The following is a 115,343-nucleotide window of genomic DNA, read 5'->3' as shown; positions in this document are numbered from 1 at the left end:
GGCCTGTTGCTCATGTCCACGTATAGCCCGTCCATGGCGAGCGCTTGGGCCAGCGTCAATTTTATCGATCAATCGTCCGCGGGACGATTCTTGCGAGGGGTGCACCATTACTCCTCACACGCCCTGATTATTTTGTTTGGCATTCACATTGTCCGAGTCATCATCATTCGCGCCTATCGAGCGCCTCGAGAGCTCGTATGGATCACAGGATTGCTGTTGTTTCCGTTAATCTTGGTCTGGACGATCACTGGCAATCCGCTTGCAGCGACACAAAAAGGGATTGCCCAGATTCAAGTAGAAGGCAATATCCTCGCCGCGACTCCGGTCGTCGGCCCCTGGTTTCAACGCATTCTCTTCGGCGGGGACGATGTCGGCAATCTGACACTGACGCGCCTTTATTTTCTGCACGTGGGGCTGCTGCCGCTACTCGTCAGCGGTTTGTGTTTTGTCCATTTGCATCAGGTCATCAAGCACAATTCTTATCGGAGAAATTTTGCCAGTGATCTGTCGATCTCAGCGCCGCTATTGCCTTACTGGCCGTATCAGTCGGTTCGCAATTTGACCGCTTTGCTACTTGTTGTCGGTGCTATTTCCGGGATCTCATGGCAGTGGGGCGCGCCTCTGCCCGCGCCGGCAGACCCGGACTTGCCGTTTTCTCCACGTCCCGAATGGTATTTCCGATGGCTGTTTGAACTTCGCAGGTATTTTACCGGCGATACGGAATTCATTGCGACGCATGTGGTCCCCGCTGTTTTTCTGGCGGCGTTCATGATCATGCCGATTCTCGATCGATTGCTTCCGCCACGCGCTGAGCGTTTGTGCCGGCTGTTTTTCGTGGCGGCGTTTGCGACCGGATGGGGTAGTCTGACGTTTCTGTCGTTCAGCAACGATTGGAACGACCGTGAATATCAAGCGAGTGTCGTCGCATTTGAACAAATGTCCGAGCGTGCCCGCGAATTGGCGCGTTCGGAAGCCATCGGTTCGAATGGGGCGATCGAACTCCTGCGGCATGATCCTCTGACACAGGGGCCGAGATTGTTTGCGCGACATTGTGCAAGTTGCCACGCGATGGCGGACGCCGGTGATCAGGGTACGGCGGTGGCAGAATCCACTGCGCCGAATCTCTACGGGATTGGTTCAACGAAGTGGATCATGGGATTTTTCGATGTTGATCAGATTTCAGGGAGCAATTATTTCGGAAATACCGCGTTCAAAAACAACGAAATGACGGAACACATCCGAAGTCTCTTCGCCGAGAACGATCGTCCTGCGTTGCAGAATAAGTTGATGGCCGTCGCCACGGCACTGGCGGCCGAAGCGGGGCATGAACCCTATCAATCATCAGATGCTCAACGGGGGCGCGAGTTACTTGTTGGTGAACTAAAATGCACCGATTGCCATAAGTTTGGCAATCAGGGATCACTCGGTTCCGCACCGGACCTGACCGGGTATGCATCGAGAGAATGGTTAGTCGGCCTGATCTCGAATCCGAGCAGCCCCCGATTTTACGGCGATCGAAACGATCGCATGCCTTCGTTTTCCTTGGATCAAACTCATCCCGAATTTAATTTGTTGAGTACCTTAGAAATGGACATCCTGGTGAAGTGGATGACCCGACTGCCCGACGATGCTCGGGTCGCAGAGGGGCGAAAAGCACAACGTCCGGCACAGCCGCCATTTCAAGAATCGACCGCGCAGACCATCGCAGTCGAGCAGAACTCCAATTGACGGCCAGACAATTCGAGACGATGACGACGACTCAGCTTTGTCAGATGCGCTTCTTATTTCGAATGAGACACTTATACCAAGGGAAACCGGCACAGCGGTTTCCGCGTGGCTGGCACGTTCAGCAAGTCTGCAATCGTCGTATCACCGAAACTTTCTTCAACCAGCTTGGCAGTGTCATCCAGCTTTCGATGCAGCGGACACAGATTTTTCCCGTGGTGAGCCAATTTCAATGGGCATTCGGGAAATCGTTGTACCGGATCGACGGCATTGATGACTTGCAGAACCGTCAGTTCATCGGCGGGAATTCGAAGCAAAAAGCCGCCGTTGGGTCCGCGTTGCGCTAGCACGATACCGCCGCGACTGAGCGATTGCATGACCTTTGCGAGGTAACCGACGGGAACCTCGGTACCAGCCGCGATTTGAAGGTTCGTGCGTGGAATGTCATCGTCGTCTGCAAGAAATACAGCAGCGCGCAGGGCATATTCTGCCGTTTGTGAAATCACAATTCTCTCCACCAAGAGACCGGGATTCGAAATCCAATGGTCAATCCTATTGAGTCTGTCTGCTGTAAAAAAGGGGGCGAGGACATGAGGAAACTACCCGCCTGAAGAACAGGTACATTGCGAGAACTCTGTGATGAACGCCATCTCGCTTCCGGTCTACCTCATGAAAGAGTGGATTACGAGTTCTATGTCCAAGCGATGATGTGTCTGTGCCTCGAGTTCGACGACAGCAAATTCCAATGACTCCGTTCGAGTCACTCTCTCCAATTCTTGCGAATCGTGACAGGATGTCTATTGTTGTGGTGTCCCCATTTCGGTCAGATCAACGTCGTCATCGATCGTGACAGAATCGACCAAAACATGTCGGGTCTGACATGCGATCTAACCGAATCTGATCGATGCCCACTTCGATCAGACGTCTGCGGGCGACCAGATTGACGCGGCAGCCCCGTCTTGCCGGAGCCGACTCTCCTGGCCGTGATCAGAGTTCGTGTACGATCAAAGTCGATTTACAACGCATTCTGAGCTCTCGCGTTTGAAATTCGAATGAGTCGTCAGAAGAATTTTCGCCACCCTGCAAAGGCGGATTGACATCCTCGAGATGTCAGAATATTTTGGCTTACGTTTGTACGATATTCGTTGTGATAAGGAGTCAGACGTGGCGGCGAAACCAGCCCTTTCCAAGGCAGAGATGGAAGTGGCTCGAATCGTGTGGGATCTCGGTCGGGCCACCGTGCGCGACGTTTGCGAGGTCCTCTCAGCCACTCGTAGCGTCGAGTATAAAACGATTCAGACGTTTCTCCGCCGACTGGAAACGAAAGGCTGTCTCAAGGCCGAGCGGATCGACCGCAGCATTGTCTACTCTCCGCGAACACGTCCGCAGAAAGTCATCCGTGACGCCGTCGCCGATTTCGTGAACCGCCTGTTTGGTGGTGAGGCTCTGCCGCTCTTAGAGCATGTGATTCAAGAGCAAGGGCTTTCACCGGATGAATTGCGTCAACTTCGTAAGATGCTCGATAAATCGCAAGAAGCGGGAGCGGAATAGCATGTTCGACGCATCTTGGGCTCGGCTCGCGTGGTGTCAATTCTGCCAAGTTTCTCTGACCATCTTCATGGTCTGGTTCGTGGTCCGACTTTGGGCCCGCCACCGGCCGCAACTGGCCTATCTGTTGTGGATGCTCGTCGTGATGAAGTGTGTCACGCCGCCGATTTTAGATAGTCCTCTGGGGCTGTTTTCTTGGATACCGTACTTTTCCAATTCGCCCGTTTCTTCGTCAACATCTGCGGAGATGACTAAGAAGCGGGCTTCGTTCGATTCTGGACGCTCATCGGTGCCGAGCGAGTTGAACCACATCGATCATGCAACTTTCGGAGTGCGATCAACTGGATCAGAGTTGTCCGCGACACCTGACGCCGCCTTCCCGCGGGTGTTTCCGGCCAAGGTTGTCCGATCAAATCGCGCCCTGGGTCTGTTCGTCGTCGCCACGGTCGTCATTTGGCTTATGGGAGTCCTTGCGATTGTCGGCAGTCTCATTTGGAAATGGAGCCAGTTTCGCCGCGAATTGCAAAGTGGTCCAGAGACGGCTCAGGTAGAGAAGCAAGTCAGGGAGCTGGCGGCCAGACTCTCTTTATGGCGAATCCCTCGCGTCGTTTTCACGTCAGTTCCAACGGTACCAGCCGTTTTCGGATTTCTCCGACCGACGATCGTGCTTCCCGAAATGTTGCTGAATCTGGATACGGAAGTTGATCTTGAGCCAATTTTGGCGCACGAACTCGTCCATGTTCGCCGGGCAGATCCGCTCGCGGGACGAATTCAGTTGTTCGTCCAGGCACTCTGGTGGTTTCATCCTCTGGTTTGGTGGGCGAATTTCGAAACGCGACGCGAGCGTGAGCGATCGTGTGATGAAATGGTGATCACACTCATGGGATACGATCCGCTCCGTTATGCGAACTGCCTTGTCAAAATTGCCGAATTGTCCGAACGATTTCGTGCCGGTCGACCCCAATGGGAGCCGGTTGGCGTGGCGGCAATCGGATCATTTCGGCTCCTGGCGAATCGCCTGGAGCACATCACGACCCACGCGACCTCATTCCGCCGTCGGATTCAGTTGCACTACTTTTTGGCCGCCTCGGTGTTTGCCGCCTTACTGCTTCCTGGCGCGGCAAACTCATTGCTGAGTCACAGCCCGAAAGTTGTAGCTTCGGATTCAAGCGACAGATCGTTGCGTGCGAAGGTAAATCCTGCGCCGGCCGATCAAAATATTCGCGGGATGTTTCTGCCCAACGACAAGCCGCTTCTTGAATCCGTGGTCCATGCGCCAGTGCTCCGTGGAATTGCCATCGACGGAAACTTGGATGACTGGCCGTCGACGATGCCACGGCATGCGTTCTTTAAGATTCTTGCGAACGGCGCCAAAAGCTGGGAAGGGGCTGACTTTTCGACCAGCCCTGATCTGAGCTGCGCGTTCATGGTGGGGTATTGTCCCGAGGAGCAGTTATTGTATGTCAGCGTCATTGTGCGCGACGACAAGTTGATCATCGGACATGACAGCCATCGTGGTACCGACGCGGTCGAATTGTATGTCGACGGCTTGCGCAGCCGTCGTACCTATCCGTGGCGTGGTGGATCCGATCACCTTTGGTTTGAAAAGGTTGGTCTACGAGAACTGCCCGTTCAACAGTACTGTGCCATTCCGGGGGACGGCCCCGTCTATGGGGCCTCGAAGAAGACAAATCCACTCCTGATCGCCGGCGATCTGGAACAGACGAAAACAAAGATGGCGTTTACGCGATCGGGAGACATCATTGTCTACGAGTGGGCGGTGCAAGTCTTTGATCGGTATCCTGACCAGCCAACAAAGTTAGAACTAGGAAAGCGGATCGGATTTGAGATTGCTGTAGTTGATAAGGATGTTCCGCTTGTCGGCCCCTTCGATCAAGAGCCAGAAGGCGATCAACGGGCCTGGATCTATTGGGGCCCGAATTGGCACGGTGCAAAAGTTCTTGACGCGGGAAGTCTCGGCGAGATTGTGCTGGGCGATTGACCAGATCGCCGCACAATTTGTTGGGCCAATACGGCGGGCCGTGTGATCCGGACGCTCGAACGCAAGAGCCGTGATGCAAATTGATGCTTGACATTGGTAAGACAAAATACTAGCGTGGCTTACAAATGTAAGTGTTTTGGCGACTGATTGATGAGGGTGATCTTGCGCTGTCGCACATCCCAAAAGCTGAACGATGAAATCCGCGGAACGATGCCGTCAGGACACGTGGTGCCTTTGGTCTCGTCGAGCTGCACTCCTGCTCGTGTCACGCCGGATCAGATGGTTGAATCGAAGGTTTTCATCGCTCATGAAGGCACGGTGTCCCCCAGCGTTCTACAGGCATATCTCCAAACAGGCCGATTGGACGTTGAAATGGCCCCGCTTCATCCGACCACACAGCGCGACATCGAGCAGCTTCGGCCGCAGCTCGTCGTGCTGGATTGCGGTGAGGATCTGACGGACGTATTGAACCTGTGCCGCATTGTTTGCACGGAACCCAAAACCGCTGCGATTCCAGTCGTGATTTTGTCAGAGAGCCAGGATGAGACCGACGAGATTGTGGCGTTCAAAATGGGGGCGAGCGACTACATTGCCAAGCCATTCAAAGTGAGGCCTGTCGTCCAGCGATTGCAGTCGCTCTTGCGACGGAGCTGCCATTTGCCGGTCTCGTCCGACATTGTTGATGTTGCCGGGCTGACGCTCCATCGGTTGTATAAGGTCGTCGAAATTGACGGGAAAAAGTTGCAATTGACATCCACCGAATACGACATTCTGGAACTACTCGCCAGTCGTCCAGGCTACCCGTTCCCGCGACGCGCGATTCTCAATTTCTGTCGCGGTCTGAGCCACAAAAGTTCCGAAAGGACAATCGATGTCCATATCCGCAATCTGCGTGAGAAATTACGGGATTTCGATTTGATTCAGACGCAGCGCGGGGTGGGTTACTCAATCAAATCGGCGGAATCAGTCCGCAATGAGTGAGTGTCTTCACGCGTTCAGTCGGGCAATTGTTGTGATCGAGTTTCCGGCATCAGCGTCGCGATGACGATTCCGACCAGGAACAGCAGGGATAGTCCTGAGACCGCCCAGCGAATGTCAACGTTCGGCTTCCCTTTCAGCCCGCCCGAAAAGCAGAACATGGGAACGGCGAGTATTCTTCCGCCGTTGAAGCAGAAGCTGGCTCCCGTCGCACGAATCTTGGTCGGAAACAGCGCGGGGAAATAGATCGCGTAGCCTGCGCATCGTCCAAGTGTCGCAAACCCAAATAGGGGAAGGATCGCCAACATCTGTCGATACGATTGCGGCGCAAATCATGTCAGCGGCACGATGCCATTTTGGAGCCGTTAACCTTGCCATAGATGACTTCCGCAATATCGCGACTCGTTGGAGATTTTTGGATCCAAATGACCTCCAAGATCGAGAGTTCTCCCTCTGTAATCGGCTCGCCTGTGGAGGCTGGCTGCGTCAATGAATTGTCATAACAAAATCCGCCGACGAATTGCGAGGGACGCCGATAAAACGTATCTGGAGCGGATCAAAGGAAATGCAGGCGGGCTGAAACAAAAAATGGGTGGGAAACGCATTGGCTTCCCACCCATTTTTCCGTTTTGGTGACAACCGTGAGAAATCGCAGCTAGGAAATTGTTGCGAATAGTGACATAATGTCTATGGATGTGGTGATACGCATTTCGGTCAGTTGAAGGGCGTCATCGATCGTCACTGAATGGGCCAAAGCATGTTGGGTTGGAACCTGAGTTGTTGTTTGGTGATCGCAGCGGCATGCGGCGCTGCCTGCGCTCAAGATAATCATGCGATGTCCGCAGCCATAGAAAAGCTTGAACGCCTTGGCGGGATCGTCGAGCGATCCAGCGATCGAGCGACTGTGAGGGTCTCGTTCAATGAGGGGCCGCGATTCAACGAAAAGCATCTTCATCTTCTGAAGTCCTTGCCGAACCTGACGAGTCTCGATGTCAGTGCAATCGTGATCACCGAGGACGGGTTGAGGGAACTTGGGCAATTGAAATTCCTCAGAAGACTTGTTGTCGATGGCCGTTCCATCACGGACGAAGGGTTGATGGAGCTTGTTGACCTAAGGTCGTTGACTGAGCTGACAATTAGTGCGACGTCCGTTACGGACGAGGGGCTTAAGCAATTTCAGTCGTTTCTGCCACAACTTCGAATCCTCTCCGATTTGGAGTCGGTACGCCGGCTCGCAGGTTTCGGCGGCGAGATTGAACGGAGTGACGGGAGAGTCATTCGGATCTCGCTGCACAACAAGCCGCAATTTGGTGACGGCGATATCGAGTCGTTGATGTCGCTTCGGCATCTGGAGTCGCTTGATCTTGGTGGAACGTCGATTACCGATGGCGCGTTGTTGACCGTCGGGCGATTGCAGAAATTGATCCAGCTACAGTTGCCCTCGACCCGAATTACAGACCGCGGACTAAAGGCACTGAGAAATCTGAAGCAGCTTTCAATTCTTGATCTCAGTAGGACCCGGATCGGCGACGTGGGGCTCGACGAAATAAAAAAATTGCCTTTAACGAGTCTGATGCTTCACGACACGCAGGTCACGGATTTTGGGCTACTCGCGTTGCAGGACCTTAAAGAGGTGCAATTCCTGGGGCTTTACAAATGTGCGATCACGGACACGGGACTGGTCACACTCGGTCGATTTCAGAATCTGTCGGAACTGTGTTTGAATTCAACGCGAATCACGGATGGGGGCCTAAGGAACGTTGGGCAGTTGAGGAAACTGCGGATATTGCAGCTTGGTGATTCTCAAATTACGGATGCGGGTCTTCTTGAGCTGCGGCATCTCAACAACTTGGTTGGTCTCGTCTTGCGTGGTACCAGAGTCACGGATGACAGTGTCAACACACTAAAACGGTATCAGAATCTGGTCCATATCGACCTCCGCCAAACGGGGTTCACAGAAGCGGGCGTAACGGAACTCAAGGCGAGTCGTCCTCAAGCGACGATCGAGCATTGATTTCATTCCACAGCCGTCAGACTGCGCGGCGAGCCCTCTTTGCATCTCATGCAACGATCGGGCGTGCCTCGAATGCTGGTCGCCAGCGTACAGCCGATCAAATCGCAGCCAGTTTTGTGTCGAGGCAGTGATTCAACGTCGTGACAATACGGACAAGTACATGCCCCGACATCAATGCGTCTTCGCATGTTCCAGCCGGGATATTGCCCATCAAAAACCTCACCAATGGAATCATTGACGGTGGCTCAACACGCAAAAAAAAGCCTGCAAAACAAGGGTCTTGTTTCACAGGCTGCGAAAACGAGCGGAGAGGGAGGGATTCGAACCCTCGGTCCAGTTTCCCGGACACAGCATTTCCAGTGCTGCACAATCGGCCGCTCTGCCACCTCTCCGTTGATCTAAATTGCAGGGTTTCCTGCGTTTCGCTGACTGCTGTGGTGAGTTGTTGACACCACCACCGAATCCCGTCCAAATCAGACAGGTTTAACACTCACAGATTGTGACTGCGATGTGTCGAAGACGCGCCTCCCCAATTTGGGCGTTGGGGGGATGCGGGACGGATTCTAGCAAAGGTCTTGAGAAGGGCAAACCCACCTTATCCGCAAAACCTTTTCCTGATTTTTCGTGGTTTGACCACGGAGATCGCCGACGCGCACGGAAAGGCCCCCAAAGCCGCGTTGGCTTGGAGACAAACCGAAATCTAGGGTGATTGTTCCACAGGCCAATATCAGCCCACGCACAGTTCTCAAACCTAACGTCGCCCTGGTGGAGGGCAGCAATCGCAATCGATCCGTGTTTCAGACACGGACAGGGATGAACTTGCGTTTTGGCCCTGACTTCGAACTCTTGCCGGTTCCACGTCTGAATGCTTGTGGCCGGAATCCGTGCAGGTTTGCCTTGGCAGGCCGTCTGTCTTAAATAGACTTCGTGTACTTGCGATTTCTGCCGTGGTCATTGGGGGCCGCGTGAAGGGCTCGCATGACGCACTGCGTGAGACCGAATGCACAATGTTTCTGAAATTGATTCAGCGAGAGTGGTTCTTAATCGGGATGTTTCTCGCGATTGGCGTGGCCTGGCTGTTTCCAGAACCCGGCGCTCAGGGAGGGTGGCTTCATCCTGAACTGTTGACCAAAGGCGGCGTGTCGCTGATTTTTTTCCTTCATGGAATGTCATTGTCTTTTTCTGCCATGCGACAAGGGGCGATGAACTACCGATTACACCTGGTCGTGCAGCTGAGCGTTTTCTTGCTCTTTCCGATCCTTGGTCTAGCGGTCTACGCGCTTTCGAAGGGGTGGCTGACAGATGATCTGCGACTTGGGCTGTTTTACCTCTGCGCTCTTCCATCGACCGTCTCATCGTCTGTCGCACTGACCGCAGCCGCGGGCGGCAATGTTCCCGCCGCCGTGTTCAATGCAACGCTTTCGAGTCTCTTGGGAATCCTGCTCACACCCCTTTGGATGAAGCTGATCGTCGTCGATGCGAGTACCGAGTTCGCGTTTCAAAGCGTTTTTCTGGATTTGCTCATCTGGCTGGTGCTGCCGCTCGTCGTCGGCCAACTTTCACGGCCGCTCACAGCTGGCTGGGCGAAGCGGAACAAGCCGTTAATCAGCACGGTAGATCGGCTGACGATTCTGATGCTTGTCTACACCTCATTCTGTGATTCCATGCAATTTGGCGTCTGGACGAAGCACGGGCTGTTTGCTGTGACGTTCAGTTTCGTCGTGTCGCTTCTGCTGTTTTACGCCCTCCTATTCTCGATCGGAATCATCTGCGACCTGCTCAGCTTCTCACGCCCCGATCGAATCGCCGCACTTTTCTGCGGATCGAAAAAGTCGATGGCAACGGGTGTTCCCATGGCGCAATTGATGTTTGGGGCAAGTCCAAGCCTGGGGCTGATCTTGCTTCCGATCATGATCTACCACCCGCTTCAGCTCATCATCTGTGGAGCTCTCGCAAACCGCTGGAAGAAATTGGCGGTTTTGGGCACGGATGCGAGCCGGAAATGACTCGTGCGGGGCGGGACTGGCTGCCCAAGAAGGCTGACCCATTCGAGCGGGGTGAGCTCGACGGAGTCGGCGACACGTCCATTTGAGGGTTCTATGAAACCCGCTAAGGCAGGGTGTCGATTGCGAGTGGAGGTCTGGCATTCGATCGCGACGTGGATCATTTTAATGGCAGTGAAAATCAAGAATGCCAATGGAAAAGGCTCTTCCCGTTGTTGCGAGAAAAGCCTTTTCACGATTTTCAGTGTCGTGCACCGATTGTTCTGCTAACCCTTCGGTTAGGCTGTTTTTCGGCACGACATTGCATTTCGCGATCCACTTGCTGCAAAGCATAAGGCTGAGCCGTCGCGAAGTCGCTGCAGACTACTCGGCCGTGGCGGCTGCGGCGCGTTCTGCTTTGTGTTGTTCGACAGCGGCGTTGTTCGCTTCGGTTCCGGCGACCGCTGCCAGGCGGCGGCGGACGGTGCGGATCTCGGCGTTCAAGGATCGCCACTTAGTGTTGCGCTTGAATTGGGCTTCCGTAAAACCTTTTTCCTGCAGAGTCTTGGCGAAGGTCGCCAAGTCGGCGTTTGCGGCTTGCAACTGTCGTTCGAGGGTACTGCGAGACAAAGGCATGACTACGGTTCTTTCACGAATCTTAAAGTCAAAATCGCCCACTGCGGACGGTCGACAATCACAGTGACTGCCCGGCGGGATCAGAATTCAACGCTGGAAACTGCAGATTCTACAGATGCCGCCTTTGTCCGCAACCCTGATCGATCCCGACAGACACCAACCGCGACGGAATTTGTCCGAGGGTTGTCGATGACGAAATGGTGTCGTTGATTCGTAACTCATTATTTTAAAAGGGATTGCGGTGTTCTTTAGGTGGTTTCAAGCGATGATTTCATGGATAACTTGCGCTTCTTCGACCCCGGTCAAACGGGCATCAAGACCTTGGAATTTGTGGGTCAGACGCTCGTGGTCGATTCCCAACAGGTGCAACAGGGTGGCGTGGAAGTCGCGAACCCGAACTTCGTTTTCGACGACGTTGTATCCAAATGGGCACGTTTCGCCATGAACAAGTCCTCCCTTCACGCCTCCTCCCGCCATCCACATGCTAAAGCAACGCGGGTGATGATCGCGGCCGTAGTCGGTGGCGGTCAATTTTCCCTGCGAGTAGTTCGTACGACCGAATTCACCGCCCCAGATGACGAGTGTGTCGTTCAGCATGCCGCGCTGTTTCAAGTCGGCCAGCAGGGCGGCGGCGGGTTGGTCGGTCTCGCGACATTGATTTTTGATGCCATTGGGTAGTCCACCGTGCTGGTCCCATCCCTGATGGTAGAGTTGAATGAACTTTACCCCCTTTTCCGCCAGACGGCGTGCGAGCAAACAGTTGGCAGCGAATGTTCCCGGCTGTTTCGAGTCAGGGCCGTAGAGATCGAAAATGTGCTCCGGTTCTGACGAAAGATCCGTTACCTCGGGAACGCTCGACTGCATCCGAAATGCCATCTCGTACTGAGCGATGCGCGTATTCAGTTCGTGGTCGCCTGTCGCCTCCAATTCCAGTTCGTGCAGCTCACGCAATCGATCGAGCATATTCCGTCGGCTCTGACTGTCGATGCCCGGCGGATTGTTGAGATACAACACCGGTTCTTTTCCCGAGCGAAACTGGACTCCCTGATACTTGGACGGCAGAAAACCGGTTCCCCACAAACGCGAATACAGCGGTTGATCCCCCTTTCCTTTTGTGATCAACACGACGAATGCGGGCAGGTTTTCGTTATCGCTTCCAAGTCCATACGAGAGCCAGGCGCCGATACTCGGACGACCAGACAATTGATTGCCGGTTTGCAAAAACGTAATCGCGGGATCGTGGTTGATCGCTTCGGTCGTCATCGAACGAATGATCGCCAAGTCGTCGGCGACGTTGGCAGTATGGGGCAGCAGTTCGCTGATCCAAGCACCAGAGCGACCGTGCTGATGAAATTTGAACATCGATCCGGCGAGGGGCAACGAGGCCTGGTTGCCGGACATTCCCGTCAAACGCTGTCCCTTGCGAACCGAATCGGGCAACGGCTGACCCTGCATCTCATTGAGTAATGGCTTGTAGTCGAATGTTTCAAGCTGTGATGGCCCGCCGCTCTGAAAAAGATAGATGACTCGTTTGGCGGTCGGAGCATGGTGGGGCATCGCGAGTGCGCCACCCGCGGCCTGAGCGGACTGCGAGGATCGCAACAGGTCGGCCAACGCCAAGCCGCCGAAGCCAAGGCCAACACGTTGAAGCATCTGCCGACGCGAAAAAGGAAGAGAGTTTTCGTTGTTCAAAGTCACTACTCCGTCATTCCTGCTTGGTCACTCAGCGACTGGCTTATTAGAACCTGTCATCTTACCCGACTTCTCGGTACTCGTTGTGCCCTCAGTGGTGAAACTCTTCATCTTGAAGAAGAATTTCTGACCAATGAGGACGTGAAGGGTACGGCGGGAGAATCCGATCAAAGGGTGAGTCTGGTGCCTGTTTGGTTGCGTCAAACGACACCTTCAAATTTCAACGAGGGCAAATCTCAACGAGGGCAAATCTAAACGATAGGATGAGTGAGGATCTCGTCGATGACGCGTCCGTGGTCGATCTCCAGCCGTTTTCGGCCGGGGATTTCGAGGCGACGATTGTCCATTCCGAGCAAATGCAGCACCGTTGCATGCAAGTCCGTGACATAGTGTCCCTCGCCCAAAGCATGGTAGCCTAGTTCGTCAGTGGCGCCGTGGATGTGGCCCCGTTTGATTCCCGCGCCGGCCATCCAGACGGTGAAGCCGTTCGGATGGTGGTCGCGGCCATCTTTCCCTCCGGCCCGCAATTCTAAGCCGGGAGTGCGTCCGAACTCGGTACAGAAAACGACGGTGACATCTTCCATCAGGCCGCGTTGCTTGAGATCTTGAATCAATCCGGCGACGGGTTTGTCGACCGTACCGCAAAGCCGGGTATGGTTGTCTTTGAGCTTCTGATGTGAGTCCCAGACGCCGTAGGGCGAGGGAAATACTTGTACAAACCGGACGCCCCGTTCGACCAGCTTGCGCGCGGCCAGCAATTTTTCGCCCGCGGCTTTTGTCGTTTCGTTGTCGAGTCCGTAAAGCTTCGTCGTGGCTTCAGATTCGGAGGTGAAATCGATGGCTTCCGGTACGGCCGTCTGCATCTTGAACGCCATTTCGTAGGCGCGAATGCGTGCACGCAGATCCTGATCGTCGGGGTATTCAACGGCCGAGAGTTCGTTCAGCCGATTGATCAATTGGAATTCGCGAAGTTGCTCTGTCGCGGTCTGATTTGCGACACGTCGACCAAACGGCAATGGCTCTTTCGGATCGAGCGTCAGCGGGATACCTGCATACTGCGAGCCCAAATAGTAAGAGTCGATCGATTGTCGTGTGTCGGATCGGGTGGGGCCCCCCAGAACGACGAATTTGGGCAGGTTGTCGTTCATCGAGCCCAAGCCATAATTGACCCACGAGCCGACACTGGGCTGCGGTTCGTCCAGCCGATGCCGGCCTGTGTGGATCTGATTCTCGGCCGCATGATCGTTGTCCGTCGTCCACATGTTGCGAATGAAGCAGAGGTCGTCCACACACTCCGCCAAGTGTGGCCACCAGTCGGTGACTTCGATGCCGCTTTCGCCATGTTTCTTCCAGCCGACCTGCATGGGGAAAATCGTGGGGTAGACGTCGCGGATGTTAATTTCTTCCGCAAGGACCGAGCGAAACCGTTTCTTCTGAAGCGGAGAATTGACCGGATTTTCGAACGGCGTCTTGTCGAAGGTCATTCCGGCATATTGATTCAGTGCGGGTTTGGGGTCGAACGTTTCGACGTGGCTATATCCGCCCGAAAGAAAGATCCAGATGACTGATTTCGTTCGTGGAACGAAGTGCGGTTGTCCCGTCGGTATCTCGTACGAAGTGTCTTCATGTGGAGCTGCAGAGGGGGCGTCAGCAGCGGCTGTGATGCCGTCGGCGGAGAGCATTGCCCCCAATGCGAGACCGGTGAAGCCCATTCCAAGATCGGCCAGAAATGTGCGCCGTGCGTGGCATTGGCATGGATCGTGAGTCAACGGTTTTCGCGGGGGCATCCGGCACCTCTTCAGCGGATCGAGACAAAGTCGTTGTGATTCAGTAAGGCCCGAATTAGGCTTTCTCGCTTGCGGGCCGGGTCATCGGCATCGGACGTGGATGTTGCCAAAAATTCGCTGCAAAGGCGCAACTCGGGATCGGTTGGTGGACGCGTCAAAATCTGTTCGTGGGCCGCGACGACAAACGCTTGGGGTGTCGTTTGCTGTTCGATGGAAATCGTCTGCCAGATCGATGCGGCCAGTGCTCCGCTGAGTTCGTGGATCAGTTCGTTATTTGTGAGTGCAAGCGCTTGTTGAGGGATGATACTGCGCGTGCGGCGATAGCAGTCCGCCGGTTCCGGGGCGTCGAACAACGCGCCGAACGCGCTTTTGCCATCAATTTCCGGCTGACAGCAATAGTAAACCGATCGGCGGAAGGTCGTCATGGCCTGAGCGTTCTCAAGTTCCTGACCGCCCATTTTGCAATCCAACCGATTCGCCACGGCGAGCAGACTGTCGCGAATCACCTCGGATTCCATGCGTCCTGGGGTCATCCTCCAGATCAAGTGATTTTCGGGATCGAGTTCCCGTCCGGAGTTATTCGTGGATTGGGACGACATTGCGTAGGTATGGCTGGTGACGATCATTCGATGCAGATGCTTCATACTCCAGTCCCGTTCCATGAGTTCGACCGAAAGCCAGTCGAGGAGTGCGGGATGAGTTGGGGAGGCTCCGTTGACACCGAAATCGTAGACCGTTGCCACGATGGGTGACTGAAAGTGTCGCAGCCAAATGTGATTTGTGGCAACGCGTGCGGTGAGTGGGTTGTCGCATCGTGTAAGCCATTCGACTAGGGCCCGCCGTCGGCCGGTGCTGGATTCGGGGTAGGTGGGACTGAGCGGCGGATAGACTTGTTCCAAATTTGGGTCGGCAAGGGCCGCACGTGATTTCTCGAGCGATTCGTACGCGGCGGCAAACTCCTTTTGCGCGGTATCGATTTCCTTCCATCGATTGGCATCCTCTTTCGGTTTCAGTGTCGCCGTCGCGAGCAGTTGATCTTTGGCCAGGACTTCGGCTTCGGCTGCAAGTACGGCTGCTTCGTGCGCACGTCGACTGGCATCTTGTGTCAACTCGGGCAGGCTGACGCCGCTCAGTTCACCATACTTTGCCCGGTCGGCCTGGATTCTTGCCTGGACACTGGCAATCTCGGCGACCAGCGTCGCTTGTTTGGTCTCGATCTGCCGAAGCTTCATTTCATGAATGCTGACCGCCGCCCGTGCCGCATCCCGTTTTTCAACGAACGGCTTCAGTTCTGGAGCACCGGCGGTTGAAGAAACCTGAGAGATGGCTCCAGACTGGCTGAACGACGAACCGAGCCAGCCATCAATTCCCACAATGTCGCGTCCATCTCGATACCGTGGGGCTTCGAAATCAAAATAGGACAGCCGCGCGGTAGCGAGTTCCGACGCCGGTTCGGGCTGACGTGGAGCAATCAGTTCGATGTCATCGATCGCGACGACGCAACCAGTACGTGCATCGAACAGAATCTCTTTGGATGTCTCGCTGACGGGATTCCAGCCGTTCCTGGCGACGGGCTGATTGACAACGATCAGATTGTTGTCGACTGTTGATCGAATTGAGAGCTGGCAGACATCGTCTGTTGCCTGACAGACGAGGGTGATCTCGAAGCGTTTCACTGCGGCATTCGTGTCGTAACGGCCGACTTCGAATTCCTGAAACGTGCCGGGTTGATAGGACAGGATGCGACCGTGGTCGAACGCCACCAAACCTGCGGTCATCCCTTTGGAAATGTCTTTCGCAAGCTGAAAATTCAGATGAGCGTCGCTCACAATTTGCAGTTGAAAACGAATCGTGAGTCCGTCGTCGAACGCTTTGACGCCGGGAAACGAACGCTGCACGATGCGGCGGCCTGCGGTGGCATCCAGCCATAAAGATTGTCGCCCCGCGAGCGATAGCGGACGACCGGACGCTGTCGCTCGCTGCACCGCCTCAGTCAGTTCCGCCTCGGCTTCCGCAAGTTTGGCCTGAAGTTCAGGAAGGGCCGATCGAACGGACTCGCGGATGGCGGGAATCTGTGATTCGGTGGTGCTCAATGCGGATTGAAGATCGGCCAGAACCGTCGTCTGGATTCCGGGTCGAAGTCCGGGATACCAGGCGCGCGGTGGCAATTTCACGGAAGCGAAGTTCAGTCCGTCGGGTGCCAGAAATGTGGGAATGCCAGCTGCGATCGAGCCGCGTTCGGTCACGCGATTTCGCTCATCTCCGCCCGTGTAGAACCAGGTGGCGGCATCGGCCGTTTTGTCGAAGATTCGTACCGAACCCTGTCGCACAATTTTGCGTAAAATTCCATATTGATACTCGGCAAAGGGACCGGGGTCAGGTTCACCAGGGACGCGATCCTGACGAATGGAAATTGGCTCGAAAAACGCGCGAAGACGAAAGTAATCAAGCTGAGTGATCGGATCATACTTGTGGTCGTGACAGTGTGCGCAATTGAACGTGAGCCCCAGAAATGCCTTACCGGCGTGTTCGACGTTACTGCGCATCCAGTCGTTGGGATTGAGCGCGTACCAATTGCGGATAAGGTAACCCGTGGCATAACCCGCTTCATCGTCTTCTGGCGCGATTTCATCGCCCGCGAGCATCTCTGCAACCATCTGGCCGTAGCCCTTGTCGCTGTTCAGCGAGGAGACGATCCAATCGCGCCACCGCCAGATTTGTGGTGCACTGTTCCAGACATCTGGGACGTATCGTCGGCCAAACCAGTCGCTGTACCGCCAAACGTCCATCCAATGGCGACCCCAGCGTTCGCCGTACTGTGGTGATGCAAGCAGACGATCAACGGCCTTTTCAAGGGCGTCGGGGCTGTCGTCGGCCATGAATGACTGAAGTTCATCGCGCGCGGGAGGCAACCCGATCAAATCGAGCGATATGCGCCGAAACAGCAGATGTTTGGACGCCATCGGCTGTGGGTGAAGGTTTCGTGATTCGCGAACCTGAGCCACGAAAGCGTCGAGTGGTGAGAAGGGCCAGTCCTGATCTTCGACCGTCGGGACGTTGGGGCGCTGTGGCGGTTGAAAAGACCAGTGACGGCGAGGATCCGGCTGAGGCTCTTCGTTCTCGGGTGACGTGGCGCCGGCGCGAATCCATTCCGCGAGTGTCGCGATCTGTTGAGGAGTCAGCGATTCGCCTTCAGGCGGCATTCTTGTGGACGAATCGTTCGATGTCACACGCTCAAGAAGTCTGCCCGCGGCTTGGCCTGGAGTCACGACAGCCCCCGAATCGCCTCCCTGGCGAATTGCAGCGCCCGTATCCAGTCTGAGTCCGCCTTCTTGTTTCAGTGAACCATGGCAGGCGTAACAACGGGCCTTAAGGAACGGCTTGATGTCGCGGCTGTAGTCGGGTCGCTCTGGCGGTGACCCGGCGGCAGCAACCGTGGCCCACAGGATTCCAATCACCCAGATCAGGATCGACGGACATCGCGTTCGATTGCGCATAAGCGTTCTTCCCGTGGAATTTCGGCCACCTGTCTATCATGGCTGACCTGCCAAGCCGTTTCTACCCATCAAGAAACGAAGATGTGAGAAAATTCGGGATTCCAGCGATGGTGTTTCATGTTGAAGGCCCAAGGCGATCCTCCAGTACCGCACAAAGAAGTTTCGCTTTTAAGGCTGGTACGAGGCCTCTGTCCGCATTTTTCTGAAATCGCCGAGGCGTAAGTGCCATTTTGGCGGTGTCGACGCGCGTCGGTCACTGGCTTCAAAATCGCATACTGTCACTTTGGCAAAACGGCAGCCGGGCCTCTTCGTTTCGCAAGATGTCTTCTGGATTTCACTGCGAATGCTGCGCAGTGAAACAGAGGAATTGTCAGGCACTTAGAGCGAATCTGCAGATGGATTCCGGCAGTCGAAATCGGAAATGGTATGCGACTTGCCTATGAGGAATGCAGACCCGGCCGGGTTCTGTCACAACATGATTCACTGTTAAATCTCGGGATGAGATCCCGCATGATTGGAGGGATAGAATGTTTGTACGAACTCGCCGATTTAATCTGCCCACCACCGACGCCCTCACGACCGTCCAGCGCGAGATGGAAAACCTGTTTGGTCGAGTCCTGCATGATGCTACGGAGAACAGCTCGAATTACGGCTGGCGTGCTCCGATCGCCATGTGGGAGGATGCCGACAAGGTGTATTTGGAACTCGATGTTCCCGGTGTTGCAAAGGACACCGTTGACCTGACTGTTCACGATGGGGTCTTGCGAATCACAGGTGAGCGAAAGACGCCGGAAGGTGATCGAACCTACTGGGCGAACGAACGAAACTATGGCACGTTCGGGCGTACGGTCGCTCTGCCAAAGGATGTGGATGCTGACAATATCGATGCTCATCTGACAGACGGCGTGCTGCAGATCGTGTTGTCGAAGCGACCGGAAGCTCAGCCGAAAAAGATCGCGCTGAAAGACTAGGGGCCTGTCATCCCTCAATCTTCAGGTCAACTGATCACAGTGTTAATAAGATAAGTTCTGCCAACGCCAAACGAGCCGTGCAAATGATCGATTTGCACGGCTCGTGCCGTTAGGAGGCGACAAATGTCGCGGCGGACCTCAATCGAACAGATTTTTTTCCGCTTGGTTTCTTGATCGCGTCGCGGACACCGTCCTGGCGCGCCACATCGGCAGCAGGCGGTTTGAGGCGGCCGAAGGTTGTGGCGGCACCGGATCGAGTTGAATTTCGTTAGGGTCGGGGGCTGGGTCTTCGGTTCCCTGAAGCGGCGCATTGTCGAACTCAGGCATCGGTGCGTATTCCTGACTCCGATGCTGGACAGACCTGGACTGCTGGTACCTGACGGACGTGACGCAGCCGCCGATGAGAATCGGCACAGACAATGAAATCGTGAAAAATGCTCTCATGGATCGCGCGCCTTCGTCAATTTCCTTTGCGGTCTATCGGCGTGCAATCCCTTGCATCGACGTCAGGCACCTTTGCGGGCCGCTGGTGCCCCACAATGACTCCCTTGTTCGTTGGATCGACCCGATCTTGCGGCGGGGCGCAGTCGGTTTCCGCTCAAGCCGTTGGGGCAGCGGATTTTGGTTGCGTCATTCCGATCTCGCACGTGAATCTTACTACGTAGACTTGTCCGTTCATTTGGATCGGCCAAGCTTGCGAAAGTGCACCGCCGGTGCGGGTTGCAGCGATGTTTTGGTCTCGCGTTCAGGCAGAGTTGTGTAGGTTTTTTGGCCGGTTTTTGTGTGCCGCTCGCGATGCCAGTGCCCGATCCGCATCAATCCGTAGCATGACAATGAAGGTCGTCGATAGACCTTCCGATCACGTATTTTTTCTGAAACGCGATGGAGGTTCGATTCCCACCCCACAGTGTTCCTCATTCCTGGTTCGACTGGAACTGGCATCGCCAGTGGCACAAAAAACAAGGAAAAATTCGGTCACGATGTTGTCTCTTTCAAGACGAATCGGTCGCAATTTCGTCGCGTCAGTATTGATGCGATGGTCGGAGCGCCCTCGGTTCACGGACGCGATGGTCGCGCCGATCTCTTGACGAATGGCTCGAACACTGCGAAGACGGCGGCATGAAATGCCAATCGGGTTGGATCTGCTGTTCGGATCTGCGGCGATGCCGATTGCCCCCTGTAGGAGAACCCGTGCTGATGCCTGCAATCTTTGAATGGAAGCATGTCGTCGTCGAACGCGATCTGGACGATTTGGGGCACGCCAACAATATTTCGTATCTCCACTGGATGCAGTCCGCGGCGCTCGCACATTCTGCGGCGCAGGGCTGGCCCGTCGAAGCGTATCAATCGCTGGGGCATGGATGGGTCGTTCGTTCGCATCACATTGAATACCTGTCGTCGGCGCGATTGGGTGACGAAATCGTGATCCGAACATTCGTGGCGAATATGCGGAAGGTGACCTCGCTACGACGGTTTCAAATGATCCGGCTTTCGGATGCGGCGGTTGTGGCGCGAGCGGAAACGGATTGGGCGTTTATCGAATACGCAACCGGCACGCCGAAACGTATTCCCGCCGAAGTGATCAGTGCGTTCGAGATTGTGGCAGAGGCCGCATGAGGACTTTGGCCGGTCGCCGCTTGCGGCTCGGTTGTTTCAGTGACAGATTCTTGTGGTGAGCGATGGTGGACGAAAGACCCCGTGACGTGACGGATTGGATGCCGATTGAGCAACCGCTGCCCCTGTTGGCGGGGCTTGTTCATATCGTGCGCGTCTCACTCGATCTTTCGCCCGACCAGGTCGCTGCATTGAGCCGTGAACTGCTGTCCGATGACGAGCGTCAGAAGGCAGCGCGGTATCGTGTCGATGATCCGCGCCGGCAATTCGTCGCCTGCCGGAGTACTTTGCGACGACTCATCGGCGAAGCGTGTCAAATTCCGCCGCGGGATTTGCAATTCGAGTACGGCGCTCATGGCAAACCAGAACTTTCGCAGGTTGGGTGGCCGGAAAACGTTCCGAGAATCGAATTCAGTGTGTCGCATTCGGGGCAGCTTGGTCTCATCGCATTGACGATCGATTCGGCGGTCGGTGTGGATATTGAGCAACGCAATCCGCGCGTGAAAGCACTCAAGCTGGCGGATCGATTTTTTGCAGCGTCCGAATCCCAGGAACTGGTCAAGCTTCCTGCCGAGAGATTGCTGGATGGTTTCTACAAGGGATGGACTTGCAAAGAAGCCTATATCAAAGCGACTGGACAGGGATTGTCGCTCTCACTCAGCAGCTTTCGGGTGTCGATGGATCCGGATCATCCCGTTGCGCTGATTCATGTTGATGGTCAACCGGACGCGGCGCGGCACTGGACCGTTCAGTCGTTGGCGGTTGGGGATGGGCACTCAGCGAGCATCATGGTGCGTCAGCCGAATTGCCGGTTTCAATGCTGGGCTTGGTCCTCGGAGCAACGTCCTGAGTGACGAACTGTCATTGCGCCGACTGTGACTCCGAATCATCGTGATCGGTGTGCGACTTCGTTTCGGAAATTCACAAGGCGAATCGACTGTCGAGACGGCTGCAGCGAAAATAGGGAGGTCGCTTCGCGTCAATTTCATTCATGGGCTGGCGGTTCAGAATCTCGCCGATTGTGATCGCATGCCAGAAACGTTAGAACCTCGGTCGCGCTTTGGCGTCCTCGAAGGGTTGCGGAGATATCCGATGCCCGACCCATTCGCACCTGTTTTGTCGCTTGTTTAATGAGATCGGCGGACATGCTGATCTGATTTGTCTCATCCGCGTGATCGAAGGAGTTTCTTTGATGGATTTGCTGACAACGTTGTCGGGCTCATTGATGGAAGGCTTTTTCCCGGCGGGATGGGACCTGGCGAAGATTGACGCCTGTGTCGATTCTGATCCGACAACGATTACGGTCCGACAGAAGAGCTGGCACAAGAACTTTCAGCCGGTTCGGTGTGCCAGTCTTGCCGACTTCGACATGATGCTGGGCCATGAAATTGCGCTGACCATCAAGCAGGCGCGCGATGCCGGACAGCCGGCGGTGATGATTCTGCCCGTGGGGCCGATGGGGATGTACCGTTGGGCCGTTTACTTTCTGACGGAATGGAATGTTTCGTGTGATCACGTCCACGGTTTCAATATGGATGAGTGGTCAGACCGCGAAGGGAATACGCTGCCTTCAACGAACACGGGTTCGTTCCAATACGCGATGGAGCAAGCCTTTTATGGGCCCCTCGGTAAGCTGACTGTCCCCAAGAAGCAGCGAAATTTCGCGACGAAAAAAGTGTTGCCCACATTTGCGGAAAAGATTGGCGAACTGCGTTCCAAGGGCGGCAAGCTGACAACGATTTTCGGGATCGGCCGCGTCTGCCACATTGCATTCTGGGAACCGCATTTTGCGGGTGAGTATGCGTCGGTGAATGAATGGAAGCAGCAAACGCATCGTTTGGGAGCGCGGCTGCATCCATTGACCGTCGAGCAAAACGCATTGACCAGCTTCAAAAGTCGCACGACGCATGTGCCGGCATTTGCGAACACCATTGGGCCGGGCCTGTTCCTGGGCTGCGACAAGATCATCGGTGGCGCAGATGGCGTATTTGGGCGAGGCATGCAGTGGCAAGGTTTGTCACTGTGGATGACATTGCGACATGAGCCGACGCCGTGGATTCCGTCGACGTTCATGCCGGGCCAGCCCGGGCGACTATTCTTCCTGCAGGAACTGGCGGGTCCGTTGCAGGCCGAATGCAATTGAAGTTGCCTGCCGCGGGAATTTCGGGGACGAACGCTCGCCAAACGTGGAAATTCAGTGTCTCGCTGCGGTTCCTTGGTGGGGCGTTCGCGTCACGGTATGATTGGCGTCGGACTGATAGTTTCGGCAAGCGTCGACGTCGTCGTCGGAATTGACGTTTACCGGTATGGGATGGTTTGAAATGGCTGCGCCTCGCGTCTGTGTGCTTCGTGCTCCTGGTACGAATTGTGATTTGGAAACCGCGTTTGCCTTCAATTCGTGTGGGGGGGTCGCGGATGCGGTGCACCTTTACCGGTTGATCGAGCGTCCGGCGATGCTCGACGATTACCAGATTCTGTGCATCCCCGGTGGATTCAGCTACGGCGATGATATCGGGGCGGGAGTCGTGTTTTCGAGCCAGTTGCGCAGTCAATTGGGGGACGTCGTTCAGCAATTCTTGACCGCAGATAAGTTAGTACTGGGAATCTGCAATGGATTTCAGACGCTGCTGAAGGCTGGCGTTCTGCCCTACGGCGCCGACGGCTGGGGTAAGTCGGATCGCAGTGAAGCGGACGCGACGCTGACTTGGAACCACAACGGCAAATACACCGCTCGTTGGGTGCACCTCAAAGTGGCCGGATCAAATAACGTGTTCTTGCGCGACATCGACGAACTGGATCTGCCAATTGCACACGCCGAGGGGCGATTGGTCACTCGGTCGGAATCGATCGTCGACAAATGGCGATCACAAAGGCAGATTGCCTTGCAGTACGCACCGTGGGCACGCGGCAGCGATGGTGCCTCGCATCCACTGAACGATCGTTGGGATGCGAATCCCAATGGCGCGGTTGCGGATATTGCGGGACTGAGCGATCCGAGCGGTCGGGTGCTGGGGCTTATGCCTCATCCCGAGCGATTTCTGTTTGCAACTCAGCATCCACACTGGACACGTTTGAGACTGGAAGGCGCTGGCGCCGGATATAAGCTGTTCCAGAACGGCGTCAATTACTTCGAGTGATTCGATCTGACGCTACGGCCTCGGTCATTCGCTTGAACGTTTGCTCAATTGGGCCTGAAAACTCAACTGACGCTGCGGACAGCCGTGATCGTGAATTGCTTGAGGAGAATTGGCGCGCCGTCGGAGCACGATCGAGCTGTATGAATTGGAAGTGCCAATGAAGCCGCCCAATGTCATGTCGCGTGACATTGGGCGGCTTTCTGACTTGTGAGCAGTACGAATTCCAGGCGGTTACATTCCGAATCCACCACCGCCGATTCCGCCGCCCCCACCTATTCCTCCACCACCGCCACCGAATCCGCCACCACCCCCGCCCATTCCACCACCACCACCGAAGAAGTTCCCGTTCTGCTGGCCCGAGAACTGATAGGTGTGTTGATAGAACTCAGGCGCCGCCTCAAGCGACGACTTGCCGAGTCCATACGATGGCGAGACAAACACGCGGTTGTTCGCGTCGGGGTTTCCCTTGTCAGCCAGGATCATGGCGACGATCTCACGGCGATGTGCATCCAGTTCCGGATCGGAATTGTTGTAGGTTCGTTCAACCAAGACCGGAAAAGGGGTGCTTCGCATCCGTGCGGCGATCTCACTAATCTTGTCTTTGCCGTCGGGTGTGAGTTCGGCCGATTGGCCAACGAAATCCATTTGATACAGAATGAAGTCCGTGGCTTCGGCATTCGTCTGCATTTGATGGAAGTGAGCTCGTTGTACCGCACCTACGGGCAACTGGTCAGGAATTGCAAGTGACCGCGGAAAGCAGCGGGCGAGGAGTGAGCCGCAACCCATGCCACAGAATCGTGATCGTCCGCATCCCGTTGAACAACCCGAGATATTGCCGGTATTGCAACCGTCGTTACAGGCGGTTCCACAAGTGTTGTGGTTCGACAGCGCACCGACACATCCGAAGTTGGAGAGTGCGATCAGCAATACAGACGAGAGGGCGAAGCCTCGTGGTGTCATGCGAATCATCGTGGATCCCTGTCTTCGCCAGTTCGCGGCGAGGTAAAATCTCAGTCGTATCAATTGAACAGAGTCGAATTAGCGGTTCTGTTGCTGAATGGTCTTTTTGTTCTGACGGCTGTTGCGATTGTCTTGTTGCAATCCCTGTTGCCCGGCGTAGTTCGTTTGCTTGATATCCTGATTTCCCGTTGGAATCGTCTGGTTCGAAGCTTGTCGTGCGCCTCGTTGTCCCGATGATCGGCGAGCTCCTGATTGTGGTGCTGGTGGCACGGGAGGGACCGTTGTCTCGGGTTGATTTGGAGGGTAGTACTGTTGTCCACCAGCAGGGGCCTGGGCTGGTGTGGGGCCTGGATTCGTGGGAACCGGCGAGTACATCGAACCGGCTGGACCTGGGTTGAAGTGCTGGTAATCCACACTTGTCCCTTGCGTTCCGCTGCCAAAGGGAGCCGATTGATAGTAGTTCGAATCGGGCATTCCTTCCGTCATGTTGTACTTCCAGAATTCGTGATGCGACGGTTTGGGGACGTCAAATCCAGGTACAGGTGGAACTTCCTGAGCGTCCATTGGTCGCACGAGTTCAGGCGTAATCAGGATCAACAGCTCGTTTTCTTCCTGGGTCATCGTTTTGGCACTGAACAGCAGCGGACCGACGTGGGGGATGTCGCCCAAGACCGGGATTCGCTGAATTGTTGTGGCAGTTCGGTGCGACAACAGCCCGGCCAATGCCATCGTTTGTCCTTCACGCATTTCGACCGTTGTTTCGATCCGTCGTGTGGACATCCCGGGGATGCCCGCCACGGTGTTCTGGTTGGTGACGTTGCTGTACTCGGCAATGACCCCGATTCGGATATTGTCACGATCAATCAGCGTTGGCGTCGCGAGCAGCGAAGTTCCGAAACCGCGGAATGATGTCGTGGTTCCTTGAGCACCACCCACACCGACGATCGTCGGCACGGCGAATTCGCCCCCCGACAGGAATCGCACATTTCGACCACTCAGGACGGTCGCAGTCGGTTCGGCCAAAATCTTTGCGGTGCCGTTTGAGCAGAGCCAATCCAGGAAGACTCCGATTTCGCCTCGCTCAAACGTGCCACTAAAGGTATTGCCGGTTGCAGCGCCCACAGCGGTGCCAATTGAGTTGCGAGCATCGTTGAATAGAACATTGAGGTTCACGCCCGCATTGTCCGCGGCGGTCCGGCTGATTTCCGCGACGCGTACACGCATGGCGATCTGGAATTCTCCGGGGACCTGCAGTTCGTTGATGATGAACGATGCCGCCAGGTCATAGGCATTCATGCCGCCGATTCCCACTCCACCATAACCGCTGCCGGCATAGCCTCCCGTCATTCCGATGCCGTACGAACCGTTGGGGTTCAGTCCACCGCCGATGATGCCACCTTGTGGGCCAAACAGCGAACCTTCCTGATTGATGATTTCGCCACGGACGAGCATCAGAATGTGAGCGGCCTCGTTGGCATCGCGAGCCTGGCCGCGGACGATGATCTTCCGAGACATCGGAATCAGGTAGACCTTGCTGTTCGGGAACAGAATGGCCAGTCGTCGCTCCAGCTTGCCGTAGTCGAGCTTTCGCTGGTAGTCCAGGTTCGGATCGCGAATCGTCTTGATGGTGTAGATCAAAGGATCAGGCTGATCTTCGAACCACATCGTCAACGTCGTCGAACCGAGTCCCAGTCCAACCAATGCGAATTGTTTGGGCGAGTATTGAACGATATCCAGGATTGCCGGATCGGCGACGGCGATCTTGATGATATTTGAACGCGTGATGACCAACTGGCTGCGCTGTTGGATGATCTCAAGCTCTTCCTGAGCCTGTGGCATGTCCTCGATCAAGCGATGGATGGCCCGGGCGGATTGTGGAGTGTTCTGGACCTGCTGAATGAACTGCTGCGACCCCGCATTGGGCATCGGCTGGCCGGCGATAGGCTGTCCGGACGGCGCCTGCCCTGGCATCTGTTGGATGATGACCGGAGGCGCGTAAGTTGGCTGATTCTGTGCGACGACCGACGCAGGCGCCGCGAGGCAAAGGGCAGCGAACAGTCCTGACCACTTGCGCCTGTTGGGAACGTTGAGTCCCAGTGCGGTGCCAGACTGATGCGATTTCCTGAGGTGAGTCCACATCCGTGCGCGCTCCTGTCAGCTCTATGCTGCGGTGTTTCCAGTGTGATTCGTCCAACCGTGTGACTTCGTTGAGGATCAAGTCAACTTCGGTTTAACGCGGCACCCGATCCACGTCCCTGTGTGAACTGAGGTGCCTGGCCAATCTGCCCGTACCGCTGGAAAAAAGGTTCAACCTTCGCGAGAGGTATCGGAAAGGTCTGTCCAGTAGGTACATGACAAACGCGCCGCTTCTTTTGGCGTCGCATGGTTGTTTGAGGTCAGCCATGCTTGCGCGTCACACGTGGTGGACTTAATGCAGTGTCCGCGGTCTTTCCAATCGGAAAAGTCAGGTTGCGCCGTGTCCGGAGCAAGGCTGAAACTGCCGTAACATAGAGCTTGAGACGACTCATGCCCCCCGTGAACGAGGAATCTGGGCGATCTGGTGGAGTTGTGACATTCCACCAAAATCCAGTCGTGTCCTTAAGCGACGTCATTGAGCGAGTTTGGTCACGATTGCCAATCTTCCAACTCGATCTGCGACGCTCGCAGGTCGCACCACGAGATTCGCCGCAGACGCTGGGCGATCTGGGGGAAATATGCGTCCACGAGTCCAAGCTGGCTCGCCTCTTGGATCGAACGTTGCCTCGGTGTGGGGACTGATTTCACCAGGACCAGTTCGTCAGCGGGCCAGCACTCAGCGACCCAGGCGGCCAACGAATCGCTCGTGACGTTCCAATCGTGAGGGATGGTGCGGCCAGAACTCTCTTGCTCGCACGCGAACGCAGGCATTTCGACAAGAAGTGGTGATGGATCGCGGGACCAGCAGATTTCTGCCTGTTCGCGTGTTGCGACAGATTGCCACTTAAGCAGAGTACGAATGAGCTGCATATTGAGCTCAAGACTGGCGATGGCCAGCCAATGCGACTGTTCCTCGGAAAGTTGGTGGATGCGGCTCCAGTCACGGACGACATCGGCTGCCGCGCCGCCTCCGACGACGAAAAGGCAGCGTTCATTCTCGCGATATCGGACAAGCGTTCGAATCGTGTCGGCCAACGTGGGATGAGTCAGCACACTCCCTCCCAACTTGAACACCACTGTCATGATGAGGCGCCGGCGACGAGTGCGATTTGAAGATCCATCACATTCGTGTGGGTGGGACCTGTCTTGATCAGTCCTCCGACTTGATCAAAGAAGGTATACGAATCATTGATCGCAAGAAACTCAGCCGGACTCAGATCTTGCGCGATCGCCTGCTGTTGAGTGGTCGAATCAAAGCAGGCACCCGCCGCGTCTGTGGGGCCGTCTTCTCCGTCCGTTCCGCCTGACAGCACGATCATGTTCTGAATCGGCTTCGATTCTCGCATCCAACGACAACCCGCAGCCAGGGCAACCTCTTGATTTCGTCCCCCCCGACGTGGTTTGTCGGTGTGGGCGAGCTTCACCGTCGGTTCACCGCCTCCAATAAAGCACCGTGCTTGCGAAACAGGGTGTCGGGCGGCGGACAGGCAACGTTCGGCCAGTTCGACGCCGATTTCGCTGGCAACTCCCTGGCGGTTTGAGCCCAGGTTCTGCACGTCGAAACCCAGCGACTTCGCCTGTTCGATCGAAGCGAATAGGGCGGTCTCATTGTTACCGATGATGAGGTTTTTACAGGAAATCCGCGGTTGAATCGGTGCATTCGTGCCCTTGGCCTGCGCATCAAGCACGCGCCAGACCACGTTCGGGATCGCGCTTTCGGGGGCATCCCGTCCCACGATCGCGGTCAGAACCTGAAGTGCGTCGCGAGCCGTTCCGTGGTCGCACACTGTGGGCCCCGAAGCGATGATGTCGAGCGGGTCATGAACCACATCCGAGATCACGAGAGCCCGCATTCGCCCTGCGGGGGCCGCACGCAATAGGCCGCCACCTTTCACGCGCGACAGGCGTTTTCGTACGGTGTTCAATTGTTGAATGGTGGCGCCGGAACGCATGAGCGTTCGTGTGACGGCCAGCTTGTCGGCCAGAGTGATCCCTTGGATGGGGGCGGGCAACAAGGCGCTGCCGCCACCGGAAATCAGGACCAGGCAAAGGTCGTTGTCGGTCAGCGACTCGACAAGCTCGAGAATTCTTTCACAGCCATAAACACCCTCGGCCGTCGGCTCGTTGACGCCAGGAGGACGTGCTCCGTGCAGGTGGATGCGTGTCAGCGGACGAACGCAGTCGGATGGAACATTGATCCATCCGACGACTTTGGATTCAACGATATCGCTGCCCAGAGCCTGTTCGACTCCTGCGGCCATTCCCGCGCCCGCTTTTCCGGCACCGACGACAACGATCCGATTCATTCCGGCGAGCGAAATCGCTTCGCCGGAAATCTGGAGCCAGTCCTGGTCGCGACGGAGGGATTGGACGACAAGGCGTGCCGAATCAACGGCATCCACCCCGGCACGCCAAATGGTCTCTGCCTGTTGTCGCAGAGTCACCATGCCCTACCCTCGATATGACCTGAAAGCGAAATCCTGATCTTGCGACCAGCATAACGCCTTATGCGCCGGGCCGCAGCCGCATGTAGGTCGACAAAATTTCGTACAAGTCGGACGAGACTTGAATCTCGTCGTCGGCGAAGTCGGAAAGCCATGTCCGATTCCAACGAGTTGCATCCTGCAATGCTCGAGAGATATCGGCAAGCTTCACGGTGACGTTTTCGGCGACATCTTGTGCCGAATCTTCCTCGCCCGTAAATAATCGAAGACGATGTCGCATCATTTCATCCCTGGTGCGAAGCGACGAAGCTATTCAGTGACCGCGCATACTCCTCGCGGCCTCATCAGAGATCGGCACCCTCCGCCGACCCACTTGATGGAATGTGACGAAAAGACCATCAAAAGCAGAAGAATCTGAAAAATCGATTAAGACCGTCTCTGTGCGTTTGTACGCATGTTTTCGCAAATGTCTGATATGAATGACTTTTCGTCACAGGCCGTCAGGATGACTCGATCCATTCAATCGTTCGAAGCTTCGTTTGCCCAGAAGATAAGATTGACAATCTACAGATTGTAGGAATAATAGGCGGTCTCTCAGGTCGCCGCATCCGCACTTTCCCAACAGGTGAAGGTCGGAGATATTCATTCTGATTTTCGGTTTCAATCAGAATGGAGAATGCGAACGATGACCCAATCTGCATCCACAAGCGATGTTGTTTTGAAACTTCTCCTGCGTGCCGACGAATGCGCGGAACGGCACGAGTGGTCTATCGCAGATTCACTTTTTTGCGATGCGATTTCGTGCGACGCGACTCCACGCAGCCGGATCGCTTATGGGGTCTATCTGACGGAGCAAGAACGGTATTTTGAGGCCATCTCTACGTTCACTGTGGTGCTGGATGGCGTTGATCGAGCAGCGATTGCGATTGTCTGTCACAACCTTGCTGCGATTTATCGTGAGGTCGGAGATTCGGATCTTGCCCGCCGATTCCAATGGCGTGCCACCGTCATGCAAGAGGATCTCGGTTCTCCCGAGATCCTGGGAATGGCAAATGATGCGTTGATCAACGGACGTCATGACCTGGCCGAGACATTGATTGAGACGGCCATTCTGATGGACGATGATCCCGACGACGAACCGGATCCCGATCTGACCGCGACGGCCGCACTCGTTCACGCGTCGACGGATTCCCTCGAAGAGGGCCTATTGCTGCTTTTTCAGGCCTATTGTCGGCATCGACAGGTCGGAAACCTTCGTGCCATGGGGCTCGATCTGTTGAATATGGCGAGCGTATTCGGCACCCTGGACAGACCCCGAGCAGAACGAAAATGTCTGGTACGTGCAATTCGATGTTTTGGGCAGGCGTCGGCACCGTATTCTGGCAGCCGTGCCGTGCAGCAGCTTGAAAGACTCGATCGCGTTCAGGATGTCCGAATGTTTGACGTTCGTCGTAACTGAATCCACCTTTCCGAGGCGCGTCACGGAATGAATGTCTTGTCGTTTCAACTTTGGTTCTTTTGTGGGTTCGTGCTCGCGTTGGTGGGAGAGTCCCAGCCGAACATCTCGGCCGCAGAGTGGCAGGGATATCAGAAAAGCGAATTCCTCGTAGGACGTCGGCTTGCCTTCCTGATCGAACCGAAAGAGCCGGCGACGGGTAAGCCGTGGATCTGGCGTACAGAATTCTTCGGGCACGAGCCACAAACGGATCTCGAATTGTTGAAACGCGGCTTCCATGTCGCCTACATCGATCTGCAGAATCTGTATGGGGCGCCAGTGGCCATGGAGCCCATGGATGCGCTTTATGCTGAGGTGACGAAAACGTACGGGCTCGCGCCGCGTGTTGTGCTCGAGGGATTCAGTCGTGGGGGACTGTTTGCGCTGAATTGGGCTGCCAAGAATCCTGAGAAAATCGCCTGCATCTACAATGATGCACCGGTTTGCGACTTCAAGAGTTGGCCCGCGGGCAAGGGAACTGGCGTCGGCTCGCCAGCCGACTGGGAACGCCTCAAGGGAGTGTACGGTTTCAAAAACGACGCCGAGGCGGAAGCGTATCGACTGAATCCCGTCGACAATCTCGCACCCTTGGCCGCCGCGAAAATTCCTTTATTGCATGTTTGTGGCGAAACCGACGATGTCGTTCCTCTGGCCGAAAACTCGACACTCGTCGCGCAGCGATACAAAGAACTTGGGGGGGCAATCACGCTGATCGTGAAGCCGCATTGCAATCACCATCCCCATAGTCTGAAAGATCCAACTCGCATCGTCAATTTTGTGCTGTCGCATACGGGGTTTGTGGATCAAGTGAAGTCGGCACCAACTCCGTATGGTGCCGACTACTACAAATTGCGAGGCGGGCTCGAGAATGCGCGCCAGAAATTCCTGCGTGACAAGGTTGGACGCGTGGCGTTTCTGGGCGGTTCCATCACTGCAGCCCCGGGGTGGCGCGATCAGGTTTGCGCCGATTTGAAACGCCGATTTCCAGAGACACAATTCGACTTCATCAACGCGGGCATCTCATCGCTCGGTTCGACGCCTGGAGCCTTCCGTTTTCGCCGCGACGTTCTGGCGAACGGGCCGGTCGATCTGCTGTTCGAAGAAGCGGCCGTCAACGACGACACGAATGAGTTCTCTGACGTCGAGCAGGTGAGAGGAATGGAAGGGATTGTCCGACAGGCGAAAATCGCAAACCCCCACATGGATATTGTCTTGCTGCACTTCGTCGATCCCGGAAAGATTCAACAATACAACCAAGGCAAAACCCCCTCGGTCATTACGAATCACGAAAAAGTGGCGGAGCGGTATCTGCTTCCCTCGATCGATCTGGCGAAGGAAGTGACGGAACGAATTCATGCGGGCGAAATGACGTGGGAACGCGACTTTCGTGATCTGCATCCGTCGCCGTTCGGTCACGAACTTTATGCAAGATCCGTCGGAAGACTATTTGATGCGGCCTGGAATGCAGAAGCGGCAAAGTCTATTCAGCCACGACAACCCGAACTGTCGGCACCGCTTGACCCATTCAGCTACTTTCGTGGGCAACTCGTAAGTCCCCAAATCGCATTGGGGTCAGGGGATCTCAAGCTGAAGTCAGGTTGGTCGGTGATCGAAAACTGGCAACCCACGGACGGAGCTGGAACCCGAGAGGGGTTTGTGAAGGTTCCGACACTTGTGGCAGTCGAGCCAGGAGCCGACCTGACATTTGAGTTTACGGGAACGGCCGTGGGGGTGTTCGTGGCCTCAGGGCCCGACACCGGCAACCTGGATTATCGTATTGATCAAGGGGCGTGGCAGACGCAGGAGCTATTTACCAAGTGGAGCTCAGGCCTGCATTTGCCTTGGGCGAAGATGCTGGCTTCGGAGTTGTCCGAGGGTCGACATCGACTGGATCTCAAAAACAGTGCGACGATGGACCAGCGCAGTAAGGGCCATGCGATTCGAATCGTCTATCTGCTCGTGAATTAAGTCGGCAACTGTTTTCGCGAGCCGATTGACCCGGCCCCCTCAATTTGTGATGATCTATGGCCCGTTCGAACTCGTTTCTGACGTGGGACCGTAGTCGCCAGTTGAATTGAGGGGCACAGGCGTCTCTGTACGTTGAATGCACGCGTTTTCGAAGCTTCACGCAGCCGGTCCCCATTAATCCGACAAGTTGCTTAAAAATCGCCTCGTTTCGAGCGATTTCAGTGGCGCAGCCGCCTGTGATTGGGTGATATCTTTATTTCACCGCCGGTGTTTTTGAGTTCCAGTGTCCCTTCGATAAATGAATGGATCGCTGAATTCGTTGTGGTTGACACCATCAAGTTGGTGTCGGTTGATGAATTAGGTTTCTGTCGGTCCTGCCGACACCGCGTCAGAAAGTGAGCGTATTGATGGAGCATCTGGGGCGACATGTCATTATCGAATTGTGGGGTTGTAGCGATGTCATCAATGATGCTGCGCTCGTGGAAAATGCGATGCGTAACGCTGTCGATGCGGCCAATGCGACATTGCTGAATCTCTTCGTGCACGAATTCAGTCCGCAGGGGGTAACGGGAGTTGCCGTGCTGTCTGAATCACACCTTTCGATTCACACGTGGCCCGAGCATGGATATGTGGCGGCCGACGTTTTCACGTGCGGTTCTACGACGAAGCCCAGGGCCGCAGCCGAAGTCCTGCGAAAATCGTTTCAAGCGGAAACGGTCGACATCCGTGAGCTTGAACGTGGTGTGATGCCCCCGCAGACGCAGCCACAGGCCGCGCGCGAACTCGTCAATGTTCGATGATGGTGCGCCGTCATTAAACAGAATCGGTACGGACAACGCGGTCATGTATCCGCCTTTCGCCGGTCCACAGTGTGCCACTGGCTCTGCTTGCGTTCGTCCCAGAATCGAAATGGGAATCAATGCTGGTAGAGCCAGTGGCACACAAGTCCTTCTGCCGCGAACTCATGCGGAGAATCTTCTGCAGGTGGGACATCCGCACCTTCGCTGACGAGCGATGTTCCGACCGGGATGGAGCCGCGCGCGTACTGGCGCGAGCTGGATATCCGAAGTGATGGTGTGCCATCGAACTGAAGGTTTGTATCGCGACGGCATTCTCCGCACTTTTCGATGTGCAATTGAAGACATCAAAACTTGCTGACTTGCTTCCGCTACGGCTTTCTTCGAGAATCATTGTCCACTTTGCCGCTCCCACGAATCCAGCCGAACGCCCCCATTCATGTACGATGAACTTTGTCTTCTCAGCGGTCGCGCCAATCCGAAATTGGCTGCCGAGATTGCTGCATATCTCAGTATTGAGCTGGGGTCGATCAATATCGACAATTTCCCTGATGGAGAAATTGCAGTCCGCTTGGACACGAACGTCCGCGGTCGCGACGTGTTTCTCATTCAACCGACGGGGCCTTCGGTCAATGAGAATCTGATGGAACTGCTGGTCTTGATCGATACCTGCAAGCGCGCCAGCGCTGCGCGGATCACCGCCGTCATTCCGTACTACGGGTACGCACGACAAGACCGTAAAGATATGGGACGGGTTCCGATTACGGCGAAGCTGGTCGCCAATCTGATCACGAAGGCTGGTGCCGATCGTGTGCTGGCCATGGACCTGCATGCGGCGCAAATTCAGGGTTTCTTCGATTGTCCCGTCGATCATTTGTACGCTTCGCCAATTCTTGATGACTATTTCCGGTCATTGAATCTGCCCAAAGACAACCTGGTTATCGTGAGTCCAGATGAGGGCAGCATCAAGCGTTCTCTGCAGCACGTCTATCACTTGGGTGGCAGCTTCGCGATTGTCGACAAGCGCCGTGCCAGTGCCTTCGAGACGCGGCAAGAGAATCTGATCGGTGGTCCGATCGAGGGGAAAACGGCAATCATTTTCGACGACATGATCACTACGGCGGGATCAATGGTCGGGGCGGTACGAACGGTGGCGCAGTTTGGTGCCAGCAAGATTTATGTCGGTGCCACGCACGCAGTATTTTGTGGGCAAGCGGTCGAGCGGCTGCGCGAAGCACCGATCGTGGAAATCGTTGTCTCGAACAGTCTGGCACTGCGGCCCGAACAGACGCTGCCGAACCTGCGAGTGATTTCGTGTGCCCCATTGCTCGGTGAAGCGATTCGACGAATCCACCGGAACGAATCGGTCAGCTATCTCTTTGATTGACGACGGACCGATCACGAAGTTCGCGTCGAAAACGCGGCGTTGACCTTGTTCCGAATTTCTTCGGTTCCGAATCAGGATATACTCGCGTCCGACGTTGAGCCCACGAGATCGGAGGAGCCACTTGGAAGCCAGTCCTATTCGCTTGCTCAGAAATCTTGGGCGAACAAGCGAAATCGTGACCGTCTTGTTGAATCATGGATTCGGCGATCTCGTCGATCGCATTGGATTGCGCAACGTCTGGTATCACTGGTGTCGCCGATTCAGCCGTACGAAACCAGAACCACTACGACATCTGCGTCTTGTCGAACGAATTCGCATGACGCTCGAGAAGCTCGGGCCGACCTTCATCAAGTTCGGTCAAGTCATGAGCACCCGGCCGGATCTAGTGCCCGAAGAAATGCTGGTCGAACTCCAAAAACTGCAGGAAGGCGTTCCCCCATTTCCTTCTGAGGATGCCGTCGCGCAAATCGAAAGTGAACTGGGACGGTCAGTCGACGAATTGTTTGCAAGCTTCGATCGCAAACCACTCGCCGCAGGGTCGCTAGGACAAGTTCACCGGGCAGTACATTTCAATGGCACGCAGTTGGCCGTCAAGATTCGCCGCCCCACCGCCGTCCGTGATGTCGAACGCGACTTGTTGCTGATGCAGGAACTCGCCGTTCTGCTGGAACGGAATGTGGCTGAAGCCCAGATCTTCGATCCTGTGGGGTTGGTCAACCATTTTGCCCGCTCCATTCGCCGTGAGCTGAATTTCGCCCGCGAAGCACGGACGATGGACGAGTTTCGTCGTCTGTTCCGTGACGATCCGACACTTTACGTGCCCCAAGTCTTCTGGGATCTGACGACGGATGCCGTCTTGACGATGGAGTTTCTGGATGCGCTGAAACTGGACGAAATTGACCAGATTCCACCCGACATCACCGTCCCGTCGAAAATTGCCGCCAGTGGTGCCCGGATCTTCATGAAGCAGGTCTTTGAGTTTGGGGTCTTCCATGGCGATCCGCACCCCGGAAATTTGCGCGTGCGTCGTGATGGCACGATCTGTCTGCTCGACTATGGCATGATCGGTATTCTGGACGAGCGAACTCGTGAGCAACTTGTCGATCTGTTGCTGGCCATCAGCCGCAAGGATGTCGACAACGCAGTGAAGCAGGTGCTTCAAATCGGCGAATCCTATCGAGAAGTCGATCGACCATTGCTGCAGATCGATATGCGCGACTTCGTCGCCAACTACTATGGCATCGAACTTGAACGCCTGCATGTGGGACGGTTACTGTCCGACTTCGTGGCCATTCTTTCGAACCATGGGATTCGTTGCCCGGGCAGTTTGATGCTGCTGATTCGTTGTTTCGTCACCCTGGAAGGTGTCGGTCGAACTCTGGACCCAGAGTTCAATCTGGCTGCTCATTTGCAGCCGTTCGTTGAACGCCTGGTTAAGCAGCGTTATTCACCGCAGCGATTGGCCGAAAAGATTTGGACCGAGTCACGCTTCTTTCTCGAATACGCACATGACATCCCTGGACAAGTCAGCCGGACGCTTCGCAAGCTGAGCGAAGATGATCTGCGAATCCAGCTTGAGCATCGGAATCTCGATCACTTTATTCTTGAACTGGAACGCTCGAGCAATCGCCTGGTGGTGGGCATGGTTGTGGCTTCGCTAATCGTCGCGTCAGCCCTGATCATTTCCCGCGGGGCCGGTTCACTCTGGGTGACCGTACCGATCTATGTCTTGTCGAGTCTGCTTGCGCTCTGGCTCGTCTACGGAATCTTTCGTAGCGGGCGACTGTGATGCGGGCTTCGTATGGCGCGCTATCGACCAGAATGATTCGATTGACGACGTTTTGATGTCGGCAGGTGAGCGGGTATTGCCCGAATCGAGTGTCTTGTCATTCCGAAATCTTCGAGTTGGTGGGGGACTTTGCCGAACACTCGGGGCTTCCGGCGCTTTGCTTATTCAGTCCCGTCCACTCGATCGCTATTTCTCGTTCCGACAAGTCACGCGTCGCAGCAAAAGTTCGCACTTTCGGCGACGTTGGACCATCAACCTGCGGATTCGTCAAGGTTGAGTCGGCAGACGGCGCGGCCAAGACGGACATAGAGCGCACGATGCGCCAGCGCGGGATGCGACCAGCAATCGGAACCTTCGTCCGAGAGTCGTAAGCGTGACACCACCATCGGAGCGGCCTGGTGCGGGTCGATCAGTACAAGTTCCTCATGAAACGTCAAGGCGAGGATGCGATCTTTGCTGGCAATCAGACTGCCATAATTCCGAAAGGCGCGATCTTTTAATCGCCAGATCGAAGTCAATCCCTCGGTCAATGACAAGCAATGCAGGCCATTGTGAATGCCGATTAGCCGGTCGCCCGAAACAACGGGCGAATGAGAATCTGGCGACAGCGTCGCGTAGTGTGCGACTTGTTCGAAGCCCGGCTGGCCATCTTTTCGCGGACTGTATTCTCGGGCACCGTTGTTTTCGCTTGCGACGACAAAGCCCGATGAATGGATAATGGGAGACGGAACATTAAAGTCCCCACTTTCGTGTGGCACGATTGTCCAGAGTCTTTCCCCCGTCGACGCCTTCCAACCACCGATCGATTCCTTGTCGCAACCGATCAGTTGGCGATCTCCATTCTGGACCGTCGTGACGATCGACGCATGGCCAGGCGGCAGTCCTGGTGTTGTCCAGATGACGTCGCCCGTCATCGGGTTGAGCGCGACGATCGATGCCTGTGGCCCGCCTGGTTGGACAATCAATCGCCCTTCGACGATCAACGGTGAACCGGCGAGTCCCCACGTCAGCGGCGGCATTCCAAACTGCCGATTGAGGGATGTTTTCCAGACGATCTGACCGTCGCTCAGGCGAACGCAGTGAAGATGTCCGAATGCCCCGAGCAACCATGCATGATCATTCGCGATCAGCGGGGTCGCACGGGGTGAGTTGCCATAGTCGAGTCGACCGGGCGCTTGATACGTCAGTTTCCAGCGCATGCGACCCGAGGATGCGTCAAGGCAGGTCCAAAGGTCCTGCTGATCAAGTGGATCGCGACCACTGACAATCACGCTGTTGGATGCGACCGCCAAGCCTCCCAGGCCATCACTGGGAAGCGTCGCTGTCCATTCGAACTTCGGAGTGACCGGAAGTCGATTCGGAAGCCAATCCACAGTGCCGTCGCGAAAGGGGCCGCGAAATTGCGGCCACTCCTCCTTTCCGGACAGAACGGCCTGTCCGACCAGGGGGGAGTAATCAGGCTGTTCCACCGCTGATGTCGTTTGATCTTTGGGATCGGCATATCGAACGAATCCCTTTTCGGTTTCCAACGCGATCAGCAGCGAGGCTTCTTCGCCAACCTTGAGCAGCGCACTTGTGATCTCGGACTTCAGTTGATTGCTCAATGCCGTGTTCACAAAGGCGGTAATGAATGGAACGGGTGCCGACTCACCAATAACGCGGACGTCACCTTTCTTAATCGAGCCACAACCTTCTAAGAGCGGCTGCGCGTAACTGGAGACGACCGCGGCGGCGTTCACTGTCGCGGGCAGTTCGAGCAGTGCCTTCGCCGCGTCGCTACACGATGGCGATGTTTCCACCGGCGTCGGGATGGCGTGCCCTGATTTTTTCAGCAGGGCCATCGGTGCGGCGGACTTCTCGTCACAATCTGCCGGGCCAAACAGAATCCGATATCCCGCCAGATCCGCCATGGATTTGGCCTTGTCGGGGGTGCGGACAATGAACAGCCCTGTTTGAGTGGTTTTTCCGTCCTTGCCCGTCAACTGAGCAACGGGTTCCACCGTGAGCTTCGACTCTTTGGCATCGGCCAGCACGACGGAATGTTTGCCGATAATGAGGTCGGCGCGACCTTTCGTCTTTTCTTCCATCGCTGTGGCGAGTGATTCCGCCCAATACACTCGAACGGGGCGATTCAGTTTGTCCTGAAGGAACTCACCCAGTTTTTCATACTTGCGCTGGGCATAACCTTTCACGCAATCGCACGCGAGTGGTGCCGATAGCGGGTCCATGACCACCACGGTCAGAGGGGTTCGAGTCGCGTCATCGCACAACGCTGATGACGCAATCGCCATCATTGTTAAGGCGATCGTCAGACAGTGCTTCATGGGAGCTCCTTGAAAATGACCTGAAGGTATCGGGGGGCAAGATCCATCAATGTTGAAATCGGTCTTTACGTAACCGTTCGCAGGCCGGGAACTGGCTCATTTTCCCGCGGCAAAGAGGAGGGGGCTCTAATCGATGCACTGCGGATTGCTCGATGCACTGCGGATTGCAATCAACCGGGAAATTGTGCCTATTCCCCTCACTTCGGGTTGTGAACGGTTGTGGCCTTCACCTTCCGAACGTCAGTTATTTGGCGTTTCCGATTTGATCGATTCGTTTTCGGTCGACGACGTTGCGGCCGTCGATTTTCGCTGATAGTCGGCCGACGCCATCACGTTCTCGTCGTAGCGCAATTCAATTGTCACCGAATCGTCTGTGATGAATTTCACCCGCAAATTGAACGATTCGACGCCGTCGCTCACGATTCCGACGTCGAGCAGATTGTCGTTCTGTTGGATCGGTCTCCATTCCGGCGGTGAACCTGCGGTGAATCGTGACAGTTGACCGCCGGTTACGTGCAGGTTTCCGTCATCCTCAAAGCTCAGGACGTCGGCGGGGTGTTGTGACATTCCGTCCTGTGCGCCAAATAGTCCACCAACCAGTTCTGTCAGATTCTTGGCTTTCGGTTTCTTGGCATTCGGAATGACCCATGTCCCCGTCAGCTTCTTTCCCAATCCTTCACGAGCCGCCTTTTCAAGCAGTTCGTCTTCTGACGGGCCCGTGATTTCGTCGGTAGGCACCAGAACGCAGATTTGCCCCTTGTCTTGGTGCTGCATGTAATACCGATTTCTGGCCGGATCAAACTCAAGGGCGACATGTTTGCAGCCACCGCCGATCTTGGCTTTTCCGACATAGCCCAGGAATTTTCCATCGGCAGAGAATCGCTTGATGTCTCCGATACTCGATTCCGCCGTCAGGATGTCGCCATTCGAGCAGCAGCGCACATTCATGGGATTGCAGCAACTGCCGAAGCCATCGCTTGCTTTGCGGTCACGCTTCCCGAAGCTCTTTGTCATCTCGCCATCGCGGTCGTAAATCCCCACGCGAAATTTGCCATTCTCGGCGATCAGCAATTTGTCCGCAGAGGCCTGGATATCCAACTGGCCGCAGCATCCGCCCAGATCGGAAACGACTTTCTCGCCTTCGCCGAAATCATGGTTTGTGCGCCAGACTTCATATCCGTGGCCTTTCAGTTTCCGGACAGACACAAACACATCTTTGTCGGTTACGGCAACACCTGTGACCGTCAGTCGATCACGGATCGTGTCTTCTGGATCATCCGGCACCAACATTTGTTCGAATTGCTGAAGTTGAGACTTCACCTGTTTCGCCATATCTTTCTGAGCTTTCAGTTGCGCCTTGGCGGTGCTGGTGCGCTTTTCCTCGGGCGTTTCTTCCAGCTTGGCGATCATCGTTTCGATCGACTGAAGTTGATCTTCAAACTGTCGGCAATGCTCTTTCATTTCCGTCTTCGCTTCGCTGAGCGCCGCGACTTTGAATTTCTCATAGTCACCGACTTGGGGTGTGCGGCCCTTGTGTAGAACCTGGCCCGTGAGATCCAGGCGCGCCATCCAGCCTTCGCCCGCGACCACAAACTGTTTGCCGTCGGGGAGCATGTTGATTCCGGTCGGTTTGAAATCAACCGGGAATTCCGCAATCAGTTTCCCATCGGGGGAATACTGTTGGACGAATGCCCGCGTTTTGTGACGCGTGATATCGTACTGCGACGGATCATCGGCTTTCGGTTTGTAGTCAACCCACGGCCCACCCACGCATAGCAGCAGGTCACCAGTCGGGGTCAGGCAGAATGTGTTCAGCGCGATCTTCGCGTCGTCGTGTTTCGGTATAAGAACACGCGCTTGCTTGTGAGTCGACTTTGGTGGCGTGCTGCTTGCTGCGTTTTTCGATGGTTTGGAAGGCGGGGCATTGGGCTTTTCGGCATCCTCCGCGAATAACGGTGCCGCGCACAGGGTCCACAGACAGGTTGTTAGGACGAGATGCATTCTGGGCATAACGAAGCTCTCCGTAACTGAAGGGAAATGTCGGAGATATCTGTCGCGGCCAGCGACATGGCGGCGCCGTATCACAAAAAACCGAAGCAGATCGTGAAATCCTCGACCGTCGCAATTCGACTAAAGACAGAATACTCATACTATTCCGCTCTGGATAAAGTCAATGACCTGTCGCTGATTTCAACATTTCTTGCACCCGCCGTATCCGTGTTCGCATCGCAGAATCCGCGAGACACGGCCGGCCAATTTTATCGACCTTCCGAATCGACCTTCGTCAACGGGATCCCGGCCGGTGAGTTTGCAACCGCCATTTCGGAATGGACGCCTTGCGAAGGGCCCACCAGGAATTGGTGAGTCTAAACCGTGCAATGGATTGGAGTTTCAGGCCTCAAATCGCGCTGTCATTGCGATGCCGCAGCAGGCGAGATGCTGGCGTTCGGAAGTGCGGCTTGTAGCTCGAGAATCCCATTCTTCGTGATTTGGGTGCCGTCCAGTTGCAAATGAAGCACGAATTTCATGCGGTAGTCGGGGAGTTGCTTGAGATGCGAAACACACTCATCGGTCAGTTGCTGATTCGACCATAGCGACAAGTTACGAATGTTCTTCAACTTGCCAATGACAGCCAACCCCTCGTTGGAGATTTGCGTTTGGCCGAGGTTGAGATAGCTCAGACGTGAGCAACCTGATGCGGCAGCCAGCGTTCGGTCTCCGATATCGCAATTGTTCAGGTCAAGCCATTCCAGATTGGGCATCTTCTGAATCGAATCCGCAATACGGTCATCGATTTGAGCGCGATCCAGCGCCAGGACTCTCAAATGCCGCAGAGGTACGAGTGCGGCGACTCCCGCATTTGTGATCGAGGAGTTCCGTATGGAGGCCTCCTCCAGCCGAGGACATTTCTCGGCGAGCGCGTGCGTCAGATCGTCTCCAAATGTGGCGCCAGTGAAATCGACACTTCGCAATTCTGAAAACGGTCCGAGATCGAACGTGAGTTGCTCTGTTGTTGATATCGTCATTCGTCGCAGGTCGGGTATCCTCGCCAATGTCGCGAGCACGCCGCTGGTGAATTGGGAGGAACGGAGTCCGACTCCGCGAAGTCTCGGTAGACGAACCAAGTGGGTGAAACAGTCGTTCGTAATCGAAGGTCCAGCGATACTGATTGATTCCAGAGCAACGCAATTGGCGAGCTGCTTAACGCCGTCATCGGTATACGGGCCACTACCCAGCTCCAGACGACCGATCGGTAGGTTCGAAATCGCCTGCAACAACTCATCGTTGATCGAACGGCCCGACAACTCGAGTGTGGAGATGTGCTTCGTGGCACCGAGTCGTGCAACGGAGGCTGGGGTGAGATCGACGTTCTTCAGATGCAAGTCCAGTGACCTGTCACGTGAAATCGTTTCGATGTCGACGAGAATTTCGTCGCCCGAAATCGGGATTGTGCGACTCAGATCAACAATCACTTGAATCCAGTATCTGGGGTCGTTGCGGGAATTAAATTCCCGCACGAAGATCTCCTGCTTTCGGAGTCGATCAATCGCGGCAGCGATATCTCCGTCTCGAGTGTTCGCCTCATCCAGGGGGTGTTTGGATGCGGCGGCGCCCGATCGGAGACCGACGGATTGGATGTGATCGCTTCGTTTCAGCGACAACACTTGGATTTTCCGTCGACCTTCCGTGAATTTTAAACCAGTCTGTTCCGCGACGTGCTGCAGGACTTGCTCGGCGTTGGCAGAGAATTGCTTTGGTGGAATCGTGGTCCAGACAGTCGTCTCAGGATCGTCGTAGGAGATCAACCACTGCATATAGTCGTCGGGCTTCTGTGTCGAGTCATCAATGATACGTCGTCCAGTACGCAGGCTGATGGCCTTCCAAAATTCCTCGTACTTGCCCATGAAATGCGATGGATGAGCGGCTTGGGCTTTGCCATAAAGCAAGTAAGTCGAACGAGGTTTCATTTGAAATCGCATCGAAGGTCCCGCGGGGTTTGCTTTGAACGCACCTATGGCAACGTAAACCTCTCGTTCGACCTCCTCGAGTTGCAACGAGACATTCAGATTCAATTCGCGGTTCAGAATCCATTCGAGATCCGCGATCAGCCGTTCTTCAGGTGCATTCTCCCAGACGACGAAGTCACCCGGCACTTTCGTCAACCACAATGTGGCAGGGCCTTCAAGTTCAGACATGCTGCGGTGAGTGAGGAGTTCAATCAAACTATGCAGTTCCAAAGCGGGATCACCAAATGTCGTAGACTTGATCTCCACTTTTCGCAAATCGTCCTTCCAAATGATCGTTCCCGGACCGTCTGGCATGGCGGCGACCTGGGCGGGACCCGCCGCTGCTTCGTAACGCTGCTTTGCCTCCTTCATCCGAGGAATCGAAATGCGACGGATGACTCGTCCATCATCACGAAGTCGATAGAGTTCATCGAACGAATTTGCCGCTTGGGTGGCAGTCGGATCTTGAGCAGAATCGGTGTCTGTCGATTTTGTCTCGATTTTGGTCTGAGCTTGTGCCTGACCGGGATCTGTCGTGAGGAAGAGTGACAGAACCAGGATCGCAACCGTCATGGAAAGCATCCCAAGTCCCAGGCCACTCGATGGCAATCGATCGGGCGGCGCATCGCCGCGGACGAGACGCCGAATGCGTGCTAACAGTGAACCGCCAGTGGCGGCGGGTAACGCGTATGGAGCGGCCGCATGAAGCTGGGCAAGTGTTGCTAAAGCCCGGGCGATCACGATCTTTCCGCCACAAGCGGCGGCGGCCAGATCGTCACAGCAGTACTCGCGCTCCTGGCGAATGCGGCGGGAGAGCCACCAGACCGCCGGATGATAGAACAGCAGATTTTCGACGACGATCTGCGCGATGTTCACGAAGTAGTCGTGGCGACGGATATGAGCCAATTCGTGCCCCAGAATGGCGTGGATCTCTTCGTCAGACAGCTTCGTCATCAGGCGTACGGGCAGCAGAATCATGGGACGCAACCAGCCCACCACGACGGGAACTTGAATAAATACCGACTCGCAGACTTGAACGGTTTGTCGAACGGCCAGGGTGGCCGCAAGTGCCTGGCATGCAGACTGCAAACGTGTTCCCGTCGACGATAGGCCGTTCCTGCGAATGAATACGACAGCGCGCCAGCCAAGAATGAGGCGCAATGAGAAGGTGCAAACGCCAACCGCCCAGGCGACGACAAGCAATCGCAGATTTCGCCGTGTCCAGTCTTCGGTGGTCGTCCATACTGAAGACTTCGCCGGGAGGTGACTCTCGTCGATGACTTCTGAAATGATCGGCGTCGGCGCGGAGTTTTTCGGTGAAATCTCAAGCGGACGATTGATCGTCGACAGAATGACGTGCTCCGGTACAGGGTGATCGAGTCTCACCATTGTCGAGACCGGCGCTGGCGCCGCAGTGCAGAGAAACGTGATCACGGGAGACAGCATCATCAAACCGAAGAATCCCAAGAGTATCGAGTACCGTCCTGACGGTGTGGCGCGTCGCGTCAAGCCGAGTGTCAACCCGGCGATTGCCGCAATGAGTACGCCTTGCCAGCAGAAATGAATTAACACGGTTCCCAGTTTCAGGACGAGCTGGTGAGAAAGGCGATCGTCAAAAATCGACATCAGGCATCTCCGCGACAATGGGCGTATGGGCGGTTCTGCATCAATCTGTGATGCGCTTCGACGGAATGGTTCGCAATGCTGTTCGAGTGACGTGAGGTCGACGAAACTCGTTTGGGTGAGGTTCTCATCGATGGCCGCGTGAAACAGCTCGCTCAATGCGACAAGTCACCGAGTTTCTACTTTGACGGCGTTTTGCCATCGTCGAGTTGATCGAGCAATGTTCGAATCTCAGCCAGTTCGTGACGGGATGCTTGCTTGCTGTCGATTGCATGCTGAAGTAGAAGACTCGCAGACCCGCCAAAGACGCGCTGCAACAGATCTCCCGCCAATTGCTTCAGCGTCGATTTCTGAGTCTGTTTTGGCCAGAATATCTGCGGCCGCTGGTCGGCGTCGCACACGAGCTGCCCCTTGTCACGCATGATCTGCATGATCTTGAGGACACTCGTCTGTCCAATCTCTCGGGATTCTCGCAACTCCAGCCAGACGTCTCTGACGCTGCTGCGTCCGCGTTTCCAAAGAACCTTCAGGATCTCTAATTCCTGATCCGTCGGCCTGCCGGTCTGCGGTCGTGCCATGATGCTGGATCCCTCGAAGAGTATGGTCAGTCGCGGAACGCGTCCGTCCGTTCGCTGATTGATCCACGAATTCCTTCGTCATGATAGCGATGCTTCGCGGCAAGTCAACGAAGGAATTCGTCATTCAAGATGAATGCCGGGGTGCCTCACTTACTTGCTTCAGCCCACTGTTAAGAGGCTACGAAGAAGGATGAGCAGATGACGACCATGATGGCGGCGGTACCGCTGATTCGCAGGTTTTCACAGCAATCGGATGACAACGATTCGATGCCCGCACAAATGATGGTCGGGACAATTCCGCAGACAGTTGCCGTCGTGACGGTCACCACGGGGATCGCGTGGAGCCAACAGGCGACAGCTGCCGCGGGGCCGGCGCAGAGGATAAAGGCGGCGAAACCGACCCAGGATTTGCGGGGATTCCAGGGTAGCTTGCGTGCACCCCATAGCTGCCCAAATAGCGAGGCCGATCCGTCTCCGAATGCGAGGATGACCAGCGATACCGCTGCAAACTCGGGCTGACGAGGAAATGCGAGTAACATGCACAACGGAATAACCCCATAGGTCAAGGCGTTAATTGCTGAGTGCTGCTCGCCTTCGCGTTCAATGACGGAATACGCCCAGAATGCCAAAACGCTCAATCCGATTGTCGACACGGCAATGGCCAGTTGATAGATCCATAGATATTGCTGGACGTCAGACCGCGGCACACTTGCCAAAATGAATGGAAGGGTCCCGGGTAGCATATGCCATGCACGACGTCGAATTTCGTTTGCGGACAGTCGTGAACGTCTCGCCGAGGCACGAATACCCCGATGGGCGAATCCGATTTCAGACGATGCATGATTCCCGACGGATGACATGATGCACCTTGTCGTTGCGCACAGGTGATTTCGAATTGTTTAAGTTGCCCGAATTCGTCAGCCAAGGCACAAAGTCAGTTGGCCATTCTCCGTCCGATCAATTCACTGCGGCGAAATGGAATTCGCATGCATGGGTTCTAAGCGTCTTCGAAGTTGTGAATGGCCGTCCTTTCCTATCCCGAAATTGCTTCACCGGTACCCGGGATCTCCAAGATTTGTGCAAGCGATTTGGGATTGAGCGGTTTGACAAAATGGTACGAGAATCCTGCTTCAAGACTGCGTTGTTTATCGTCATCTTGCCCATATCCCGTCATGGCAATGAACACCGTGTGTTCGAATTCCGGTTGCAATCGAAGTGTCTTCGCCACGTCGTAACCGCAAATTCCGGGCAGACCGATGTCAAGCAAAATGACATCGGGTCCAAACCCTCCAGCGACGCGAATTCCTTCGGCACCCGAATAGGCGATTTGCACTTCGTGGCCCATCATTCGCAAAAGCATCGCCAGTGTGTCGGCACCGTCTTTGTTGTCTTCGATCACGAGAACTCTTCGTTTGGCCTCGCTGCGGAGTTCCCAATCCAGCGCGGCGTCGGATTCGCCGTTTTTTTGGCCGTCGCTGAGGATGGGCAGTCGAACAACGAACTCGCTGCCTTGGTCGAGCCCATTGCTAAAAGCTTCGACGCTTCCCCCGTGCATTTCCACGAGCCGACGGACAAGGGTCAAACCGATTCCTAAACCACCTTCCGAGCGAGCCATTGAGCGATCGCCTTGGATGAAGAGATCGAAGACACGCGGCAGAAAGTCGGCCGAGATTCCGATGCCCGTGTCGCGTACGCGAATTGCAACTTCAGTCGGATTGTGATCGGTCGTCAGAAAGATCTCACCACCCTCATTCATGTACTTTGCCGCGTTCGAAAGCAGGTTGCCCAAAATCTGTGTCAGCCGGGTTTGATCGGCGTCAACTCGAATTCCTTTTGGCGGCAACGAGACCGTAATCTGGTGTCGGCGATTGTCGATGAACGGCCGGCTTGCTTCGACGGCGCGGCTGATGATGGCGTTGAGCTCAATCGGTTGACGCTGCAATTTGACTTTTCCGAGCGTAATCCGTGAGACATCCAGCAAATCGTCGACAAGGCGGGAAAGGTGGTGGACTTGCCGATCGATGATTTCGTGGGCATAGCGGACATTTTCGTCAGCCAGTCCAAGATGTTTGAGGATCACGACGGCATTCTGGATGGGTGCCAGAGGATTTCGAAGTTCATGCGCCAGCATGGCAAGGAACTCGTCCTTGCGACGATTCGCTTCCTGAAGGTCTTGATGTTTCTTGTGGTCCGTCAAGTCGGTCACGACCATGCAGATCGCATCGGCAAAATCGAGTGGCAGTGGAGCCAGAGAAACTAATACAGGTCTTGTCCGTCCGTCGTGGAGTTGAAAATCCAGTTCGCCCTGACATTTCCCTGTTCGACCTTCGTGCAGCATTCGATCGAAAGCGGTTCGCTGCGATGGCGCGATGTGCAATGCAAGCGAATGCCCAATGACCTTTTCATGCGCGACCTCGAGCAACTCGATCAGAAAGCGGTTGCAGTACAGCACCGTTCCATCGCTGCTCAGGCTGGTCGCACCCTGCTGCATGGCTTCGATGAGTTCTCGGTACGGATAATCCGCGCCGTGCAGCGTATAGATGACTTTGTTTCCACTGTTTCCATCAACAATAAGTGCATCGACCTCACCACTGCGGATCGCACGCAAGGTTTCTTCCGCTTCTTCCAGCCGTCGATGCAGGTCTGCAAGGTCGTCGGCCCCGTTCGACATGGTCATGATTTAATGCTCCATGTGTTCGAATAGATTCAGGCCGCGAATGACGCGTTCCGTGTCTGAAAGATCTCCAACCAACCGGCGTAGCGGTAGTGGCAGCTTCTTAATCAAGGTTGGTGTGGCGATAATTTGTTCAACATTCGCCAGAGTGGGCTCCTGGAACAGGTCAATAACTTCCAGTTCATAGCGACCGGACAAGTATTCTTCGCAGACGGCCTTCAGTTTCGCGATCGCTTCGGTCGATCGCGGCGTCAGCCCCGAAACATAAAGCCTCAGAACGTATCGCGGCTTCCGCGGTTCCGAGAAGTCTGATCCATTGCTCGCCGGTCCGTCGATGGACTGCCTGGTCATATTGCTTCCTTCGCTTGTTGTGGGCAAAGCTGAAGCCCAACCAGGACACGCTCCGTCTTTGAAAGATCACCCACGATTTTACGGAGCGGCGGTGGCAGCATGCGAACCAGAGTCGGTACCGCGACAATCTGATCCCCCTGTGCAAGCTGCGGATTCGTGAGCAAGTCAATGACTTCGATCGAGTACTTGCCCTTCAGGTGCTCTTCACAGACCTTTTTCAAATTTGCGAATGCGACGAGCGACTTCGATGTTTGTCCTGCGACATACAACCGAAGTTTCCAAAAATCGTCGACGTCTTCGGTCTCATTTGTGTTCATAATCGTCCTCCCTCGAAGAGAAAATTTCGCACGCTTCCGCGAATGAAATTCATCACTTCGCTTTGCACTTCGCTGCCGGTGGCTCCAATTTGTCACCGATCGACAGTTCGATACCGTGATTTGTGATTTGAAAACGTCTCACTTGTTTTGAGTGCGCCATTCCTCGTGATTTCAGGACGAAGATCTGGGCTTCACGCTCGCCGGCCGACTCAACGTCACGCAGCAACAGCCAGGTGTCGATGATTGAAGAAACTCCCAGGTCTGTCTGAAATGGCGTCACGCCTCCATGTGTCAGGTTCGTGAACAGGCTGCTGATGCCTCGACTTTTCAGAAAATCGATCAGCCGCACGAGCATGCTTCCCGCCTCCGACATTGTGCCGGCGGACACGAAATTGCTGATGGGGTCGATGATGACCACCGTCGGCTGGAAACTCAGGATCTGCCTGTGGAGTTCGGCCAAGTGCATTTCCAGTCCCGAATTGGTCGGTCGAGTGGAGTGGATTCGCAATAAATCTCGCTCCATCCACTGACCGAGGTTCAGGCCGATCGAATGGAGATTGCGAATGAGTTGTTGTGGCGCTTCTTCAAAGGAAACAAACAGGCATTTTTCACCGCGGCCGCATGTTGCGACCGCAAACTGAGCGGCGATACTTGTTTTCCCGGTTCCGGCCGTCCCCGTGATCAAGACGCTACTGCCACGAAAGTACCCCTTGCCGTCCAGCATTTCGTCCAGCGCGCCGATCCCGCTGGAAATACGCTCATCATTTGCGGGATGGTTCATTTCCGCTGAAGTGATCGGAATGACGGAAATGCCATCCTCGTCAATCAGAAACGGGAACTCGTTGGTCCCGTGCGTTGAACCGCGATACTTGACGATTCGCAGGCGGCGTGTCGAGATCTGTTCCGTCACTCGATGATCAAGGAAAATGACGCAGTCAGAGACGTACTCCTCAAGTCCTTGTCGCGTCAATGCACCTTCGCCTCGCTCACCGGTGATGACCGCGGTGACACCTTTTTCTTTGAGCCAGCGGAATAGCCGACGCAATTCGGCGCGTAAGATCGAACTATTCGAAAGGCCAGCGAACAAGGCCTCGATCGTATCGAGTACCACACGCTTGGCTCCCAACGTTGCGATCGCGTGGTTCAGTCGGACAAACAGTCCTTCCAGGTCATAGTCGCCAGTCTCTTCAATTTCATGTGGTTCCACACGGACGAAGTCGATGATCAGTTTGTTCTGCTGAATCAATTCATCGAGGTCGAATCCCAACGAACGCATATTGGCGGAAAGCTCGCTCGATGTTTCTTCGAATGTCATCAAGACGCCTGGTTCGCCATATTCGATGATTCCTCGTAAAAGGAATTCCAAACCAAAAAGCGTCTTGCCTGACCCGGCAGATCCGCAAACGAGTGTCGGTCTACCTAATGGAAGTCCGCCTTGAGTCACTTCGTCCAGACCCTGAATCCCGGTGGGACACTTCGGAAGGGAATTCTTCAATGGATTTAAATGGCCTCTATTCGCCTGCATTGTCTTTCCTCATTTCACGTGCGGGCCCGATTCCATTTCTCGATGCCGCAGCGCGCACGCTCAGCGCTGCGACGTTCAACCGAATAGCCGTGTTGCCTTCCATCGAAGAAGTCGGGACCTCAAAGAGGCCGCTCATACCAGTGCGATCGAGTCAACAATATGAGTTGCAATCGCATTTCGATTCGATTGGGGCGGCAGCGAAAGAATGAGCGCCCGATCTCTGACGTCGTCACCAATTCAGTCCGTCCACTGGGATTGTCATCGGCTCGACTGTGGACGGATCAGTTTCTCTCAACATGAGTGAGTCGTCATTCGGGGCGAGAACGGAGTTAGGATTTTTGCTGATAACGATTCATTATCGCACACGCTGTATCAGCGCGATCCTCAGATTTCACCGTTACGATCGTTCGTGTTAGGTGGTCATCGTCTGTGTCTCGAAGCGACTTCTGATCTGATGCACCCAAGCCCATCATCGCCCCCAATAGTCCGGCGATTGCCGTCCCGATGGCCGCATTGCAAACGAGTGCGCCAAACGTTCCACCAATGAATGCGGTGCCAAATCCGGGCAAGAGGCCCAAAAGGATTCCGAGTCCCCAGATGGTCCCGACACCCAGTCCGACCAGTGCGCCAAATGTGGCTGTCGAGGCCGATGCGTCACTGAAGAATGCGGAAGTTGGATGTGATGCAACTTCGTCGACGATGCCAATGTGATCTTCTTCGAATCCCACTTCTTTGAGGTTTCGAATCGCATTTTCCGCTTCGTCGTGGCTGTTGAAAACTCCGATCACAGTGCTTCCATAATCCAGTGCGGCGGTCATGATTGAACTCCTGCTTGATATTTGTTCAGTCGTTGTGCGACACAGTTGTCTGCAGCTTGTCGTCAGGGGAGTTAAGCAACTGGTATTCCAAATCGATTTCGATCGGCGCGATGATTGTCAAATCTGCCAAGACATTGGTGACAAATACAAGTTAATAGCCTGTTTACGTGGGCTAAGAAAATGTTTTGTGACCTGCGGAACTCGGGTGGCTGGAATGAAGGCGAAATGTTGCCCGTTTAGCGATCTCCGCGGGCTTGTCGTCGACCAAATTGCACGAAAATCAGCACCTGTGCGGAATTGTGACGGCATGGTTGACGGGCGAGCGGGGATGGAACCTTACGATCGCGGCGTCGTGCTTCTCGCAGGACATATCAGCGAGGAGCTCAAGACGCCTGAGGCATCCCATGGTCGATGTGGCTGAATCGATTGAGGACTGAGCTTGCGAGTCCTACCCGATCTCCAGCTTGGACGGTGACGATGGCATGGCTGGCCGTCGATGGCGATGGATGCGTCACCAATGCGTCTCGCGGAATGAACATCCCAACGATTGCACCAATGGTTCCCCAGGTGGCTGCGCCGACTGCCATGCCGCACAGAATGACACTCGCGGGGCCCTCGAGGATCGCCGGACCGATGCCGGGAGCGATCTCGGCCAGCGTGGCAAGTCCCCAGAGTCCCCCGATGCCGATGCCGGCCGCGGTTCCGACGATCGCCATTTCTCCCATTTCTGAGGGGACCTGACGGACTTGAGGATCGAATCGCATTTCCAGGAACGCGATGTCGATTTGAGACTCACCGAACCCCGCCTGTTTCAGTTCGCGAACGGCGGCCACCGCGACGTCATCGTGATCGAAGACTTCAGTGACCGTCTGTGGTGCGTCAGTTTTGGTGGTCATGGTCAGTCTCCATCGGCGCTTGTTCGAGCATGTTGTGATGCTCGCAAACGACATGCCTCGCAGCGCTTCAAAAAAACGAACGGGCATGTGATCGATAATCACTCGCAGTGTCCGGCGAGCGTCCCATGTCACTCGTTCCTGCCATAATCGGCATGGGGGCCGTGCGAATTTCATTGCCGCGATTTCAGGAGAGCGTTTCAGCGGGTGAAAACGTCGTCTCGCGATTGTGTTACGGCGATTGGACTCAATCCGAAGGTTCGCAAGATCGTTCGTTTGTGGTGACGGCCCGTCTGCAACAACGGATCATCGCAGTCTCGTGGTACGTCAGGTGCATCAAATGTGGCTGGCCGATCACATCGAGATCGGCGCACCTCCATGGGGGATGCTTGGAACTAGGCTTTATTTGCGCGCTTTCTTCCACGTCTCGCTTTCCTTGGAATTTGAGCGCGTGGAGTTGTTTTTACGAATCAGCCGAAATTCAAGGAGTTCTGAAAATGGCAACCACCCGACAAACGCGTCCAAGCTGGTACACGAAAGACGATGATACTGCTTGGGAACGAGTCAAAGATGCGTTTAAGAGAGATTGGAAGCAAACGAAATATGACTTCGGTGCCGAGGCCCCGAACTTGAAGCAGAACGTGGGAGACACGTTGTCGCAGGCCGCGGGTTCGGAACCCATTCCTCCTGAAAATGTTCCTAACGCAAAACCAGCTGAACGTGATCGGGATACGAGCAGCGACGTCTATCGTGATGACGACGATCTGGCATATCGCTATGGCTATGCGGCATATCGACACTACGGAAGCACTTGCTGCGACTGGAATATGGAAACGGAAGACAAACTCCGAAAGGAGTGGGGTGACTCGACAGAATGGCCTGAACGCAAGAATGCCATCCGGCGTGGATGGTTCTTCGCGAAGAACAACCCTTCCAGTTCTCATTAGGAAAAGCAACATGTCCGCTTTTGTGTGGAAACATGGCGTCACCGCCGATGATGCGAGGCGCCTCATTCAAATGAAACTCGCGGGTGACGGCGTGGCGCAGCATGTCACTTGGAATGGCAATCGATTCACGGCCTCGGTTGGATGGGGCTTCATCCTGAAAGTGGTTGGAGAAATCACACAGGAGGTCGTTCGCCTGGATCAGATTTCAGGTCCCATGACACGGTCGATCATTACGAAGAGCCGCGATGAATTGGCGTCGCTCTTCCCCGATGGCTATGAATTAACGACGACGGAAGATGCCATCGCTCGTCGCTGATACAGACCGGTAGTCTGTTGACGTCACGTTGACTGGCTTAGGCCCGATTAAACCAATGCCATGACATCGTCAATGCCAAGGTGCCTGTCCCCTTACTTCAACACGTTGCCGCGACGCCGTTAGACGAAATGCATGAGCTAGGTGAGGAAAGAACTACATCCGGTTCTTTGCCCGTTCGCTAGCTTTCTGCAGGATGGCCCGTTCTCGGTCGGTAAGGCTTTCGGACCCCTGTTCGTGGATCTTTGCGAGGATGGCATCGACTTCTTCGTTCAGATTGACGGTCGGTTCGGGTTGAAAGACTTTAAGCCGTCGCCGCGCCGAGAGATTCCGTACCGAACGGCGGAGGCGTCGTGGATCAAAGGTTTCCATGAACGCGGTCAGATTCAGGTCAAATCGACGATAGGCGTATCCGAACGCGATACCCCAGAGCGACGTCAGGTAGGCGACGACAACCCAAGATTGGTTGCCTTGATACGCATTCACAATCGTGAAGACATCAAGTGCGACGGCGATCAGCAGCACGACACGAATTTGGACGGGAACGATCCAAAACACCAGAATCTCGCGTGTCGGATAATGCGTGGCGTAAAGGGTCAGCAAAGCCATTACGCAGGCGGATGATCCCAAAAGCGGATCGGGCAACCGCATGAAATAGCCAAAACCCACAAAGACCAGTCCACACAGAACCGCTGTGGTAAGATAAAACCAGAGAAGTTCACTTGAGCGGTACATTCCACGCTCGAGTATGGAACCCAAAAACCAAAGCACCAGCATGTTGAACAGGATGCTGAAGGCATTGTCACGGGGATGACAGAACACGTAAGTCACGAGTCGCCAGATTTGACCCGAGCGAACTTTGGCATCATCGAGTAGCAGCCAATCTTCGACGAACGAAGGTTGCATGCCATGGAACGTTTGTGAGACGAGTTGCACCGTCGCGGATTGTCCGGCGTCGACGCTGGGCCCTGAGCTTCGCACAGGGGCACGATGGGTCATGAAGACTTGCAGGAAGAATACGATTACGGTGACGACGATGAGCCATTTCGTGGTGGGGGTGTCATGCCCCCACGTCGGGCCTTGGTCGTCTCGGTCCTGCATGTAATCGCGGTAGCTAGAGCCCATCGTCCGTGTCGCCCTTTAATCGTCCTATTGATCGTGCGGCGAGGGGCCTTAGGCCCCTTGAAGTCATCGCGACGACTTCCGTGCTTCCGTCGGCGCGCCACCTGGCAGCTTTCGCGCCAGTGCCGCATTGTCCGACTTCAAGGTGTCGATTTCCTCTTGCTTTTTTCGAACCTTACGACGAAGTTCGTCGACATTCTCAAGCGTCCGATTTCGCTCTTCTTCTGTTCGCTCGATCGTCGGGACAAGACCGTCTCGGAACTCGGTACCGACCAGTGGCGACTTGGCCAATACATCACCACCCAGCAATTCGGCTTCGCGCTGTTTCAATCCCTCGTTGGCCTGTTCCAGCAAAACGTTTTGCCCTGCGAGTGTACGCCGTCGATCACCCAGTGTCTCTTCTTGTGCCAAAACGGCCAGTAGTTGGCCGTCAATGTTCTCGATATATCCCGAAGGAATGGCATTTCGCCATCGCCAACTTCCGGGTTTCCATTCTGCGACATCCTCGGGGGTGACGCGGAAATTGGGCTTCAGCGTTGCGTTTCCATCGGCGATTTCCATCGGTGAAAAACTGCCACGATAGATGGATGACCCGTCCGCACCAAGCTCAAAGCCATGAAGGGCCAGATCAGGCGTCAGACGTTCGCGGCTGCCAATATTGACCAGCAAAATTCCCTGATCGGGCACTTGGATATTAGTCTGGACATTGCTCCAAAAATCACCCCAAAGGTTTCGAGCCCGAAATACTTCACCTCTCAGGGCGTCGATTTTGAGTTCGAGTGCTTCGATCTTGGCGGCGTCCGCAGCCGTTTTCTTTCGGAGCGCGACCGACTTCGCCGTCCAGCTATTTCGGACCACGACCAGCTTCGAAGTCAGAACAGCCGCGCCAATCGCTGCAATGACGACGAGAAATGCGAACACCTTACCGAGATTATGCATGACACGATCCTTGTCGTGGGGCTGAACCGAGTTGCTCTGTTATCGACTCTACATCGACAAAGTCGACAGCAGATTCTCTCAAGTTATCGTGGAGTGCGCTCCGCGCGTGGATTCTTCCTTAAAATCAGTCTTCGAGCGCCCTCACACTTGTGGATTGTCCGGAGTGACGGCTGCCATTGGAGCCCGATCCAATCGTTACAGCCGGAACAATCGCCATTTCAGGAACATGTTCCCATTGAAGGACCTGTAGAATCATAGGACTGGCTTCTGAGGGTGGTCAAGGAGAAACTCCCCAGCGCCCCAGAGTCGACCGAGTTCGGAGCGACCGCGAACGACAGGATCAGTGGAACACGATTCGAGATGCATCCGTCGTGGCGGTCAGTTGAATCCCTTCGTTCGAGAAACTTCTGGCAAAAACGAACGTTTGTGATGTTTCCGAGGTAATCAAGGTGTTCAAAGCGGGTAGGGTGAATGACCCGAGTGATTGTCGTTTGGACGAACGATTTCAGATCACTGAACGCGGAAGGTCATTCTGCCTGTGACGTCGGTTGAGCGTACATTCGGCGAATTGCTGGGGTGTTGTTGGTGCGATAGACTGAATTGACAAGGCCTTGTTTTCTCGGCGGATGTGGTGAAGCGTTGATCGCGTTTGGCGACAACTGCGTTCGAAAACGATGCTTTTTTCGAGGTACGACAGCCAAAGCCGTGAAATGGCTTGGTCGCGAGGGACTGTTTCGTGAGTACGAATGCATCTCATGTCGACGTTTTTGAACGCAAAACAGACCCGCGGCGAATCAGGCAGACCTTGATTCTGGGGTGTCTGATCAGTTTTGGCTTGCATTTCGTCCTCTTGGCGGGACTCAGCCTGGTTCGCTTTGCCGAAAAGCTTGAAGTCTTCACGTCGATTTCAAGCCTGATTGACGAGGAAGCCGACGAAACGATCCAGCCAAAATTCGAGGCAACTCCGACAGAACAAGTCGGAAACGAGTCTGACAGCCGTTTTTCGGCGTCGCAGGAAGCGTCGTCCGTTCTGACTCGAGATCCTCAGAACCAACTTGAAAAGTCGATTGAAACCACTGTTGAAGTGGCCGTCCCTGTCACGGAAGAACTTCCCCAGCCATCGCGGTCGGATTTGCTGTCCCCGGTTGCCACATCGGGATCGACCGAGCACGCAGGGGGCGTCGAAGGAGCCATCGATCGACTGGCCTGGGAAATTGCCAACTCACTTCGTGAAAAAAAGACGCTGGTTGTGTGGTTGTTTGACGTATCCCCCTCATTGTCGGCTCGACGAGAACAGATCGCGACGCGTGTTGAGAATGTCTACAACCAGCTCAATCAATTGAACGTCAGTGCTGATAAAGCGTTGAAAAGTGCCGTCGCGGTTTATGGTCCGACCTGCACGATTGTGACCGACAAACCTCTCGACGATGCCGAAGAACTTGTGCAAGTCGTGCGGAAAATCAAATCGGAATCGTCGGGTGAAGAGAATACGTTTTCTGCCGTGCTGAAAGTCGCGAAGGCGTTTCTTCCGCAGCGCACCGAAGCGCGGCGGGATGTCATGATCATTGTCGTGACAGACGAGGAAGGTTCTGATCCCGACAATCTCGAACAAGCGATCACGTTTTGCAAAAAATATGGCATGCGCTGCTATTGCGTGGGGGATTCGGCTCCTTTTGGACGGAAGAATGTGGAAGTTCCCTTCCAGATGGAAGATGGTGAACGCGTGATCGGTGTCATGCAGAAGGGACCGGAATCACGCTATGCCGAGCTCTTGCGACTGGGCTATTGGGGAACGAACGGCCATGATTTTGAAGATATGTCGTCGGGTTTCGGACCGTACGGATTGACTCGACTCTGTACGGAAACAAATGGCCTGTATTTCGTCGCGGATGCGGGACGCGGGCGGCATTCCTTCGACCCGGCCGTCATGCGTAACTATGCGCCAGACTATCGCTCCATTGCCGTTCTCGATCGTGATATCCAGGCGAATCGTTCGAAGGCGGCACTTCTGGAGTGCTGTCTGGAAGTCGAACGCGAAGCACAGAATCGAAAGGTTCTCAGTATCTCAATGCCGCGGCTCGATTTCCGTGCCGACAACGACACGATCTTGCGGCAGGAATTGACCGAAGCACAAAAGCCGATCGCGGATCTGGATGCCAGTCTGGACTATTTGATGAAGCGGCTTGAGCAAGGCGAAAAGGATCGGTCGAAGATCAAGGAAGCCCGCTGGAAAGCAAGCTATGACTTGGCACTGGGCCGGACTCTCGCGCTGCGCGTCCGTGCGTTCGGCTACAATTCGATGCTTGCTGAGATGAAAGCCAATCCAAAGCGATTCGAGACATCGGGGAACAATCATTGGCGTCTGGTTCCCGCCGAAGAAGTGACTTCGGGCGGTGCCGTCAAAAAGCTTGCGCTGAAGGCGTCGGAGTATCTGGGACATGTGATGGCGGATCACCCCGGGACCCCGTGGGCACTTCTCGCCGAACGCGAGAAGGCGGTGCCGATGGGATGGCAGTGGCAAGAATCGCGCGTCGAACCCCCGCCGACCATGGCAGCGGGCCGTCAGAAATCAGGTCCCAAATTCATTGACGTCGAAGATCCAAAGACAAAAGTCAAAACAAAGAAACAGGTGCCCGACCAACCCCAGCGTCGCGACATCTGACGGTTGTGTGCTTGTGCGATCGCCAACCAGGCACGTCCTCTCCAGTGACTCTCGACAAGGATTGTCGACCCGGTAGTTGGTTCCAAGATGGCATCGGCTCCATTGAATTCGCGATCTTCCTGGCGAAGCCTGAAAGCACCTGTGCTCTCCGGGTTGGCGGCGTCTTTCGTGTTGCATGCCGCAATGCTGATTGCCCTTTCGTTAATCGTATTTGAATCGCATCTGGGGCCGTTGCATACGATCGTCGATTCGATCTTTTCGGAAGATCGCACGGTTGAAGAGTTTCATCACGAAGTGGAACCCTCAACGGAAACGTCAGAGACTGTCAATTATGTGGCGGGGGCGCTTGAGTCTGGTGGCGTTTCGATCGGCGGCTCAGAAGGCCCCGTCATCGCGCAAAAACAACTGGACGAAGCCCCAAGTCTGCAACAGCCAACCGTCCAATTGAACATCGGTGAATTCAACGTACCAGGCCTGCAGGTGATCTCAAAGGACCTGGGCGCCACACAAGTGACCGGAGATTCCGGCAGGGTTGTCGAGGGCTATGGCGCGGCGCTTGGACAAATGACGCTGGAACTGATCCGGATGATGCGCGAGCAAAAGGTGCTGGTCGTCTGGTTGTTCGACGAATCCGAGAGTATGCAGGATGATCAGCAAGAGATTCGAGAACGGTTCTACAAGATCTATGAAGAGGTCGGCCGAGCGCAGCAAGTCGATGCCAAGCTGAAGCCGTCAGAGGAAACTCTACTCTCGTCGGTCATGAGCTTTGGCAAAGATGTTCATGAACTGACTCCCAAACCCACCGCGAACACGGAAGAAATCAAATCGGCAATCGATGCGATTGAAATCGACAAATCTGGTATCGAAAACATGTGCGGATCAATTCAAGCCGCCCTGGTGAAGTACAAGGACTTTGCCCGTCGCCAGAAACGAAAACTGGTCTTCATCGTCGTCTCGGATGAATCGGGTGACGATGGAAACCAGGTGGAAGATGTCATTGATGCCTGCAAAAAAGCGAAGGCATCGGTGTATGTGCTGGGGCATTATTCGGTATTTGGGTATCCCATCGCACATGTGAGCTGGATCGATCCCAAATACCGCCTGAAACATTGGATACCCGTGAATCGCGGTCCTGAGACGCCGGAGCCCGAATGCCTGCAATTCGACGGGTTGCACGACCGTTGGGACGTTTTTTCCAGCGGATTCGGACCGTATGAACAGGTGCGCCTGGCAAAACAGACGGGAGGAATTTTTTTCATCCTTCCCGGTCACGAGGACAATCTGGCCGGCTATGGAAGTCACGAGGATCGCAAATACGATCTGTTGGGAATGAAAGAATATTTACCCGATCTGGATTCCCGTCAGGCATACATTAAGAATCGATCCGAGCATCGCTTTCGCGAAGCGCAATGGCAGGTCGTACAAGCTCTGAATCCCCACCGCGATTCCAAGCTGATGATGAAATCCCATTGGTACAGTGGTGATCCATCAACGTTCGAGAAAGAAGCCGTCCGAACGTTTGAACAGGCCGTACGAGCACTGATGATGTTGAACGATCAGGTCCGAATTCTGGATTCTGTCAAAAAGCTGCGAGACAAAGAGTCGTCGGCTCGATGGCGCGTCAATTTTGATTTGATGCACGCGCAATGTCTGGCATACCGGGTGCGTCTGTTCCAGTTGCTATTGTCGATTGATCAGCACCGAAAATCGCGTCCCACCCCGAAAGATCCGCGTAACAATTGCTGGTCGATTCAGTACGTGCACACCCTTTTGGAACCGGACAAAGAGCAAGTCAAAGAGACTCGGGTCGATCTCGAAGAACTAAAAAAACAAGATGCAGTGGCGCGCAACGAATTTGAATCGGTCGTCCGAAATCACCCCGGAACACCATGGGCTCGTCGTGCACAATGGGAGCTTGGCCAGGGCTTCGGAGTAAAATTTGTGGAGGATTTTCGAAGTCCGTACTATGATCACATCACCGCAGGCCAGCTTCCCAAGCAGTAGAGTTGGATCTCATCAAATCTGAAGTGCGTTCGCGGCCTCTCCCGAAGGGGCATCGGGTTAAGTCGAAATCGGTGGCATTCATTTCCTGGGCGTTGGCCGAGGCCCCGAGTCTCCTATGAGCACGAATCCCCTCGATCACCTCTCGTCATCGTCCGTCACTGCGATTCCGCAAATGCGTCGTGGTCGAACGTCGCTATTCGCTCGATGCCGACAGTCGATCTGGTCGCTCGCGCAATTGATCAATCGATGGACGCGGAAGTGGAATCGGAAGCGATTCCCCGTCGTGGCACTCGTCAGTGTTCTGTTGCACGTGTTGGTGCTTGGTATTTGCGGGCTGATTGTGATCCGGAACCCGCAACTCGTGGATGAGATCTTTACGACTCTGGTTGAACCAACAGAGGTCGGCGAACCGCTGGCTGAACATTCTCTGTTTCCGCTCACCGAACTGGATGTCGAAGTGCATCACGAGCTAATGACTGCCGACATGGCGGCGAATCAGACATTCGAAACTCTCGGACCGATGACGTTCAATGTCAGCGACGCGTTCCCTCAGGTAGCCGTCAATTCCACTGACGCACCCAAGCCAATCGAGATGAAAATCGGCGATGCGACGGCTGGTCGTATGTCCGCGGTGGCGAAGCGGACGATGCTCGAAAAGTTCGGCGGAAATTCTGCGAGCGAAGCCGCCGTGGCATTGGGTTTAAAATGGCTGGTGAATCATCAATTGAAGAACGGAAGCTGGAGTTTTGAGCATTCCGCGCATCCCAATTGCAAAGGACAATGCACTCAAGATGGATCGTTGCGTGCCTGTCCCACCGGAGCCACCGGGTTGGCTTTGCTGGCTTTTCTGGGAGCAGGGCACACCCAGCATTCAGGCGACTATCAGAAAGAGGTCCAGCGTGGGTTTGACTATCTGCTGAAAGTGGGCAAGCAGTCTTCGGGGACGTTTGATTTGCGCGGGAATGTTGTCTCGCGTGAAGGAATGTATGTGCAGGGACTGTGCACTATCGCCCTTTGTGAATCCGCGGCAATGTCTCATGATTCGCGAATTCGGAAGGCTGCGCAAGGGGCGATTGAGTTCATCGTCAAATCTCAAAACACGAACGATGGCGGCTGGCGATATTATCCTGGACAAGCGGGAGATACGTCGGTGGTCGGTTGGCAGGTCATGGCCCTGAAAAGCGGTCATGACGCGAAGCTGGATTTCTCGAAGAAAGTCTTTAATGGGTCCGAGAAGTTTCTCGATCTTGTGCAATCAAACCGCGGGGCTCAGTACGCGTACATGCCGGGAACCGGACCGCGAGATTCCATGACGGCGGTTGGTTTGCTTTGCCGAATGTATCTTGGCTGGGATCGCACCAATCCTCGCTTGGCGAATGGGGTCGCCTATCTGGATTCGCTGAAACCATCGTCACAGGACATGTATTTCAACTATTACGCCACGCAAGTGATGCATCACTGGGGCGGAGACGAATGGACACGCTGGAATGACGTCATGCGTGATCAATTGGTCACAACTCAGCATCATGTTCGAACAGGACACCGAGCCGGAAGCTGGGATGTCGCCGATACCCACGGTGCGGCGGGAGGTCGTCACTATATGACCTGCCTCGCAATCATGACGCTGGAGGTCTACTATCGCCACTTGCCGCTGTATAATCGCGATACCCTCAAAATTGAGTTTTGAACGAATCCGAGTGGCGAGAGCTTGATGCACGGTGAACGCAGGGACTCGTGTCTCCAACCGCGGACACAGTCGTCCGTGGCAAGAACGATTTCCGTTTCTGGCCGGCGGTTGGACCTTGAAATGACTGGTTGCAAGACTGGTCGTGTCGCCGTCCTCCTTGCGCTCATTTTTCTTTGCAATACGGGCCTGGCCGATGTGAAATTGCCGGGGCTGTTCAACGAACAAATGGTCTTGCAGTTTGGGCAGGAGCTGCCCTTTTGGGGGTGGGCTGAGCCCGGTGAAGATGTCACAGTGACGATTGTCGCCACCGACGCTGGCAAAGAAAAACCCGACACGGCCACAACTGTTGCCGCGGCGGACGGACGCTGGCTCGTTCGACTTCCCGCTCGAAAAAAAGTCGTCCCCGTGACCGTAACTGTCACCGGAAAGAACGCGTTTACGTTCGCGAATGTGCTGGTGGGAGATGTCTGGATCTGTTCTGGCCAGTCCAATATGGAATGGCCCGTCAGTGCGGCACAAAACCATCAAAGCGAAATTGCGGAAGCGAACTACCCGCAGATCCGCATTTTCAAAGTCGAACGCAATACTGCGCGTGCCCCGGCGACAGATGTTGAAGGGACTTGGATCGCGTGTTCACCGGAAACGGTCGGCGACACCAGTGCGGTGGCCTACTACTTTGGTCGTGAACTGCACCAAAAATTGAAGCGACCCGTCGGGCTGATCCAAGCCGCCTTTGGCGGGGCGAACTGTGAAGCCTGGACGAGTCAAGTGGCGCTCAAGTCCGATGAGGAATTCGATCAAATTCTGGTCCGCGGCGACCGTGCCAGTAGCGACCCGAATCAGGCCAACAATCCGAATCGGGCGTCCGTGCTTTACAACGGCATGATCGCTCCTCTGCAGCCCTACGCGATCAAAGGGACCATCTGGTATCAGGGAGAGACCAACGCCGCTCGAGCCTATCAGTATCGCAAACTGTTTCCGGCGATGATCAATGATTGGCGTCGCAACTGGGGACAAGGTGACTTTCCCTTTTTGTTCGTCCAACTCGCGAACTACGTTCCGGACAAAGCGAGCCCGGATCATCCGCCTGAACCCGAAGAAAGTACGTGGGCGGAACTTCGCGAGGCACAGGCCAAAGCTCTGGCACTTCCGAAAACCGGCATGGCCGTGACGATTGATATTGGTGAACCGCGAGATATCCATCCCAGAAACAAGCAGGAAGTTGGCCGCCGGCTTGCGCTCGTCGCGCTGCGCGGCGCGTACCGTCAGGATGTGATTGCAAGCGGTCCGATGCTCAAGGCGATGCGCATAGTTGATCGCGAAGCGCGAATTGAATTTCAAGCGGCCGCCGATGGACTCGTCAGTCGTGGTGAAACGCTCAAAGGATTCGCAATCGCAGGTGCGGACAAGAAATTTGTCTGGGCCACTGCCAGGATCGAAGGGGCTCAGGTTGTCGTATCAGCGCCGAGTGTTTCCGAACCCGTCGCGGTTCGGTATGCCTGGGGCGACAACCCGGAATGCAATCTCTTCAATTCGGCTGGCCTGCCCGCCGTCCCGTTTCGAACGGATAATTGGCCGGGCATCACCCAGCAGAATCGCTGAGCTTTGGGATCACGACGGCCTGTTGTGACGGTGTCGCGTGCCTCGTAAGTCCGAAAGCGTTTTTGGCCTCGATTCGACGATCGGTGCGCCCGGCAGTGTTGATCTCCACCACAACGATCCCGCGGTGCGAAGATCGTCGTGGTGGAGTTTGCAAAGCGGTCGTCATACGGATGAAAGGCCTGGGACGTCCCAACCTTTGCGATAAGGGCGACGAACCAGGTGATCTGCCGCAGGCTTGTTGCTGAATTTCAGTTGGGCGGCATTCCATTCGAGTGTTTCGTTCGGAAAGAACGTCGCAAGTCCCCCGAGAAGAACGCTCTCGGTGAGTGGCCCCGAGTATCCGAAGTGGGCCGATGTCGTGCCGTTGCCCTTTACGGCGTCGACAAACTGGTGCCAATGATTGACCGGATCAAGCGTCGGATAGACAAATCCGGCGAATTGGGCTTCGGGCAAGAGGACTGGCATACTGACATGCGGCAGCAGCAAAGCGCCCTTTTCACCCATGAACAGCGACCCTTGCGATGGCAGGGGGCGGTCTCCAAGCAGTGGCCTGGTGACTTCGTTTGAAGGACGTTCAACTCCATCGTACCAGGTGATGGGAATCGAGGGGCCGATGGTGTGTTTCGTCTCGGGGAAGGTCAGGTGAACGACAGCATCGTTGGCCCAGTTGAAGGCATTCGGAGCGGGCCCTGTCGAACGCAACGTGGTGGGAGCGGTCAGTTCCAATGCTTTAAACACCGGATCGAAGATGTGGCATCCCATGTCGCCGAAGGTGCCAGTCCCGAAATCCAGGCGTTTCCGCCAATTCCCCGGGTGGTAGTACCCATTACCCAGAAATGGACGCGCCTCACAAACACCCAGCCACTGATCCCAGTTGAGGTCCGCAGGGATTGGGTCGGTACGATCAGGTCGGGATTCTCCGTCGCCCCACCGCTTTTCACTCCACGAGTGAACGCTCTTCACTTTGCCGATCGTGCCGCCCTGGATCAACTGAACCGCCGAACGATATGTGACGTCGGAATGAATCTGGATTCCCATCTGGGTCACCAGTTTCTTTTGCGTCGCGAACTCGGCCAGCTTTCGCGATTCTGCGACATCGTGCGTCAGGGGCTTTTGGCCATAGACATGCAACCCGCGCTGCAGGGCCGACATGCCGATTGAAGCATGCATATGGTCAGGGGTAGAGACATTGACCGAGTCGAGATTCTTGGACTCTTCATCAAGCAGGCGTCGCCAATCCTGATAGACGCGCAATTCAGGGAAACGAGCTTTGAGAGCCTCGGCTCGCCCGATGTCGACATCCGCGACACACACCAGCTTCACATCAGGGTGCGTGATGATCTGACCGAAATCCGCGGCGGCCATGCCTCCGGCGCCGAAACTGGCGTGGCGGACGACATTATTCGGCGATGCGGCCCGCAGGTTTCGTATGAACGCGGGAGCGGCGAAGGCGCCGGCGATCGTCTGTTTGAGAAAACTTCGGCGCGACGTGGAACGAGTGAGTGGCATCAGCGTTCTTCCTCGAACAAGCAGTGGCAATTCCGCGCGTCAGGTTGAACAGCGCGGCGGCAACCTCACCGACTTGGTCGTGATGCGTGCTGTCGTGACGAGAACTTCTCGAGCTTCCAATCAGGACGGATACGTCAAACGACATCGCGGCGAGCAGATTCGCGAGCCTGCGGGCGATCCTCGCGAATCTGTCAGGACAGAGTGGCCGTGCCACTACATGTACTCTGCCCTCGCGAAGATTGCCAACGTCGGCCTATTCGGCGGAATAGGCGATCGAACCATGCTGCAGACGCTTGGCGACAGCATTCTCGTTCAGCAGTCGCTTCAAATGGCGATGGCATGCCGTGCATCCACCACCCGCGCCACAAACTTGCGTAATGCCGCGAACGCTGACCAGATCGTTCTGCTCGATCGTCTCTTGCACTTCCGCGTGGGAAACGCCGAAGCAATGGCACAAAGGCCGCTCAGGACATTCAATTCGTCCACCGAGGCGAACAGCGGGCTGACTCAATTCCATGAGGATAATCCGATGGCGGGCAGCTGGCGGGAAACTGAGACTCAGTCTCATTATCGGGCGTGCACAGGATTCTACCGTCATTCAAACAGAAATCAATCCATTTTCCCGCAGAACTGTTGTGGCGGTTGTAGCGGAGTTTTCGACTGCAGCAGTCGGCGAAGACGTGGCGCAAAGAACGGGCGTACTTCGGGTTGTGCGGAAGCTGACTAAAGAGACGAAGCGGCGTCGATACCTCCTGCTATGGACGAATTTGAACTCGAACAACTGCGGCGGCAACCCAAGTGGGTATCCGTACTTGAAACTTACCAACAGCTTGCGCTGCAGGGGCGTGCACAATCCTCTGAATTTGATGGTTGGATTCCAAGAATTCAGCAAGTTACCCACGCCAACACGGACGAGCTGCCGGGGATCCACGGGAAATTGATCGCATACGGCTTCTTGAAGTTTGATTTGGCCGGCCGCGACGGAGGAATTCGCTATCAGCTGACTCCTTTGGGTAAAAAGGGAATCAACGGTGCGGAGGCATCGGAAGACGACGAGGATGCCGAGATGTCTGCTGAGTCTCACAATCTGCTGACGCTCAAATCAGCGTGATGGATTGTTGGATTCGTCTCGGGCCGTCTAGCGCGCGTGCGATCCGCGAAAACGCGTCACAATTGGGCTGGCGGTGCGACTTAGCCGTCGCCTTTTTGCCGACCGCGAAGCAACTCGCTGCAGCTTTTCAGCAGCTTTTGCTCCTGTTCAGAGAGCGACTTCAAACCTGTTTCGTGAACCTTCGCAAGCAGCGAATCGAGTTGCTGTTCGGCCTCCATGCGTCGAATGCGCTCCTGCTGCTCACGCCTGACGCGTCGTCGTTCACGCCACCGCTGAAGCAATCCTGGCGGTGCCTGGCGCGTTGCCGTTTGGTTCGAACTGTCGAGGCTTTCATAGCTTCCGGAAAAGTCGTATCCAAACCCGGAGTCGTCCAGCGATTCGCCCATTTCTTCCTGCATCAGTTGGACGACATTAATCAGCAGGATGAATGTCCCGACCAGGACAATTTGACTCATGTCGGCGGCGGCTCCGACGATCAGCAGGACGACCGAGACGGCCAAGCCCACATGCATGGCGGTGCGATGGACAAGTTCGGGGTGGATCTTCGTCGAAAGAATTGCTCGCAGAATTTGGCCGCCGTCCAGCGGCATGACAGGCAGTAGATTGACGAGCAGCAGAATCCAGTTGGCTGCAAATATGATGAGGCCCAGTTCACGCCATGCGGATTCCGCGTGGAATTGACTCACCTGCAGGACAAAGGGGTTCAGGACGCCCCAGAGCGTATCCTTCGCATACCAGCCGGGGAACGTCGCGATGCAGACCAACAGGTTGGCAAAAGGGCCGGCGGCGGCCGTCATGGCCAAACCGAACGCACCGCGTCCAGGTCGAGCAGTGGCAAGTCCCCCGAAGGGGCTCAGATGGATTTCGTCACAGTTCCCCCCAGTTGAGCGAGTGGCAAACACATGTGCGAATTCGTGCGCCAGGACCGAAAGGCAGAGCACGACCGTGAACGTCAGGCCCACTTCAAGACCGCACCGCGGAATGATGACGAACGGGACAAGTGCGAACCAGACACTGATGCGAACGTCGGTCGAGAATATTCGTCCCACGGAAATCGAGGGGAACATCCAGTTGAGCCGCTCGTTCATCGCATTTTCACCTCAGACCGACGCAACTGATCCGCCGATGCGTTCGTGTCTCGTTTTTAGATGATCAATCGAGAGCGCGATTTCGAGAAAAATCGTCACTTCTGACATCCTAGTCCGCGCGGCGCGCGTAGACAATCAAGGTTTTGGGTTCTAATGAAAGGGATGCAGACATTTTTCGAGTTCTGAAGAACACAACATGACCGACGCCGGCCATCCTGTCACATCCGCTTGTCGTGTTCGGGGCGCGGTAAGCGTGCCACCACCGTTCGAATTCGTCATGGCGTTCGTCGCAACAAAGCCGCAGGCCCCTGTTGCAATCGAACTTCACCGCAACGGCGAAATCAATCCGGTTTCAGGGCTGCTTGCCGTGGCGTACAGTTTCCTCGGGATTCGTCCAGAACGCGCGGCCAGATATCCTGCCTGGCACGCCAGCCGCATTGCTTCTGCCATTTGAGCTGGGTTTGTCGCCGACGCAATGGCCGTGTTCAGTAGAACGCCATCGCAGCCCAATTCCATGGCGAACGCGACATCGCTGGCCGTACCGACGCCGGCATCGACGATCACGGGATAATTCGGATCGCCTTCTTTCAGATATTCCAGGCAGATTCGAATGTTGCTGGGGTTGAGGATCCCCTGTCCGCTTCCGATCGGGCTGCCGGCTGGCATGACCGACGCGGCACCGGCATCTTTCAGGCGGCGTGCCGTAATGGGGTCATCGGTCGTGTAGCAGAGAACTTGGAATCCGTCAGCGACCAACTGTCGAGTGGCTTCCAGCGTCGCGACAGGATCGGGTAGCAGGGTTTTCTTATCACCCAGAACTTCCAGTTTAACCCAACTGGCTCCCGGGTTCTCGAGCCCTTCCAGAATTTCGCGTCCCAATCTGGCTGTACGGATGGCATCGTCCGCCGTGAAACAACCTGCCGTGTTCGGCAGGATTGTATAGCGTTTCAAGTCGATGAAATCGAGGATATTTCGTCCCGCGGCATCAACCAGCCGCTCGCGCCGAACGGCCACCGTGATGACGTCGGCACCGCTGATCGTCAAGCATTCTCGCATCAACTCAAAGGTGGCGTACTTCCCAGTACCGACGATCAGTCGTGACTGAAGCTCGTGCGTTCCCACTTGCAAGGGATTCATCTCCGGCGTCATGCTGGCTTAACCTCCGCCAACCAGGGTGACAATTTCTAATTCATCATTCGCCGAAAGCCGGGTGCGGCTGTGGTCGGCGCGTGAAACAACGTGCCGATTCAGTTCCACGGCAAGGAATTTCGGGTTCAGTTTGAGTTGTTCAAGTAAGTCGGCCACGGTGGCTTCAGGGGCAATATGCTGAAGTTTGCCGTTCACAAGAATGGGAACCATGATTGTTCGCAGAACACCTTCAAGAAAAAGAAACCCGGTACCTGAACGATACCGGGTTTGATCGTAAGTTCAAATCGATGCCATCGCGAATCGATGGTTGGGCCTGACCCACCAACGTTACCACGCTTCGGTGACGTTTTCGATGTTCTGGTTCGGGATGTACTGTCGCAGTGCTCCGTTGCGCGTCGAAATGGCTTTGAAGATGTTCTTGTCGATCTTCTTAGAGACCTGCTTTGTGGAGCCGTCCACCAAGGCGAAACAGGCCAGGTCACCCGTATGGCCACTGCCGAAGCTAAAGAACTGCGTGATCGAGGTCGAAGGAGGCGGGTTGCCGACATATTGAATGTTTTGCGGCGACTGATTGGTAATCGTCCAATAGGTATCCCACAAATCAGGGTGCGAGACGTCATCCCAGACGCGAACGCAACAACTAAACGCGTCTCCCCAGTACCCAAAGAGCGAATCGCCGACCATCAGCGTATTGGACGAGCCATCAGACACATCACCCATCCGTACCGCGCTTCCAGCATAAAGCATCCCATTCGGAAGGCGGGGGATGTTCGGATTGTTCGTGTTGGGATCGGGATTCGTGTTTGGATTGTTGTCATACGCACCCATATTGCCGCGATAGGTTGAGTACGCCCAGTTTTGCGACATTCCCGTCCCAGGTCGACTTGTCGGAAGTTGGGTCGCGCTCGGACAAATATAGGACTGTACGTTTGTGCGAATGTACTGTTCGTTTGGAGATGATGTCACGTTGTTGCCATTGGTCAGGCCGAATTTCGGTTGCGCGAAATCGAGACTGATTGTTCCTTCACCCATTTGCGACAGAATGAATGCGTGCCAGCCCCATTCGGCGGGCATCAGCCATTGAGTCACGTTCGTCATCGTTCTTTGATTGTTGACAATCGTGGAAGCGGTGAACGGTTCCGGCAATGTGGCCGACTGGCTGCCGCCATTGTTCGGCTGGATGTAGCCCGGGGGGAAAACTCTGAATGCGCTTTCGTAATTGTGCATTGCCAATACGATTTGCTTGAGGTTATTCAAGCATTGAGCTCGGCGGCCGGCCTCACGCGCTTGTTGAACGGCTGGCAGCAGCAGCGCGGCCAACATGGCGATGATGGCAATCACAACCAGCAGTTCGATCAATGTAAAACCCAAGCGAGTCGTGGCGGGTTTCGGAACGGATCGACGAATCATCACTGGCTCCTTCGAACTGAGTGGCCGTTTAGTGTCGTTGTCGAATTATAGCCCAACTCGCCGGCCTACGACGCGACGCTGGCGATTCATTCAAGACATTAACAGAAAAAACAGGGGTTTTCAAATCCCGTTTTCGGCAGCGACCCGAAAACAAGGGGGGATTGAAAATCCGACGGGCGGGGCGAGCCGGGCTGCACTCAGGGCGATTCGACGCGCAGGGGAAACGGATGTCGGTTATCGGGCCACAACGGAACTGATCCCGTCACTTCGATGCGCCAGATCACATCGAGCTCCCGCGACGTTTGTGACAGTCGCGCCGTGTCAGGAATCAAAAATTCGGTTGATTTCTCCCAGAATTCTTCGTGCGCGATGCGACCTGGGCGTTCGTCGAACAGCGATTCGCTGTGGATGAGAGACTCGGTTGTGGTGCAGTATTCTTCGGATTGATCATTGGACGCGGCCCGCGTTTTCCACTGGTGCCGCCGTTCGATGCAGACCAGTGCCGCCGTCAGCGAATCGAGTGTCACGGGGCCTTCTTGTCGTACGCAGATCCGCACGGTTTGACCCGGAATCAGCCGCTCGGCATCGACTTCGACAAGCGGCTCGCGGACACGAGCCCCCAGCCATTGATAGATGGCACTGAACGTCAACAGTACTCCCAAAGTGGCCACCATGCCGGCGATCAAGAAGAACAGCCATGAATTGCGGACATCCGACGGTCCATACATGGCAATCAGGGCAATTCCAACACCCAGCGGAATGAACAGCAGACCGAGAATCATCGCCAGTCCGATTCCGCTGCCCCAAGGGGTTTCGCGTCTCAAACGGATTGGAAGTCTTCGCAGGCTTCTGAGTTGGTTGATGGCAGAATCAGGGATACTGCTCGCGGCATTAGTCATGTTGCGTCAGTTCTCCACTTCAAATGAGTCGATTCTTTCTGTGTCCATTCATCGCGGTGTCAATTCATCGTTGGGCGTACGTCGCCGATTCGGCGTGTTCGGGGACGGTTTGGCGACGCGATGGTAGCGGAAGTTGCCAAACTGCCCACACCGCAGTTTCCAATTTCCCGGCGAAAATCTGCAAGTCCGCCGTCGGATTCTCGCGGAATGCTTATTAAGGGGCTCGCTGACATGTCGCGCTAGCAGACTGTTGAAGCCATGGGGACTGGCTCCGACCAGATTAAAAAACGCCATGACATCGTGAATGCCGAGGTGCCTGTCCCCCTTACTTCAACAGACTGCTAAGCGTCTCGAACGGATCATACGAACAGATTCGTCCTGTCCAGCCTTGGATCACCGCTGGCTGGACTTCGGTTCCGGCCGCAGGTCGGTGGCATCGCGTCGAGTCCACTTGGGGCGCACTTTGTACGCGGAACCGCTGGGGATTCGTTTTTCCGCAGGATGGCAAACCGGTATGCTCCCCGGAAACCTGTGACGTACACGCGTTCATGACACGGAGCCCTTCCGATTGCTTGGTAATCGAACGGTCGCATGTTGGTGGTGAAGTGTGCAGGATGGAGAATGGCATCGGTTCGTGACGAAGGCCACGGAGATACGACGATCAATGGAGTTGACTGCATGTTAGAGCGAATTGGCGCGATCTCGATCATTCTGGGAACGGTCCTGGGGGTATTCGGTTCGTGTTGGCTGGTCTTGAGATTCCTCAGATCCCGGTTTGGGACGCTGCCCTCGCGCAAGCTGCGATCCCCCATGTGGTTGCTGCTGGTGTCGGTGCTGATGACGAGTCTTCCGATCGGAATCAACGCTGTCATCACACGATTTCAAAGCCTTGGACCGCTCAGCACGATCGTCGATGGCGAGCGGCACCTGACGCTGACGGGTTGGGACCAGAAGGACTATTCGATCATCGCCGCACAAGGGGACACGATCGTGCTTCAAATGGCGAACGCGGACGTGACGGACGAAACGTTGCAGTATTTGTCGGGAATGACGCGATTGCGAGAACTCGATCTGAACAATTCTCAGGTGACCGATGCCGGTCTGGCTGTCATCGCGGCCTTGCCGGAGTTGAAAGATCTGAGACTGGCCCATACCAAGATCTCGGATCAGGGGTTTCGGCAGCACCTGGCCGGAAAAGACAGTTTGACCAACGTCGACCTGCGTGGAACGGATGTTGCCAGCAAGACCGTTCGTGAATGGAAGGCGGACAAGCCGGACCGTCGAGCGCTCAAATAGGGACAACCTCACGATTGAACGAGGTGCCCAACCGCGACAGCACAAGGGGCCGCGTGAAGCCGGAATGCACGTCGTGCGAGGGCACGATGTCAGTCGCGTCCAGCGAGACAACGCAAAACGCTCGCGGAGAAGGTTCGGGCGTTGCCCCCCCGGTGCGTCTGACCTAAACTTTTCTCATCGTTCAAGACGGCAACTCAAGTTGGATATCCGAGATGTTTCGCGTGACCCAGGAAATCGATTTTTGTTACGGCCATCGTTTGCTGAACTACGATGGAAAGTGCAAGCACCTGCATGGCCACAATGGTCGAGCGATTATTGTGCTGGAAGCGGAAAGTCTTGACCATCGGGGAATGCTGGTCGATTTCTCGGACATCAAAAAGCAAGTCGCGGGTTGGATCGACGCAAACCTTGATCATCGGATGATCTTGAGTGCGAATGACCCCGCGATTCCCTTCTTCCGCGAACAGGGCGAACCGCTGTTCGTTATCGAGCCGAATCCGACGGCGGAAAATATTGCCAAGTTGATTTACGACTTTGCAGCCTCAGCGAAACTACCCGTCGCCGAAGTGTCTCTCTGGGAAACCTTCAAGTCCCATGCAACCTATCGCAGGTAACGGACACCTTGTGCTGTTCAATTGCTGACGAAAACTTTGCCACGAAATCGCGCGACCCAATACGTTCGATCGTGCCCTGAATCGGTAGGCATTCCTGGTCGAATGTCTATCGATTCCGGCGAAGTATGCCGACATGCGACGCGAAGTCTCTGCTTCCCGTTGTTTCTCGCCACGTCATCCTCCAGATCACGTTGACACTCGATAAAACTCTGAATTAACGTCCTCCAGCCCGTTGACTGATCGCTCGATCAAGAGCATGGGTTTCTCGCGATATCTGCAGAAACGCCGCGCTTTTTAGGCTAACGGAGTCTGGGAGGATGGAAATGCATTTGGATCGCTCGCTGTATTCTCGGTTGATGAATCACATTCAGCTTGTGGTTGATGAAACGGTCGCAGAAGAGAGCCCGTTTCCCCACATCTTGATCAAGGAGGTCTTCCCTTCCGACGTTTACAGACGGCTTTTGCACGAATACCCGTCGTTGGCGTCATTCTCCAAGGCCAATCCCAAGCACCACACCAATGAGTACGGTGGAAGTACACGGCAGCGGATGACGCTGTCAGAAGCCGGATTCAGTACGATGTCGGATGATCAACATCGATTGTGGGCGACAGTTCGTGCGGCGATTAGCAGCCGTGAAGTTCGTGATTTGGTGTTTGCAAAGCTGTCAAAGGGGCTTTGCCGTCGATTTAAGGTGCCCGCAGCGGGCCTGCGTGAGATTCCTGCGTTTCCGCGCGGGCAGCTCTACAGTGAGGTGGATGGGTATCGAATCCTGCCTCACCCCGACACGCGTGAGAAAATTGTGACCATGCAATTTGCGTTTCCGGCAGACACCTCGTTACGTGACGTCGGAACCGAGTTTTATACACGCAGCTTGAATCCCGCCCACTACCTGCGTGAACCTCGCGGATTCTCGATCAGCAAATCGATGCCGTTTCTGCCCAATCATGCGTATGCGTTTTCCGTGCTCAACGATTTTGGAATGAAAAGCTGGCACGGTCGCAGCACGATTCCGCCCATGAATTGCGTGCGAAATTCCTTGCTCCACATTTGGTATACGGAAGCGGACGAAACCGATCGTGAATTGGTGGCCTATCAGGACTACCTCAGGGCACCGGCGTTCCAGCGACGGGCGGCCTGAATTCAGGCTCCGTGTCAACCGATGACGAAATTCCCCTGGGCGTCGGTCTGTTCGCTCTAGTTCGAACGGACCGACGACAGGAGTCTTGGTCTTGCCGCAAAGGCCGTTACGACCGTTCGAATCAAACCTTCTTGGAAGGTCGGGGAAATCGGTTCTGCCGACAGGGATGCCTGAACCGATGTTACCGAAGGTGGTAAATCGGATTTGTTTTGTTCAGTTTGTTTTGAGGTTTCGCCGTTTGCGAGGAGCGCAATTCGAGCCTAGGTTTCCATGTGGCGGCGCCTGAAATCAGCTTGCCGTCCGCCGTTACCGAATTTTCACGCTCCCGCCGATATTCACGACGTCCACCAACAGACACACCCTACGCCATTTCTTTTTTTGAAATGGTGATCAGTCACCGTCTGCTTCACGACTCTAGAGTTAGTCGAGAAAGACATCTCCCCATGCACGCGATGAAAAACCGCCGCCGTTCCGTCTTGATCGCCGAATCCAATCGCACTCTTGCACAATCATTGAGGCTGCAACTGGAAGAGATGGGGTTGCAAGTCTTCGTCGCACACGACGGGGAACAGGCGGCCATTCTCGCCGCGCGTCAGCGGTTTCAACTGATCATCGCCAGCCTTGAGCTGTCTGGCCGCGGTGGTTCTGAACTGTGCCGACACGTTCGGGAAGATCTGCGGTTGACAGAAGTGCCCATCGTTGTGACCGCCGCGGCGGAATCCGAATCGGACGCCCGCTCGCTCGTCTATCGCCACGGTGTCTGTCGTGTGATTACTCCGGCGACGAACACGGAAGCCATTGTCGACGCCGCTCAAGAATCCATCGAGTATCTTGTCGCTGCGATGTGATTCGCGGACACGCAGTGTTCGATTGCCGACTAAGCTGCCGTTCGTGCGATGATTCGTTCAATGGGGGCTGTTCTGCTGACACATTTCGCCGGATGACGTCCGACCTTTTGCGAAGTGCGTTACTGCGCCCATTCCCAATCTTCGGTTTCCTGTTCCGAGACCGCGTCTGACTCGGCAGCGGAGTCGTCAAACGAGAGTCGAGCGCGGCCCACCGGGGCTTCGGGAAGAACGTGATCTCGGTCGTCGTCATGGCCCGAAAATTCTGCGGGGGCATTGTGCATCGGCCCCTCGTCATAGGATTCAAGAGCCTCAAGCCCCTCAAGCCCCTCACGCCCCTCGGGCCGGACGGCCAGTCGCCGCTGGGGCAGATCTGCGTCGAGCTGAATCATCTCGCAACCGCGATGCTCTTGCATTTCGAAGACTTGGGATGGAATTGAGGTGGGATTGATGTCGACTTTCCCCAGATCCATCGTGACAGACAAGTCGTTTCCGGGCCAATTCAACTCGATCCGATGAGGCAGCACGATTCCTTTGTCGTAATGATGTGCACCCAGTTTTGCGATGGCGATGGGAGCTCCGTTGTAGTCATACAAACTATGTTCGGTGATGATCCCGCCCTTTTTCAAATTGACCAAGACAACTCGGCGAAGTGGTTTTCCGTGCGCCGAGTAAAATTGCTGAACGAGCCGAAGCTCTTCTTTTGTTGGCAGCATTTCCAATTGCACGCCGGATGTGGGAAGTGGTGAAACACCAAGGGCTTCCATCAACCAGCTAGGTTCAAAGGGGACACCGTATGATTGCCTAACGGCATCGATGTTCTCGTGTTTGCACGTCACAAAAGCGGGTTCGGGTTGCCGAGACCAAACCCAGAATCGTTGATCATTTGAACCCAGATCAAATTCGGTTCCCAATGGGGACGAGACGACCAGACGCACTCGATGCATCTTCTCAACCGCAAGTTGTCCCGACAGCGTCACGGGGACTCCCTTGGTTCGAATCTTGACGTTACTGGCGCGCCAGGATTGAAGTCGGTCGGTCGTTCGATTGAGGTGTGCGACAACCTCTTCCATTTGCGGATCACTACCGCAACTTAGACGAGGCGCTTTCGCCATCGGATCTCGCGTCCCCATGATCAGCATGCCACGGCGACCGGCGCAACCCGAAAGCGAGGTCACAAATGCGAATACGATGAACACATGCAGAACCGATTTGGCGGTGCTCCTGTTCGCCCTTCGAGTTGCAGCCGTCGCGGGGATCATGCTTGCCACTCCTGTGCGAGTTGTGCTTTCAGCTCGGATTGCAGCCGTTGGGTTTCCGTATCGTCGAGATGGTAGTTTCTGACTTCGAAGTTTCCTTCGCCGTGAACGCCGCTAAGCTCCAGAACTTCGTCGTCGGACTCGAAACGAACATTCTCCAACCTCAGTTTTCGCTGTTGCAGCAACACCAGGGCCAAGACGTAGCGGGTCCGTTCGTGAACCGGGCTCGCTTCTTCACTCAATTGTTCGAAATAACGCAGCGCAACTTCAGGATCGATTCGTTGTGTACTCGGGTCGATTGCAGCGGGGACTTCTGCAGTCCAGTGCGCGAGATGTCCCGCAGGCGGTCCGGTCCATGCGTCTGCCGAAAAGTCGAGTCGAACCAGATTTCCCTCTTTTTCCATCAGAACCGAGTGGCACGTCGATCCCGGTGCGAGCGGTTTTCCCGTCGCAGCGCAGGTTTTTCCAAGCGGTTTTACGTGATAATCCATACGGTTTACGAGCTGCTATGGAATGTGTCGCGAATCGGTAAGGGAAGGATTGTTCGAAGGGTGGCACGACAATTGTTTCAACCTGATCGCCACAAAAGACGATCGAGCTATCGTCTTGCGGCGGGGTTTTACTTGACCGGCGACTTTTGCCGCAAGACGAAACTTGAAGCAATCCTCCGACACCGGATTCCCCGGCACCGTCGGCTGCCTTTCATTCCAAGGCCTTCCGAAGGCGCGTGGCTGGTCATGATCCAATTCACTGACGAATCAGGGATTTCCCTACAACCGCACCGATCATCCATGGCGCAGTAGATTAGACGAAGTGAATGCCGTTCGTTGGTCGAAAATGAGACTGCCCCTTCCGCTCTTTCCTTCTGGACGTCGATTGAGGCGGTCACGGGAGCGAACCGTTTTGCATGCGATGACTTTCGGATTGCCAGCCGTGAATGAGATCAGCCGACCCGGATTTAGCCCCGTGGTTCAGAGGGAGCGCCACAGGCAATGAGCAAAAACTGGGCGAAACTCATTTGCGATGGATTAAGGTCGCGACCTCGCGTCAACTTGCCGGCGAGACTGAAACTGCCCGTCATTCCGCAAGCGGTCATTGCGTTCACGGAAGCGGCCGAGAACCCGGACGCGGGACCGCAGGAACTCGCGGCGGCTCTCGAGTCGGACGCGTCGCTGACGTCAGAACTGCTGCGGCAAATCAACTCGGTCGCCCTGGGGCTGAAACAGCGTGTGGGCTCGGTCGCGCAAGCGATCGCTTTGATGGGCCCCAGGCGAACCAAAACGCTGGTGCTGACAGCGGCCTTGCAGGCCGCCACGAAAGACACGACATCACGGCTGATCAATACGATTCAATTTCAGCGTGAGAATTATGTCCGTGCGCTGTTCGCGCGTGAGACTGCCCGCGCCATCGGGGCAGATCTCGAGATTGCATACATCTCGGGTTTGCTGCAGGATTTTTTGCTGCCGCTGCTAACAGAGGCGTTCTATTCCGACTATGTGCAGATTCTAGGGCAAGGGCTGGAACTGATCGAATGCGAACGCGATCGATTCGGCTGGGATCATGCCAGCGTTGCGGCAAGCCTGATGCGTGAGTGGGGCCTGCCCGATGATCTCGTTGCGAGCATTCTGTTTCATCACGACCCCGACCGATTGCTGATTTGTTCCGACCTTTCCACGACGTCTGTTGGGGCGGTTGTCGCAGCCAGTTGTCTGCCGGACAGTCTGAGCCAGTCGCCATCGGGGTTTGAAACGCTCCTGGTCCTGCAGGATGCGATTCCTGATTTTCGTGCGCTGGAAGTGGCCGTGGCCGTCGACGATGAATTGTCGCGGCAGGGCCAAGACTACAACCTGTTTGAACGGCTCAACCAGTTGGCCATGGAAACTCTGGAGCAGCGTCGATTCGACCGTGTGCATCGCCATCGCAAATTGGGGAACTACACCCTCGAAGATCAAATCGGCGATGGCGGAATGGGCGTTGTCTATCGCGCCAAGCACAATATGCTGAAGCGTCCCGCGGCAGTCAAAGTCTTACAGTCGACGAAGATCAGCCCCGATTCGCTTGCTCGTTTTGAAAGCGAAGTACAACTGACTTGCGGATTAACGAGCCCCAATACCGTGGCCGTGTATGATTACGGTGTGACGTCCGAAGGGTTGTTTTTCTATGTCATGGAATACCTGGATGGCATGACATTGGCCCAGCTTGTCCAGAAGCAGGGGCCACTTCCATCGGGCCGTGTCATTCACTTTCTTGTGCAAGCCTGCTTGTCACTCACCGAAGCACACGCCTCGGGCCTGATTCATCGTGATCTCAAGCCCGAAAACCTGATGATCTGTCGACGCGGCGGGGTCCCCGACACGCTGAAGGTGCTCGACTTTGGTCTGGCGCGGGTTGTTTCCAAGCAATTGGAGAAAAACCGGACCACGGGGACGCTGGCGGGAACCCCGCGTTATATGCCGCCGGAAGCGATCATCCCCGGAGAAATCCTCGATTCACGTAGTGATCTCTATTCGTTGGGGGCAGTTGGCTATTACCTGCTAACCGGACAGCCCGTCTTTCCGGGAAAGGACTTGGCAACATTGCTCAAGTGCCATGTTTCCGTCACACCCGAACGCCCCTCGGTACGCCTGGGACGACCCATTGATCGTGATGTGGAAGATGTCGTGATGCAGTGTCTCGAGAAATCGCGAGATCGCCGTCCCGCAAGCGCCCAGGACCTGTTGAATCGCTTGAATCGTTGCCGGTCATCGCAAGCGTGGACACTGTACGATGCGGTCGAATGGTGGGCACATATGGATGCGAAAGCCACCGCACAAAATTCGTCGCTCGAGCCGCTTCACGCGCAGAAGACGAATATCGGCATGGAAACTCCGATGCACTGAACACGTGCGTGCCACTCATTCCGACGACGCAATTCCTCGTTGTCAGGCTTCGGCTCGGAAACGCGTCATTCTCTTGGGAAGTGTGGCCGAAGGTCCCAGGCGACGTTCCTGCTCGGCAGCAAACGCGATCGCATGAGGCGTCACCAAGCGGGAGCTTGGTAACGAGGGGTAACACGAGGGAACGAGAAAAGTTCCCGCTTGGGAACATGGGAAAGAATGAGGAAAAGAACGAAAGAACGCGATTTCAAAATCCAGAGATTCGCCCCGTCCACGCATTCGCGGCACGTGAATCGGAATGCGCTTGCCGGTGACGGGAAATCGGCTGTGGTCCCGGACCCGCTCGTGACGATGGTCTCGGTGAATTTGCACTGTTGATATTGCCGCAGCGAGAACTCCATTCATCACAAGAATTTTATTTGAGTTCAACCGCGTACGGCGCAATATCATGAGCGATGATGGACGTCGCTGAATGTGGTCTGGCTGGCGAATCAGTTTCAAAAGAGGAGTCGAACCGTGGCAGAACGCGATTTTTCAAAATACCAGAAGAAAGTCATCCAGCGTTTTTATGATAATCGTCCGGCGGTTGATGAGCAGCGGCTCGCGGAACTGGCGACGGAGTTGTATCTGGCGAGCGATAAAAAGAAGCCCAAACTTTGGGAAACGGCACGCGACATCATGGAACGGCTGGGCACGCCAGCCTCGCGCATCGATCATGTCATGAAGACGGCCGATCCCGCGCTGGTTGCCGAGGTCGTCAAAGACGTTCAGGCCGGCCGAATTCGACCCAAGCCGGAACCCAAAAAGGATGTCCTTAAAGAGGTCCAAGAGTAGACGCTTTCGGGCATTGATTTCCGCCTGAATCGACAATCATGGCCGTGGGGCAGTCAATCTTTCCGCCCCCGTTCCGTTCACCTGGGCGACGCTAAATCAGAAGTCGACCTGAACGCGACTGACAAACAGATCCGCCGTGCTGGACCCCTTGGCGGAATTGTCCAGCATGGCGTGGATCCAGTTGAACTGCACTTTTGTGTGCATATTCAGATACCAGGTCAGGCCGAGTGTCAGGTCGTTCAGGACACCGTTACCTGCTTTACTGGTCCCTGTGAAGGTATTCGTGGCGCTGTCGTAGTAGTGCCCATCAAGCTTCGACGGATTGGTCAAATCCACGAACGACCAGCGGGCGGCAACGCCCCAGGCCCCCCAACCGCGAATTCCATCCGCTTTCAGTGGGATGAAGTCTGCGAACGGGACAGGATTTTTGAGTGATGCGAGTTTTTTGTCGTAGCCACGATGCTCGCCGGTCAGGCGGTACATGAATTCCCCATAACCGCCATGGTAAAAGACCGGGCCGACGACGCTTTGGACGACAGTCCCCATGTACTCGGCTTGCAGACTGAATGGGCCGTACTGGTAGACGGTTTCCAATCCGAACAGGTTGAAGTTGTTCGCCTGGTAACGTCCTGTGTCGACGAACAGGGGAGTCCCATTGACGGCGCTGCCGAAGCTGGACGTGAGCTCGGGGTAACCCAGTGGTCCAAACTCGGGTGTCGTTCTCGCCTGATAAAATGGTTTGGGGCTGCCGGCATTACCCGATAAGCCGCTGCCCGCGGCATCGTTGGCACCCAGTTGACTGTAGTCATACGAAAAGCCCACATGCCAGAGGTAGCGGTCGTCGGCGAACTCGTCCCAATACAAGAGGTGTGTCACGCGCGTGGAAAATGAATAACCACCGATGTCGCCAAAATCGGTTCCAAACCGCGAGTCGCCAAGCGGCGCGTTATTATATCCGCCCGTTCGAAACACGCTGTAGGCCCAGTGCGTCAGGTCGTCTTCGGTCGCATTCGAGGCCATGATCCCCACGCGCCGGAATGGGACGAACGCCAGGAATGGCAACGATCGCTCGAGGAATGCCAGATTGCGGAAACCGCTCATCGCATCCACGCTGAACGGTTGCAGGAACTGTCCAACGCGAACGTCGCCCAGAATGGGAATATTTCCTTGTTCAACGTAGTTATCGAAGAAACTAGGGCGGCCAGCGGTCGCGAAGTCGACTTCCAGTTGATAGCTGGTGAACTCCGCAACTTTCCCATTGACGGCGAACCGTGCTCGACGGAAGCCTGTTCCATCCTGGGCATCACCGACGGTCGCAATATTCTTCGGGCTCTGTGAATAGAATGCGGTATCAAGCTGCAGGAAGCCGGTAATCTTGTGCGTTGGAAACTGATTCGCCTTCTGCTGGTCAGATTCATCGCGTTTCTTCAGCTGCTTTTCGACATCCGTCAATCGCTTCGTCAACTCGGACACCAGACTTGAAACGGGCTTCTCGTTGGCGTTCAGGTGGTTCGCAAGCCGGACATCATCCAGCACGGGCGACTCGTCGTACATCGAATCGGCTTCATCCACCGGTTCTTCGTCTTGCTCTTCGTTCTGCTTTGGATTCAGGCGATTTGCAAAGTCTGTGGCGAGCGAATCGTCTTTCTCGACGAATTCGTCGTCGTGAAAAAGTTGTCGAAGGCGTAGCCGGCTCTCTTGGCCAGAGGCAAGGCTCGTCCCATCGACACTTGGCAGGAATACAAGGCTTGTCAGCACGATCGTCAGTTGCAGACTCGTCCTTAGTCCGTCGAGATACGTCGGCGCAGTGGCACGAATCGCACACTTGGCGGATGTACGGGCAATAGCAGGCTGCGGGCGTCTGATTGACGTACCGACAGTCGATTTGACGGCGGCGGACCGCCGACCCAGTTCGTGGCGCGTCACTGGTTCACATTTTCCTGATTGACGTTTGAAGTTGCGTCTCGCTCTGAGGTGGACCTCCGGGGGCGAGACCGTTATTGGCTGGCTGACTTTGATCCGTTGGGAGAACCCGCGATCGGAACACCCTCGGGAAGCGGGCGACCGGCCACGGAATATCCGTGCTCATGTGTAAATTTCTGCAGACTACGATAGAGCGGATAGCTATCGGGATAGACCCAGAATGTCAGCGTCGTATCGGGTGATGTTCCCAGGATGGATTGATAAAACTTCGAGCCGCGCCGCAGCGCGATCTCGGCCGTTTCACCTTTGTGACCCGGCTCTGGATGAATCTCCCAACTCGACAGGCTGATACGGTATCCACCATGCCCAGCGCGAGCGGCGTCGAGATCCGACATCGAATCGACGCGGACGTGATAACGCATGTTGAAGCCTTGTAACGGGCCAATCTCACCTTGATATTGCCGCGTTTTCACCAGGAATTCTTTACGCCGGTCAATCTGTTCCCGAAACCGATTGACCAGTTCCTCAATGGGTACCTCTGACACCCGATTTTTTTCTAGTCGATAGTGCTTTTCTTTCCCATTGACGAGACGGCTGACGGGAGTGATCTTGTGCTCGAGTGTTTCCACATTGGCAGGCGTCAATTCAAGTTCGCGAACCTGCTTGGCCAGCCGCGAAAGTGTTTCTCGCGCCAGTTCCAGATCCGCCTCGGCGACGGCGGCCTGTTTTTTCGTTTCGATGATCGTCGCGGACTTCTCCGCGATCATTTTCTTGATGCGTTCCTGTCGCTCCAGGAGCGCCTCGTGCTCTTCACGCGTGAGTTTCATTCGCTTGGTGAGCTTGGCTTCTTCACTGTGGATGGACGCGAGTTCCGATTCGAGATTCTGCGTCGCATCGACAAGCTCTCGCGGTGCTTCGAGCGGAGGAAGCGGCGGCGGTGTCGGTACCGGTTCTTCGATCTCCTCCTCGGGCTCAACCGGCAGTGACGCGACTTCCTGTGGAATTTCAATGGGACTGGTCGCCGGTGCGACGGGGACTGGGACGGTTTCGACCGCCGGATCGGATTCGGTTTCGACCGTGCTCGGTGGCAATGCCGGCATCTGACTGACGCGCAGTCCGGCGATCACAATGAGAATGATCAGAATGCCGACGATATTTGCGACAACGTCCAAGAAGGAATCGGAGCCGAACTGAAGTTCACCACGGGGACGACGACTCATCGGACACCTCCCGTCCCATGTTGGCTGGCGGTTTTGGGTACGGACTTGATGGATGCTGGCTTTTCGCGACCGAATTCAACGGTATTGTTTGTCTTGGCGAATTCGTGGGACGTGGACAACCCCGCACGCGTCATCAGGCCATTAATCTGTTCATACCGACCGTTTGCGTCGGGTTTGACAACAAATTTCAAACGAGGAGTCCAGAAGAACCCCTGTGGTGGCTTGCCCCATTCACGCGTGTAACGATCCACTGAGGTCACAAAGTTTTCGAAGATTTCCTGCTTTGTCTCGCCCTCTTCGACGCGGATCTCATATTTTTCGGCAATCGTGAAATGGTCTTCGAAGACTTCGACGGTCACGTCGCGCTCGAATCCAATACTCGCTCCCGGATCGCAATGTCCCCATCGTCGACCCGCAAGCATTTCCGGTTCGATTTGTTTGTCGTCGATCTCTTTTGATTTGCCACCAGACTTTCCATCACCCAACTGAAGACGTTGTTTTCCGCGTGCAGAACGAGGGGCCGAACTTCCGACACGTCGCGATGAGGAGTCCGGGGAATCGGTTGGAGTTGAGTCCGCGTCCATTCCGGACGTATCGGCCGAGTCATCGTTCTCGCCTTGATTGCTGTTCGCGTCGGCCCTCGATGGACCGGAACCATCCGAGAGCGATCTCGGCTGGCCCCGTTTGCTGTTGGGACGCTTACCGATCGGCATTCCCGGTTCATGTTCGACCATGCCGTCGGGATCAGACTCTCCGGATTCGTTGGACGGAGCGGATCCACTATGCGTCTTGAACCCACCTTTCCTGCCAGAAGACACGCCCCCTTTCGCCGACTTGCCTGTCGGTCGTCCTTCAGACGATTCGGGCGATTGATCGGGATCAGAAGGTTCGTCCGCTCCCGCGCCGCCAAAGTTCTGTGAACCGCCGCCTTGTGCGAGGCGATTCTGGACATCGTCCAGATTTCGTTCGAGTTCCTGGCCGCGTCGATGCTTGGGCCGCCCTTCAAAATTCTCGACACGTTCCCAACTGCGCGTGCCAACTTCCTTTTCGTCACCGGTCAGATCCGACATTGAGAAGCTGCCCCCGCTTTCGCCGTTTCCACGGCTGCCTGGCGCTTTTCCTGCAAGCTGACCTTGAGTCGATCCACCTGGATTGCCGCCGCCCGATCCCGGTTTGCCGTAGCGAGCCGTGCCGCCGTAGACGCTGCTTCCCGTGCCTTGATTGACGGCCGAGCGAGAAATGTTTTCACGCTCCATCAGCAATCGTTCAACCGCAGCCTGGCACGCCGCTTTCGCACCAGCATCGGCAGCGGGCATCTGCAGTGTCGTGTCGGCTTCGATCAATTCGTATCCACGTGCGGTATGGATCGGATCGAGCATCCGCTGGGCGACATAGTAGGCCACGGCACCGTCAGGACGGACCAGCAGCAACACATACGGTTCGGGGGCTGATTTGCGATCTCGTTGTTGCGAGTTCCATGCGGTCCAATAGTTGATCAGCGCGCCGGTTCCCGCCGCCAGCGGATTGGCGCGCGGAGTGAAACCATTCAGATCGGCCGCAGTGATGGTGATGTCTTCAGGCAGGAAACGAAGTCCTGTGGCGTTGCATTCGATAAAAATGGGACGCCGGGTCGTTCCGGTCTGCGGGTCAAATGGAATGACCTGGAACTTGTCATTCTCGCCACTGGCTTCTTCAGCTTGTGCGGCGCGCAGCCGCTTTTTCATCTCTGCGATCTGCTGTTCGATCAGAAGTCGATCTGCCGCTTCAGTCGAACTGAAGGACGATGCCGCAGCGGTGCCTGCCAGTTTCCCCAATTCAATCTCAAGCCGTTTGATCTCGGCTTTCAACGCTTCGGCTTCGATGACGGCGGCATCGACCGCAGTCTGTCGGTGGGCGAGTACGGTTCGATGCCGGTCGCGGTCTTTACTCAACTGATCCGCGCGAGAGGCCCATTCGGCTTTGAGCTGTTCGAGTTCACGCTGCCGATTTGCCAATGCCAATTCGTACGTGCGATCGGGTTCACGGAACGGCTTGGGCTCGCGCCGAGGTGGAGGCACAACGATTGCCGGTTCGGGCGGCTTTTCTTCGGCGGGGGGAAGGGGAATCGAAAGTTCGGGCAGACGCTGGGCGGCGACTCGGGCCAGTTCCTTTTGCTCGGCTTCATGCTTGGCGTAGGCGATCGTACGTTGGCGGACCTGGCGGGTCGTTACAAGCAACAAAAAAATCAGCGATCCCATCGTGCAGACGAGCACGGCGAGGAATGGGAAAAGCTGGACCGCAAGTGTTTCCTTCGATCGGCGGCTCATCGGCTTGTTTTCTTATCAGGATCGAACACCGTTCAACACCACACCGCGCGACGCGTGTCAGGCGGCTTTGGGTTTCACTCGTGTGGTCAACAAATTCACCGCGGCGTTCAGGTTGAGCATCGTTTGCTCAAGCGAATCGACCAGGCGAACAGACTCCAGGTTCTCTGCGAGTCGATTTTCGAGTCGAATGAGTTGGGATTCGTTCTCAGACAACTTCAAGAAGACCTCGCCTTGGCTGCGAAGTTCTTCAAATTGTCCATTCATCGTCCGTGTCGACGATTCAAGCTGATTCTGCCAGCCGCCAACTTCCGCCGTGATCGCCTGTGTCAACAACGCAAGTTGACGAGCATGTTCGTCACGTGTCTGAGTAATCTCCGCACGGAACTGCTGCCATGTGAGTGCGATCTGTTCAATGCCCTGTTGCTGTTGGTCGGCCAGTACTGAACGCGTTTCGGCAAGCTGGTCTCCGATGGAGGTCGAGGTCGACTGAAATGCCGAAATGAACTCGGAACGGACTTCAGCGAGCTGTCGCGAATGATCGATCAACGCATTCGTCAGCCCCGTCTGCAGTGCCTGGTCGAGGTATTCTTGCTGTTTGGACAACGTTCCCGTCCAGCGCTCCCGAAGACTTTCCAGGGATGTCTGCCACATGTCCATTTGCCAGTTGATCAGGCTTTCAGAACGTTGCAATAGCTGTTCGGCGGCTTGTTGCTCTGCCACGACAAGTGGCGAAGCGGGGGCGGCCTGTTGCGAATTCGGGAACTGGCTCAGCAGCCGCTTCATGCCGAAATCTTCGATGTCATCCAGCGTTCGCTGTTCGATTCGCTCGATGATGAAAGTGCCGAAGACGAGCAGCATCGACAAGGCCAGCGACAGCGCCGTCGTATCGAACGCAACTGCCAATCCTGCTGTGACTTCTGGCAACGAGGATTCGAGCTTGTCGGGTGTGATGTTCGCGATGGCCATCGTGATCCCGATCACGGTACCCAGAAAGCCCAGAATCGGGACGGCCCAGGTGATCGTGCGAATCAAGGCATAGCCGTCATGTTGACGCCCGCTATTCACTTCGGCCAGATACGTCAGATGTCCTTCCAGACCATCTGACGAGCGGCGGTTTCCGACGTATTCGCAGGCCTCGCGAACTCGTTTGACGAGCAGCGTGTCTTCATATCGCTTGGCGACAAGTTTGAAGTGCGTCTCGATCGCGTGCGCAACGGTAACTGCGTCGTCGGTTTGATTCGACGAAAGTCCTTCCAGCAAATCCGTTTGCAACGCACCACGCTCGGTCGGGATCCGACTCAGTTTTCCAATCAGGGTGCAAACACCAATGAAGAACAGGCCGGTGGTCGCATATTCGATCCAGTGAGCCGTAAAGTACCGCTGGGTATCCTCTGCCGGGATGTACGGCAAGCACGCATAGAAGATGAATGTGACACCGGTGCCCCAGAGCCAGGGAGAGCCGAAAATCGAATTGATCAGCAGTTCGATCGATTTGCCGCGCTGACGAGTGGGGGTCGACATGTCTGTACGTCCTATCAAAGCGTCACTGCGGTTTGCCCAAGCTCTCAAATATGCCTAAACTTGCGTTGACCGCATCGGCGTAGGGGTAAACTCAGCGCAGTTGTTGCCATCGGAAAAATCGGCAAAGTCGAAGCAGAGTATGAGTCAATTCCGTGGAGTGGCGGAATCTGTGAAGTTTCGCAACTCATTTTGATGCGGATTTGATTACGGGAGGGCAAGTCCCGTATTCTTAGAGTAGCGTGAACAGTTCTCGCGTTCGGCGAAACGTGCTGCAGATCGCCGTGGACAATCGTGGTCGGGGGACCGGGACTTTGAATCTTTCGCAATTTGAACTGACGACTGCGCAAGAAATACTCGGGTATTTGAACTTTTCCGGCGGCCGTCCCGATTCGACTTTCGAACGGCAACTGAACGAGTTTGTCGCGAGTGTGTCGTGGGCGAAGGTCCCGGACGTGCTGCGCCATGTATTGGCTGAACTCCATCAGACGACGCCCGCATTCAGCGATATCAATCAGGCGGAAGCGGTGTTGTCGCTCGTCTTTGACACTGCGTTGCCCGCGTATCGCGAACATCATCGAGATCTTCTCGCCCATCTGAGCGATGAAGAATTTCAGCAGCCATTCTTCCTGGCGAAACTGTTTGAGGCTGTTCTCGAACAGGGTGGGCCTTGGGAGGAACGTGATCGGATCGTTCGTCGCGCAATTCAGCGTCTGAATGATTTCGTCGGCTATCGTCCTATTGCCGTCCTCGAAAATGGTCGGAAAATGGACGTGTATCCGCACGAGCGGGTCAGGCCCTGGCCGCTCTATATTCGGAACGCCGGGGTTGCCAACGGTCCTTACCAGACTCTGATCCAAAGTGCACTGGATCTGCTGGCCAAGGTTCCGGAAGAGATGCTCTCGGACGCCTATTTCGATTTCGATCAGCTTGATGAACTCGCGCTCGATCCGCGGGCGCATGACCATTCGCATCCGGTCAACAAGCGAACGAATTACCTGTTTGGGGAATGGGATCCACATCAAATCGACATCCGCGGTCGCTACAGGCGGTTCGTCATTCGTCGCGTGATCATCGATTCGCTGCTCGACTGGCAGAAGAAACAAAAGCGGGTTGCGGAAGAAGAAGTTCTCTTTGATATGGCGGCCGTCCTGTGCGGCACCATCTTGATGGCTTCGGCGATCAGCGGTGACGGTCCAGAGCGGCATGATTCCAATGTCACGTTGACGTCGCTGCTTCCACGAGTCGCCCGTCAAAGGGATCGTTTCTACGCCTGGCTACTGGATGGCGCGAAGGGAACGCGCGCGAAGCGTTTGCGCAAGCATGCGAAGGCCACGCGTCAGCCATTTGGTCACGTTCGACAGTCGCTGAACATGTATCTGGCGAACTACGGAACCCAGCAGGTTCAGCGTCGGCAATTGGCGCACCTGTTTGCACGTATGGGCTATGCCGAAGCCAGTCTTCGGCAGGCGGCAATTATCCCCTGTGCGTCCGCTCGCTTTGAATGTGAAGTGCTCTGTCGCGTCCATGGCGCCCGGCGGATCGTCGAGATGGGCAAGATCGTCGACGCCGCGAAATTGCTGGGTGAGGCGGAAGACTATCTGCATCGCGGGATCGAGTGCGGGGCGCTGGTCGATCCCTGGAATATTCTTGGTTTTCAAGGACTTTTCCCGTTGTTCTCGTCGCGCGAAGACAGCGTGCCTGATCAGCGGATCGAAATTCTGCTGCACATGATGGATGCGCTGCTGGATGCCTACACGCGAACGTGGGAAGAGGCGGCGGCACGTGGCGAAACCAAGTTGGCCGCGATGATTTCCGTCAGGTATGAAGCGTTGGCCGAGTTCTGGGACAAGTTCGGCTCGTCGACCGTGAATGATCTGCCGCGCGTCGCCGCCCGCGAAAGCCTGGATTCCGCCTCACATGTTGCGGAAGCTCTCTCGGAATGGCGAACGGCTGGCGAATCTGCTGGTGATATTCAGTTCTGGCGAGCGCACGTCGAACAGTTCGACACAGCGAAGGCGTACGCGCAAGTTGTTTCGGCCCTGCTGGAACGCCGGGACACGGTCGCGGCACTGGGACTGCTGATGCAGTGGCTCAGCCAACAGGAAGAGGTCGGTCTGGATGCGGGGCACATGTCATTCGAAGACCTGTTGCTCTGGTGGATGGGGATCGTCGTCGAGAAAGGGGCAACCGCCAAGGATGATCCCTGGCCGCTCATTCGTCGAATGTTTGACTACCTCGAAGCCAACGCGGGCGAATTGTGGTTGGCTCCCACCACGTCACTGTTGAAGGACATGCCCAAACCGAAATCATCCAGCGGCAAGGACGAAGCGGCTTCGAATCATGACGAGTCCGAATCTGACGACGAAAACGAGTTGTTCGGTGCCGCTTACGAAGGTGTTGTCTATCGCGACAGTGCGGACGACGGGCAGGAAGGTGAAACGATGGACGATCGACCATCGTTTCATCGTGAAACCGAGTTCGAATTGATCGAACGCGAATTGGAGCCGAGGCTCAAATTCTTGCGAACGATCGCGCAGCTCTGGCAGATGGGGGCGACGCTGGCGGTCGAACGCGAAATCGTCCCGGCCGATCCACAAGCAACCGCCGTGCGGGATCTGAAACAGGCCCAGGCCGAGTCGCTGCGGCATTGGCTGCGACATTCTATTGATCTTCAGACGGATCTCGGTGCGCTGATCGATCAGCTTTGGAGACAGGAGATCGGCCAGGCGTCTGCCGAGCATGACGTGAACGTCGAGTACGACACGCAACTTCAGACGAAGCTGTTTCTGATCCAAACGACAATTCAGACGGCGCTCAGTTGCCGTTCTGCACAATGGTGTCTTGCGTGCGCATTGTCGCCCGCCGATGACACGGTGAAGTCGACCGCTGACGACGTTCGAATTATCGATATCTATCGTGGTGTCATGCAGCGGAACACCGATGAAGTTCGGCGCGTGCTGCCTGGACTGCTCCGGTCGCTGCAGAGCAAGCCATTGCTGTACGTGCCGCTCGAACATGGAGGCGAACCCAAGCAGATTCTGACGGCCCGTTCGATGCAGATGGTGATCCGATTCCTGCTGGCGCACCTGCCGCAATTGGGCATGCTGCGCGAGACCTGGCACCTGCTCAGAACCGCGCGTCAAATGGAGCGTGCGTCACGACCAAAGGGAATGGCCGTGACCGAATTTGACCGGCTGTTCCGGATCGCATTGCGACACACGCTGGAATGTGTCGTGAAGGCGTCTGGGGAATGGAAAGGCGGTCGATTCAGCGACGAAGATTTGATTGACGTTGTCGGTACGATCGTCCAGAACTATCTCGAGCAATGGCTGGAACACAGCAATACGATGCGTCTGTCGACGGTCGAGGCTCTGAAAGTGGAACCGCTGTGGGAAGAGACGGCCGAGTTCGTCAAAACGTACGGCTCGTACATCCTGAATGCGCGATTGCTGACGTTGGGAAATGTCCGCGCGATCCTGCATAGCGGAGTCGAGCAGTTCCTCGATCATCTCGAAGAGAACGAAGATCCATTACATCCCATCAAGCTGCTCGACGACTTGCGCAGCGGCAAGATTGATCGTGACGATGCGGCCGAGCAACTGAATCTGATCTACCAGGTTGTCGTGGAAAAATTTGATCGGTTCCTGGAGTACAACACAACCACGACGCAATCGGATTACGGCGAGCATTTCTATTCACTGCTCGATTTTCTGCGACTGGAAACGACCTACGATCGCGACGCCTGGAACATGTTGCCTGTCTCGGTGGCGCACGAGGTCTTGGCGCGGATGGGTAAGCCCGAAGCGGCGACGATTTGGGAAGATGTCTTCTCGCTGAAAACGGAAGAGATTGCCGATGGGCATCTGCAGCAGTTGGAAACGCTGCAGAAGAAATACGGAATGCGGATGCCGTCAGTGGCGAATCATTTGGAAGAACGGTTCGTGAAACCGCTATCGGTTAACCACATGCTCGCCCGAATTCGCCCGGCCTGTGAAGATGCAGAGTCGGGGCGCGAAGAATCACCTGCGTTTCAATCGTTGCAGCGTGCCGTGGAAGACTATTTGAAAACCACGTCCGGGTCAGGGATTGATATTCCCGCTTGGTTGAAAACGCTGGAAGAGGAACTGAATCGTGTCCATGAATCGGGGGAAACTTCGACGCCCGATGCCGAGCCACAACTGCATTTGCCAACGCCCGCGTTGAGCTTGAAAGAGTTGCGACAACAGCTCAAGCAATGGAAGCAGCCTCCGTCCGATCGAAAGGGCAAGGCGTAATAGTTTCGTCGCCTGCCGGCACCGGACACGTTTAAGTATCAACAGGATCGCTGCTTTTGCGAAATTTGTATGTCAGGCGCAGCGGGGGCGTGGGATTGTCGCCGATGACGCCCCCGTTCAGAGTTCATCGTCTGCCGGGAATCGTCTGCCGCACACAGTGGTCAGATTCCCGTTGGCTCACTACGATTCAGGCATCGTGATTCCGCGGAACATCGTCCGCGACCTTGCATCCTCATGACCAGATATCGATCCATGACAGAAAAGACTCTCATTCGCGTTGGCCATAGTCCCGATCCTGATGACGCGTTCATGTTTCATGCGCTCGCCAACGACAAGATCGAAACTGGGCCATATCAGTTTACCCATCAGTTGCAAGACATTCAGACGCTGAATGACCGAGCATTTCGCGGCGAATTGGAACTGACGGCGGTCAGCTTGCATGGGTACGCCTATGTCACGGACAAATATGCGCTGTGCGCCTGCGGATGTAGCATGGGTGACAACTACGGTCCAATGATCGTGGCGCGTCAGCCCGGCAGTCTGAACGACTTCCGTGGCAAACGTATCGCGATTCCAGGCAAGCTCACCACTGCCTACTTGGCACTGAAGCTCGCTCTCGGCGACGATTTCACGCCCGTCTTCTATCCGTTTGACGAGATCCTTGCCGTGACGAAGGCAGGAAAAGTGGACGCTGGCCTGATTATCCACGAAGGTCAGTTGACCTATCAGAACGACGGGCTGCATCTGATTGTCGATCTGGGAAAATGGTGGATGAACGATACGGGCCTGCCGTTGCCGCTTGGTGGGAATGCCATTCGCCGCGATTTGGGTCAAAAGGCGATGGAAGAAGTGACGGCATTGCTGAAGCAAAGCATTCAATACGCACTCGATCATCGCGCTGAATCGCTCGCCTATGCACTGCAGTTTGGTCGCGATCTCGATCGCAGCCAGGCGGACAAGTTTGTGGGGATGTACGTCAACGACTGGACGCTCGATTTTGGTCAGCGCGGTCGTGACGCGGTTCGCTTGCTGCTCGATCGAGCCTATCAGGCGAAGATTATTCCGCATCCCGTTCAGCTCGAATTCATCGGTTGAGGCATCGGACAATGCCCGAGCTAACAGACGAAGAGTTGCTGGCGTATGTCGAAGAGCAGTTGGCCACCGAGCAATCGGTGGCGATCGAAATTGCTCTTCGGCAGGATCAGGCTCTCGCAGCTCGGTTGCGATCACTTCTGGCTTCGCAGGACCAGGGTGAATACAGCGTCGGCAATCTCTGGCGACGGGAGCGTCTCAGTTGCCCACCACGTGGCGTTTGGGCTGCGTATGTCGGTGGACGGCTGGGTGATGGCATATCTGAATATCTTCGGTTTCATCTGGAGGTCGTCGGCTGCCGTATTTGTTCCGCAAACCTGTCGGATTTGAAGCACACCGGTGGGCTGGATGGTGCCGAGACCCGTACGAAGAAGTTCTTTCAGTCTTCTGCAGGGCATTTGCCGCGTGACTGAATGATCTACGGCGGAATAATCCGGGTGCCGGCAAATCGATGTTGCCGCGGTCCAGTTGGGTTGTTTGCCAGCTCCAATTAAAACGACGTAAAGAAACCTGCGACGACAACAAAAAAACGACCTCCACCGCAAGGATGGAGGTCGTTTTGTATTCAAACACTGGTGGCTTCAAGCACCAGAGACCAGGTCAGCGCGACATGAAGGCGATGACACGGCCGATTTCGATCGGTGGAACCGTTGCGTCGCGTGGCGTAGGCAGTGCTTGCACGCGTGCTTCGAGATCCTTCGAGTCGAACGAGACCCAGTCGATCGACTGACGCGACGAGCTGTCGACGATCTCGCGGTAGAGTTTCTTGACATTGGGGCGATTGCGAAGGGTGATCACGTCGCCGGGGCCCACGAAGATCGAAGGCTTGTTGACGGTCTTACCATTCAACTGGAAGTGGCGATGCACAATCCCCTGGCGAGCTTGAAGCCGGGTGACGGTGAAGCCGGCACGACGGACAACATTGTCCAGGCGGCGTTCGCACATCACGAGGAGAATATCGCCGGTGTTACCCTTTTGGGCGCGTGCCTTGGCGAAATATCGTCGCAACTGCGCTTCACGCATGCCATAGTGGTACTTGATCTTCTGCTTGTCGGCCAGAGCCATACCGTAGGTTGAAAGCTTTCGGCGACGCTCAGCCATACCGGGCGGGCTCGGTCGCTTTTCCAATGCCCGCGCCGCCCCGGCGTTTTCAAACACCATCGCACCTAACCGGCGATTGACACGTCCTTTGGGACCCGAATACCGACCCATGCAAAAAACTCCCGCGCGACTGAACCGCGCCTGACTGACCGCACCTAAGCTGAACTTCCAATACGAAAATCGAAGGGCGAAATGATGGCAAGTTGCTTGGCTTCCGTCAACAGACATGAGGTCCTGTCGACACCAATTGCCAATTTCATTTTACCTGTGGTTGTTCGGGGCTCGGCACCCAGAACGACTGGAGCACCAACATGATGGCTCCAGTAACGAGATACACATCGGCGAAGTTGAAGGTGGCCCACTCAAACTTCCCGTCGAAGAATACAAAATCCAAGAAGTCTCGGACAGCATACACCGGCCCTTTTTCGTCTTTCCAGCCGTGCAATCCAAGTCGATCGTAAAGATTACCGAGAGTTCCGCCAAGAAGTAAGCCTGTGGCCACAGTTAACCACCAGGAAGCGATCGCTTGGCGTGTCCATAAAAAGTAGACGATCGCGCCAATTGCCAGAAGGCTTAAGCTGGCGAACAGCCAAGTCTGATTTTGGCCGATTCCCCAGAGGGCCCCGCGGTTGAATGTTGTGGCCAGGTCAAATTTGACGGCGATTCCAAGAAACGAACCTTTCCAGACCGGCTTGACCCCGTGAACACCCAGATCATGGAAGACGGACCACTTTGACCACAGGTCCCAGATGGAACCTGCAGCCATGAGTGTGGTGACAAGCAGATATCGTCCGAAAAGGTCGCCTTTTGTCAAAGAGATGGTAGGCGTACGACGCGCAGAACCAGATTCAGCAGCCAAGGGCTCGCCTATCGATTCAGCTCGCGCTTCCGTTCGCATTCCACGCAATTCCTTGCATAAGGGATTTCCCGCAGTCGCGTTTTCGGGATCATCGACTTGGCGGGAGCTCGTCCCGCTTCAGTGCATCCCGCACACACGCCGTAGGTCTCGTCCTTAATTCGCTCAAACGCCTCTTCGATCTCTTCGAGAACTCCTTGTTCGTTCTCGACGCGTCGAAGCGTAAATTCCTGTTCGTAAGTCTCGGTTCCCAACTCAGCAAGATGGGTGGGAGACTTCGATTCGGAACCGTTTTCGTTCCGATCCAAGGCGTCTGCGGTCAGGTGCAGCACGTCCCCTCGAAGGCGGGCTCGTAGCACTTGCAGCAGCTTCTTGAACTCATCCAGCTCAACCTTTTTTAGCATGAACAAGCACCTTACGGAAGAGTCCTCGTGGCGAGTCAATCTGTGCGGGCGACTTGGGATTGTACGTTTCTGTCGTACTGAATATCAAGTCGCCACTCTGTCGTTCGCCGTAAGTGCTGATTTTAATGGCAGTTGGAGAGCTTGAGTCGAATGTGCCGATTCTGCCGAAAAACGACGTATTCGCTGTAAGTGAAATATGTTGTGTGTGTTGTGTCGAATTTGACTCGTTCCAAGCGCCGCTCCAATTCCTGTGCCGAATTGAGCTTGCTGACACCTGCGTAATCCTGTTCCTGCTCGATGCTTCAGGCGCTCCGGACGACGATCCGATTCCCGGCCAGTTCCACGACTTCAATTTCGCTCTCGGCCGTGATAAAGGGGCCGTCGCTGATCACGTCGATCACTCGATTGTCGAATCGTGCTTTACCCGCCGGGCGAAGCATTGTCATGGCGATTCCCCGCTGTCCGATCGCGATCTCACCTGTCTGGGCTGATGATGACGAGGCCGTTGCCAGCCGTAGCCGCGGCTCGTCGACGCCCGAACCTGGCGGTGCCAGCACCATCGACTCCCATCCGGGAATTGCCGGCAGAATTCGAGCAATCAGCAGCATGATAATCGTCACAAGCCCCATTGAGAGAATGACTTGTCCTGTGTGCCAGGCGAGTTCCTCCATGTTGCTCATAAGGTCGAACGACCATGAGTGACATGCCATCACCAGTGACGCCAGAACAAGCAGAATCCCGGAAACTCCAAAGACACCAAAGCCTGGAACGACAAAGATCTCGAGCGCCAGGCATCCCACTCCCAGCAGGAACAACACGACTTCCAGCCAGCCTGCGGTACCTCCCATGAAGTTGCTCCAGAAGAACAACGAAAAGCAGAGGACCGACAGAATCCCGAGGATGCCCGTCATGAAATGCAGCTCGAGATAAATGAGCGCAATTCCCATCGTGATCATCAGGACGACCATTGGCTGCTGGTTCAGGACAAAAACGAGTCGATCGACCCACGTTTTTTCGACTGGAATGAGTCGGATACCGGCCGGGACTCCAATTCGTGCCTTCAAGTCGTCGAGATCGTTGACAGGCGATTCGGCAATCTTCAGTTCGTGGGCTCGCGATCCGGTCGCAGTAAACAAAAGCTCACCAGTCGTTTCCCGGAGCAGCGGGCCCTGAATCCATTCTCCATTGGCGGCATGAATTTCGGGTTCGCTCATGAACCAGACCCGGCCGTTATCGCGATGTGTGACCTGATAGACCTTCATCAAGCGGTCGGCCATCGCCTCGCAGATGGCGATCGGACGGTGCTTCTTTTCCGCCAATAGACGCAATTCGGCTTTGAGTTGACTCAGAATCTTTTCGGGGGCACGCTCAAACAGGCGTCCTGGTTGGATTTCAATAGGCCCCGCATCACCAATCTTGGCGTCGGGCAACATGAAGATCTCGTCGCAGCCGAGTGCCACGATCGCCGCACCGTTGATCGCTTCACGTTCGATATAAGCGATTGTTCGGATCTTGGATTCTTGAAGATCGGCGATGGCATTGGCGAGTTGCGTGCTTGAGGACAGCAGGCCACCAGGGGAATCAATTTGGAAGACGATCGCCTGTGATTCGTCGCGGACCGCACGCTCGATTTGTCTGAGCAGGAACCCTTCCTGCAGGTGGTCGATCACTCCTTCCATTTTGATCAGGCGCACTTTTTTATTTTCTTTTTCCGTCGCGATTTCACGCAGCGCCTCGCGTGGCAGGCCGTAATGAGTCGCCACGTCCAGACGCGTCTCGGCCGTTTGTGCGACGAGAATATCCAGAGATCGAGCGGTACTGCCGCGAAACAGGCCGACCATTCCTGCTTCTTTGACGACTTCGACATTGTCGATATTGATCGCGGTTGCGCGCAGCGTTTCGAATTCGTCCTTCGTCACGACGCGGGATTCGAGTTCTTCTTTGTTGTCTTCCGTGCGGCGCATCCGAATGCGAAGCAACTGCTGAGACTTGTCCATCATGCCGCGTACGATGGCGGAATTGATTTTCATGTTGTGTCGCTTTTGGGCGAGGGCGAGCACAGCCTGCTGCTCTTCGGGGTCGAGCGGTTTGCCGCGACCGATGTCACCGAGTTCGGCATCGGGGTGCATCACGATCTGCTTACAGGCCAGCGCCACAAGCACATTCGGACCTGTGACCGTGGCGGGAAGCCAGGCGACCGTCGTCAGGTTCGACACTTGTGCGGATGTCAGAAACCGTGCCAACCCCTGAGCATGATGGAACTGACTGGTTCCAGGCTCGATCTGCAGGACCAGAACTGCGGGGCGTCCTTCTTGCAGGGCCAGATGCTGCAGCTTGAGAGCAGTCGTCGAGATGCGATTAAACACGACATCATCGATTGGGCTCGTGACGGTGACGAATTGACCGGCGGGGATCTTGGCGGCAGGCGCTTCGTCTGCGGCGCTGACCGTCAGGGCTAAAAAACACAACGGAATGGCCGCAATCCAGCACCGGCCAATTTCGAAAGGGAAGCGATTTCTGTCAGAACCATGCATACTGAAATTACCTCATTCACATGCGCGAACCATCTCGAGTCCCATTGAGAATCCTCGAGTTGTCCCGGGATCGACGTGCAGAATTATAGCCGTGGTGCGCCCCGTGCGGGAGGAAATTGACTCGCGAACGTCGACGTGTGAGGCGAATTGCGGCATCGCTCGGGGTTGACTGCTCGTGGCCAGTTCCTGGTTCGCGCCATTGTCGGCATGGGATATCCCCTGTGGATTCGTTGTCGTCGAGCGTGATTTTCGGCACTTTGCCGCGACGATGTTTCACAAACGGCTCTGATGCATTGGCCAGCTTGCTTTCGCGTGATGCCTTCCGTTGCGTCGGTTTTCTCGTCAGATTGGAAAGAGTAAGCTTCTGATTCGTGGTTGTGATCGGGCCGGTTCTGTTGATGAAGGAATTGTCTGATGGTTTGCGTTTCTGCAATCCGTGTTGATTACGCCTTGGTAGTCAGCCTGCTATTTCTTGGTGCTACAGGCAATACGCCTGCGGCCGAAGTTCAACTGAACGGGCACACGTTCACATTGCCCGATGGCTTCGAGATCGAAGCGGTTGCCGCCGCGCCGCTGGTCAACCGGCCGATCACCGCCGATTTTGACGAACGGGGACGGCTGTATGTCGCCGATTCGTCGGGATCGAATGACAAGCCTGCCAAGCAACTGGAAGAACGTACTCATCGCATTGTCCGGTTGGAAGACACCGATGGCGACGGGCGGTTCGACAAATCGGTGGTGTTTGCCGACAAGATGATGTTTCCCGAAGGGACGCTGTGGTACGACGGCTCGCTCTATGTTTCCGCGCCACCCAGCATTTGGAAACTGACGGATACCGACGGTGACGGCGTGGCGGACCAGCGCGTGGAATGGTTCGAAGGAAAAACGCTGACCGGATGCGCCAACGACCTGCACGGTCCGTATCTCGGTCTGGACGGCTGGATCTATTGGTGTAAAGGGGCGTTTGCCGAGCAAACCTATTTGCAACTTCCGAAAGCGGTGCGGACAAGCTCTGATCCGAAAGACGCGACCGTGAAGCTCGAGCCGCGAACACTGGTCTCGAAAGCCGCCCACATTTTTCGCCGCAAAGCCGATGGCACAGGAATTGTCGAATCTGTCATGGCGGGCGGGATGGACAACCCGGTTGATGTGGCGTTCATGCCTACGGGCGAACGGATCTTTACCACGACGTTCCTGCAGCATCCCGGCGGCGGTTTGCGCGATGGTTTGATTCATGCGATTTATGGCGGCGTCTATGGGAAAAATCATGGTGTCATCAATTCTCATCCACGAACTGGCGAGCTGATGCCATCGCTCGTCCACATGGGACCGGCAGCACCCTGCGGATTGACGTGTTATGAATCGGCCGTATTCGGCAATGACTATCGAGACAACTTGTTTGCCTGTCAGTTCAACATGCACAAGGTCTCACGACATGTGCTCGAGCCGGAAGGCGCATCCTACAAGCCCACGACAACCGATTTTCTGGTTTCGTCGAATTTGGATTTCCATCCGACGGACATTCAAGAAGATGCCGACGGCAGCCTGGTGGTTTGTGACACGGGTGGCTGGTACACGATGTGTTGCCCGACATCGCAGTTGACCAAGCCCGATATCCTGGGCGCGATTTACCGCGTTCGTCGCATCGGCGCTGTGCGTGTCGCCGATGCGCGCGGTCAGAAGCTCGATTGGAAAGGGCCTTCAACGGCGGAACTGGTGTCGCGACTGGCCGACTCACGCCCGGCGGTTGTGACGAGTGCGATTCAGTTGCTGGCCAAGCAAGGCGTCGTCGCGATTCCGGAACTGACGAAGGCTGTCAAAGATTCGAAGAATCCTGACGTCCGCCGCAATGCCGTGTGGACGTTGACTCGCATCGAGCATCCCCAGGCCCGGACGCTGGTCCGAAATGCTATCAGTGACCCCCAATTGACGGTGAGGTTGGCCGCGTTGAATTCAGTCAGCTTGTGGCGAGATCAAGATGCCCTCTCATCGCTGACAACGTGCCTGGGTGACGACTCACTGCAGATCCGTCGGGTCGCCGCCGAGGCACTGGGACGGCTGGAAAGTGAACTTGCGATTCCTCGCTTACTGGAACTGGCCGCAAAACTTCCTTCTGATCGCATTCTGGAACACTCGGTAACCTATGCCCTGATCGAGATCGGCAAGTCGCTTGAGCTACCGACGGCACCCGCTCTGAATAAACCGGTTTCTCCTTCATTGCAGCGGGTTGTCGCGATTGCCAACGATCAAATGCCTGGAGGGAAGGTTGATCCACAGCAGGTCGTGCCCTGGCTGACGTCGAAAGAGCCGTTGCTGAAGGAGACGGCCCTTTGGCTAGTGGGGCGTCACGCCGATTGGGGTGACGCACTGGCAGGATACCTGCGATTCCGTTTGCAATCACCCGGCCTTTCCGAGGACGAGCAGCTAGAGCTGGTCCGCCAGTTGGCCCAGTTCGCGGGTGATGCGTCGATCCAACAACTGATCGCCAGCCATGTGGCGGCGTCGGTGCCGGGGGGGACCAAAGATTCGCGCCGCATCGTGCTGGAAGCAATGCGCACGTCGGCACTGAAAGAAATGCCGATTGGCTGGATCGAACCTCTGACGGGTGTATTGATCGAAAGCGATGCGGCATTGGTTCCGATTGCAATCGGAACTGTACGAGCCATTCCGATCAAGGGGGCCACTGATGACCTGAGAGTGGCGCTCCTAAAGATCGCCAGCAACCATGCGCTGTCGGAACCGGTTCGTGTCGAAGCGTTGGCCGCGATTCCCGATGGCGTTGCATTGCCGGCCGCGGAGCACTTCCAGTTGCTGGCGGATAGCTTGCGCGAAGAAGCGAGTGTCAGCACGCGATCGGCGGCCGTTGAAGCATTCGTGAAGTCGAAGCTGGATACGACACCGTTGGCGATGCTGGTGGATTCAATTCCGCTGGTGGGGCCGCTGGAATTGAATCGGTTGCTCAGTGCCTTCGAGCACTGTACGGACGAAGGGATCGGCATGAAGCTGATTGCCGCGTTGAAGCGTTCGCCCGTGCTCACCAGTCTGCGCGTCGATGCGGTGAAGCTGAAGCTGGCGAAGTTTCCGACGTCGGTTCAAGCCGCTGCGGAAGAACTTTATACCGCCATCAATGTTGAGGCTGGTCGTCAGCAGGAAAAGCTGAATGAAATGATGGCGTCGTTGTCAGAGGGCGATATTCGCCGTGGTCAACTGGTCTTCAACAGCCAGAAGGCCGCTTGCTCGGCTTGCCACGCGATGGGTTATATGGGCGGAAATATTGGCCCAGATTTGTCTCGAATCGGCAAGATCCGCACCGAGCGCGATCTGCTCGAAGCGGTTGTCTTCCCCAGTGTCAGTTTCGTGCGAAGTTATGAGCCGATCCTGGTACTGACGCAATCGGGAAAACAATTCAACGGACTGATCCGCAAAGAGTCGCCTGATGAAATTACGCTCGCGACGGGCGCGAAAGAAGAGGTTCGAATTCTGCGATCCGACATCGAAGAGATTCGGCCCAGCACAGTGTCGATCATGCCAGCCGGTTTGGACACGCAGTTGACGAAGCAACAGATCGCGGACCTGATCGCCTTTTTGAAGGCGAAGCAATAGGCGAGCTGTCGGCTGCGGCAGATACGGATTCGTATGCCTGGAATTGTCGGGAAGGAAGGTTCGATCTTCCGTGGCGATGCGGCGATGCCTACAAAAAACGGCTCGGCACGATGTCATCCGCCGTGGCCCGAAGTGGCTTTTTTTGAATTAAATTTTCAATGATCGAAAGCCAGCCAAAAATTTGATCGTCTTGATCGCTTTGCACGCCTTGTTCTCGATTGCCTTATTTGTCAACGACTTAAGTGTGCTCATTCATCTCGCTCGTTGATGAGCATGATGAGCAACATCTCATTCTTTGGAGTGGCCGATGTTTCGGGCGAACGGCATGACCGTGTCTCGGTGCTCGCTGTGCTCCGAGGCACACTTCTGTCGAAGTCACACTGGTCCGATCAGCGTTGAAGAACTCCATTGGTCATTCCTTTCAGGCGTTGGCGCGGATTGGGGTTTGTTCTCAACCATTCCCGGCACCCGTCTCGTGATTTGTACGAACGGCTGAGGTTCGAGAACGTACGCGGACGTTCAACCGGCATTGATCTTACGATCTGGGCCGAACTTGTCAGGACCAACTCGGTCCAATGTTCCAAACGTTTAGAAGACACGTTTGCCGGTGGGTATTGCATGGGACTGCGCCGAACAGCCTGATGAAGTAAGGGGGACAGGCACCTTGGCGTTTACAATATTATGGCGGTTTTTCATCTCACCGGAGCCAGTCCCCGTTACTTCAACAACCTGCTAAACGATTCCTGTCTTGCATTCAGCAGCCTTCATTTGCTGCAGAATCCGGCCCGTCCTCTGGTTCAGTAGGCTGTCATGCCAGTATCCGGTGGATATTGAACCATCGCGACGTCATGAAGTCTGTGAACAGAATCTTTGAAAAAGGGCCCGGTCAATTTCGCGATCGGCAGACATATGATGTTGATGACTCGCATTTTTTATGCTCATACGAAGCGCTCGATCGGACTGACTAACAATGGTCGTTGAGGCCTGATTCTCGTGACCGAGCCCCCCTTAATTTCGAACGCGAACGTTCGTCACGAAGAATTCGTGACGCTGTTGACGGCATCGCACGACAAACTGCTCGGATATCTGATGTCGTTGTTGGGGCGGTGGCACGACGCGCAAGATGTTTTGCAGTCTTCCAGTCTGTTGATGTGGAGGAAGTTCGAGACCTATGAGGCGGGCAGCAATTTCGTGGCGTGGGCCAGTACGATTTGCTTTTATGAGGCGAAGAACTTTCAACGTCTGGCGGGGCGGTCCCCGTTGATGTTCGATGATGACTTACTCGCGACGTTGGCATCGGAACGACTTGTCGACCTCGACATGCAGGGGCGACGGATCACGGCCCTCGAGCAGTGCCTCAACGAAGTCGGGCCTGCAGGACGAGAACTCTTGCGAATCGCCTATGCAGAACACGGTGGGATCGCCGATTTGGCGACACGACTTCAACGAGCTCCGCGCACGCTTTACAACAAGTTGACGATTCTTCGGCGCCGTTTGACCGAGTGCGTGCAACGTCGCCTTCAGGAAGGGGCCCTATGACTTCCGATCAACAAAGTCGGCTGTTGGAGATGTTTGCGGCCTGCTTATTGCCGACCGCTTCGAAGGCGGAGCACCAGGAGCTGCAAGACGTTCTGAGAGCGGATGCGGAAGCTCGAAGTTTGTGGTTCCTGCATCAGGACCTGGAGCTGGGGCTGAAATGCCTGACTCAGATTCCGATCGACTCAGGGGAACATGCGAGAGAGCGTGGTGGCACCCAAACAGACGTGGTGGGAGCCACTGGTGTTCCGCTGCCTGTCCGAGACAACAATTCGGCGCGACGTGCATCGGGATCGCGATCAATGATGGCGATGACAGCCGTGGTTGTCGCGAGTCTCTCTGCGATGGTAGCGATGGGCGTTCACCTATGGGACCGATCATCAGATTCTTCTCGCAATGTTGGAAGCACTTTTGCAACCAACCGAACGCGTGATCTTGTCGTGGAGTCGCCGACTGATGGCACCACGTTTACGCTGTCGGATCAGAAGGCGAAGTTGATCGCGCTTCATTTTTTGTTGAAGTCTGAATGTCCCTTTTGCCTCAAGTTGACACACGATTATGGTCAGCTTTCGAAGCTCAGTCCCGATGTGGTGCATCTGTTTCTCAAGCCCGACAGTCCCGATGAAATCAAAATCTGGGCCGCGAAGATTAGTCAAGAAGGCTTGGAGAATCCTCCCGTCATTTATCGCGACCCAGACGCTCGACTTGCCAAAGAATTTGGAATTCCCGATGGGTACGAGTTTCACGGACAGACTGTACATTACCCCGCACTCGTGCTACTCGATCGTTCTGGTCAGGAACTGTTTCGCTACGTGGGTAAAAACAATTCAGACCGGATGATGCCGGATGCATTTCACTCCGTCGTCGCGACGGTCACACAACATCAGTAGCCGCGAATCGCAATTCGAGCTTCACTCACGGAGTCACTCTTCACGGTTCAGGGCCCAAGGCCGCCCCGTGATCATCGGCAACGCCTCGGTTGGTTGCAAAAGCCCCGCGCATGGTCATGTACCGTCTGCGATGAAAATACGTCCGTCCCCAACATGTGAATGGTTTACGTTTGGTGAAATGCGAGGGGAACGCACGTTGGCTTTCCTAATGGCAAGGCAGTCCTGAATCTCAGACTGCATCTGCTGCCTTGCTCGAATCAATTGTGAGATCCTGTCCATGAATGCATTCAGTCGACTTGTGTCTGCCGGCGGATTACTGCTCGTCATTCAAGGACTCATCGCTGCTCAGGACGCGGAGAGTCCGTATGGGAATCTGGTTCCGCAGTACTTGCTTGGTCTCGTCCATGCGCCGGAAGTGCACAAAGAATTGAAGCTGACCGACCAGCAGGTTGATGATCTGGAAGCGTTGCTTCGCACCGTGGATGCAAGGTGGTTTCCGGCCCGCATCTTGCCGACCGACCAGCAAAGGGCGGTGATACGCGAATTGGAGTCACAAGTCTGGGCATGGTTCGACCGTGCCGCAACGGACGTTCAACGGCAACGGCTGAAGCAACTGGAGTGCTACGCTCAAGGCAGCAGGGTGCTGTTGCGAAGCGATATCGCAAAGCGCATTGATGTGCAATCGGCGCAGCAACAGAAGCTGGCCCTTTTGGCGCGCGCCACCGACGAATCGAATCTCGCTCTCACCAATACTCAGTTCGGCGATCCCAAGATCAAGGGATTGCAGGATCGAGCAAATAAAGCGACCCGGGCCGAGCGCGAAGGGATGGCCAAGATCATACGACCTGAACAATGGAAGACGTTGAAGTCATTACTCGGTGATCCGTTTGATCCAACCCGACTGACGCGTATCTATGCGATGGCTCCTGAATTTGTCCCCGTCGAAAATTGGATCAACTCTTCGCCAATGACAATGCGGGAACTACGAGGCAAGGTCGTTCTGGTCCACTTCTATGCATTTCAGTGTCACAACTGTCACGCCAACTTTGAAATCTACCGGCGATGGCACAAGGATTTGGTGGCCAAGGGGGTTGTCGTGGTCGGAATCCAAACGCCTGAAACGAGTCGCGAGCGCGATGCCGATGCGGTGAAGACCGCTGCCCGCGAACGCGATTTGACATTTCCCATCATGATTGACCTCGCCTCCGAAAACTGGAAGGCCTGGGGAAACACGATGTGGCCATGCGTGTACGTTGTGGACAAGCACGGGTACATCCGACTTTGGTGGCCCGGTGAATTGAATTGGAAAGGTGCGACGGGAGACAAAACCATCGAAAAAGCCGTCGACAAGCTGTTGGCGGAAGATTGATGTCCACTCATCGAGTTCACTCTGGTCGTCCCGGGATGCGCTGGACTTCGGGGCAATCGGGATTTGGAATCACGCATCGAGTTTCAAGCACTGCCTTTGGTACAGAAACGAAAATCACCATGTTGACAACAAACACTCAGCGTTCCGCAGTATTCCTTTTTGTCTCGTTGGTGGCCGTCGCCGTCCATGCTGAAGGGATAAAAGACGTGACGCTCGAATCACCGACGCACGGCACAACGTTGACGCTGTCAGAGCAGAAGGGCAAAGTGATCGTGCTTCACTTCTTGCTGAAGACGGAGTGCCCCTACTGCCTCAAATACACGCGCGAGTACGCGAAGTTGGCAGGCAGCAATCACGACGTTCTGCATCTGTTTCTCAAACCCGACAGTGTTGACGAGATCAAGGCATGGTCCCTCAAGCTGGGACCTCAAGATCTGAAGGATCTTCCGGTGATTTATCGCGATCCGGACGCCCGGTTAGCGACACAACTCGGCATACCGGATGGTTACAAGTTTCATGGCGAGACCGTCCATTTTCCGGCACTCGTGGTCCTCGATTCCGCTGGTCAGGAATTGTTTCGCTATGTGGGGAAGAACAATAGCGACCGCATGAAACCGGATGATTTCAGCGCGAAGTTGAAGTCCGCGATGAAGAATCAAGCGAAATAGGAGAGTTCCGCAGAAGAACACGGCATCGGGGCGGTTGTGTGTTCGTTATTGTCGTCGTCACGATGATTTCATCGTCGTTCATCAATCCGGAAAACTGTCCATCCCAGTGGCAGAGCAATCGCGAACCATCGATCTGAGCCACCAGAGTTTCGATCACGTCGCGAACGCCAATACGGTTGGACTCGAACGCTGCTGACAAATTAGGAGCCGGTTGAAGCAACGGGAACTGGCTCCGATTAGATAAAAAACACCATGGTGTCTTGAATGCCATGGTGCCTGTCCACCTTACTCCAACAGGCTGCTGGCATGCCTCAAAGAGTCAGTACTCAAAAAAGGCATCCCCGCAGTCTCAACGACTTGAATACGAATGTCTCCTTGATATCGTCGCCTGATTGTGCGTGGATTGAAATGTTGCACGCGCAATGAAAAAGGTGTTTTCAGGGAGATACGATGACTGTCAAACGCATGGACAACGTTGGGATTGTGGTCGAAGACATTGACGCTGCCATCGAGTTTTACACCGAACTTGGCCTTAAGCTCGAAGGACGCGCCCCAATCGAAGGAGATTGGGCAGATGGGGTCACTGGATTGCGCCGCATGCGCGTCGAAATTGCGATGATGCGTACGCCGGACGGGCACAGTCGGATCGAGTTGTCTCGATTCCTCGCGCCGCCCGTGGTCGCCGATCACCGAACCGCTCCAGTCAACGCTCTCGGTTACCTGCGCGTCATGTTCACCGTAGAGGACCTTGATGATATGCTCGTGCGGCTGGCCAAGCGAGGCGCGCGGGTCGTCGGCGAAGTGGTTCAGTACGAAGACATCTATCGGCTTTGCTACATTCGCGGTCCGGAAGGGATTCTGATTGGGCTCGCCCAAGAGTTGCGGCAGCAAACATCTCAGTAGGCGCATTCTCAAGTGACCGTTTGGCGACTGAGCAGCGGACCGTTCTTGAAAATATTCGGGTTCATGAAACTCAGGCAATCTCATGGTGCTGTTGCTGACACTTGGAGTGTTCTGTCTCTATGATGGGCCGAATGCCTGCGTCGGTCGACGTGCGAACGATGCCCATATTGAGTCCAACGGGAGCGTGAGGTCATGGATGAGGTCTCTCGTCGACCAGCCAATACTCGAAGATTTCTTCGCTCCTATTTGGGGTGGATCGTTTTGACGTTGATGCTCATCGCGGTGATCCAGAGTTATATCCTTTGGGCGTTTGTGAGTTCGTTTCAAGACGAGCGGCGGATTGCAGCGAAAATTGAATCGCTGGGTGGACGGGTGGAGTTTCGTTTCACCGGACCAATGTGGGTTCCCAAGTCGATCCGAAGTCACGGCGGTGTGACCAGTATCTCGTTGACAACGACGGATCGTCCACTGCCTGCTGAGTTGCTTTCCGAAATCGGGACTTTGAAGGAGCTCAAAACTCTCTGGCTGCTCGGGCCGCAAGTCACAGATGTGGCTGTCGAGAAACTGGTTGGAATGAAAAATCTCACGGGACTATATCTGGGCTACAGCCAACTCAGCGACCGTGGAATTGAGCACCTGAAAGGGCTATCCGGTCTTGAATGGATATTCCTCATCCAGACCCAGGTTGGCGACAAAACTTGCGACATTCTTCAAGGACTGCCGAACCTCAAGTCCATCGCACTCAACGACACCAATGTCACTGATGCAGGGGTCAAGAAATTGAAGGCGTTGGGCGACCTTCAGTATCTCGGTTTAGCTGGCACCGATGTTTCCGATGATGGCCTGAAGTATTTGATAGAGATGAAGGCTCTTAAGAGACTCGATATTGGCAACACGCTGATCAGCGACGAAGGTCAGGCTGCAATTCGGAAAGGAATGACGAGTTGCACCATCGATGCTGGTTCTGTCTCGAAGCGGAAGAGTGCAGGACAATGAGTCTCGACGGGATGATTCTTGAAGTTAAAAAAGGCACCGTAATGGAAGTCATTCGTTCCATTCAGAAAATTTTTCTGCGTGTTGGGCGATCTGCGATTACTTACTCCGTTTCCGTCCAAGGCGATCGTAAAGGTCTGGCACGCGATCAGGATCGATACGCCCAATTCAAACCGGTGTTCGTCAATGACCATGTTTGACGAAGAGCGCTGCGGTTAACCGGTGTAAGGCGAATGTGTTTGAGCTGTTTTCAGATTGGAATTGGTTGAAATGGATGTCCACTCGCTTTCGAGTTGAATCAGTGGGCCGAGAAATTCTCGGTAAGCCTCAGATCGATTGACTGACGTTTGATAGATGGGGGTTCGAACCTGCCAGCGACTGCCCGTTCGGACGGACGTGGGAGCCAGGTGATATTGCAAGCATGCCTCTTGAAACTCGACACCGATAAAGTTGCAGGCGTTTCTGATGCTGGCCTCTGGAGCGGATACGAGATCCTCGTAACAAAGATTCAGAATCGATCCAGTGGGGAGGACATCGTTCCAGTGGCGTATCATTCGCCAATAGAGGCGAAAGACAGACGCCAAATTTTCGAGGTCCATTGTGTAGTCAAGACCTCGAAAGTTCTGCTGAAAACAGGAAAGTCCGACATCGACCGGATTTCTCTGGCAGTTGATGAATTTCGTTTTGGGAAACAGGATTTTGATGATGCCAATCTCGAAGACGTCTTCGGGCAGTTTCGTGACCACACGATCACAATTCCCGGCAACATGCCGAATTCGAGCAAGGATCGATTTCCATGTTTGTTGAATCACTGGCGGCGTGAGCCGCTGACAACATTCTGGATAGCCCTTTCTTGTCTTGAGCATCCGGGGAAGCGTTCGAGTCAACCGCCAGAAATCGGTCCTTTCGCCCAGCGGTTGAATGTGCGAATGAGCACCAAGAATTTGCTCTGTCAACGTGGTACCAGATCTTGGCATTCCGACAATACAGATCAAGATGTCGTCCTGGCAGCCGTACTGCGAGAATTCGTCGATCAGTTTTCGGGTGAAGACATTGCACCGCGCATCGACGCCAGCGGCTTTCTCGTCGATGCTGGGGGCCGTCGTGGCCGCTGCCCGAAGCTGATTCGCGATCATCCAATGAGCCATCGCGGCTCCCGGATCGCCACAATGGCTATGAACAAGTCCCAATGCAAAATGAAGATTGGACTTGTGGTTGACGGGGATCGAACAATCGGTCGTCATTCGCCGGATCTTGCTGACGATCGGATCCGTCATTTCCAGGTTCTTGCGGGATTCAACCAGGCAAAAGTGGGCACCCGTGTCGTTTGGTTCAAGTTCAATGATTTGTTCGTACAGTTCCGCGGCCTCCCTTCTGCCAGCGTCTGAGAGTGTCGTTGCGGCGGCGGCAAGCATGCGCATCTTCGAGCTTCGATGCGATAGCCGCGCAGCCGCTGCTTGATAGTGCTTCACCGACTCATCAACGTCTCCTCGGAGGCGAAAGAGGTCTCCATAAGTCGCCCAGGTGAGCGGTGAATCGGGAGACAGCTCTTTCGCCAATGTCAGATAGCGCATGGCTTCGGCGAATTCTTCGAGCCCCAAGTGAAGCACTGCAATGCGGCCGTAATACTTTTCAATACCGGCCAATTCATCAATCTCATTGGGTTGGATCGCCTTTCTCGTCAACGCTTCGTCACCGATCCGCATGGCTGCGCGGGCTAACCAGATTCGTAAAAAGAGCATCTGAGGTGCAAATGCGACGAGCTTGCTGAGGATTGTGAGTGCCAAGTCATGCTGGCCGTTTCGATAGAGTTTCCACGAGATCCGTAGCGATGCGACAATCAGGCACCGTTTCCAACGTTCCGTTCGTACATGGCGAGATCTGTGCATCCGCTTGCTGTGTTCTGTGGCATGCGATCGCGACTCGTGGCAAGTTCGATGATTCAGCAATCTGTTGTCTTTGACCATATCGCTTCCTCAGATGATCGCCATAAGGGTTTGTGTTGGCGGCAACAATTGGGAATACGCGGCAAAGAACGCCTCGTTCGCTCAATCTGTGCGCTGTCACGAGACTCCCCATTCGCGACCCACCAGAGATTCGCGATGAGGCACCCGATTTTCAAACCTCAACTTGGGACGACCGTGGTTGAAGGACTCTGACGCAACCCCAACGCCTTCCGCGATTCTCCCGTCCAGCTCCCGCCACCCGACCCTCCACTATCCGTCGCGACGAGTCATTGGTGGTTTCGATCGTGAAGTTGAATCCACGTATTCGTATCAATGCTGTCGGCAAGCGCATGCACCGATCCGTCAAGGAATAGTGCGTTAACGAATCCGCCATGCATGCTTCTTGCGCTTGCAATCCAATTCACGGGAATGATGGAGTGATCACAGGGCATTCCGATCCGGTCAAGTTCTGTCTGAGAGAATTGCAATGTGAGGGCCGTACACGAATCGATTCCATCTCCCAACAATTTCGTGTTTGGACCTTTGCGGTTGATTAACGTCGCGCTGGCGCCTGCCATTCCGAGGCTCCACGTTCCACGTGGATCGATTGCACTGATGCCTGCACGTAATTCATCGATCGCAACAAATGTGGACAGACCCGATGTGAAGTCACGCAAACGGAATGAGTAGTTTACACCACCGCAACCGCTGCCGAAGACGGTGGCGCAGGTGTTGAGGAAGTCGTTTGAATCCGTTTGAAAGCCATTGACGCACCTTGGATTTGCAGCGAAACACTGATTGCCTCCAACGTTCATCCCGTAGTTTCCTCGAGCGTATGTGTGTCCGAGAACTCCGACGTTCAAAGCCCTTTCATAGGGGGTTGCGTTGAAGCTATCAGATGGGCATAGCATCGCTGACAGGCGCGTTGTGCGGGCGGACAAATTGGTGACATCGTCCATCGGCAGGTTCAAATCAAAAGAGTTGTACAAGTTGACTTGATCGATGTGAGGTAGAAGTGACACGGCCCAATTGGAGTAAATACGATCAGGTTCGGAATTGGGAGAGATCCCTTGTGCAACTCGATCGAATGCACCAACCGGAAACGATCCCGCACCATACGGTTCACCCCGTCCACTCCAAATCACGGCAGGAGGAAGTCGCGAGTGAACCTCATGGTAGTTATGAAGTGCCAGGCCAAGTTGCTTCAGATTATTTCGACACTGGAGACCCCTTGCCGCCTCCCGCGAACGCTGTATGGCGGGCAAGAAGAGTCCAACCAAAAGCGTGATCAATGAAACGGCGACCAAGAGTTCTACGATTGTGAACCCACGCCTTGAGTGTTGAGTCATGATGACGCCTTTTTGTGGCAATCCTGGGTGCAGCGAGCTACTGCACCATTCGTCGCTGCCAATATATGAACAATCGTGTCTACCAAGGATCAGTGTGAGGTGGCGACTCGCGATGAGCGAATGGATTCACAATGTGTGTTGCTTGAACGTATTTCAGTAACCGTTCACACGCCTGGGACTGGCCCATTTTTTCCCGCGGCAAAGGGCAGGCTGGCCCTATTTGATGCACAGTGGATTTCAATCGAGCCGGGGAAATGTGCCTGCCCCCCTCTCTTCGGGCTGTGAGCGGTTACCGTATTTCAAAACTGTTGAATTGAGTTATGACATCGCTATTGCCAATGACGAATTGGTTGGCCTAATTGCCTGTGTGTGTCAGTGTGGTCGCTTCGCAAGACGCCTTCGATGGGCCCAAGCCGAGCGACGATTTTGCCTCGCGGATCGATGATCGCGCTGCCGGTCCATGTGGAGCAGATGAGATTCCATGTCCTTGTTTCGACCGCTCGATACCGACATGCTTGAATCTGACATTCGATCAACTCAGGGTCAGCAGATGTGTCTCCGTCGTACAGGATATGCACGATCGCATCAAAATGGTTGCCGGTGCGATATTGGGGCAACCATGGAATCAGCGACTCGTAGCAGACACTCGCTGCAAATGTTCTGATTTCTCCTTCACGAGTCTCAAGCTGGAACGAGCGAAAACGCCGGCCTGGGCTGAAGGGCCTTTTCGGGGTGATCGGCTGAGGGAGGATTTGTAATCCCGATCGATTGTCAAGAAATGCAGGGACGGCCTCTTTGAATGGGACCAGAACCAGTTTTTCATGGGTTGAGATCCGCGATCGAGCGGAAACGAGACATGCGCAATTGAAGCGATGACGTTCTGCTACGTTCAGTCCGTATTTCGATGTCGTTGTTGGCTTTCGGACGGGCGCGCCGATCAGGCACGCGGCTCCGTAGCGGGGCTGAAAGTTGCGCCCAAATTCGAGAAGCGACAATTCATCCGCTCTCGCAGCAGCAATGCAGTTTTCAAGTGCGACGCCGTTTAATAAATCGTCGGAGTCAGGTGCCTCGAAAAGAGTTTCACTGATTGAGGCTTCTGGCCAAACCACCAAATCGACGGGGCCGTCGGAATCGATGCTTTGGACGGTAAGTTCATCAAGTGTGGGCCACAATTCATGACCGGAGTTGATTGGATTCAGTTTATGGGGTTGGACGAGCATCACCGAGAACGCCAAGGCGTCGTACTTCACGTGATTCTCGATCAGATTCCCAATCATGCACGAGCCCAGTGTCAGGCATACTCCCACGAAAGGCATCCGCCATTGAAGTACGAGTCTTTCAGATCGATCCAGAACCCAAAAACAGTTGATCAAAACGATTCCGGCGGTCACTCCAATCTGAGTGAGCGACGTGGCAAACTGGATCAAGGGGGTGTCCGCGGCTGCGATCGATAAGCTCAAAAGCGGCCAACCGATCCCATATCGCGCATAGAGGATCTCCCCGATTGCAAATGCGCCGGACGAAACTGCCGCACTGAGGGCGACCGGCAGCGATTCTGTCCAAAAGACCGCCAATGCGAGAATGACAAATTGGAAACCGACCTGGCTGCTTGCCACCAAATGGATGAGCTCGCCCCATACCGGGAACTGTGCTCGAACAAAATCGGTCGCGATCCATGCAATCGCGAATCCAATGAACAAGGCCTCAATGACGATCCTTTCGAGTCGAGGACGGCAAACTCGGCCCCGCCAGATCCATACGAGTGGCGAAAGACAAATCCAAAATGTCGGACATTGGTGCGGCGGAAGGGCGACGATCGTCAAGGCGATTGATGCAAAAGCCAGCATCCGGCGAGATGCGCCGTGAACGGCCATCGCAACCAGCAGAAGGCTCGCGCACGACATCGCACCGTAGACAACGAAGCACCAAAATAGAATCGATGCGGACACGATATTCGCACCCCACGTCGGATCGACCGAGTGATGCCTGAAGGGCTGTCTTGCATGCGTGAAGGTGTCGACAAGACGTTGCCGGATTCCTGGTATTGGCCTCATTCTGTCACCGTGTCGCCGCAGTCATTCCATGGCCGACATTGTGAGTTGGCCTGAACGTCCTGTCGCCGCGCCGTCTCTTTCGAAGGAACATCGCGAATGCAATCAGAACACCGGCAATCATCAGGCACCACACCCACACGCCAACGACCCGGTGTGTAAATCGCGGTTCAGGCAGTCCATAGTGGTGAAGGTAGAATGCCTCTTTGGCCTCGTCACCCGATAAATCGATTAGTGACTTGAAGCATAACACGGACGTTGGATCGTTTTTGGGAATCAATCGATGCTCAACCGAAGATGGCAATCCGATGACACCCCCGATGGTACCGATCTTGATGGTTGTATGATGTTTGTTATTGGTGGAAACTTGTGTTGCTTCGTACTCTGTCATAGCCCAGCCGTTCGCCGGATCGAGGATCATGTATGCGTCCGAGAACTTGTGCGCTGGGTCATTTTCGCCCGAGCTGCAATCGAATTCCACGCGAACGCAAGATGTTCCCTCGCGATCGACGTTGAAGACTTTATGAATGACAAAATCGGGCCTATGCACCAGTTCGTTGAGAGGCTCGGTGAGAAAGTACCAAGTGGCCATGGGGATGGCCCGGGCAATCGCTGCATTGAACTGCACGTTCTTTTTCGATTCCTCGGTCATCGCATCGATCGGCTCAAGATAGTCGATAACATAAGGGGCATCGCTTCTGGAACGTCCGATATGAAACGCATACGAGTCGTTCTGGGCCGCTATGTACTCGATATCATGGCGTCCTTTCTTTCCGATCTTTGTCCCTTTGTGCATCGTAAATTTGCCACGAACCGAGGTATGAACTTTTTCAATTCTGTGAAAGTCTTCTTTATTTCTGCGCAGGCTTTTGATTTCGGATTCTCTTGCGGCTGAAATCGATTCCCATGCCTTCTCCGTCACGCAGTTAGATTGGAACGTGAATGTCGCTTTCTCTAACTCCTTTGCTTTCTCTTCGATGGCGTTGAGAAAGCGGCGTCCGAGAGCTGGGTCATTCTCCTGTCCAAATACGGTCAATGTTCCTCCGAGTATGATCGACGATCCCGCGACAACCAGTTGCAACAGCAACTTTACATGTGCCATTTCGCACCTGCCCCTGTCAGAGAATTGATTGTCGATCTTGAACGTCACAACGACATCGATCTTATCGCTTGCGAATTGGCGTCGTGCCGGTGCAAGATCACGAATATATTGAGTTCCAGCAGACCAGTGCTGTTCGATAAATACTGTCAAAGATCATAAATGCGAAGCGCGGTCGAGCGAGTTCATTTGACGAAGGCCATGTCGTCTCAGTTTGCCAAGCGACCGCCACGACTGCGCTTCGCTTTTAATGCGACCGCTTAAACGTCAACGGTGATTTATCGGAAAAAATGGACTTCTTCAGCCCGACAGCAGGTTGAAAGCGAGTGTGATGCGGCCCCATTGCAGCATGGGCACCGTTTAACTGCATTTGCGGCCGAATGAATCGATCCATTCCGAGTGCGACTCAGATGCAGCCGCACAGCAACCCTGACGCAACCGAGACGCAAGACGTGCACGCGGTACACCCAAGAACTGTGGAACTGCAGTTTGCCCCGAGTGGACCTGGGCAGGCTGGAGGGAGCTTCGTTTTGCAGCCACCGGACTTACAACTCGTCCAGCATTTCGCAGCGGCAGATGCCTCGCCGACCCAGATCATCGTCAATGCCAAGATCCCTAATGACACCCCGCCAAATAAACCGAATGTCTCAATGATCTTCCAACGATTCGCCATAATCTGTCTCTCCAATCGAAACAACTGGCACAAAAGACGAAGCGACCGACGCTACGCCATTCAACGTCGTGAGTTAAATTTCAATTCACAGTCCCAACAATTGTCAGGAGTGCCGGGGGTTCACCTTCCACATCGGTGAACACGCGCACTTTTCGGTGAAATGTACCCGCTGCCCGTGGTTGCAGAACCACGTCCAACGTTCCCACCCCCCCGGGCTCGATGCTCTTAGGGAATTGATCAAGGGAAATACATGCGCAACTACTCTCGATACCAAGTAGAGTCACATTTGATGATGAGATATTCGTCACTCGGAATTTAGATGTACGAACTTTGCCAACGGTCAGCCCATCAAAGACCAGCTCACGTGGCTCAAAGACGACATGAAGGCCTTGAAGCCAGGGCCAGACAAGAGTTGGAGATCCCGTTCGAATCCAGGCAAAACCTACAACAAGCACAAATAACACAACAAGCGACAACAAAAGCAATCCAAAGTCACTCTTGGGGATTGAGAGGCGAAAGCCCTTGATGCGTTGTTCGAGATCACTCATCTGCAAGCCTCTGTGTGGAAGCCATTCAAAGCGACGTTCTGAGTCAAGATCGTGAAAGTTCACAAGACGATGGTGAGCAATCAGAAGTGGAAGTGGGCGAACTCCATCGCGCCGTTGCACGCATGGAACAGAATGGAGTTGGAATCGCCCGCTACCAATTTCGCTCATCAATTTCGAAAAACGTACCTCCGATCTGTCGTCGGCCCGTACCTGTTGCCGATGTGTCGCATTCGCTATTGGGTGCAGCCACAGCCAATCGTGTCATTGCTCGCCATCAACTGCCGCAAGTGCTGTTTGGGCGAAGTGTGTTCGTCGTGATTTAAGCTTGAACCAAGGGACTACTGACATACCGTGCAGTTGAATGATCGATATCTAAGGTTTGAAGCTTGAGGTCAACGATCTACGTGAAATCGAGGATCCGGTGCGATATTGCGTTGCGTGACGCGAGATTTGAGTGTATGTGCACTATGGTGGTTGATTATGCATCATATGGCGGGGTTCGTCAACTATCGGTTTGCGTAAAAACGATTGATTGTGGCGAAATGTGTACAATGTCGCGGCATGGTGTTTCGTTGAAGGGGTTCGTGTTCTCTACCGATTGTGCACCAGTTGCGCTGACTGATGACTCAATTATTGCTGAGCGAATCTGTTTGAGGCGGGTGGGCGAGCGGATCTGTCGGAGAACGTTCAAACCCGCTTCAGCTTGTTCGGGTGAAAGAATCTGAAGTTTGGGCAAGTCCAGTTCGACCCCTTCAATTGACGTGTATCCGTCTCCATGGAAGCGATAGTACCACTCCCCATTCCATTGCGACGCAAATGCAGAGATGTCCCTGCTACGCCAGCAGGGACGCAAAACGGCTCAGTCGTACATCGCCGGTCGCAACTCATTCCATTTGGTGTCGTTTATGAGCGGAATCATGCGTCACTCCACTCTGGGCAAGCCGATTGGGCAGAAGCCTTTTCTTGGGTGCTCCGTTCGCCGTCGAGATGGAATCACGAATTGAGCGGAGCGTCTGCTAACCCCAGATCTTCCACCAGCTTGAACCCGAGCCCGGCTTCTTGCCCGACGCGTGGCCGGTGACGCCGGTGACGCCGGTGACGCCCTCGTTGCTACCGGAGGTCAGGACGCGGCGTTCGGGCATCAGGACGCAACTGAGGTCGCCGCTGTCGCCCGCTGTCGTGTCGACCAGGATGCGGCGGGGGCGGATGACCACCTCGTCGACTTTCACATGGCCCGAGACGAGCGTGAAGGGGCAGTCGGAGGGCGGGGCCATGTTGACGAATGATTTCTTGTCCTCGCGATGGGTCTAAAACCCTCGCCTTCAGGCGAATCCTTTAGGTTTTACTCTCTTCGGTTAAAATGTGGGCATGGAGAACTATCGGATCAAGTGCCCGTAGTCGTTTCGACATCAAATACCACTTTGTGTGGGTGACAAAGTACCGCAAGGGAATCTTGGCCGGTCCGGTTGGGGTTCGCATTCGGGATCTCGTTCGCGAAATCTGTCGGACG

General features: G+C 55.2%; 89 protein-coding genes, 1 tRNA gene and 1 pseudogene (2 of these 91 only partly in view). 42 read left to right on the top strand and 49 right to left on the bottom strand.

Features of this window, described 5'->3' with window-relative positions; genetic code table 11:
• On the top strand, positions 1-1,728 hold the 3' portion of the coding sequence (locus tag OSO_RS0110770; protein WP_162130530.1) for a cytochrome b N-terminal domain-containing protein. Its footprint begins 186 nt before the window's first position; the window shows 1,728 of its 1,914 coding nt (coding positions 187-1,914); its start codon lies beyond the left edge, outside the window; it ends in the stop codon at positions 1,726-1,728.
• 71 nt (positions 1,729-1,799) lie between these two features.
• Here the strand turns inward: OSO_RS0110770 and OSO_RS0110765 are convergent, their stop codons facing one another.
• Positions 1,800-2,231: an RrF2 family transcriptional regulator gene (locus OSO_RS0110765; protein ID WP_010583368.1), complete on the bottom strand. Its 432-nt coding sequence runs from the start codon at positions 2,229-2,231 to the stop codon at positions 1,800-1,802.
• 658 nt (positions 2,232-2,889) lie between these two features.
• Between OSO_RS0110765 and OSO_RS0110760 the strand changes: the two genes are divergently transcribed.
• The 3 genes from OSO_RS0110760 to OSO_RS43020 all read left to right on the top strand — a co-directional run bounded on the left by OSO_RS0110760 (position 2,890) and on the right by OSO_RS43020 (position 6,256).
• Entirely contained in the window at positions 2,890-3,276 is a 387-nt protein-coding gene (locus OSO_RS0110760) for a BlaI/MecI/CopY family transcriptional regulator (RefSeq protein WP_010583367.1), read from the top strand.
• Positions 3,218-5,275, top strand: a complete 2,058-nt coding sequence (locus OSO_RS47790; RefSeq protein ID WP_083842842.1) for a M56 family metallopeptidase — start codon at positions 3,218-3,220, stop codon at positions 5,273-5,275. The genes OSO_RS0110760 and OSO_RS47790 overlap by 59 nt, the downstream gene beginning before the upstream one ends.
• Before the next feature lie 150 nt (positions 5,276-5,425).
• Entirely contained in the window at positions 5,426-6,256 is an 831-nt protein-coding gene (locus OSO_RS43020) for a response regulator transcription factor (protein WP_083842841.1), read from the top strand.
• Between the two features lie 14 nt (positions 6,257-6,270).
• Here OSO_RS43020 and OSO_RS0110745 read toward each other — a convergent pair whose 3' ends face one another.
• Positions 6,271-6,561: a hypothetical protein gene (locus OSO_RS0110745; protein WP_010583364.1), complete on the bottom strand. Its 291-nt coding sequence runs from the start codon at positions 6,559-6,561 to the stop codon at positions 6,271-6,273.
• A gap of 527 nt (positions 6,562-7,088) precedes the next feature.
• Here OSO_RS0110745 and OSO_RS0110735 point away from each other — a divergent pair.
• A complete protein-coding gene (locus tag OSO_RS0110735) occupies positions 7,089-8,267 on the top strand; it encodes a leucine-rich repeat domain-containing protein (RefSeq protein ID WP_162130529.1) in 1,179 nt (392 codons plus the stop codon).
• Between the two features lie 305 nt (positions 8,268-8,572).
• Here the strand turns inward: OSO_RS0110735 and OSO_RS0110725 are convergent.
• Positions 8,573-8,659, bottom strand: a tRNA-Ser gene (locus tag OSO_RS0110725).
• Positions 8,660-9,274: 615 nt separating this feature from the next.
• Here OSO_RS0110725 and OSO_RS0110720 point away from each other — a divergent pair.
• Positions 9,275-10,273: a bile acid:sodium symporter family protein gene (locus tag OSO_RS0110720; protein WP_040592201.1), complete on the top strand. Its 999-nt coding sequence runs from the start codon at positions 9,275-9,277 to the stop codon at positions 10,271-10,273.
• Between the two features lie 360 nt (positions 10,274-10,633).
• Here OSO_RS0110720 and OSO_RS0110710 read toward each other — a convergent pair whose 3' ends face one another.
• From OSO_RS0110710 to OSO_RS47785, 4 genes are all read right to left on the bottom strand, one after another.
• Positions 10,634-10,885 (bottom strand): hypothetical protein, encoded by a 252-nt coding sequence (locus OSO_RS0110710; RefSeq protein WP_010583360.1) that lies wholly within the window; start codon positions 10,883-10,885, stop codon positions 10,634-10,636.
• A gap of 258 nt (positions 10,886-11,143) precedes the next feature.
• Complete coding sequence (locus OSO_RS0110705; protein WP_050986079.1) at positions 11,144-12,538, bottom strand: DUF1501 domain-containing protein; 1,395 nt, start codon at positions 12,536-12,538, stop codon at positions 11,144-11,146.
• Between the two features lie 290 nt (positions 12,539-12,828).
• Complete coding sequence (locus OSO_RS0110695; RefSeq protein ID WP_010583358.1) at positions 12,829-14,364, bottom strand: DUF1501 domain-containing protein; 1,536 nt, start codon at positions 14,362-14,364, stop codon at positions 12,829-12,831.
• An 11-nt stretch (positions 14,365-14,375) separates the two neighbouring features.
• Positions 14,376-17,861, bottom strand: coding sequence for a PSD1 and planctomycete cytochrome C domain-containing protein (locus OSO_RS47785; RefSeq protein ID WP_010583357.1), 3,486 nt, complete (start codon positions 17,859-17,861; stop codon positions 14,376-14,378).
• Between the two features lie 527 nt (positions 17,862-18,388).
• Here OSO_RS47785 and OSO_RS0110685 point away from each other — a divergent pair.
• On the top strand, positions 18,389-18,832 hold the full coding sequence (locus OSO_RS0110685; RefSeq protein WP_010583356.1) for an Hsp20/alpha crystallin family protein: 444 nt from the start codon (positions 18,389-18,391) through the stop codon (positions 18,830-18,832).
• 138 nt (positions 18,833-18,970) lie between these two features.
• Here the strand turns inward: OSO_RS0110685 and OSO_RS51920 are convergent, their stop codons facing one another.
• Positions 18,971-19,276, bottom strand: coding sequence for a hypothetical protein (locus tag OSO_RS51920; RefSeq protein WP_010583355.1), 306 nt, complete (start codon positions 19,274-19,276; stop codon positions 18,971-18,973).
• A gap of 753 nt (positions 19,277-20,029) precedes the next feature.
• Here OSO_RS51920 and OSO_RS0110665 point away from each other — a divergent pair.
• The 4 genes from OSO_RS0110665 to OSO_RS0110640 all read left to right on the top strand — a co-directional run bounded on the left by OSO_RS0110665 (position 20,030) and on the right by OSO_RS0110640 (position 23,583).
• Positions 20,030-20,449 carry an acyl-CoA thioesterase gene (locus tag OSO_RS0110665; RefSeq protein ID WP_010583352.1) on the top strand — a complete coding sequence of 140 codons (420 nt, stop codon included), beginning with the start codon at positions 20,030-20,032 and terminating at the stop codon, positions 20,447-20,449.
• A gap of 86 nt (positions 20,450-20,535) precedes the next feature.
• On the top strand, positions 20,536-21,300 hold the full coding sequence (locus OSO_RS43000; protein WP_157605142.1) for a 4'-phosphopantetheinyl transferase superfamily protein: 765 nt from the start codon (positions 20,536-20,538) through the stop codon (positions 21,298-21,300).
• Positions 21,301-21,638: 338 nt separating this feature from the next.
• Positions 21,639-22,589: a 6-phosphogluconolactonase gene (locus tag OSO_RS0110650; RefSeq protein ID WP_010583349.1), complete on the top strand. Its 951-nt coding sequence runs from the start codon at positions 21,639-21,641 to the stop codon at positions 22,587-22,589.
• A 178-nt stretch (positions 22,590-22,767) separates the two neighbouring features.
• On the top strand, positions 22,768-23,583 hold the full coding sequence (locus OSO_RS0110640) for a phosphoribosylformylglycinamidine synthase subunit PurQ (RefSeq protein ID WP_029246871.1): 816 nt from the start codon (positions 22,768-22,770) through the stop codon (positions 23,581-23,583).
• 231 nt (positions 23,584-23,814) lie between these two features.
• Here the strand turns inward: OSO_RS0110640 and OSO_RS51580 are convergent, their stop codons facing one another.
• The 5 genes from OSO_RS51580 to OSO_RS0110610 all read right to left on the bottom strand — a co-directional run bounded on the left by OSO_RS51580 (position 23,815) and on the right by OSO_RS0110610 (position 29,406).
• Entirely contained in the window at positions 23,815-24,552 is a 738-nt protein-coding gene (locus OSO_RS51580) for a hypothetical protein (RefSeq protein ID WP_157605141.1), read from the bottom strand.
• A 69-nt stretch (positions 24,553-24,621) separates the two neighbouring features.
• Positions 24,622-26,682 carry a type II and III secretion system protein family protein gene (locus OSO_RS0110625; RefSeq protein WP_010583345.1) on the bottom strand — a complete coding sequence of 687 codons (2,061 nt, stop codon included), beginning with the start codon at positions 26,680-26,682 and terminating at the stop codon, positions 24,622-24,624.
• Positions 26,683-27,168: 486 nt separating this feature from the next.
• The gene (locus OSO_RS0110620; protein WP_010583344.1) at positions 27,169-27,762 is read right to left on the bottom strand and encodes an amino acid kinase family protein; all 594 of its coding nucleotides are present in this window, start codon (positions 27,760-27,762) and stop codon (positions 27,169-27,171) included.
• Positions 27,759-29,126, bottom strand: coding sequence for a glycerate kinase type-2 family protein (locus tag OSO_RS0110615; protein ID WP_010583343.1), 1,368 nt, complete (start codon positions 29,124-29,126; stop codon positions 27,759-27,761). The genes OSO_RS0110620 and OSO_RS0110615 overlap by 4 nt, the downstream gene beginning before the upstream one ends.
• A gap of 58 nt (positions 29,127-29,184) precedes the next feature.
• Positions 29,185-29,406: a hypothetical protein gene (locus tag OSO_RS0110610; protein ID WP_029246869.1), complete on the bottom strand. Its 222-nt coding sequence runs from the start codon at positions 29,404-29,406 to the stop codon at positions 29,185-29,187.
• A 402-nt stretch (positions 29,407-29,808) separates the two neighbouring features.
• On the opposite strand from OSO_RS0110610, the gene OSO_RS0110600 reads away from it, so the two are divergent.
• The 5 genes from OSO_RS0110600 (at position 29,809) to OSO_RS0110575 (ending at position 36,559) form a co-directional block, all read left to right on the top strand.
• Complete coding sequence (locus tag OSO_RS0110600) at positions 29,809-30,582, top strand: hypothetical protein (RefSeq protein ID WP_157605140.1); 774 nt, start codon at positions 29,809-29,811, stop codon at positions 30,580-30,582.
• A gap of 36 nt (positions 30,583-30,618) precedes the next feature.
• A complete protein-coding gene (locus tag OSO_RS0110595; RefSeq protein ID WP_162130528.1) occupies positions 30,619-32,586 on the top strand; it encodes an SGNH/GDSL hydrolase family protein in 1,968 nt (655 codons plus the stop codon).
• 407 nt (positions 32,587-32,993) lie between these two features.
• A complete protein-coding gene (speD, locus tag OSO_RS0110590; protein WP_010583339.1) occupies positions 32,994-33,386 on the top strand; it encodes an adenosylmethionine decarboxylase in 393 nt (130 codons plus the stop codon).
• Between the two features lie 436 nt (positions 33,387-33,822).
• Positions 33,823-34,770: a ribose-phosphate diphosphokinase gene (locus tag OSO_RS0110580; RefSeq protein ID WP_010583338.1), complete on the top strand. Its 948-nt coding sequence runs from the start codon at positions 33,823-33,825 to the stop codon at positions 34,768-34,770.
• A 175-nt stretch (positions 34,771-34,945) separates the two neighbouring features.
• On the top strand, positions 34,946-36,559 hold the full coding sequence (locus OSO_RS0110575) for an ABC1 kinase family protein (RefSeq protein ID WP_237729271.1): 1,614 nt from the start codon (positions 34,946-34,948) through the stop codon (positions 36,557-36,559).
• Between the two features lie 251 nt (positions 36,560-36,810).
• Here OSO_RS0110575 and OSO_RS0110565 read toward each other — a convergent pair whose 3' ends face one another.
• Positions 36,811-38,883: a PhnD/SsuA/transferrin family substrate-binding protein gene (locus OSO_RS0110565; protein ID WP_010583336.1), complete on the bottom strand. Its 2,073-nt coding sequence runs from the start codon at positions 38,881-38,883 to the stop codon at positions 36,811-36,813.
• Positions 38,884-39,123: 240 nt separating this feature from the next.
• Entirely contained in the window at positions 39,124-40,893 is a 1,770-nt protein-coding gene (locus tag OSO_RS0110560; protein ID WP_010583335.1) for an NHL repeat-containing protein, read from the bottom strand.
• A 27-nt stretch (positions 40,894-40,920) separates the two neighbouring features.
• Here OSO_RS0110560 and OSO_RS0110555 point away from each other — a divergent pair, with 27 nt between their 5' ends.
• Positions 40,921-41,247 carry a hypothetical protein gene (locus OSO_RS0110555; RefSeq protein WP_010583334.1) on the top strand — a complete coding sequence of 109 codons (327 nt, stop codon included), beginning with the start codon at positions 40,921-40,923 and terminating at the stop codon, positions 41,245-41,247.
• Between the two features lie 47 nt (positions 41,248-41,294).
• Here the strand turns inward: OSO_RS0110555 and OSO_RS0110550 are convergent, their stop codons facing one another.
• From OSO_RS0110550 to OSO_RS47770, 9 genes are all read right to left on the bottom strand, one after another.
• A complete protein-coding gene (locus OSO_RS0110550) occupies positions 41,295-44,516 on the bottom strand; it encodes a M56 family metallopeptidase (RefSeq protein ID WP_157605139.1) in 3,222 nt (1,073 codons plus the stop codon).
• A gap of 176 nt (positions 44,517-44,692) precedes the next feature.
• Complete coding sequence (locus tag OSO_RS0110545; protein WP_010583332.1) at positions 44,693-45,091, bottom strand: BlaI/MecI/CopY family transcriptional regulator; 399 nt, start codon at positions 45,089-45,091, stop codon at positions 44,693-44,695.
• Between the two features lie 170 nt (positions 45,092-45,261).
• The gene (locus OSO_RS0110540) at positions 45,262-45,834 is read right to left on the bottom strand and encodes a diacylglycerol/polyprenol kinase family protein (RefSeq protein ID WP_157605138.1); all 573 of its coding nucleotides are present in this window, start codon (positions 45,832-45,834) and stop codon (positions 45,262-45,264) included.
• A gap of 290 nt (positions 45,835-46,124) precedes the next feature.
• A complete protein-coding gene (locus tag OSO_RS42990; RefSeq protein ID WP_010583330.1) occupies positions 46,125-47,768 on the bottom strand; it encodes a hybrid sensor histidine kinase/response regulator in 1,644 nt (547 codons plus the stop codon).
• 3 nt (positions 47,769-47,771) lie between these two features.
• Positions 47,772-48,116, bottom strand: a complete 345-nt coding sequence (locus OSO_RS0110530) for a circadian clock KaiB family protein (RefSeq protein ID WP_010583329.1) — start codon at positions 48,114-48,116, stop codon at positions 47,772-47,774.
• Positions 48,113-48,433, bottom strand: a complete 321-nt coding sequence (locus OSO_RS42985) for a circadian clock KaiB family protein (protein ID WP_010583328.1) — start codon at positions 48,431-48,433, stop codon at positions 48,113-48,115. The genes OSO_RS0110530 and OSO_RS42985 overlap by 4 nt, the downstream gene beginning before the upstream one ends.
• A 52-nt stretch (positions 48,434-48,485) precedes the next feature.
• A complete protein-coding gene (gene kaiC / locus OSO_RS42980) occupies positions 48,486-49,958 on the bottom strand; it encodes a circadian clock protein KaiC (protein ID WP_010583327.1) in 1,473 nt (490 codons plus the stop codon).
• Between the two features lie 329 nt (positions 49,959-50,287).
• Positions 50,288-50,776 carry a general stress protein gene (locus OSO_RS47775; RefSeq protein WP_010583326.1) on the bottom strand — a complete coding sequence of 163 codons (489 nt, stop codon included), beginning with the start codon at positions 50,774-50,776 and terminating at the stop codon, positions 50,288-50,290.
• 383 nt (positions 50,777-51,159) lie between these two features.
• Positions 51,160-51,672 (bottom strand): hypothetical protein, encoded by a 513-nt coding sequence (locus tag OSO_RS47770; protein WP_157605137.1) that lies wholly within the window; start codon positions 51,670-51,672, stop codon positions 51,160-51,162.
• A 494-nt stretch (positions 51,673-52,166) separates the two neighbouring features.
• On the opposite strand from OSO_RS47770, the gene OSO_RS50755 reads away from it, so the two are divergent.
• Both OSO_RS50755 and OSO_RS0110485 read left to right on the top strand, forming a co-directional pair.
• Complete coding sequence (locus OSO_RS50755) at positions 52,167-52,616, top strand: hypothetical protein (protein ID WP_040592190.1); 450 nt, start codon at positions 52,167-52,169, stop codon at positions 52,614-52,616.
• A gap of 10 nt (positions 52,617-52,626) precedes the next feature.
• A complete protein-coding gene (locus OSO_RS0110485) occupies positions 52,627-52,932 on the top strand; it encodes a hypothetical protein (protein ID WP_010583323.1) in 306 nt (101 codons plus the stop codon).
• Between the two features lie 153 nt (positions 52,933-53,085).
• On the opposite strand, the gene OSO_RS0110480 is transcribed toward OSO_RS0110485, so the two are convergent.
• Both OSO_RS0110480 and OSO_RS0110475 read right to left on the bottom strand, forming a co-directional pair.
• Positions 53,086-54,054, bottom strand: a complete 969-nt coding sequence (locus OSO_RS0110480; RefSeq protein ID WP_040591631.1) for a rhomboid family intramembrane serine protease — start codon at positions 54,052-54,054, stop codon at positions 53,086-53,088.
• Positions 54,055-54,117: 63 nt separating this feature from the next.
• Positions 54,118-54,990: a hypothetical protein gene (locus tag OSO_RS0110475; RefSeq protein ID WP_010583321.1), complete on the bottom strand. Its 873-nt coding sequence runs from the start codon at positions 54,988-54,990 to the stop codon at positions 54,118-54,120.
• Between the two features lie 736 nt (positions 54,991-55,726).
• Here OSO_RS0110475 and OSO_RS0110460 point away from each other — a divergent pair.
• The 4 genes from OSO_RS0110460 to OSO_RS0110445 all read left to right on the top strand — a co-directional run bounded on the left by OSO_RS0110460 (position 55,727) and on the right by OSO_RS0110445 (position 62,945).
• Positions 55,727-57,652 carry a vWA domain-containing protein gene (locus OSO_RS0110460; RefSeq protein WP_157605136.1) on the top strand — a complete coding sequence of 642 codons (1,926 nt, stop codon included), beginning with the start codon at positions 55,727-55,729 and terminating at the stop codon, positions 57,650-57,652.
• A gap of 141 nt (positions 57,653-57,793) precedes the next feature.
• A complete protein-coding gene (locus OSO_RS0110455; protein WP_193378330.1) occupies positions 57,794-59,656 on the top strand; it encodes a vWA domain-containing protein in 1,863 nt (620 codons plus the stop codon).
• A 115-nt stretch (positions 59,657-59,771) separates the two neighbouring features.
• Positions 59,772-61,343 (top strand): prenyltransferase/squalene oxidase repeat-containing protein, encoded by a 1,572-nt coding sequence (locus OSO_RS42965; protein ID WP_010583317.1) that lies wholly within the window; start codon positions 59,772-59,774, stop codon positions 61,341-61,343.
• 120 nt (positions 61,344-61,463) lie between these two features.
• Positions 61,464-62,945, top strand: coding sequence for a sialate O-acetylesterase (locus OSO_RS0110445; RefSeq protein ID WP_010583316.1), 1,482 nt, complete (start codon positions 61,464-61,466; stop codon positions 62,943-62,945).
• Between the two features lie 162 nt (positions 62,946-63,107).
• Here OSO_RS0110445 and OSO_RS0110435 read toward each other — a convergent pair whose 3' ends face one another.
• Entirely contained in the window at positions 63,108-64,454 is a 1,347-nt protein-coding gene (locus OSO_RS0110435) for a Gfo/Idh/MocA family protein (RefSeq protein ID WP_040591630.1), read from the bottom strand.
• A 253-nt stretch (positions 64,455-64,707) separates the two neighbouring features.
• A complete protein-coding gene (locus OSO_RS0110430; RefSeq protein ID WP_029246859.1) occupies positions 64,708-64,971 on the bottom strand; it encodes a (2Fe-2S)-binding protein in 264 nt (87 codons plus the stop codon).
• A gap of 240 nt (positions 64,972-65,211) precedes the next feature.
• On the opposite strand from OSO_RS0110430, the gene OSO_RS0110425 reads away from it, so the two are divergent.
• On the top strand, positions 65,212-65,565 hold the full coding sequence (locus tag OSO_RS0110425; protein ID WP_010583313.1) for a hypothetical protein: 354 nt from the start codon (positions 65,212-65,214) through the stop codon (positions 65,563-65,565).
• Positions 65,566-65,645: 80 nt separating this feature from the next.
• Here the strand turns inward: OSO_RS0110425 and OSO_RS0110420 are convergent, their stop codons facing one another.
• The 5 genes from OSO_RS0110420 to OSO_RS0110385 all read right to left on the bottom strand — a co-directional run bounded on the left by OSO_RS0110420 (position 65,646) and on the right by OSO_RS0110385 (position 70,111).
• Positions 65,646-66,653: a metalloprotease gene (locus tag OSO_RS0110420; protein ID WP_010583312.1), complete on the bottom strand. Its 1,008-nt coding sequence runs from the start codon at positions 66,651-66,653 to the stop codon at positions 65,646-65,648.
• Positions 66,654-66,977: 324 nt separating this feature from the next.
• The gene (locus OSO_RS0110405) at positions 66,978-67,790 is read right to left on the bottom strand and encodes a thiazole synthase (protein ID WP_157605134.1); all 813 of its coding nucleotides are present in this window, start codon (positions 67,788-67,790) and stop codon (positions 66,978-66,980) included.
• Positions 67,791-67,808: 18 nt separating this feature from the next.
• Positions 67,809-68,012, bottom strand: a complete 204-nt coding sequence (thiS, locus tag OSO_RS0110400) for a sulfur carrier protein ThiS (protein ID WP_010583310.1) — start codon at positions 68,010-68,012, stop codon at positions 67,809-67,811.
• 117 nt (positions 68,013-68,129) lie between these two features.
• A complete protein-coding gene (locus OSO_RS0110390) occupies positions 68,130-69,212 on the bottom strand; it encodes a DUF1559 domain-containing protein (protein ID WP_010583309.1) in 1,083 nt (360 codons plus the stop codon).
• Between the two features lie 197 nt (positions 69,213-69,409).
• Positions 69,410-70,111: a hypothetical protein gene (locus OSO_RS0110385; RefSeq protein WP_010583308.1), complete on the bottom strand. Its 702-nt coding sequence runs from the start codon at positions 70,109-70,111 to the stop codon at positions 69,410-69,412.
• A 621-nt stretch (positions 70,112-70,732) separates the two neighbouring features.
• Between OSO_RS0110385 and OSO_RS47760 the strand changes: the two genes are divergently transcribed.
• The 4 genes from OSO_RS47760 to OSO_RS47750 all read left to right on the top strand — a co-directional run bounded on the left by OSO_RS47760 (position 70,733) and on the right by OSO_RS47750 (position 74,008).
• Positions 70,733-71,407, top strand: a complete 675-nt coding sequence (locus tag OSO_RS47760; RefSeq protein WP_010583307.1) for a hypothetical protein — start codon at positions 70,733-70,735, stop codon at positions 71,405-71,407.
• A 212-nt stretch (positions 71,408-71,619) separates the two neighbouring features.
• Entirely contained in the window at positions 71,620-72,021 is a 402-nt protein-coding gene (locus tag OSO_RS0110365) for a 6-pyruvoyl trahydropterin synthase family protein (protein ID WP_010583306.1), read from the top strand.
• Positions 72,022-72,344: 323 nt separating this feature from the next.
• A complete protein-coding gene (locus tag OSO_RS47755) occupies positions 72,345-73,160 on the top strand; it encodes a hypothetical protein (protein WP_157605133.1) in 816 nt (271 codons plus the stop codon).
• A gap of 443 nt (positions 73,161-73,603) precedes the next feature.
• The gene (locus OSO_RS47750; protein WP_010583304.1) at positions 73,604-74,008 is read left to right on the top strand and encodes a response regulator; all 405 of its coding nucleotides are present in this window, start codon (positions 73,604-73,606) and stop codon (positions 74,006-74,008) included.
• Between the two features lie 119 nt (positions 74,009-74,127).
• On the opposite strand, the gene OSO_RS0110340 is transcribed toward OSO_RS47750, so the two are convergent.
• Both OSO_RS0110340 and OSO_RS0110335 read right to left on the bottom strand, forming a co-directional pair.
• Positions 74,128-75,267 carry a hypothetical protein gene (locus tag OSO_RS0110340; protein WP_010583303.1) on the bottom strand — a complete coding sequence of 380 codons (1,140 nt, stop codon included), beginning with the start codon at positions 75,265-75,267 and terminating at the stop codon, positions 74,128-74,130.
• On the bottom strand, positions 75,264-75,755 hold the full coding sequence (locus OSO_RS0110335) for a hypothetical protein (RefSeq protein WP_010583302.1): 492 nt from the start codon (positions 75,753-75,755) through the stop codon (positions 75,264-75,266). The genes OSO_RS0110340 and OSO_RS0110335 overlap by 4 nt, the downstream gene beginning before the upstream one ends.
• A gap of 501 nt (positions 75,756-76,256) precedes the next feature.
• Between OSO_RS0110335 and OSO_RS47745 the strand changes: the two genes are divergently transcribed.
• Together OSO_RS47745 and OSO_RS0110315 are read left to right on the top strand one after the other, a co-directional pair.
• Entirely contained in the window at positions 76,257-78,143 is a 1,887-nt protein-coding gene (locus OSO_RS47745; protein WP_010583300.1) for a protein kinase domain-containing protein, read from the top strand.
• A 513-nt stretch (positions 78,144-78,656) separates the two neighbouring features.
• Positions 78,657-78,974 carry a hypothetical protein gene (locus OSO_RS0110315; protein WP_040591627.1) on the top strand — a complete coding sequence of 106 codons (318 nt, stop codon included), beginning with the start codon at positions 78,657-78,659 and terminating at the stop codon, positions 78,972-78,974.
• A 96-nt stretch (positions 78,975-79,070) separates the two neighbouring features.
• Here the strand turns inward: OSO_RS0110315 and OSO_RS0110310 are convergent, their stop codons facing one another.
• The 4 genes from OSO_RS0110310 to OSO_RS0110295 form a co-directional block, all read right to left on the bottom strand.
• Entirely contained in the window at positions 79,071-80,900 is a 1,830-nt protein-coding gene (locus OSO_RS0110310; protein ID WP_010583297.1) for an OprO/OprP family phosphate-selective porin, read from the bottom strand.
• 71 nt (positions 80,901-80,971) lie between these two features.
• Entirely contained in the window at positions 80,972-82,117 is a 1,146-nt protein-coding gene (locus OSO_RS0110305; RefSeq protein WP_010583296.1) for a hypothetical protein, read from the bottom strand.
• A complete protein-coding gene (locus OSO_RS0110300) occupies positions 82,114-84,423 on the bottom strand; it encodes a hypothetical protein (RefSeq protein ID WP_010583295.1) in 2,310 nt (769 codons plus the stop codon). Before OSO_RS0110300 ends, OSO_RS0110305 begins: the two co-directional genes overlap by 4 nt.
• A 57-nt stretch (positions 84,424-84,480) precedes the next feature.
• Complete coding sequence (locus tag OSO_RS0110295; protein WP_010583294.1) at positions 84,481-85,944, bottom strand: MotA/TolQ/ExbB proton channel family protein; 1,464 nt, start codon at positions 85,942-85,944, stop codon at positions 84,481-84,483.
• A 239-nt stretch (positions 85,945-86,183) separates the two neighbouring features.
• On the opposite strand from OSO_RS0110295, the gene OSO_RS0110290 reads away from it, so the two are divergent.
• From OSO_RS0110290 to OSO_RS0110280, 3 genes are all read left to right on the top strand, one after another.
• Complete coding sequence (locus OSO_RS0110290; protein ID WP_237729270.1) at positions 86,184-90,218, top strand: hypothetical protein; 4,035 nt, start codon at positions 86,184-86,186, stop codon at positions 90,216-90,218.
• Positions 90,219-90,470: 252 nt separating this feature from the next.
• Positions 90,471-91,313, top strand: coding sequence for a menaquinone biosynthesis family protein (locus OSO_RS0110285; RefSeq protein ID WP_010583292.1), 843 nt, complete (start codon positions 90,471-90,473; stop codon positions 91,311-91,313).
• Positions 91,314-91,324: 11 nt separating this feature from the next.
• Positions 91,325-91,723 (top strand): hypothetical protein, encoded by a 399-nt coding sequence (locus OSO_RS0110280; protein ID WP_010583291.1) that lies wholly within the window; start codon positions 91,325-91,327, stop codon positions 91,721-91,723.
• A 187-nt stretch (positions 91,724-91,910) separates the two neighbouring features.
• Here the strand turns inward: OSO_RS0110280 and rpsD are convergent, their stop codons facing one another.
• The 4 genes from rpsD to OSO_RS0110260 form a co-directional block, all read right to left on the bottom strand.
• Positions 91,911-92,522: a 30S ribosomal protein S4 gene (rpsD, locus tag OSO_RS0110275; RefSeq protein WP_010583290.1), complete on the bottom strand. Its 612-nt coding sequence runs from the start codon at positions 92,520-92,522 to the stop codon at positions 91,911-91,913.
• A gap of 145 nt (positions 92,523-92,667) precedes the next feature.
• Positions 92,668-93,309, bottom strand: a complete 642-nt coding sequence (locus tag OSO_RS42935; protein ID WP_083842838.1) for a signal peptidase II — start codon at positions 93,307-93,309, stop codon at positions 92,668-92,670.
• Positions 93,279-93,671 (bottom strand): TraR/DksA family transcriptional regulator, encoded by a 393-nt coding sequence (locus OSO_RS0110265; RefSeq protein WP_010583288.1) that lies wholly within the window; start codon positions 93,669-93,671, stop codon positions 93,279-93,281. The genes OSO_RS42935 and OSO_RS0110265 overlap by 31 nt, the downstream gene beginning before the upstream one ends.
• 302 nt (positions 93,672-93,973) lie before the next feature.
• Complete coding sequence (locus OSO_RS0110260; protein WP_010583287.1) at positions 93,974-96,205, bottom strand: NfeD family protein; 2,232 nt, start codon at positions 96,203-96,205, stop codon at positions 93,974-93,976.
• Between the two features lie 414 nt (positions 96,206-96,619).
• Here OSO_RS0110260 and OSO_RS0110250 point away from each other — a divergent pair, with 414 nt between their 5' ends.
• From OSO_RS0110250 to OSO_RS47740, 7 genes are all read left to right on the top strand, one after another.
• Positions 96,620-99,808 carry a PVC-type heme-binding CxxCH protein gene (locus tag OSO_RS0110250; RefSeq protein WP_010583285.1) on the top strand — a complete coding sequence of 1,063 codons (3,189 nt, stop codon included), beginning with the start codon at positions 96,620-96,622 and terminating at the stop codon, positions 99,806-99,808.
• 1,044 nt (positions 99,809-100,852) lie between these two features.
• Positions 100,853-101,347 carry a sigma factor gene (locus OSO_RS0110230; protein WP_202799928.1) on the top strand — a complete coding sequence of 165 codons (495 nt, stop codon included), beginning with the start codon at positions 100,853-100,855 and terminating at the stop codon, positions 101,345-101,347.
• A complete protein-coding gene (locus OSO_RS0110225; protein WP_010583283.1) occupies positions 101,344-102,234 on the top strand; it encodes a TlpA family protein disulfide reductase in 891 nt (296 codons plus the stop codon). The genes OSO_RS0110230 and OSO_RS0110225 overlap by 4 nt, the downstream gene beginning before the upstream one ends.
• A 277-nt stretch (positions 102,235-102,511) precedes the next feature.
• Positions 102,512-103,603 (top strand): redoxin domain-containing protein, encoded by a 1,092-nt coding sequence (locus OSO_RS42930; RefSeq protein WP_010583282.1) that lies wholly within the window; start codon positions 102,512-102,514, stop codon positions 103,601-103,603.
• Positions 103,604-103,722: 119 nt separating this feature from the next.
• Positions 103,723-104,271: a TlpA family protein disulfide reductase gene (locus OSO_RS0110215; RefSeq protein WP_157605132.1), complete on the top strand. Its 549-nt coding sequence runs from the start codon at positions 103,723-103,725 to the stop codon at positions 104,269-104,271.
• 450 nt (positions 104,272-104,721) lie between these two features.
• Positions 104,722-105,174, top strand: a complete 453-nt coding sequence (locus tag OSO_RS0110205) for a VOC family protein (protein ID WP_010583280.1) — start codon at positions 104,722-104,724, stop codon at positions 105,172-105,174.
• A gap of 192 nt (positions 105,175-105,366) precedes the next feature.
• On the top strand, positions 105,367-106,170 hold the full coding sequence (locus OSO_RS47740) for a leucine-rich repeat domain-containing protein (protein ID WP_010583279.1): 804 nt from the start codon (positions 105,367-105,369) through the stop codon (positions 106,168-106,170).
• A 212-nt stretch (positions 106,171-106,382) separates the two neighbouring features.
• Here OSO_RS47740 and OSO_RS0110190 read toward each other — a convergent pair whose 3' ends face one another.
• The 5 genes from OSO_RS0110190 to OSO_RS52575 form a co-directional block, all read right to left on the bottom strand.
• Positions 106,383-108,056, bottom strand: coding sequence for a tetratricopeptide repeat-containing sulfotransferase family protein (locus OSO_RS0110190; RefSeq protein ID WP_162130527.1), 1,674 nt, complete (start codon positions 108,054-108,056; stop codon positions 106,383-106,385).
• Positions 108,057-108,400: 344 nt separating this feature from the next.
• Complete coding sequence (locus OSO_RS0110185) at positions 108,401-109,462, bottom strand: DUF1559 domain-containing protein (RefSeq protein WP_010583276.1); 1,062 nt, start codon at positions 109,460-109,462, stop codon at positions 108,401-108,403.
• A 329-nt stretch (positions 109,463-109,791) separates the two neighbouring features.
• The gene (locus OSO_RS0110180; RefSeq protein WP_010583275.1) at positions 109,792-111,411 is read right to left on the bottom strand and encodes a nitrilase-related carbon-nitrogen hydrolase; all 1,620 of its coding nucleotides are present in this window, start codon (positions 111,409-111,411) and stop codon (positions 109,792-109,794) included.
• 109 nt (positions 111,412-111,520) lie between these two features.
• Positions 111,521-112,615, bottom strand: a complete 1,095-nt coding sequence (locus OSO_RS0110175; RefSeq protein WP_157605131.1) for a hypothetical protein — start codon at positions 112,613-112,615, stop codon at positions 111,521-111,523.
• Between the two features lie 750 nt (positions 112,616-113,365).
• Positions 113,366-113,833, bottom strand: coding sequence for a DUF1573 domain-containing protein (locus tag OSO_RS52575; protein ID WP_010583273.1), 468 nt, complete (start codon positions 113,831-113,833; stop codon positions 113,366-113,368).
• Positions 113,834-113,847: 14 nt separating this feature from the next.
• On the opposite strand from OSO_RS52575, the gene OSO_RS50750 reads away from it, so the two are divergent.
• Complete coding sequence (locus OSO_RS50750) at positions 113,848-114,156, top strand: hypothetical protein (protein ID WP_010583272.1); 309 nt, start codon at positions 113,848-113,850, stop codon at positions 114,154-114,156.
• A gap of 693 nt (positions 114,157-114,849) precedes the next feature.
• Here the strand turns inward: OSO_RS50750 and OSO_RS0110150 are convergent.
• Entirely contained in the window at positions 114,850-115,107 is a 258-nt protein-coding gene (locus OSO_RS0110150) for a hypothetical protein (protein WP_010583271.1), read from the bottom strand.
• A 94-nt stretch (positions 115,108-115,201) separates the two neighbouring features.
• On the opposite strand from OSO_RS0110150, the pseudogene tnpA reads away from it, so the two are divergent.
• Positions 115,202-115,343, top strand: a pseudogene (tnpA, locus tag OSO_RS42920) (IS200/IS605 family transposase) (its annotated part continues 267 nt past the right edge of the window); the annotation flags it as partial.

The sequence above is a fragment of the Schlesneria paludicola DSM 18645 genome (assembly GCF_000255655.1).
GTDB classification, from domain to species: Bacteria; Planctomycetota; Planctomycetia; order Planctomycetales; family Planctomycetaceae; genus Schlesneria; species Schlesneria paludicola.
The sequence above is the reverse complement of the archived record's forward strand: the minus strand, read 5'-3'. Positions and strand labels throughout refer to the sequence as shown.

Coding starts and splice junctions, on each gene's coding strand:
- OSO_RS47790 (WP_083842842.1), top strand. CDS start 3,218: ATGAATTGCGTCAACTTCGTAAGATGCTCGATAAATCGCAAGAAGCGG.
- OSO_RS43020 (WP_083842841.1), top strand. CDS start 5,426: ATGAGGGTGATCTTGCGCTGTCGCACATCCCAAAAGCTGAACGATGAA.
- OSO_RS0110745 (WP_010583364.1), bottom strand. CDS start 6,561: ATGTTGGCGATCCTTCCCCTATTTGGGTTTGCGACACTTGGACGATGC.
- OSO_RS0110735 (WP_162130529.1), top strand. CDS start 7,089: ATGTCCGCAGCCATAGAAAAGCTTGAACGCCTTGGCGGGATCGTCGAG.
- OSO_RS0110720 (WP_040592201.1), top strand. CDS start 9,275: ATGTTTCTGAAATTGATTCAGCGAGAGTGGTTCTTAATCGGGATGTTT.
- OSO_RS0110710 (WP_010583360.1), bottom strand. CDS start 10,885: ATGCCTTTGTCTCGCAGTACCCTCGAACGACAGTTGCAAGCCGCAAAC.
- OSO_RS0110705 (WP_050986079.1), bottom strand. CDS start 12,538: ATGCTTCAACGTGTTGGCCTTGGCTTCGGCGGCTTGGCGTTGGCCGAC.
- OSO_RS0110695 (WP_010583358.1), bottom strand. CDS start 14,364: ATGCCCCCGCGAAAACCGTTGACTCACGATCCATGCCAATGCCACGCA.
- OSO_RS47785 (WP_010583357.1), bottom strand. CDS start 17,861: ATGCGCAATCGAACGCGATGTCCGTCGATCCTGATCTGGGTGATTGGA.
- OSO_RS0110685 (WP_010583356.1), top strand. CDS start 18,389: ATGTTTGTACGAACTCGCCGATTTAATCTGCCCACCACCGACGCCCTC.
- OSO_RS51920 (WP_010583355.1), bottom strand. CDS start 19,276: ATGAGAGCATTTTTCACGATTTCATTGTCTGTGCCGATTCTCATCGGC.
- OSO_RS0110665 (WP_010583352.1), top strand. CDS start 20,030: ATGCCTGCAATCTTTGAATGGAAGCATGTCGTCGTCGAACGCGATCTG.
- OSO_RS0110650 (WP_010583349.1), top strand. CDS start 21,639: ATGGATTTGCTGACAACGTTGTCGGGCTCATTGATGGAAGGCTTTTTC.
- OSO_RS0110640 (WP_029246871.1), top strand. CDS start 22,768: ATGGCTGCGCCTCGCGTCTGTGTGCTTCGTGCTCCTGGTACGAATTGT.
- OSO_RS51580 (WP_157605141.1), bottom strand. CDS start 24,552: ATGATTCGCATGACACCACGAGGCTTCGCCCTCTCGTCTGTATTGCTG.
- OSO_RS0110625 (WP_010583345.1), bottom strand. CDS start 26,682: ATGTGGACTCACCTCAGGAAATCGCATCAGTCTGGCACCGCACTGGGA.
- OSO_RS0110620 (WP_010583344.1), bottom strand. CDS start 27,762: ATGACAGTGGTGTTCAAGTTGGGAGGGAGTGTGCTGACTCATCCCACG.
- OSO_RS0110615 (WP_010583343.1), bottom strand. CDS start 29,126: ATGGTGACTCTGCGACAACAGGCAGAGACCATTTGGCGTGCCGGGGTG.
- OSO_RS0110610 (WP_029246869.1), bottom strand. CDS start 29,406: ATGATGCGACATCGTCTTCGATTATTTACGGGCGAGGAAGATTCGGCA.
- OSO_RS0110600 (WP_157605140.1), top strand. CDS start 29,809: ATGACCCAATCTGCATCCACAAGCGATGTTGTTTTGAAACTTCTCCTG.
- speD (WP_010583339.1), top strand. CDS start 32,994: ATGGAGCATCTGGGGCGACATGTCATTATCGAATTGTGGGGTTGTAGC.
- OSO_RS0110580 (WP_010583338.1), top strand. CDS start 33,823: ATGTACGATGAACTTTGTCTTCTCAGCGGTCGCGCCAATCCGAAATTG.
- OSO_RS0110565 (WP_010583336.1), bottom strand. CDS start 38,883: ATGAAGCACTGTCTGACGATCGCCTTAACAATGATGGCGATTGCGTCA.
- OSO_RS0110560 (WP_010583335.1), bottom strand. CDS start 40,893: ATGCCCAGAATGCATCTCGTCCTAACAACCTGTCTGTGGACCCTGTGC.
- OSO_RS0110555 (WP_010583334.1), top strand. CDS start 40,921: ATGTCGGAGATATCTGTCGCGGCCAGCGACATGGCGGCGCCGTATCAC.
- OSO_RS0110550 (WP_157605139.1), bottom strand. CDS start 44,516: ATGTCGATTTTTGACGATCGCCTTTCTCACCAGCTCGTCCTGAAACTG.
- OSO_RS0110545 (WP_010583332.1), bottom strand. CDS start 45,091: ATGGCACGACCGCAGACCGGCAGGCCGACGGATCAGGAATTAGAGATC.
- OSO_RS0110540 (WP_157605138.1), bottom strand. CDS start 45,834: ATGCTACCCGGGACCCTTCCATTCATTTTGGCAAGTGTGCCGCGGTCT.
- OSO_RS42990 (WP_010583330.1), bottom strand. CDS start 47,768: ATGACCATGTCGAACGGGGCCGACGACCTTGCAGACCTGCATCGACGG.
- OSO_RS0110530 (WP_010583329.1), bottom strand. CDS start 48,116: ATGACCAGGCAGTCCATCGACGGACCGGCGAGCAATGGATCAGACTTC.
- OSO_RS42985 (WP_010583328.1), bottom strand. CDS start 48,433: ATGAACACAAATGAGACCGAAGACGTCGACGATTTTTGGAAACTTCGG.
- kaiC (WP_010583327.1), bottom strand. CDS start 49,958: ATGCAGGCGAATAGAGGCCATTTAAATCCATTGAAGAATTCCCTTCCG.
- OSO_RS47775 (WP_010583326.1), bottom strand. CDS start 50,776: ATGACCGCCGCACTGGATTATGGAAGCACTGTGATCGGAGTTTTCAAC.
- OSO_RS47770 (WP_157605137.1), bottom strand. CDS start 51,672: ATGACCACCAAAACTGACGCACCACAGACGGTCACTGAAGTCTTCGAT.
- OSO_RS50755 (WP_040592190.1), top strand. CDS start 52,167: ATGGCAACCACCCGACAAACGCGTCCAAGCTGGTACACGAAAGACGAT.
- OSO_RS0110485 (WP_010583323.1), top strand. CDS start 52,627: ATGTCCGCTTTTGTGTGGAAACATGGCGTCACCGCCGATGATGCGAGG.
- OSO_RS0110480 (WP_040591631.1), bottom strand. CDS start 54,054: ATGGGCTCTAGCTACCGCGATTACATGCAGGACCGAGACGACCAAGGC.
- OSO_RS0110475 (WP_010583321.1), bottom strand. CDS start 54,990: ATGCATAATCTCGGTAAGGTGTTCGCATTTCTCGTCGTCATTGCAGCG.
- OSO_RS42965 (WP_010583317.1), top strand. CDS start 59,772: ATGAGCACGAATCCCCTCGATCACCTCTCGTCATCGTCCGTCACTGCG.
- OSO_RS0110445 (WP_010583316.1), top strand. CDS start 61,464: ATGACTGGTTGCAAGACTGGTCGTGTCGCCGTCCTCCTTGCGCTCATT.
- OSO_RS0110435 (WP_040591630.1), bottom strand. CDS start 64,454: ATGCCACTCACTCGTTCCACGTCGCGCCGAAGTTTTCTCAAACAGACG.
- OSO_RS0110430 (WP_029246859.1), bottom strand. CDS start 64,971: ATGGAATTGAGTCAGCCCGCTGTTCGCCTCGGTGGACGAATTGAATGT.
- OSO_RS0110425 (WP_010583313.1), top strand. CDS start 65,212: ATGGACGAATTTGAACTCGAACAACTGCGGCGGCAACCCAAGTGGGTA.
- OSO_RS0110420 (WP_010583312.1), bottom strand. CDS start 66,653: ATGAACGAGCGGCTCAACTGGATGTTCCCCTCGATTTCCGTGGGACGA.
- OSO_RS0110405 (WP_157605134.1), bottom strand. CDS start 67,790: ATGAATCCCTTGCAAGTGGGAACGCACGAGCTTCAGTCACGACTGATC.
- thiS (WP_010583310.1), bottom strand. CDS start 68,012: ATGGTTCCCATTCTTGTGAACGGCAAACTTCAGCATATTGCCCCTGAA.
- OSO_RS0110390 (WP_010583309.1), bottom strand. CDS start 69,212: ATGATTCGTCGATCCGTTCCGAAACCCGCCACGACTCGCTTGGGTTTT.
- OSO_RS0110385 (WP_010583308.1), bottom strand. CDS start 70,111: ATGACTAATGCCGCGAGCAGTATCCCTGATTCTGCCATCAACCAACTC.
- OSO_RS47760 (WP_010583307.1), top strand. CDS start 70,733: ATGGCATCGGTTCGTGACGAAGGCCACGGAGATACGACGATCAATGGA.
- OSO_RS0110365 (WP_010583306.1), top strand. CDS start 71,620: ATGTTTCGCGTGACCCAGGAAATCGATTTTTGTTACGGCCATCGTTTG.
- OSO_RS47755 (WP_157605133.1), top strand. CDS start 72,345: ATGCATTTGGATCGCTCGCTGTATTCTCGGTTGATGAATCACATTCAG.
- OSO_RS47750 (WP_010583304.1), top strand. CDS start 73,604: ATGCACGCGATGAAAAACCGCCGCCGTTCCGTCTTGATCGCCGAATCC.
- OSO_RS0110340 (WP_010583303.1), bottom strand. CDS start 75,267: ATGATCCCCGCGACGGCTGCAACTCGAAGGGCGAACAGGAGCACCGCC.
- OSO_RS0110335 (WP_010583302.1), bottom strand. CDS start 75,755: ATGGATTATCACGTAAAACCGCTTGGAAAAACCTGCGCTGCGACGGGA.
- OSO_RS47745 (WP_010583300.1), top strand. CDS start 76,257: ATGAGCAAAAACTGGGCGAAACTCATTTGCGATGGATTAAGGTCGCGA.
- OSO_RS0110305 (WP_010583296.1), bottom strand. CDS start 82,117: ATGAGTCGTCGTCCCCGTGGTGAACTTCAGTTCGGCTCCGATTCCTTC.
- OSO_RS0110300 (WP_010583295.1), bottom strand. CDS start 84,423: ATGAGCCGCCGATCGAAGGAAACACTTGCGGTCCAGCTTTTCCCATTC.
- OSO_RS0110295 (WP_010583294.1), bottom strand. CDS start 85,944: ATGTCGACCCCCACTCGTCAGCGCGGCAAATCGATCGAACTGCTGATC.
- OSO_RS0110285 (WP_010583292.1), top strand. CDS start 90,471: ATGACAGAAAAGACTCTCATTCGCGTTGGCCATAGTCCCGATCCTGAT.
- OSO_RS0110280 (WP_010583291.1), top strand. CDS start 91,325: ATGCCCGAGCTAACAGACGAAGAGTTGCTGGCGTATGTCGAAGAGCAG.
- rpsD (WP_010583290.1), bottom strand. CDS start 92,522: ATGGGTCGGTATTCGGGTCCCAAAGGACGTGTCAATCGCCGGTTAGGT.
- OSO_RS42935 (WP_083842838.1), bottom strand. CDS start 93,309: ATGCGAACGGAAGCGCGAGCTGAATCGATAGGCGAGCCCTTGGCTGCT.
- OSO_RS0110265 (WP_010583288.1), bottom strand. CDS start 93,671: ATGCTAAAAAAGGTTGAGCTGGATGAGTTCAAGAAGCTGCTGCAAGTG.
- OSO_RS0110260 (WP_010583287.1), bottom strand. CDS start 96,205: ATGCATGGTTCTGACAGAAATCGCTTCCCTTTCGAAATTGGCCGGTGC.
- OSO_RS0110250 (WP_010583285.1), top strand. CDS start 96,620: ATGGTTTGCGTTTCTGCAATCCGTGTTGATTACGCCTTGGTAGTCAGC.
- OSO_RS0110225 (WP_010583283.1), top strand. CDS start 101,344: ATGACTTCCGATCAACAAAGTCGGCTGTTGGAGATGTTTGCGGCCTGC.
- OSO_RS42930 (WP_010583282.1), top strand. CDS start 102,512: ATGAATGCATTCAGTCGACTTGTGTCTGCCGGCGGATTACTGCTCGTC.
- OSO_RS0110215 (WP_157605132.1), top strand. CDS start 103,723: ATGTTGACAACAAACACTCAGCGTTCCGCAGTATTCCTTTTTGTCTCG.
- OSO_RS0110205 (WP_010583280.1), top strand. CDS start 104,722: ATGACTGTCAAACGCATGGACAACGTTGGGATTGTGGTCGAAGACATT.
- OSO_RS47740 (WP_010583279.1), top strand. CDS start 105,367: ATGGATGAGGTCTCTCGTCGACCAGCCAATACTCGAAGATTTCTTCGC.
- OSO_RS0110190 (WP_162130527.1), bottom strand. CDS start 108,056: ATGCACAGATCTCGCCATGTACGAACGGAACGTTGGAAACGGTGCCTG.
- OSO_RS0110185 (WP_010583276.1), bottom strand. CDS start 109,462: ATGACTCAACACTCAAGGCGTGGGTTCACAATCGTAGAACTCTTGGTC.
- OSO_RS0110175 (WP_157605131.1), bottom strand. CDS start 112,615: ATGGCACATGTAAAGTTGCTGTTGCAACTGGTTGTCGCGGGATCGTCG.
- OSO_RS52575 (WP_010583273.1), bottom strand. CDS start 113,833: ATGAGTGATCTCGAACAACGCATCAAGGGCTTTCGCCTCTCAATCCCC.
- OSO_RS0110150 (WP_010583271.1), bottom strand. CDS start 115,107: ATGGCCCCGCCCTCCGACTGCCCCTTCACGCTCGTCTCGGGCCATGTG.